The sequence below is a fragment of the Halorubrum sp. JWXQ-INN 858 genome (assembly GCF_009806985.1).
Taxonomy (GTDB): Archaea; Halobacteriota; Halobacteria; order Halobacteriales; family Haloferacaceae; genus Halorubrum.
The window spans coordinates 222425-337767 of the sequence record NZ_WUAX01000009.1 but is presented as its reverse complement, the minus strand read 5'-3'; the positions used below and the strand labels follow the sequence as shown (position 1 = coordinate 337767).

102 protein-coding genes and 3 tRNA genes (1 of these 105 cut by a window edge) are annotated in these 115343 nt (G+C 69.2%); 52 read left to right on the top strand and 53 right to left on the bottom strand.

Annotated elements, in window-relative coordinates:
* Positions 1-204: 204 nt before the first annotated feature.
* The 5 genes from GRS48_RS08775 to GRS48_RS08755 form a co-directional block, all read right to left on the bottom strand.
* Positions 205-1401, bottom strand: coding sequence for a Cdc6/Cdc18 family protein (locus GRS48_RS08775; protein ID WP_159485567.1), 1197 nt, complete (start codon positions 1399-1401; stop codon positions 205-207).
* A gap of 684 nt (positions 1402-2085) precedes the next feature.
* Complete coding sequence (locus tag GRS48_RS08770) at positions 2086-5223, bottom strand: FAD-binding and (Fe-S)-binding domain-containing protein (RefSeq protein ID WP_159485565.1); 3138 nt, start codon at positions 5221-5223, stop codon at positions 2086-2088.
* 170 nt (positions 5224-5393) lie between these two features.
* The gene (locus GRS48_RS08765) at positions 5394-5645 is read right to left on the bottom strand and encodes a hypothetical protein (protein ID WP_159485563.1); all 252 of its coding nucleotides are present in this window, start codon (positions 5643-5645) and stop codon (positions 5394-5396) included.
* A gap of 2 nt (positions 5646-5647) precedes the next feature.
* A complete protein-coding gene (locus tag GRS48_RS08760) occupies positions 5648-5929 on the bottom strand; it encodes a hypothetical protein (RefSeq protein ID WP_159485561.1) in 282 nt (93 codons plus the stop codon).
* A 349-nt stretch (positions 5930-6278) separates the two neighbouring features.
* The gene (locus tag GRS48_RS08755; protein ID WP_200840237.1) at positions 6279-7196 is read right to left on the bottom strand and encodes a MarR family transcriptional regulator; all 918 of its coding nucleotides are present in this window, start codon (positions 7194-7196) and stop codon (positions 6279-6281) included.
* Positions 7197-7436: 240 nt separating this feature from the next.
* On the opposite strand from GRS48_RS08755, the gene GRS48_RS08750 reads away from it, so the two are divergent.
* Positions 7437-8864: a cobyrinate a,c-diamide synthase gene (locus tag GRS48_RS08750; protein ID WP_321168370.1), complete on the top strand. Its 1428-nt coding sequence runs from the start codon at positions 7437-7439 to the stop codon at positions 8862-8864.
* Positions 8865-8966: 102 nt separating this feature from the next.
* Positions 8967-10685 carry an aldehyde ferredoxin oxidoreductase C-terminal domain-containing protein gene (locus tag GRS48_RS08745; protein ID WP_159485557.1) on the top strand — a complete coding sequence of 573 codons (1719 nt, stop codon included), beginning with the start codon at positions 8967-8969 and terminating at the stop codon, positions 10683-10685.
* Between the two features lie 372 nt (positions 10686-11057).
* Here GRS48_RS08745 and GRS48_RS08740 read toward each other — a convergent pair whose 3' ends face one another.
* Together GRS48_RS08740 and GRS48_RS08735 are read right to left on the bottom strand one after the other, a co-directional pair.
* Entirely contained in the window at positions 11058-11714 is a 657-nt protein-coding gene (locus tag GRS48_RS08740; protein WP_321168367.1) for a TRIC cation channel family protein, read from the bottom strand.
* Between the two features lie 77 nt (positions 11715-11791).
* Positions 11792-12994, bottom strand: a complete 1203-nt coding sequence (locus GRS48_RS08735) for a redox-regulated ATPase YchF (protein WP_159485555.1) — start codon at positions 12992-12994, stop codon at positions 11792-11794.
* A 128-nt stretch (positions 12995-13122) separates the two neighbouring features.
* Here GRS48_RS08735 and GRS48_RS08730 point away from each other — a divergent pair, with 128 nt between their 5' ends.
* Entirely contained in the window at positions 13123-13776 is a 654-nt protein-coding gene (locus GRS48_RS08730; protein WP_159485553.1) for a DUF3267 domain-containing protein, read from the top strand.
* A gap of 34 nt (positions 13777-13810) precedes the next feature.
* Here GRS48_RS08730 and queC read toward each other — a convergent pair whose 3' ends face one another.
* From queC to GRS48_RS08715, 3 genes are read right to left on the bottom strand one after another with little or no spacing between them, the layout of a single operon-like run.
* Complete coding sequence (queC, locus tag GRS48_RS08725; protein ID WP_159485551.1) at positions 13811-14605, bottom strand: 7-cyano-7-deazaguanine synthase QueC; 795 nt, start codon at positions 14603-14605, stop codon at positions 13811-13813.
* A 37-nt stretch (positions 14606-14642) separates the two neighbouring features.
* Positions 14643-15488: a 7-carboxy-7-deazaguanine synthase QueE gene (locus tag GRS48_RS08720; protein WP_159485549.1), complete on the bottom strand. Its 846-nt coding sequence runs from the start codon at positions 15486-15488 to the stop codon at positions 14643-14645.
* Entirely contained in the window at positions 15488-15943 is a 456-nt protein-coding gene (locus GRS48_RS08715; protein WP_159485547.1) for a 6-pyruvoyl tetrahydropterin synthase family protein, read from the bottom strand. Before GRS48_RS08715 ends, GRS48_RS08720 begins: the two co-directional genes overlap by 1 nt.
* Positions 15944-16087: 144 nt before the next feature.
* On the opposite strand from GRS48_RS08715, the gene GRS48_RS08710 reads away from it, so the two are divergent.
* Positions 16088-16630 carry a universal stress protein gene (locus GRS48_RS08710; protein WP_159485545.1) on the top strand — a complete coding sequence of 181 codons (543 nt, stop codon included), beginning with the start codon at positions 16088-16090 and terminating at the stop codon, positions 16628-16630.
* Between the two features lie 124 nt (positions 16631-16754).
* On the opposite strand, the gene GRS48_RS08705 is transcribed toward GRS48_RS08710, so the two are convergent.
* The 3 genes from GRS48_RS08705 to rdfA form a co-directional block, all read right to left on the bottom strand.
* Positions 16755-17741, bottom strand: a complete 987-nt coding sequence (locus GRS48_RS08705; RefSeq protein WP_159485543.1) for a biotin--[acetyl-CoA-carboxylase] ligase — start codon at positions 17739-17741, stop codon at positions 16755-16757.
* Between the two features lie 154 nt (positions 17742-17895).
* Positions 17896-19539 carry a molybdopterin-dependent oxidoreductase gene (locus tag GRS48_RS08700; protein ID WP_159485541.1) on the bottom strand — a complete coding sequence of 548 codons (1644 nt, stop codon included), beginning with the start codon at positions 19537-19539 and terminating at the stop codon, positions 17896-17898.
* A 152-nt stretch (positions 19540-19691) separates the two neighbouring features.
* The gene (rdfA, locus tag GRS48_RS08695; RefSeq protein WP_159485539.1) at positions 19692-20306 is read right to left on the bottom strand and encodes a rod-determining factor RdfA; all 615 of its coding nucleotides are present in this window, start codon (positions 20304-20306) and stop codon (positions 19692-19694) included.
* Between the two features lie 212 nt (positions 20307-20518).
* Here rdfA and GRS48_RS08690 point away from each other — a divergent pair, with 212 nt between their 5' ends.
* Positions 20519-21244, top strand: a complete 726-nt coding sequence (locus GRS48_RS08690; protein ID WP_235028029.1) for a hypothetical protein — start codon at positions 20519-20521, stop codon at positions 21242-21244.
* 34 nt (positions 21245-21278) lie between these two features.
* Here GRS48_RS08690 and GRS48_RS08685 read toward each other — a convergent pair whose 3' ends face one another.
* The gene (locus GRS48_RS08685; RefSeq protein ID WP_159485537.1) at positions 21279-21902 is read right to left on the bottom strand and encodes a DUF192 domain-containing protein; all 624 of its coding nucleotides are present in this window, start codon (positions 21900-21902) and stop codon (positions 21279-21281) included.
* Between the two features lie 113 nt (positions 21903-22015).
* On the opposite strand from GRS48_RS08685, the gene GRS48_RS08680 reads away from it, so the two are divergent.
* The 4 genes from GRS48_RS08680 to GRS48_RS08665 all read left to right on the top strand — a co-directional run bounded on the left by GRS48_RS08680 (position 22016) and on the right by GRS48_RS08665 (position 28178).
* A complete protein-coding gene (locus GRS48_RS08680) occupies positions 22016-23947 on the top strand; it encodes a DEAD/DEAH box helicase family protein (protein WP_159485535.1) in 1932 nt (643 codons plus the stop codon).
* A gap of 194 nt (positions 23948-24141) precedes the next feature.
* Positions 24142-25206: a Gfo/Idh/MocA family protein gene (locus GRS48_RS08675; protein ID WP_159485533.1), complete on the top strand. Its 1065-nt coding sequence runs from the start codon at positions 24142-24144 to the stop codon at positions 25204-25206.
* A 70-nt stretch (positions 25207-25276) separates the two neighbouring features.
* The gene (locus GRS48_RS08670; protein WP_321168366.1) at positions 25277-26479 is read left to right on the top strand and encodes a DUF418 domain-containing protein; all 1203 of its coding nucleotides are present in this window, start codon (positions 25277-25279) and stop codon (positions 26477-26479) included.
* 58 nt (positions 26480-26537) lie between these two features.
* Positions 26538-28178 (top strand): ATP-binding protein, encoded by a 1641-nt coding sequence (locus tag GRS48_RS08665; protein ID WP_200840236.1) that lies wholly within the window; start codon positions 26538-26540, stop codon positions 28176-28178.
* 177 nt (positions 28179-28355) lie between these two features.
* Here GRS48_RS08665 and GRS48_RS08660 read toward each other — a convergent pair whose 3' ends face one another.
* The 6 genes from GRS48_RS08660 to GRS48_RS08635 all read right to left on the bottom strand — a co-directional run bounded on the left by GRS48_RS08660 (position 28356) and on the right by GRS48_RS08635 (position 31828).
* Positions 28356-29069 (bottom strand): fumarylacetoacetate hydrolase family protein, encoded by a 714-nt coding sequence (locus GRS48_RS08660; RefSeq protein WP_159485531.1) that lies wholly within the window; start codon positions 29067-29069, stop codon positions 28356-28358.
* Between the two features lie 66 nt (positions 29070-29135).
* Positions 29136-29603 (bottom strand): hypothetical protein, encoded by a 468-nt coding sequence (locus GRS48_RS08655; RefSeq protein ID WP_321168365.1) that lies wholly within the window; start codon positions 29601-29603, stop codon positions 29136-29138.
* Positions 29604-29613: 10 nt separating this feature from the next.
* Entirely contained in the window at positions 29614-29967 is a 354-nt protein-coding gene (locus GRS48_RS08650; protein ID WP_159485529.1) for a hypothetical protein, read from the bottom strand.
* A complete protein-coding gene (locus GRS48_RS08645; protein WP_159485527.1) occupies positions 29960-30244 on the bottom strand; it encodes a ubiquitin-like small modifier protein 1 in 285 nt (94 codons plus the stop codon). The genes GRS48_RS08650 and GRS48_RS08645 overlap by 8 nt, the downstream gene beginning before the upstream one ends.
* Before the next feature lie 51 nt (positions 30245-30295).
* Entirely contained in the window at positions 30296-30679 is a 384-nt protein-coding gene (locus GRS48_RS08640) for a hypothetical protein (protein WP_159485525.1), read from the bottom strand.
* Between the two features lie 150 nt (positions 30680-30829).
* The gene (locus GRS48_RS08635) at positions 30830-31828 is read right to left on the bottom strand and encodes a phosphate uptake regulator PhoU (RefSeq protein ID WP_159485523.1); all 999 of its coding nucleotides are present in this window, start codon (positions 31826-31828) and stop codon (positions 30830-30832) included.
* A gap of 212 nt (positions 31829-32040) precedes the next feature.
* Between GRS48_RS08635 and GRS48_RS08630 the strand changes: the two genes are divergently transcribed.
* From GRS48_RS08630 to GRS48_RS08610, 5 genes are all read left to right on the top strand, one after another.
* On the top strand, positions 32041-33084 hold the full coding sequence (locus tag GRS48_RS08630; RefSeq protein WP_159485521.1) for a PstS family phosphate ABC transporter substrate-binding protein: 1044 nt from the start codon (positions 32041-32043) through the stop codon (positions 33082-33084).
* Positions 33081-34106, top strand: a complete 1026-nt coding sequence (gene pstC / locus GRS48_RS08625; RefSeq protein WP_200840235.1) for a phosphate ABC transporter permease subunit PstC — start codon at positions 33081-33083, stop codon at positions 34104-34106. The genes GRS48_RS08630 and pstC overlap by 4 nt, the downstream gene beginning before the upstream one ends.
* Complete coding sequence (gene pstA / locus GRS48_RS08620) at positions 34103-35140, top strand: phosphate ABC transporter permease PstA (protein ID WP_159485519.1); 1038 nt, start codon at positions 34103-34105, stop codon at positions 35138-35140. The genes pstC and pstA overlap by 4 nt, the downstream gene beginning before the upstream one ends.
* A gap of 2 nt (positions 35141-35142) precedes the next feature.
* A complete protein-coding gene (gene pstB, locus GRS48_RS08615) occupies positions 35143-36045 on the top strand; it encodes a phosphate ABC transporter ATP-binding protein PstB (RefSeq protein ID WP_159485517.1) in 903 nt (300 codons plus the stop codon).
* A gap of 156 nt (positions 36046-36201) precedes the next feature.
* Positions 36202-37143, top strand: coding sequence for an alpha/beta fold hydrolase (locus GRS48_RS08610; RefSeq protein WP_159485515.1), 942 nt, complete (start codon positions 36202-36204; stop codon positions 37141-37143).
* A 66-nt stretch (positions 37144-37209) separates the two neighbouring features.
* Here GRS48_RS08610 and GRS48_RS08605 read toward each other — a convergent pair whose 3' ends face one another.
* The 6 genes from GRS48_RS08605 to GRS48_RS08580 all read right to left on the bottom strand — a co-directional run bounded on the left by GRS48_RS08605 (position 37210) and on the right by GRS48_RS08580 (position 44169).
* Positions 37210-37701, bottom strand: a complete 492-nt coding sequence (locus tag GRS48_RS08605; RefSeq protein WP_159485513.1) for an HPP family protein — start codon at positions 37699-37701, stop codon at positions 37210-37212.
* Positions 37702-37812: 111 nt separating this feature from the next.
* A complete protein-coding gene (locus GRS48_RS08600; RefSeq protein WP_159485511.1) occupies positions 37813-39237 on the bottom strand; it encodes an ABC transporter ATP-binding protein in 1425 nt (474 codons plus the stop codon).
* Positions 39234-40484 (bottom strand): ABC transporter ATP-binding protein, encoded by a 1251-nt coding sequence (locus GRS48_RS08595; RefSeq protein WP_321168364.1) that lies wholly within the window; start codon positions 40482-40484, stop codon positions 39234-39236. The genes GRS48_RS08600 and GRS48_RS08595 overlap by 4 nt, the downstream gene beginning before the upstream one ends.
* Entirely contained in the window at positions 40481-41488 is a 1008-nt protein-coding gene (locus GRS48_RS08590; protein WP_321168369.1) for an ABC transporter permease, read from the bottom strand. Before GRS48_RS08590 ends, GRS48_RS08595 begins: the two co-directional genes overlap by 4 nt.
* 8 nt (positions 41489-41496) lie before the next feature.
* Complete coding sequence (locus tag GRS48_RS08585; RefSeq protein WP_159485507.1) at positions 41497-42486, bottom strand: ABC transporter permease; 990 nt, start codon at positions 42484-42486, stop codon at positions 41497-41499.
* 54 nt (positions 42487-42540) lie between these two features.
* The gene (locus GRS48_RS08580) at positions 42541-44169 is read right to left on the bottom strand and encodes an ABC transporter substrate-binding protein (RefSeq protein ID WP_159485505.1); all 1629 of its coding nucleotides are present in this window, start codon (positions 44167-44169) and stop codon (positions 42541-42543) included.
* Between the two features lie 178 nt (positions 44170-44347).
* Here GRS48_RS08580 and GRS48_RS08575 point away from each other — a divergent pair, with 178 nt between their 5' ends.
* Both GRS48_RS08575 and speB read left to right on the top strand, forming a co-directional pair.
* On the top strand, positions 44348-44725 hold the full coding sequence (locus GRS48_RS08575; protein ID WP_159485503.1) for a translation initiation factor IF-5A: 378 nt from the start codon (positions 44348-44350) through the stop codon (positions 44723-44725).
* Between the two features lie 3 nt (positions 44726-44728).
* A complete protein-coding gene (gene speB, locus GRS48_RS08570) occupies positions 44729-45556 on the top strand; it encodes an agmatinase (RefSeq protein ID WP_159485501.1) in 828 nt (275 codons plus the stop codon).
* 97 nt (positions 45557-45653) lie between these two features.
* Here the strand turns inward: speB and GRS48_RS08565 are convergent, their stop codons facing one another.
* The 4 genes from GRS48_RS08565 to GRS48_RS08550 form a co-directional block, all read right to left on the bottom strand.
* Positions 45654-45902, bottom strand: coding sequence for a hypothetical protein (locus GRS48_RS08565; RefSeq protein ID WP_159485499.1), 249 nt, complete (start codon positions 45900-45902; stop codon positions 45654-45656).
* 190 nt (positions 45903-46092) lie between these two features.
* Positions 46093-47679, bottom strand: a complete 1587-nt coding sequence (locus GRS48_RS08560) for an amidohydrolase (RefSeq protein ID WP_159485497.1) — start codon at positions 47677-47679, stop codon at positions 46093-46095.
* Positions 47680-47776: 97 nt separating this feature from the next.
* Positions 47777-49012: a M20 family metallopeptidase gene (locus tag GRS48_RS08555; protein ID WP_159485495.1), complete on the bottom strand. Its 1236-nt coding sequence runs from the start codon at positions 49010-49012 to the stop codon at positions 47777-47779.
* 157 nt (positions 49013-49169) lie between these two features.
* Positions 49170-50153, bottom strand: a complete 984-nt coding sequence (locus GRS48_RS08550) for a nucleoside recognition protein (protein WP_321168363.1) — start codon at positions 50151-50153, stop codon at positions 49170-49172.
* Positions 50154-50334: 181 nt separating this feature from the next.
* On the opposite strand from GRS48_RS08550, the gene GRS48_RS08545 reads away from it, so the two are divergent.
* Positions 50335-51444, top strand: coding sequence for a hypothetical protein (locus GRS48_RS08545; protein WP_159485491.1), 1110 nt, complete (start codon positions 50335-50337; stop codon positions 51442-51444).
* A gap of 122 nt (positions 51445-51566) precedes the next feature.
* Here GRS48_RS08545 and glyA read toward each other — a convergent pair whose 3' ends face one another.
* A complete protein-coding gene (gene glyA, locus GRS48_RS08540) occupies positions 51567-52817 on the bottom strand; it encodes a serine hydroxymethyltransferase (RefSeq protein ID WP_159485489.1) in 1251 nt (416 codons plus the stop codon).
* A gap of 287 nt (positions 52818-53104) precedes the next feature.
* On the opposite strand from glyA, the gene tbsP reads away from it, so the two are divergent.
* The 3 genes from tbsP to GRS48_RS08525 all read left to right on the top strand — a co-directional run bounded on the left by tbsP (position 53105) and on the right by GRS48_RS08525 (position 56096).
* On the top strand, positions 53105-53920 hold the full coding sequence (gene tbsP, locus GRS48_RS08535) for a transcriptional regulator TbsP (RefSeq protein ID WP_159485487.1): 816 nt from the start codon (positions 53105-53107) through the stop codon (positions 53918-53920).
* Positions 53921-53967: 47 nt separating this feature from the next.
* The gene (locus GRS48_RS08530; RefSeq protein ID WP_159485485.1) at positions 53968-55659 is read left to right on the top strand and encodes a YcaO-like family protein; all 1692 of its coding nucleotides are present in this window, start codon (positions 53968-53970) and stop codon (positions 55657-55659) included.
* A 98-nt stretch (positions 55660-55757) separates the two neighbouring features.
* A complete protein-coding gene (locus GRS48_RS08525; protein ID WP_159485483.1) occupies positions 55758-56096 on the top strand; it encodes a cupin domain-containing protein in 339 nt (112 codons plus the stop codon).
* A gap of 440 nt (positions 56097-56536) precedes the next feature.
* Here GRS48_RS08525 and GRS48_RS15385 read toward each other — a convergent pair whose 3' ends face one another.
* Complete coding sequence (locus tag GRS48_RS15385; protein ID WP_200840239.1) at positions 56537-57034, bottom strand: hypothetical protein; 498 nt, start codon at positions 57032-57034, stop codon at positions 56537-56539.
* A 72-nt stretch (positions 57035-57106) separates the two neighbouring features.
* Here GRS48_RS15385 and GRS48_RS08515 point away from each other — a divergent pair, with 72 nt between their 5' ends.
* The 7 genes from GRS48_RS08515 to GRS48_RS08485 all read left to right on the top strand — a co-directional run bounded on the left by GRS48_RS08515 (position 57107) and on the right by GRS48_RS08485 (position 66321).
* Entirely contained in the window at positions 57107-57436 is a 330-nt protein-coding gene (locus tag GRS48_RS08515; RefSeq protein ID WP_159485481.1) for a BolA family protein, read from the top strand.
* A 3-nt stretch (positions 57437-57439) separates the two neighbouring features.
* Entirely contained in the window at positions 57440-57856 is a 417-nt protein-coding gene (locus GRS48_RS08510; RefSeq protein ID WP_159485479.1) for an EamA family transporter, read from the top strand.
* Positions 57857-58016: 160 nt separating this feature from the next.
* Positions 58017-59297: an amidohydrolase gene (locus tag GRS48_RS08505; protein ID WP_159485477.1), complete on the top strand. Its 1281-nt coding sequence runs from the start codon at positions 58017-58019 to the stop codon at positions 59295-59297.
* A gap of 125 nt (positions 59298-59422) precedes the next feature.
* Positions 59423-60070: a hypothetical protein gene (locus GRS48_RS08500; RefSeq protein ID WP_159485475.1), complete on the top strand. Its 648-nt coding sequence runs from the start codon at positions 59423-59425 to the stop codon at positions 60068-60070.
* A 103-nt stretch (positions 60071-60173) separates the two neighbouring features.
* Complete coding sequence (locus GRS48_RS08495) at positions 60174-61193, top strand: hypothetical protein (protein ID WP_159485473.1); 1020 nt, start codon at positions 60174-60176, stop codon at positions 61191-61193.
* On the top strand, positions 61184-62695 hold the full coding sequence (locus tag GRS48_RS08490) for a hypothetical protein (protein ID WP_159485471.1): 1512 nt from the start codon (positions 61184-61186) through the stop codon (positions 62693-62695). The genes GRS48_RS08495 and GRS48_RS08490 overlap by 10 nt, the downstream gene beginning before the upstream one ends.
* Positions 62692-66321 (top strand): UvrD-helicase domain-containing protein, encoded by a 3630-nt coding sequence (locus GRS48_RS08485; RefSeq protein ID WP_159485469.1) that lies wholly within the window; start codon positions 62692-62694, stop codon positions 66319-66321. The genes GRS48_RS08490 and GRS48_RS08485 overlap by 4 nt, the downstream gene beginning before the upstream one ends.
* A gap of 92 nt (positions 66322-66413) precedes the next feature.
* Here the strand turns inward: GRS48_RS08485 and GRS48_RS08480 are convergent, their stop codons facing one another.
* From GRS48_RS08480 to GRS48_RS08470, 3 genes are all read right to left on the bottom strand, one after another.
* Positions 66414-67742 carry an aspartate aminotransferase family protein gene (locus GRS48_RS08480; RefSeq protein ID WP_159485467.1) on the bottom strand — a complete coding sequence of 443 codons (1329 nt, stop codon included), beginning with the start codon at positions 67740-67742 and terminating at the stop codon, positions 66414-66416.
* Between the two features lie 165 nt (positions 67743-67907).
* Positions 67908-68480 carry a SprT-like domain-containing protein gene (locus GRS48_RS08475; RefSeq protein WP_200840234.1) on the bottom strand — a complete coding sequence of 191 codons (573 nt, stop codon included), beginning with the start codon at positions 68478-68480 and terminating at the stop codon, positions 67908-67910.
* 49 nt (positions 68481-68529) lie between these two features.
* Entirely contained in the window at positions 68530-69657 is a 1128-nt protein-coding gene (locus tag GRS48_RS08470; protein WP_159485465.1) for a class II histone deacetylase, read from the bottom strand.
* A gap of 182 nt (positions 69658-69839) precedes the next feature.
* On the opposite strand from GRS48_RS08470, the gene GRS48_RS08465 reads away from it, so the two are divergent.
* Entirely contained in the window at positions 69840-70973 is a 1134-nt protein-coding gene (locus GRS48_RS08465; RefSeq protein WP_159485463.1) for an iron-containing alcohol dehydrogenase, read from the top strand.
* A gap of 38 nt (positions 70974-71011) precedes the next feature.
* On the opposite strand, the gene GRS48_RS08460 is transcribed toward GRS48_RS08465, so the two are convergent.
* From GRS48_RS08460 to GRS48_RS08450, 3 genes are all read right to left on the bottom strand, one after another.
* Positions 71012-72688 (bottom strand): thiamine pyrophosphate-binding protein, encoded by a 1677-nt coding sequence (locus GRS48_RS08460; protein ID WP_159485461.1) that lies wholly within the window; start codon positions 72686-72688, stop codon positions 71012-71014.
* A 154-nt stretch (positions 72689-72842) separates the two neighbouring features.
* A complete protein-coding gene (locus GRS48_RS08455; protein WP_159485459.1) occupies positions 72843-74090 on the bottom strand; it encodes a Zn-dependent hydrolase in 1248 nt (415 codons plus the stop codon).
* An 81-nt stretch (positions 74091-74171) separates the two neighbouring features.
* Positions 74172-74783, bottom strand: a complete 612-nt coding sequence (locus GRS48_RS08450; RefSeq protein ID WP_159485457.1) for a metal-dependent hydrolase — start codon at positions 74781-74783, stop codon at positions 74172-74174.
* Between the two features lie 87 nt (positions 74784-74870).
* Between GRS48_RS08450 and GRS48_RS15065 the strand changes: the two genes are divergently transcribed.
* Positions 74871-76289, top strand: coding sequence for a hypothetical protein (locus GRS48_RS15065; RefSeq protein WP_200840233.1), 1419 nt, complete (start codon positions 74871-74873; stop codon positions 76287-76289).
* 354 nt (positions 76290-76643) lie between these two features.
* On the opposite strand, the gene GRS48_RS08440 is transcribed toward GRS48_RS15065, so the two are convergent.
* Together GRS48_RS08440 and GRS48_RS08435 are read right to left on the bottom strand one after the other, a co-directional pair.
* Positions 76644-76718 (bottom strand) — tRNA-Glu (locus GRS48_RS08440).
* A gap of 116 nt (positions 76719-76834) precedes the next feature.
* Complete coding sequence (locus GRS48_RS08435; protein ID WP_159485455.1) at positions 76835-77896, bottom strand: M20/M25/M40 family metallo-hydrolase; 1062 nt, start codon at positions 77894-77896, stop codon at positions 76835-76837.
* Positions 77897-78009: 113 nt separating this feature from the next.
* On the opposite strand from GRS48_RS08435, the gene GRS48_RS08430 reads away from it, so the two are divergent.
* The 5 genes from GRS48_RS08430 to rqcH all read left to right on the top strand — a co-directional run bounded on the left by GRS48_RS08430 (position 78010) and on the right by rqcH (position 84871).
* Complete coding sequence (locus GRS48_RS08430) at positions 78010-78306, top strand: hypothetical protein (RefSeq protein WP_159485453.1); 297 nt, start codon at positions 78010-78012, stop codon at positions 78304-78306.
* Positions 78307-78470: 164 nt separating this feature from the next.
* Positions 78471-79430 (top strand): zinc-dependent metalloprotease, encoded by a 960-nt coding sequence (locus tag GRS48_RS08425; protein WP_159485451.1) that lies wholly within the window; start codon positions 78471-78473, stop codon positions 79428-79430.
* 99 nt (positions 79431-79529) lie between these two features.
* The gene (locus GRS48_RS08420) at positions 79530-80585 is read left to right on the top strand and encodes a phosphoribosylaminoimidazolesuccinocarboxamide synthase (RefSeq protein WP_159485449.1); all 1056 of its coding nucleotides are present in this window, start codon (positions 79530-79532) and stop codon (positions 80583-80585) included.
* A 61-nt stretch (positions 80586-80646) separates the two neighbouring features.
* The gene (locus tag GRS48_RS08415; protein WP_159485447.1) at positions 80647-82380 is read left to right on the top strand and encodes a tRNA uridine(34) 5-carboxymethylaminomethyl modification radical SAM/GNAT enzyme Elp3; all 1734 of its coding nucleotides are present in this window, start codon (positions 80647-80649) and stop codon (positions 82378-82380) included.
* A gap of 367 nt (positions 82381-82747) precedes the next feature.
* A complete protein-coding gene (gene rqcH, locus GRS48_RS08410; protein WP_159485445.1) occupies positions 82748-84871 on the top strand; it encodes a ribosome rescue protein RqcH in 2124 nt (707 codons plus the stop codon).
* Positions 84872-84934: 63 nt separating this feature from the next.
* Here rqcH and GRS48_RS08405 read toward each other — a convergent pair whose 3' ends face one another.
* On the bottom strand, positions 84935-86314 hold the full coding sequence (locus GRS48_RS08405) for a serpin family protein (protein ID WP_159485612.1): 1380 nt from the start codon (positions 86312-86314) through the stop codon (positions 84935-84937).
* Positions 86315-86521: 207 nt separating this feature from the next.
* Between GRS48_RS08405 and GRS48_RS08400 the strand changes: the two genes are divergently transcribed.
* The 3 genes from GRS48_RS08400 to GRS48_RS08390 all read left to right on the top strand — a co-directional run bounded on the left by GRS48_RS08400 (position 86522) and on the right by GRS48_RS08390 (position 88630).
* Positions 86522-87739 (top strand): cystathionine gamma-synthase, encoded by a 1218-nt coding sequence (locus GRS48_RS08400; protein ID WP_159485443.1) that lies wholly within the window; start codon positions 86522-86524, stop codon positions 87737-87739.
* A 241-nt stretch (positions 87740-87980) separates the two neighbouring features.
* Complete coding sequence (locus GRS48_RS08395; protein ID WP_159485441.1) at positions 87981-88298, top strand: helix-turn-helix domain-containing protein; 318 nt, start codon at positions 87981-87983, stop codon at positions 88296-88298.
* Positions 88295-88630, top strand: a complete 336-nt coding sequence (locus GRS48_RS08390) for a hypothetical protein (RefSeq protein WP_159485439.1) — start codon at positions 88295-88297, stop codon at positions 88628-88630. Before GRS48_RS08395 ends, GRS48_RS08390 begins: the two co-directional genes overlap by 4 nt.
* A gap of 281 nt (positions 88631-88911) precedes the next feature.
* On the opposite strand, the gene GRS48_RS08385 is transcribed toward GRS48_RS08390, so the two are convergent.
* Both GRS48_RS08385 and GRS48_RS08380 read right to left on the bottom strand, forming a co-directional pair.
* Positions 88912-90918, bottom strand: coding sequence for a rhomboid family intramembrane serine protease (locus tag GRS48_RS08385; protein ID WP_159485437.1), 2007 nt, complete (start codon positions 90916-90918; stop codon positions 88912-88914).
* A gap of 174 nt (positions 90919-91092) precedes the next feature.
* Positions 91093-91416 carry a rhodanese-like domain-containing protein gene (locus GRS48_RS08380; protein ID WP_159485435.1) on the bottom strand — a complete coding sequence of 108 codons (324 nt, stop codon included), beginning with the start codon at positions 91414-91416 and terminating at the stop codon, positions 91093-91095.
* 150 nt (positions 91417-91566) lie between these two features.
* On the opposite strand from GRS48_RS08380, the gene GRS48_RS08375 reads away from it, so the two are divergent.
* The 6 genes from GRS48_RS08375 to GRS48_RS08350 all read left to right on the top strand — a co-directional run bounded on the left by GRS48_RS08375 (position 91567) and on the right by GRS48_RS08350 (position 96604).
* Positions 91567-91676: transfer RNA gene (locus tag GRS48_RS08375), tRNA-Glu, on the top strand.
* A gap of 103 nt (positions 91677-91779) precedes the next feature.
* Positions 91780-92205, top strand: coding sequence for a disulfide bond formation protein B (locus GRS48_RS08370; protein ID WP_159485433.1), 426 nt, complete (start codon positions 91780-91782; stop codon positions 92203-92205).
* 92 nt (positions 92206-92297) lie between these two features.
* Entirely contained in the window at positions 92298-93743 is a 1446-nt protein-coding gene (locus GRS48_RS08365) for a CARDB domain-containing protein (RefSeq protein WP_159485431.1), read from the top strand.
* Between the two features lie 43 nt (positions 93744-93786).
* Positions 93787-94170, top strand: a complete 384-nt coding sequence (locus tag GRS48_RS08360; RefSeq protein ID WP_159485429.1) for a DUF5820 family protein — start codon at positions 93787-93789, stop codon at positions 94168-94170.
* A gap of 203 nt (positions 94171-94373) precedes the next feature.
* Positions 94374-95876, top strand: coding sequence for an amidophosphoribosyltransferase (gene purF, locus GRS48_RS08355; RefSeq protein ID WP_159485427.1), 1503 nt, complete (start codon positions 94374-94376; stop codon positions 95874-95876).
* Positions 95877-95971: 95 nt separating this feature from the next.
* Positions 95972-96604, top strand: a complete 633-nt coding sequence (locus GRS48_RS08350) for a halocyanin domain-containing protein (RefSeq protein WP_159485425.1) — start codon at positions 95972-95974, stop codon at positions 96602-96604.
* Between the two features lie 77 nt (positions 96605-96681).
* Here the strand turns inward: GRS48_RS08350 and GRS48_RS08345 are convergent, their stop codons facing one another.
* Positions 96682-97242: a DUF420 domain-containing protein gene (locus GRS48_RS08345; protein WP_159485423.1), complete on the bottom strand. Its 561-nt coding sequence runs from the start codon at positions 97240-97242 to the stop codon at positions 96682-96684.
* A gap of 160 nt (positions 97243-97402) precedes the next feature.
* On the opposite strand from GRS48_RS08345, the gene GRS48_RS08340 reads away from it, so the two are divergent.
* Positions 97403-97487, top strand: a tRNA-Leu gene (locus GRS48_RS08340).
* A 259-nt stretch (positions 97488-97746) separates the two neighbouring features.
* Positions 97747-99624, top strand: coding sequence for a Glu-tRNA(Gln) amidotransferase subunit GatE (gatE, locus tag GRS48_RS08335; RefSeq protein ID WP_159485421.1), 1878 nt, complete (start codon positions 97747-97749; stop codon positions 99622-99624).
* Positions 99625-99857: 233 nt separating this feature from the next.
* Here gatE and GRS48_RS08330 read toward each other — a convergent pair whose 3' ends face one another.
* Positions 99858-100340 carry an Lrp/AsnC family transcriptional regulator gene (locus GRS48_RS08330; protein WP_159485419.1) on the bottom strand — a complete coding sequence of 161 codons (483 nt, stop codon included), beginning with the start codon at positions 100338-100340 and terminating at the stop codon, positions 99858-99860.
* Positions 100341-100523: 183 nt separating this feature from the next.
* On the opposite strand from GRS48_RS08330, the gene GRS48_RS08325 reads away from it, so the two are divergent.
* A complete protein-coding gene (locus tag GRS48_RS08325) occupies positions 100524-101486 on the top strand; it encodes a DMT family transporter (RefSeq protein WP_159485417.1) in 963 nt (320 codons plus the stop codon).
* A 223-nt stretch (positions 101487-101709) separates the two neighbouring features.
* Entirely contained in the window at positions 101710-102489 is a 780-nt protein-coding gene (locus tag GRS48_RS08320) for a hypothetical protein (protein WP_200840232.1), read from the top strand.
* 123 nt (positions 102490-102612) lie between these two features.
* On the opposite strand, the gene GRS48_RS08315 is transcribed toward GRS48_RS08320, so the two are convergent.
* The 3 genes from GRS48_RS08315 to GRS48_RS08305 all read right to left on the bottom strand — a co-directional run bounded on the left by GRS48_RS08315 (position 102613) and on the right by GRS48_RS08305 (position 106331).
* A complete protein-coding gene (locus GRS48_RS08315) occupies positions 102613-103164 on the bottom strand; it encodes a hypothetical protein (protein WP_159485415.1) in 552 nt (183 codons plus the stop codon).
* 305 nt (positions 103165-103469) lie between these two features.
* Entirely contained in the window at positions 103470-105593 is a 2124-nt protein-coding gene (locus GRS48_RS08310) for a DHH family phosphoesterase (RefSeq protein ID WP_159485413.1), read from the bottom strand.
* A 120-nt stretch (positions 105594-105713) separates the two neighbouring features.
* Positions 105714-106331: a YIP1 family protein gene (locus GRS48_RS08305; RefSeq protein WP_321168362.1), complete on the bottom strand. Its 618-nt coding sequence runs from the start codon at positions 106329-106331 to the stop codon at positions 105714-105716.
* A 192-nt stretch (positions 106332-106523) separates the two neighbouring features.
* Between GRS48_RS08305 and GRS48_RS08300 the strand changes: the two genes are divergently transcribed.
* On the top strand, positions 106524-106976 hold the full coding sequence (locus GRS48_RS08300) for a type IV pilin (protein ID WP_159485411.1): 453 nt from the start codon (positions 106524-106526) through the stop codon (positions 106974-106976).
* Between the two features lie 106 nt (positions 106977-107082).
* Here GRS48_RS08300 and GRS48_RS08295 read toward each other — a convergent pair whose 3' ends face one another.
* From GRS48_RS08295 to GRS48_RS08275, 5 genes are all read right to left on the bottom strand, one after another.
* Positions 107083-108216 (bottom strand): Gfo/Idh/MocA family protein, encoded by a 1134-nt coding sequence (locus GRS48_RS08295; RefSeq protein WP_159485409.1) that lies wholly within the window; start codon positions 108214-108216, stop codon positions 107083-107085.
* Positions 108217-108231: 15 nt separating this feature from the next.
* Positions 108232-109203 (bottom strand): sugar phosphate isomerase/epimerase, encoded by a 972-nt coding sequence (locus tag GRS48_RS08290; RefSeq protein WP_159485407.1) that lies wholly within the window; start codon positions 109201-109203, stop codon positions 108232-108234.
* An 84-nt stretch (positions 109204-109287) separates the two neighbouring features.
* Positions 109288-110013 (bottom strand): mechanosensitive ion channel family protein, encoded by a 726-nt coding sequence (locus tag GRS48_RS08285; protein WP_159485405.1) that lies wholly within the window; start codon positions 110011-110013, stop codon positions 109288-109290.
* 390 nt (positions 110014-110403) lie between these two features.
* Entirely contained in the window at positions 110404-110658 is a 255-nt protein-coding gene (locus tag GRS48_RS08280) for a HalOD1 output domain-containing protein (protein ID WP_159485403.1), read from the bottom strand.
* A gap of 171 nt (positions 110659-110829) precedes the next feature.
* On the bottom strand, positions 110830-111291 hold the full coding sequence (locus tag GRS48_RS08275) for an Lrp/AsnC family transcriptional regulator (RefSeq protein WP_159485401.1): 462 nt from the start codon (positions 111289-111291) through the stop codon (positions 110830-110832).
* A gap of 696 nt (positions 111292-111987) precedes the next feature.
* Between GRS48_RS08275 and GRS48_RS08270 the strand changes: the two genes are divergently transcribed.
* The 4 genes from GRS48_RS08270 to GRS48_RS08255 form a co-directional block, all read left to right on the top strand.
* Positions 111988-112527 carry a MarR family transcriptional regulator gene (locus tag GRS48_RS08270; RefSeq protein WP_321168361.1) on the top strand — a complete coding sequence of 180 codons (540 nt, stop codon included), beginning with the start codon at positions 111988-111990 and terminating at the stop codon, positions 112525-112527.
* A 168-nt stretch (positions 112528-112695) separates the two neighbouring features.
* Positions 112696-112992 carry a hypothetical protein gene (locus GRS48_RS08265; protein ID WP_159485399.1) on the top strand — a complete coding sequence of 99 codons (297 nt, stop codon included), beginning with the start codon at positions 112696-112698 and terminating at the stop codon, positions 112990-112992.
* A 108-nt stretch (positions 112993-113100) separates the two neighbouring features.
* Positions 113101-113706, top strand: a complete 606-nt coding sequence (locus tag GRS48_RS08260; RefSeq protein ID WP_159485397.1) for an AsnC family transcriptional regulator — start codon at positions 113101-113103, stop codon at positions 113704-113706.
* A gap of 125 nt (positions 113707-113831) precedes the next feature.
* On the top strand, positions 113832-115343 hold the 5' portion of the coding sequence (locus GRS48_RS08255) for a heavy metal translocating P-type ATPase (RefSeq protein ID WP_159485395.1). The gene runs 1122 nt beyond the window's last position; the window shows 1512 of its 2634 coding nt (coding positions 1-1512); the start codon lies at positions 113832-113834; its stop codon lies beyond the right edge, outside the window.

The following is a 115343-nucleotide window of genomic DNA, read 5'->3' as shown; positions in this document are numbered from 1 at the left end:
CGAGCGAGCGAAGGCGACGGAACGATAGAGGATGCGACCGCGATAGAGATCCGCTTTCTACCGCTCTAACCTTCGATGAGGACCCGGGCGACGAGTCACAGGGAGAGTCGGGGCGAGCCTGCGGTGGGATCCGCGACGGGCCCGTGCTGAGGATTCGGAACGGGCCCTCGTGAGACGTCGTTAGGAATCCTCGGTGAGACGTCGTTAGGACCCCTCGGTGAGGACTTCCTTGACGACTTCCGGGTCCTCGAGGAGTTGATGTTTCGTGTAGCTCCCCTCGGCGCTGCCACCGCTGTGTTTGGACTGCTCGATGATGTCCAGGAAGGCGTGCTCCTTGAGCAGGTCACGGACGCGTCGGAGCGAGAGGCTGTCGGAGCCCTCCTGCCGGCAGATGTTCTCGTAGATCTCGTACACGCGGCTCGTCCGGAACCCGTCCTGTCGGCCGTTCGAAAGCGAGAGCAGCGCGAGCGCCTGCAACACGTAGCGCGAGTGTGGCGTCGAACCGCGGATCAGCTCGCGGAACCGGTCGGTTTCGGCACGTTCCCGGGCCTGCGTGACGAACTCCTCACGGACCGTCGGTTGGCCGTTCGCCTGTGCGATCTCGCCGGCGTATCGGAGGATGTCGATGGCCTTCCGGGCGTCCCCGTGTTCGCGGGCCGCGAGCGCGGCCGCGCGCGGGATCGTCGACGGTTCGAGCACGTCGTCGTGGAAGGCGTCGGAGCGGGCCTGCATGATCTCGCGGAGCTGGTTCGCGTCGTACGGCGGGAAGACGAACTCGCGCTCACAGAGACTCGATTTGACGCGCTCGTCCATGCGGTCTTTGTACTGGATCTTGTTACTGATGCCGACGACGCCGAGCTTGCAGTCGGTGATCTTCCCGGCCTCCCCGGCCCGTGAGAGCTGCATCAGGATGGCGTCGTCGTCCAACTTGTCGATCTCGTCGAGGAGGATCAAGACGACGTCGTACCGCTGATCGAGGATCCGCCAGAGTCGTTTGTAGTACGTCGACGTCGAGAGGCCCTTATCCGGAACGTTGATCCCGGTGGCTTCCGGGTCGTTGACGCCCTCGGCGATCGTCTGGACCGCCTGGGTTTCGGTCGTGTCCTGTGCGCAGTCGACGTACGCGAACGTCGCGTTGACGCCCTCCTCGCCCGCCGTGCTGACGAGGCGTTGGGAGACGTACTTGGCACAGAGCGACTTCCCGGTCCCGGTCTTTCCGTAGATGAGGACGTTGCTGGGGCTCTGTCCGAAGATCGCGGGGTTCACTGCCGTGGCGAGGTCGGAGATCTCGTCGTCGCGGCCAACGATCCGCCCCTCCCCCGGAAGGTGGCTGATCTCGAGGAGCTCCTTGTTGGCGAAGATGGGGTCCTCCCTCGTGAAGAGGTCGTCCGCTGCGTCCATACTACCGACACCGCGTTTCCGGTGAAATGTGTTCTGCTTTCGATGTGTCGAGACACACACCGGGTTTCCGGTGAAACGGGGTGAGGTGGGGGTGGGGGTGGGGATGGAGGTGGGGATGGAGATGGGAACGGGGGTGTGTCTCAGCGAGGCGTGTTCACCGGAAACGTGGTGTGGGTAGACGAGCGACGACCGACAGAGTACGGTGTTCGTAGCAGCTCGAATATACGCGTTCTCGTTCGCGTTCTCGTCGAATTCAACGCTCGGACTTCACGGCGTCCAAGAACGGCCGAGACTCACGACGATAGTAAGACGGTTCCACGATGGTCGCACGAAAAGCAAGGAAGCTGGTGCCGGGATCGACGAGTAACGAGCCGAAAAGAGCACGAAAAGAGCACGAAAAGAGCCGGTTCCGGTGAAGCTCACGAGTAACTGCAAGAATGCATTTTCATAACTGCTAGAAGCTTAATGGACTATACGAAGAACAACTATTTAATAGTTTATAGACTCCCTTTCGGAAGAGAGCGCGGATCCGTCAGTCGGTTCGACGGAAGAAGCCGCAAATCGACCCCCACCCCCCTGTTCACCCGTTTCACCGGAAACGTGGTGTGTCTCTCCAAACGACGCCCTTCGCTTCGAGACTGACGGAACACAGCGCCCACTCGGAAGTCACCCACACCACGTTCCTCACTCGGGGAGCGCATCCGCCACCAGCTGGATCGGGTGTGGAGGCCGCCCGCCGCCGCGGAGGTCGTCGATCTGTGACCGACACGACCCGCCCGGCGTCGTGACGACGTCCCCTCCGCTCCCGTCGATCCGGTCGAACAGGGCCCGACCGATCGCGCGGGACAGGTCGTAGTGTTCCGCCTCGTAGCCGAACGACCCCGCCATTCCGCAGCAGCCCGAATCGATCGCATCGACCGTGTATCCGACTCGGCGCAGCACGTCGGCGGTGTGGTGATCCGTCCCGACGGCCTTCTGGTTACAGTGACCGTGATACGTGACCGACTCGGCCGGGGAGTCGAACGAGATCCGCTCGTCGACCCGTGCAACGTCGAGATACTCCAACACGCCGTACGACGCAGCCGACACCGAGTCGACGTCGCCGCCCCCGAGCAAGTCGCGGTACTCGTCCTGGAACATCACGGCGTCGGAAGGCTCCACGAACACGACCGCCCACCCGTCACGGACGCGGTCGGACAGCGCGTCGACGTTCGTCGCGGCGCGCTCGCGTGCGACGTCGAGGAACCCACCAGAGAACGCCGCCCGGCCCGACGGCGCGAGATCGGTCGGGATCTCGACGTGGACGTTCGCGGCCTCCAGAACGCGTACCGCTGCCCGTCCGGCGGCGGGATAGCTATAGTTCGTATACGTGTCCGGAAAGAGGACGACCGACGCGTCGGCTTCGACCGCCGGAACGGCGGATCCACCACGATGCTCGAACCACTCACAAAGCGTCTCACGGGTGAACGACGGCAATTGGCGTTCCGGTGCGATCCCGAGTACCGATCGCATCGCGGTACGTACGCCCGGAACCTTCGTCATCGCGTTTGAGAGCGGTGCAGTTGCGCTCCCGATCCCGGCGTACCGGTCGACGTCCCGAAACAGTCGTTCGCGGATCGACGACCCGTGTCGCCCGTGGTGGTCGTGTTTCACCTCGGCTTTCAGCTTCGCGAGGTCGACGCCGGTCGGACAGTCGCTTTGACACCCCTTGCAGCCGATACAGAGATCAAGCACCTCGGATTGGAACCGGTCGGAGTGTAGTTCCTCGGGATCGAGATCGCCACTGATCGCCGCACGGAGCATGTTCGCGCGCCCGCGCGTCGTTTGGACCTCCTCTCTCGACGCACGGTACGTCGGACACATCGTTCCGGAGGCGGTCTCCCGACAGGTGCCACAGCCGTTACACAGCTCGACGAGGTCGGTGAATCCACCCTCCGCGGAGAAGTCCAGCATCGTCGAGTCCGTCGTCGAACCGCTTGCCGGGTCCGTCGTCGAACCGCCTGCCGAGGGTGTTTTCGAGTCCCCCGGACGGTACGTCGACTGATATGACGCGCCGTACCGCAGGTCGTCACGCATGTCGGTCTCCGCGGCGGTCTCCGGGTATCCTCGTTCCGTCGCCGTCCCCTCGTCGACGTAGACGACCTTTCCGGGGTTCATCCGCCACCCGGGGTCGAAGACGGATTTGACCTCCTGGAAGGCGGACCAGAGCTCGGGCCCGTACATCTTCGGGTTGAACTCGGTACGTGCGAGCCCGTCACCGTGTTCGCCGGAGAACGCACCGTGGTGTTCGACGACCAGGTCCGTGACGTCCTCGGCGATGGAGTGCATCTTCTCGATCCCGTCCGTCTCCTTGAGCGAGAGGATCGGTCGGATGTGAAGGGTCCCGGAGCCCGCGTGCGCGAAGTACGCCGCCGACGTGTCGTGTGCGGCTAACACGTCCTGGAACTCGGTCACGTACGCCGCCAGCTCCGCGGGCGGAACGGACGCGTCCTCGATGAAGGGATAGGGCTTCGCGTCGCCTTCCATCGACATCAAGAGCGGGATCGCCGCCTTTCGGAGCTTCCACAGGTCCGCCTGTGCCTCGTCGCTGTACGCCTCGATCACGTCGAACGCCGCCGCCCCGTCCGTATCCTCGTTCACGTCGAACGCCGTAGTCTGCGTGTCCCCGCCATCGATGAACCGAGCGCTCGCCGCTCCGATCGCCGCCTCGAAGTCGTCGACGAGCTCAGAGTCCCACTCCAACAGCAGCGCGGCGGCGGTACCGTCGGGGATCGCCGCGGCGTACTCCGCGAACTCCTCTGAATCCGCCGCGAGCGAGAACACCGCCTCGTCCATCAGCTCGACCGCCGAGACGGGGAGCTCCAACGCGACCGGAACCGCCCGCATCGCCGCCACCAGGTCGTCGAAGCAGTACACCGCGAGCGCCGTTTCCGTCGGCTCCGTCACGAGCGACAGCTCCGCCTCGACGACGACCCCGAGCGTCCCCTCCGCGCCGACGAGCAGCTTCGAGAGGTCGATCGCCCGCTCACCGTCGTCGGTCTCGTAGATCACTTTCTGCAGGTTGTACCCGGAGACACAGCGCTTCAATTCCGGATATCGACGCTCGATCTCATCGGTGTGTTCCTCGACGATCCCTCGGACCGTCTCGTAGATCGCGGCCTCACGCCCCCCTTCAGCGACGATCGCGTCGTATTCTGGAGAGTCGAGAACGACCTCTCGGGTGCGGATGACGTCTCCGCCGGCCAGGACGACGGTCAACGATTCGATGTACGCGTCAGTGATCCCGTACCGGACCGAGTGAGCCCCCGTGGAGTTGTTGCCGATCCCGCCGCCGACGGTCGCGCGACCCGACGAGGCGGGATCAGGAGCGAACTTGAGCCCGTGTTCGGCGAGTCGATCGTCCAGACGGTCCTGAACCACGCCCGGCTGTACCGTCGCTCGCCGCCGGTCGGGGTCGACGTCGACGATCGCGTCCATGTGGACGCTGAAGTCGAGCACGACACAGCCCGGACCGACGGCCTGTCCCGCGAGCGACGACCCTGCACCACGAGGAAGCACCGGGACGTCGTGGTCGTCGGCCACCTCGAGACACGCCCGTACGTCCCCGACCGATGTCGGGGTGACGACGCCGGCCGGCCGCGCCCCGTAAATGCTGCCGTCGGTCGCGTACAGCACCTGTGCGTACTCGTCGAACGCGACCGATCCCGACACATGGTCACGGAGGTCGGCGGCAAGCTCACGGTACTCCGGGACGTCCGGATGGTCGTGTCCGAGGGCGGCTGCCGAGAGGTCCGCCCGCTCCGGGGTGTCATCTATTCCCATGGATGATCGTTATGATAACCTGTCCGATAACTGTTTGTCAGAAACGGACGATTGGCGGGCTCGTCGCTGGCAGGTTCGTCGATAGCGAGTCAGCGGCAGTCGGATCGCCGGCAGCCGGATCGCTGGTGGCGGATCCGCTGGTGGCAGGTTCGGCGTACGATTTCGAGAGGTTACTGTCGGGTGACGCGCCAGGTGGTCGCGCCCGTGTACGACCACTTCTCGATCTCCAAGTCGGGGACGGAGTCCTGGAGGCGGACTATCAGCGCCCCGATCTCCTTGGGCGATAGCTCGACGTCGTCGGCGATGAACTTCGCTTTGAAGTACGTCTCGCCGTCGGCGGCCTCCTCACGGAGATACGCGGCGAGTCGGTCCGCCTTCGATGCGCCGGTCGCGGGGTCCGTGGTGGATGCGGTCGTGCTCATGGTTAGTGCTCAAGCGGGGCCGAGCCGTCGGCGGCGGGGCAGTTGTGGTCATGTCCGATCACGACACAGGCGATGTGGAGCGCGAGCAACGCGAAGAAGCTCCACGTGCCGTCGACGCCGCCGACCCCGTAGAACACCGGTACGTACGCGACGGGAAGCAGCACTGCCGCCCAGAAGGCGGCGGCGCGGATCCCGCGTGCGGTGAGGGTCCGGAATTTGGCCGAGAGCGCGGCGCCGATCCGCATCGGCGTGTGTGTGATCGAGTGGGACGTGTTGTTCGACATCTGGGGCACCTGCCTCGTTCACTCCACGGAGCGGACACCCCATATAAGGGACCGAGCGTTACGGTGGATTCGCGTCGATTAACGATCGAGCCGAACCGTTCACCGATCGTTCGCGGCCCGTTCGAACCGTTCAAAAAAGGTTTAGAGGCCGTTAAAAAGTTTAGAAAGCTATCTAGTGTCGTAATTCACGGACGGGCGGATAGCACCAGATAATTGGGTAATCGTGCCTTTATAGTCACTGGTTCGTCACGATCGGTGGTTCGCCACCCCGCCCGCGTCGTCGCTCGCGCCGCCGCCGTCGCTCGCGGCGCACGTCCACCGACTCCCTCCGATCGGACTCAATGGGGGATCAGTCGTCACTATCCTCGCAACTCTCGTCACCCTCGCCAGCTCCGCTACCCTCGCCACTCTCGTCACCCTTGCCACTCTCGCCACTCTCGCCAGCCCCGCTGCCCTCACCACCCCCGCCGCTCCCGATCGGATCGTGAACCTCGTACCGGATCCCGTCGTCCCGGAGACGGGTGGTGTGTCGCGAGAGCTCGTCGGTCGACACCAGCAGGAACACGTCGAGCCCGCGGAGCGCGGCCTCCGAAACCGCGTCGACCGTCCCGAACCGGACGTCGACGTCGATCGCTGCGGCAGCTGCGGTGGCGTACGACTCCGTCCCCGCGACGGCGACGAGGTCGTTCTCTCCGACGTACTCGCGGATCCGATCGGGGTCGAGCGGACCCCCCTCCGTGACGTCCGGAACGGACAGCGCGGTCACGACGCCGGGATCGTAGTCGACGACACCCTCGAAGTCCGTCACGCCGACGGCCGCACCCGCGTCACCGTCGGTGACGGCGACCGCGGTCGCCGGACCGCCGTTCGGGACCGCGTGGAGCACGCCGTCCCGCATCTCGAGTCCGACGACGTCCCCGTCGCTCACGGGTCCGGTCGCGACCGCGGCGTCGACGTCGACGCTCCCGAGAACGTCATCGGAGACCCGCGCGAGGAACTCCGAGAGCGCGTCGGTCCGGTTGATCAGCCAATCGACGCCCTCCTTGGTCACCTCGTACCGCCCCCGTCCGTGCTTCTCGACGTAGCCGGAGTCGACGAGCGCCCGCACGTAGTCGCTCACGGCCTGCGAAGTGACGCCGAGCGCCTCGGCGATCTCGCCTTGGCTCACCGCCGGTTGGCGGGCCGCGATCTCGACGAGCACGCGGTACCGGGTGGCGTCACGTTTACTGTCGAGCACGCGCGGCGAGGTCGCCTCATCACCCTCCATATACAACCGTCTCGGTGTTGTGAACAAGTAGCTTTGGTGTCGGCGGGCGTTCGGATCCGGAAGCGTTCGGATCCGGAAGCGTTCGAGCCCGGGAGCGACGGAGCGACCGGTCCCTGCGTTGGAGCGACCAGTCCCTCCGCTGGAGCGACCAGTTCGCCTCGATACAACCGCCCCTCCTCCGACAACACGCGGACTTTTCACGACGCCCCCGCGATCGGTCGTATGCACACCACCCCGCCGGTGACGGGGATCGTCGTCGGAGGGACCGCCTCCGGCGTCGGCAAGACCGTCGCGACGTTGGCGATCGCTCGCGCCCTCTCCTCGGCGGGGTACCGTCCCGTCCCCGCGAAGGCCGGGCCCGACTACATCGACCCGAGCCACCACGCGGCCGCGATCGGCCGCCCGTCCCGAACCCTCGACACGTGGATGCAGGGCGTCGACGGGGTCCGACGGAACCTCCACCGGGCCGTTACGGACGACGGCTCCGACTCGGCCGACTCCGGGCCCTCCATCGCCGTCGTCGAAGGGATGATGGGGCTGTACGACGGCTCCGTCACGTCGACGGCCGCCACCGCCGCCGCGCTCGACGTCCCGGTCGTGCTCGTCGTCGACGCCAGCGCCGGCATGCAGAGCGTCGGGGCGACCGCGCTCGGATTCCGCGAATACGCCGCACACGTCGCCCTGCCGGACGCGATCCACGAGGCGGTCGCGGAGCCACGCGTCGACGTCGTCGGGGTCGTCGCCGCCCGGGCCCACGGCGGCCGTCACGCCGCGGGGATCCGCGAGTCGCTCCCGGAGGGCATCGCGTGGCTCGGGCGGGTCCCGCCGATGGACGGCCTCGAGATCCCGGACCGCCACCTCGGGTTACACATGGGAGACGAAGCCCCGATCCCGGAGGCGGCGATCGACGAGGCCGCCGCCGCGCTCGACGGAGAGGCGCTCGCACGGGTCGCTCGACCGGTCGCGACCCCCGAAGGCGTCGACGCCGCGAACGCGAACCCCGCGAACGCGAACTCCACGAACGGGGATACCGACCGGCCGACCGTGGCGGTCGCCACCGACGCGGCGTTCCGGTTCGTCTACCCGGCGACCCGCGAGCGGCTCCGCGAGCTCGCGACCGTCGTGACGTTCGCGCCCGTCGCCGGCGACGACCTCCCCGCGTGCGACGCGGTGTACCTCCCGGGCGGGTATCCCGAGAACCACGCCGCCGCGCTGTCGTCGTCGCCGGCGCTGTCGACGCTCGCCTCGCGGGCCGCCGACGGGCTGCCGGTCCTCGGCGAGTGTGGCGGGCTGATGGCGCTCTCGCAGTCGCTAACGACCGTCGACGGCGAGACGTACGGGATGGCCGGCGTCCTTCCCGGCGACGTGGTCATGCAGGAACGGTACCAAGCGCTCGATCACGTCGAGCTCCGCGCGGTCGACGACGGGGTTACGGCACGCGCCGAGGAGCGGCATCGCGGACACGAGTTCCACTACTCGGCGCAGACGCTGGACCCCGACGACGACGCCCGGTTCGCCTTCGCGGTCGAGCGAGGAACGGGGATCGACGGCGATCGCGACGGGCTCCGCGAACACCGGACCGTCGGCACGTACGCCCATCGACACGCCGAATGCGGCGCCTTCGATCGCCTCGTCGCGGCGGCACACGACTACGCTCGTGGACGGTAAGGGGGCGGTGAGCTGTCGGCGGGCCGTCCGCGCTCTCTTCCCCCGTGTCGACCCGCCGGAACCGGGGTCAGAGCTTTACTCTTGGGCTCGGTAGCGATCCGCATGATCCACGCTGTGGGGCCGCTCCTCACCCTTGATCTCACGGAGCGAACGGCGACGCGAACCGACATCGACGACGTGCTCGAACGATACGTCGGCGGCCGGGGCGTCGCGACCGCACTGGCACACGACCGGATCCCGTTCGACGCCGACCCGTTCGGCCCGGAGAACCGTGCGTACCTCGCGACGGGGCCGTTTCAGTCGTCACGGACCTCGTTCACCGGTCGGATGTCGATGACGGGGCTGTCGCCGCTCACCGACGGGCTCGTCTCGACGAACGCCGGCGGCTACCTCTCGCGGGAGTTCGCCGGGACCGGGATCTCGACGCTCGAGGTCGTCGGCGCGAGCGACGAGCTGCTGATCGCACACGTCACCGACGAGGGGGTCGAGTTCGAACCGGTTCCGGATCTCGCGGGCGCGACCGTCCCCGAGGTGTCCGAGCACGTCGCGGCGACGCGCGGCCTCGGGCCCGAAAACTGCATCGCGATCGGGCCCGCGGGCGAGAACCTGGTGCGGTTCGCCTGCGTGATGACGTACGACTCCCGCGCGTTCGGTCGCGGCGGGCTCGGCGCCCTGCTCGGCTCGAAGAACCTCAAGGCGGTCACGTTCGACGGCGACAGTCACCCCGAGATCGAGATCCCCGACCCGCCGTCGATGGACATCCACCGGGAAGCGGCGACCTCCGACGACCGGATGAAACGACAGGGGACGACCGGCGGCACCGAGTTCATCAACGAGAACTTCTCGCTGCCGACCCGGTACTTCGACGAGTACGAGTTCGAGAGCGCCGCCGGCATCGGCGGGACCGCCGTCGAGGAGAAGAAGTACAAGAAGGAGGCCTGCTCGCAGTGTGCGTACGCCTGCAAGCTCCCCACGCGCGACGAGGCCACGGGCGTGGAGACGGAGGGGCCGGAGTTCGAGACGGTGTACGCGTTCGGGTCGAGCCACGGGGTCGGCGACATCGTCGACGTCATGCGCGCCAACGAGCTGTGTGACACGCTCGGGATGGACACCATCTCGGCGGGCGTCACCGTCGCCGCCTACCTCAAGAGCGAGGACGAGTTCGGGAACGCCGAGCTGGCTCAGGAGGTGACCGAGCGGATCGCGTACCGGGAGCCGGGCGACGAGCTGGCGGACCTGCTCGCGGAGGGCGTCCACCGCGCACACGGGGCGCTCGGCGTCGACGACTACACGGTGAAAGGGATGGAGTTCGCGGCCCACGACGGGCGCGTGCTCCACGGGCAGGGGCTCTCGTATGCGGTCGCCAACCGCGGCGGCGACCACATGTACGCGGGGATGCTCCGGCCCGAGTACGCCGGCGACCTCGACCCCGAGGGAACGCTCGGAAAGGCGGGGACGCTCGTCGAGCTGGAGAACCGCAACGCGGTCCGCGACTCCGCGATCGTCTGTGCGTTCGCGAGCGACTACGTCACCGACGAGCGGCTCGCGGCGATGCTTGAGTGCCCCTACGAGGAGCTGCTCGCCGTCGGCGCGGAGACGATCGAACGCGAGCGACACTTCAACAACCGCCGCGGGAAGGACGTCGGCGACGACGCCCTTCCATACGAGATCCCCGACGTCGACGCGGCCGTCCAGGAGTACTACGAGGCGCGCGGGCTCCGCGCGGACGGGACGATCCCCAGCGACCGAATCGACACCGTCGCCGCCGACCTTGGTGGTGGGGACGGTGGCGACGGCGGCGCGGCGACCGCGGACGACTGACGCGTCCGACGCGCGGATCGTGGGGTTCCCGATCCAACCCACGCTTATAAACGCACGCGCCGACGCCATATTCGACTGATAAACGGTCCCCTTCAGCCCTTCACTCCCTCCAGCCCTTTGCTCCCTCCGGCGCGCGATTCCCCGACCGCGTCGCGGCCGCAACGCCGCCGCGACGCGGTCGGGAGCGCGCGAGGGACCGGCCGACCGGGGCGCGAAACGGTGCGGTCCGCGCCCCGGTCGGTCGACGGTTGGGGAGGGTGAGGCACGGGGTACCGAAACGCCGGCACGCCTCCATACCGACACGTCTCCATACCGCCACGACGCCACGAGGCCACGTCGCGCTTATCAGTGGAGCGCGACCCGACGCGCCGATCACTCGCGTCGCAGCCCCAGCTCCTGTACCGTCGGGAGGTTCCAGCCGTACGTCACCGCGGCGAGCCGGGACGCGACGGTCACGACTGCACACACCACCGCGGCCGTCCCGCCCGCCGCCCCCACCGCTCCCGCGAGCACGTATGCGCCCCCACCGAGGACGGCACAACTCGCGTAAAAGTCCTCGAAGAGGATGAAGGGCGCTCGATCGAGGAGGACGTCCGCGACGGCGCCCCCGCCGGCGGCGTTGATCGTTGCGATCGCGACGACCCCGAACACCGACACACCCGCCTCGGTTGCGACGATCGCGCCGGTCGTCGCGAACGCGGCGAGCCCGACGGCGTCCGCGACCAGCGTGACCGGATGCGTGTCCGGGGACGACAACACGACGCTGAGACCGATCGCCAAGCCGACCCCGAGCAGTCCCAGACCGATCTCGATCGGCGACTGGAGCGCCAACGGAACCCGCGTGACGAGCAGGTCGCGGGTCACCCCACCGGCGAACGCCATCGCCAGCCCGACGATCACGACCCCGAACACGTCGAACTCCTCGCGGATCGCCTTCGATGACCCCACGAGCGCGAACGCGATCAAGCCGATCGTGTTCATGACCGCGAACGGGTCGCCGAAGAGGACCGTGATGACGTCCTGACTCACTGCGGTCACTTATGAGGGAGCTCCCTTGAGTGCCGCGTCACGACGCCACGACGCCACGACGTCACGACGTCACACCGTCACGCCGTGAGCTGCTTCGTCGAGATCAGCTCGATCACGTCGCGGTGGGTGAGCTCGTGGCCCTTCGACACCTGTCGGCCGCTCCGGCAGTCCGTCCCGTGTAACAGCCCCTCGCCGATGTCCGAGTGGATGTGGAACGCGAAGTCCTCCGTCGTCGACCCCTCCGGGAGGATAAAGCAGTCGCGGAACACGCCCTTCTCGTCTTTGCTCCCGTTCGCGGAGCCGGGGAAGACGGCGATACAGCCGAGCACGTCGAACACCGCCGACTCCAGTGCGCCCTGCACGCCCGTCCCGTCGTAGCCGTCGACGAACTCCCGGATCCGCGCTAACCCCTCCGCCTGCTCGTCGGAGACGTCGCCGACGATCTCGAACGACGCGTCACCCGCCGTGTAATCGACGACGCCGGCCTCGTCCGCGTTCTTCAGCGCCTTCTCCGCGTGCGCGCTCGCGGGCACGAACGAGAGGTGCTCGTAGTCGGGGTCCGCCGTGATCGTCTCCCAGTTCTCCTGGGCCGCCGCCGTGTCCATCTTGTTGGCGGCGACGACCATCGGCTTCGTCCGCTTGCGGATCTCGCGGGCGAGTTCGGTGCGGTCGGCCTCGTCCCACGTCTCGGGGTCGAGCTCGAGCCCCTGGGTGAGGATCACCTGTTTCATCTCGTCTTTGGTGATGCCGAACGCCGACATCTGCTCGGCGAGCTCTTCCTCTATCGCGGCCTCGGAGCCGTGATAGCGCGTCTCGAACTTCTCGATTCCCTTCCCGAGCACGTCACGGTACCACGCGTCGAGCTCCGCCTCGAGGAAGTCGATGTCCTCGCGCGGGTCGTGACCCGTCGTCGCCTCGCCCTCGATGTCGGTCGTCCCGGAGAAGTCGACGACGTGGATCAACACGTCCGTCTCGTTGAGGTCCGTGAGGAACTGGTTGCCGAGCCCGCGCCCCTCGTGGGCACCGGGGACGAGCCCCGCCACGTCGACGAGTTTGACGGGCACGAACCGCGTCCCGTCCTCACAGACGCCGACGCTCGGCGTACACGTCTCGTCGAACTCCGGGGCCGCACAGTCGACGCGGACGTACGCCTCGCCCATGCTCGGGTCGATCGTCGTGAAGGGGTACGCGCCCTCGGGCACGTCGTTCATCGTCGCCGCATTGAAAAACGTCGACTTGCCCACCGAGGGCTTGCCGACGAGGCCGATCCGGTAGCTCATTACCTCCGCTGGGCGGCCCCCGGACAAAAGCGATTCGAGAGGGGCGGTGGCGTGTGAATCGAGCGCACGTGTCGGATCCGCTCGCCGGATCGGATCGATTCATGCGGGTGGCGGCCGTCGGCCGCTTCGTGAGCGACCCGCCCCTTGTCCTCCCCCCAACGCCCGACGGTTACGCGGAGCCGTACGAGTTCACGTACCCGACGGTCGGGCTCCTCGTCGCCTCCAGCGTCGTGGGTCTCGTCGCGAGCGCCCTCGCCGTGGCGGCCCTGGTGGCGATCCACGGCGTCGGGGTGTTCGCCTTCTACGAGGTGACGGTCGACGGCGACGCGACCGTCTGGACCCTCGATCTGACGGCGATCCTCGCGCCGTTCGTCGTCGCGCTCCTCGTCACTGTCGTCGTCCACGAGCTGATCCACGGGGCGGCGTTCCGACGGTTCGGCTACGAGGTGACGTACGGCGCGGTCCCGTCGATGGGCGCGCTCTACGCAGGGGCCTTCGGCGCGTTCCAGCGCCGCGAGGAGGTGCTGTGGGTGGGTGCCGCCCCGCTGTTCGTCGTCACCGCGGTCGCGGTTCCGCTCCTGTTCGTTCCGGTTCCCGCCGTCGCGATCACCGCCGCGTTCGTGCTCGTGTTGAACACGTCGGGATCGGTCGGGGACTGCTACGCGCTCGCTCGGATCCGACGGATGCCCGGAGGAACCCTCCTGTACGACGTCGATATCGATCACTCGTACGTGTACGAACCCGACGTGAACGCCGACGCTCGGAACGGGACCGAACGGTGACAGAGCGGCAGCGACGCTCGGCTCGAACCGCCGTTCACACGTCGAGTCGCCGCTCGGCGTACGGGATCGGGTCGTGCGCTTCGGCGTTCGCGAACGCCTCCAGCCGGAAGACACAGGAGTCGCACGTCCCGCAGGCGGGCTCGTCGTTCCGATAACAGGACCACGTGATCCCGTGAGGGACGCCGAGTTCGAGGCCGCGTTCGACGATGGTCGTCTTCGAGTCCTCGACGTACGGAACCTCGAGGGAGATCCCCGTCTCGGGCTTCGTTCCGACGTCGATCATCGCCTCGAACGCCTCGAAGAACTCCGGCCGGCAGTCCGGATAGCCGGCGTAGTCCTCCGAATGCGCGCCGACGAAGACGGCTTCACACTCGTTCGCCTCGGCGTAGGAAACGGCCATCGCGAGCAGGTTCGCGTTGCGGAACGGGACGTACGACGAGGGGATCGCCTCGTCTTCCGCCCCCGCGTCGGCGACGTCGATCCCGTCGTCCGTCAACGACGACGCGCCGATCCGCCTCAGGTGGTCGGTCTCGATGTGGAGGAAGTCGCGAACGGGGAGTTCCGCGCGGTCGGCGAGCGCGCGGGCGCATTCGTACTCTTTCGCCTGCGTGTTTTGGCCGTATGAGGTGTGCAGGAAGTAGAGGTCGTATCCACGGGCGGCCGCCTCGTAGGCGGTCGTCGCGCTGTCCATCCCGCCGGAGACGAGGACGACGGCGCGCCTCTCGGCAGTTGGCTCGGTGGAGTCAGTGGTCGGTTCGGTGGAGTCTGTGGTCGGTTCGGTGGAATCAGTGGTCGATTCAGTCGTGTCGGTTGAGTCGGTGGTCGTCATGGATGGATCTCGGGCGGCGGATCGGTCGGGTGGGGAGTCAGGTCTCGGGCGCGTCGTTCCACAGGTCGACGTGGAGGCGGGGCGTATACCGGTAACCGCGTTCGAGCCAGTCGACGACTCGGCGAGTCTCCGCGAGACGGTCCCGCGTCTGGCCCTCGGGCATGAGGAGGACGTCGCCGTCCGCGAGGCCGGTGGTCGACGGGAGCCGCTCGCGGACGGACGCGACGAGTGCCTCGATCTCGGGGAGGTCGTCGGGACCGGTGACGACGAACTTCATTTGCGTCCCGTACCGGGCGACGAGCGTCGCCAGCGCGTCCGGATCGATCCGGTCGGCCTCGTGGCGCTCGGCCCACCGCTCGAGGTCGGCCTCCCCCACGGACGCGTCCGCGGGATCGACCCCGGCCGGCGGACGTTCGGGCGTCGGAGTCGACGAGGCGAGCTTCGGACTCACGCTCGCGAGGTCGATCGGGGCGTCAGCGGGCGGGACGACCGTGCCGTTCGTCTCGACGGTGAGGTGGTACCCGCGGTCGTCGAGCGCGTGCAGGAGGTCGACGACGCCGTCGTGGATCAGGGGCTCGCCGCCGGTGACGACGACGTGATCGGGGTCGCGGGACGCCACCGCGTCGACGATCGCGTCGAGATCCATCCACGCCCCCGTCGGCTCCCAGGACGTGTGATACGAATCACAGAACCAACACCGGAGGTTGCATCCGGCGGTCCGAACGAACGTGGAGGGCTGACCGGCGAGGGTTCCCTCCCCCTGAAGCGACACGAACAGCTCGTTGATCGGGAGCGAGCCATTGTCATCCGTGGACGGCGTCTCGCCTACAGACGCCGTCTCGTTCCTGAACCCCGCCTCGTCGACGTCGCTGGTGACCGGCATCAGGGCGCGGCACACAGCTCGCTCGTTTCGCTGACGGAGACGGCGACCGACGAGACGGAATCGGGGAGCCGCTCGGCCAGCCGTTCCTCGAGGACGACAGCCATCACTTCCGCGGTCGGCGGCGCGTCGAGGACGATGAGCCCGTCCCCGTCGCCGGCGGCCTCGAAGGCGTCGACGAGCGGGTCCCCCCGCTCCAAGAGGAACCGGTGGTCCCACTCGTCGACGACGTCGGTGACCGTGCCCTTGTCGACGACCCATCCCTCGTCCGTGAGCTCGCCGCGGACCGTGACCGTGACCTCGTAGTTGTGCCCGTGTGGCCGACGACACTTCCCGTCGTGGTGTAACAGCCGGTGGCCCGCCGAGATCCGGATCGGTCTGTCACGCCCGACGTGGAGAGTCCGCTCCCCAATGCGCTGCATCATATCGAGAGATTCCACAGATATTCTCTGAACCATATGATGGCCTCGCCGAGGTCGCCGATAACTGTGTCGACTGGGCGAACGCCGACGCTCGCCGGAGCGAGAACCGAACCGACCGAAAGAACCGGCAAAACGTGCAAAGAGTTATGCCCCCCGGAGAGGTAGTACACACGAGAACATATGACATTGTACGACCGGATCCTGGTGCCGACCGACGGCTCCACGGAGGGGGAGCGTGCGGTCGAGCACGCGCTGGCGCTCGCGACGGTCCACGGCGCGAGCGTCCACGCGTTGTACGTGATCAACACCGCGAGCTACGCGGGCATGCCGATGGAGACCTCTTGGGAGGGGGTCGACGACCTGCTCCGTGCGGACGCCGAAACCGCCGTCGAGGCGGTCAACGAGCTGGCGGCGGGTCGCGGCGTCGACGTGACGACCGCCGTCGTCGACGGCTCGCCGAGCCGGGAGATCGTCAGGTACGCCGAGGCGGAGTCGTGTGACCTGATCGTCATGGGGACGCACGGCCGCGGAGGGATCGATCGACTCCTGCTCGGAAGCGTCGCCGAGAAGGTGGTTCGCGCCTCCGAGGTACCCGTGTTGACGGTCCGGGTGGCCGAAACCCGTGCGGAACCGGAGACCGCGGTCGAAGACGCCGCAGCCGAGGACACCGCCGCCGACACCGACGCTGCCGAGGGTAACGTCGTCGGCTCGGAAGCGTCCTGACGGACCGAACGGTCGGTACATCCTCTGACGATCGTACCCTCTCCGCCAGCCCAGCCACTTTGGCGATCGTGTCCCGCTCTACACCCCTCGTCCAGCGACCGTGGTCCCTTCGTCGGCCCTTGTTTCAACGATCGCGTTCCGGGCGGAGGTGCTCGCAGTCGCCGGCGTGAACCCGGACCGTGTCGTCCCCGGTGTCGACGACGAGCGCGCCGGGGAACGCGACATCGACCGCGGTTCCCCGCACCTCGCCGGTCGCCGTGTCGACGCGAACCCGCGACCCGAGGGTGCTCGTGCGCTCGCGCCACGCCGGAAGGACCAGCTCCGGCTCCGCCGCCAACTCGTGATATCGCTCGAGGAGCCGCTGGAGGAACCGACGGCGGTCCACGTCCGCACCGCGTTCCGCGCGGAGCGACGTCGCGCCCGGAGGGAGCGCGTCGGGGTCGAGGTTCGCGTTGACGCCGACGCCGACGGTCAGCCACGAGACGCGATCGGCCTCCCCTTCCATCTCCGTGAGTATCCCCACGAGCTTTCGGCCGCCCCGGTCGGCCGCCGCCGGGTCGTCCAGATCGTCCGCCGACGAGCCGCTGCCGCCGCCGACGAGCACGTCGTTCGGCCACTTGATGTGGGCGTCCACGCCCGCCTCCCGGCAGGCGTCAGTCGTCGCGACCGCCGCCGCGAGCGTGAACACGGGCGCGTGTGCCGTCGGAACGGCCGGGCGGGTGAGGACGGAAACCCACACGCCGCCGGCGGGCGCGACCCACTCCCGACCGAGTCGCCCCCGTCCGCCGGTCTGTTCGTCGGCGACGACGGCGACGTCGCTCCGGCCGTCCCCCGCAAGCTCGCGGGCGCGCTCGTTCGTCGAGGGGGTCGAGTCATGGTAGTCGACCGCGTAGGGCGCGTCGAGCCCGAACTCGATCCCGGCGGCCGTGTACGGCGGATCCGCCGGCGCGACGTAGCCCTCCGGGGTCGACGCGACGGCGAACCCCTCCTCGCGGAGCCCTTCGACCGCCTTCCAGACGGCGGCTCGCGACACGTCCAACTCCGCGGCGAGGGCCGGCCCGGGGACGGGGCCGTTCTCCAGCGCGTCGAGCAGGGCACGGCGGGTGGTCATCGGCGTGGACTGCGCCCCGCGGCCGGAAAGCGGTTCCGGGTCCAACGACGGTCGCTCTTGGACCGATCCCAGACGGTCGCTCTTGGACCGATCTCAGACGGTCGCTCTTGGACCGATCTCAGACGGTCGCTCCTGGACCGATACCCGACGACCGCTACCGCACTCGCTCCGGGTCGACGCGCCGCCGCACCCAGCCGCTCGCGCCTTCCGGGAACGGGTCGGCTTCGGCGACGGGCTGTGTCGTCCCGTCGGCTTCGATCGCCCTTGCGACCACGTCGTGAGGGCCATCCGCCGTGTACTCGTAGCGCCACATCCGCCAGGCGTCGGCGGCCGTCCCCGAGGGTCTCCCTCCATCGCTCGCTTGCGGGACGTCGGACGTCCCGGTCACCGTATCGGGACCCGGCCCTTCGATCGACTCTTCGCCCACCGCCGGAACCGCGGCCCGAACCGCCGCGGGGAGGGGATCGGAGAGCGTCGCACGCTCCCACGTGTCGCCGCCGTCGACCGACACCTCGACGGTGCTCACGCCACGGGTACCCGCGTAGGCGTGCCCTCCGACGACGAGCCCGTCACCGTCCGGCGTGCCCGCGACTGAGTGGACCTTCGCCACGGTCGAGACGGGGCCGTCGCCGTGCCAGCCGTGTTGCTGCCAGTAGCTCGTCGCCGGCTCCTCACGGATCTCGATCCGGGTGATCCACTTCACGTTGATCTCGCCCCAATGGCCCGGAATGAGCGCACGAACCGGGTGGCCGTGTCCGCGCGGCAGGAGCCGACCGTTCATCCGCCAGGCGAGAAAGCCGCGTTCGAGCGCCGCCCGCGGGAACGCGTGGTAGTACCCGTCAGCGGCCTCGACGTATACACAGCACTCCTCCGGTGCGCCCGCTTCCTCCAGGAGGGGAGCGATCGGCACGCCGGTCCAGAGGGCCGTGTCGATGAGGTCACCGTTCACCTCGTCGCTTACACACCGCAGCGTGACGAACCGGTGTTCCGCCTCCCGGGCGGTCAGGTCGTCGTAGTCGAGGATCAGCCGCGATCCCGGGCCCGGACCGTCGATCCACAGCCGCCAGTCCTCCCGTTCGACGACCGGCGTGGACGTGTTGATGTCCACCTGGAAGAACCGCTCGGAGACCAGCGGCTCGGCTCCCGGCAGATCGAACGACCGCTCGGCGGCCGCGGCGAGCATCGCGTCGACTCCCGGGTCGTCGAGGGGGTCATCGGGAACCGGCGACGGCCGGCTCGCGGTCGCCCACGCGATCCCGAGGGTCCCCGCGGCGACGCCGACCGCACGGAGGAGCCGTCGCCGCCCGGGAACCGGCCGTGAGACGGTCCCGTCGACGCCCGAGAGCGCGAGCGTTACGCCGCCGCAGACCCCGGCGGCGAGCGCGATCAGGGGATCGATCGTGAGCCCGAACGCGACGATCGCCTGCCCGAAGCCGCCGCCGAAGACGGCGTCCGCCCGACCCCGGCGGCCGCCACCCGACGGCCGATCGCCTCCGGCCAAGCGCACGGCCGCGGCGGCGACGGCGGCGAAGGCGAGGACACAGCACAGCCCGGCACCGACGGCCAGGAGCGGCCGGCCGAGGTCGGTCAGCGTGAGGATCCCCCACGCGAGGGCGGCGTCGGGAACCGCGACCAACAGGGTCCACGCGGCCGCCTCGATGAGGGCGCCGGGCCAGTCGCCGCCGACGAGCGTCGCCCCACCGACCGCGGCGACGCCCGACGAAAGCGCGGGGATCGCCCCCCGAACCCGACCACCGACCCTCGCTCGAGCCCCGCGGTCGGGAGGTGTTCCGTCCATAGTCCTTGCAAGTGTTTAACAAGCATAAGGTGTCGGAAGGGCGGACGGTCGCAGAGCGCGGACGCGACGACGGCCGAGCGAGTTGAACGAAGCGTACGGCGGTGACGGCGACGGAACGGAGCGGACGTCGGCTTCGCCTACTTAACGGACGCCTACTCCTCGTCGGAGCAGTCGCAGCCACCTCGCCGGATGAGGTCGACCAGCGCGTAGCCGGTCCCGCAGTCCTCACACACCGTCCGGACCTCGACGAACAGCTCGTAGCTCCGGTCGGTCACCGCTCCCGAGCGCACGAGCCCCTCCAGCGTCGATTCCGCGACGGCCGCGGTCCGTCCCTCGAGGCGTTCGAGGGTGTCGACCTTGTGGTCGGGGTCGGGCGAGCGGTCCCCGAGTTCGGCCTCGCGGTAGTCGGTCAGGTACGAGTGGACCGCCTGGTGGGTGACGAAGTCGCTTCGGACCGCGTCGACGTCGACGCCGAGCCGCTCGAGGTCACGCTCCTTGCGCAGGGTGTCGGCCTGTGAGACGTCGTCGCCGGTCAAGACCCGGTAGGTGCTTCCCACGTCGTCCTCGATGACCGCCTCGCCCGCCTCCCTGAGCGCGGCGGCCAGCACCGCGCGGTTGAACGTCTCGGCGAGGTCGCGGAGGCTGGTCCGTTCGCCGACCTCGCCGAGCCACTCCCGCTCGAGCCGGTCCCCCCAGCCGGAGAGGTCGTACTTTTCGATGACTCGCGCGACCTTGCTGTTCGGCTTCCCCTCCGGGGTCGGACTCATTGCCGGTTGTACGCGCCTCGCCGTACAAAAACACCGGTCTCACGCCGGCGGTGGCTCGGGCGTTTCGGCGGAACCCACCACCTTTCCGGTGAAACGCGACCGGGCCGCCGCCCGCGTTCCAGTCCCGAACGCGGCGGGGGTCGAACTGACGGGAAACCGACGCGTATGGGACGGCGTAACACCCTTAAGAGAGGACGACTTATACGGGGACAGTGGCATCCCGACAGGGCGGGCCGGGACGCGCCGACGCTCCCGGCACCGGATCGGCGGAACGCCCGAACGCGCCGTACGCTGAGACCCCCGGTCCGACCCGTATCGGACCGACGATCGAGGGTCCGCGGACGTTCGAGCCCGTATCGCCCGCGACCGACGTCCCCGACGCCGACCCCGGTCGGCGACCGGCGGCCGTCAGGACGCCGGAGGACCCCCCGATCCGGGACCCCGGCCTGTACGCGCTCACGGATCACTTCCGCGAACGGCTCGGCCAGCCGGGTCGATACGTCTCGACACGAACCGTGAGCGACGCGATCCGCGACGGCCAGCTCCGCTGGAACCGGACGGACGGGTGGCGGTTCGCGTTCGTCGAGGACGGGATCCGGTTCGTCGTCGTCGTGAGCGACACCGAGACGAACTCGCCGGTCGTCGTCACCGCGTGGACGGAGGTCGCCGACCGCGGGGCGGCGCTCGCGTCGGCGCGATGGGACGCGACCGACGTCGACACGATCGCGGTCCGGACGGCGCTCAGCGACGACGCCGACGAACCGATCCCCGACCGGCTCCGTCGGCGGTCGATATCGCGCCCGTTCGAGATCGGCGACCACCGGCTCGAGACGGTCGCCGGCGAGCCGTTCGTTCGGTGTACGGCGTGTGGCTGCCGATTCCGATCGAAGTCGGCGCTCATCGAGCGGCGCTGTCGCCCCAGGTCCGGCGGGCGCTGAGTCCCCGACGCGTCGCAGTGTGCCCGACGCGTCGTCACTCCTCGAGATCGAACTCCAGGACGTCCCCTTCTTCGACCCCACGAGCCGTCGTCCACTCGTAACCAACCTCCAGGACGTACTGGCCGTCTCCGGGATACCCTTGCTCGTTGCCGTCCTCGTCCGGGGCCGGCGCGGGCGCGTGGTGGATCCGGGTGATCACGCCTTCGGCGTCGGCGTAGACGATGTCGATCCCGAAGTCCATCTCCCGCATGACGAACGTGAGCCCCTCGCGCTCCGATCCGTAGACGAACAACATCCCCCGATCGGTCGGCAGCGATTCGGTGTCGCTCAATCCCAGATATCGGAGGTCGTTCGTGTCCGCGATCGCCGCGGTCACCCGACCGAGCTCGTCGCCGTCGGGCGTCCTGACGCGGACCTCCGTCGTCTCGTATCCCTCGTGAACCGGGAGTTCGTCGGTCGCCTCGCTCGTTCCCTCGTCGGCCGCCTCCTCCGCCCCTTCCTCGGTCGCTTCGTCCTCGGTCGTCGCCGTCGCCGACGCGTCGCCGTCGCTGTCGGCTTCGGTGTCGTGATCGGGCTCGGCATCCGACCCGGTTCCGACACAGCCGGCGAGGGTGCAGGTGACGCCTCCGACGGCGGCGAGCCATTCGCGACGCTGCATGGTCGAGGGTCGTCGCCCGTCGACAAAACGGTTTGTGCCGTCGGCCCTACGCTCGACCCGCGAGGCGGGGCGGGGCGCTACCCATTTCCCGCTCCGGACCCGACCCGTAGTCGATGGCAGACGACACCGGCGAGGCGGGGAGCGAGGACGGCAACGACGACCTCCCGCTGGACCGGTTCCACGAGGCGCTGGAGGCGGAGGGTCGACCCCTCGCGACCGCGAGCGAGGTCGCCCGACGGCTCGGGACGACGCAGTCGCGCGCCAGCGACGCGCTCGAAACGCTGGTCGGGCGCGGGGCGGTCGACCGGGTCGACGTCGGCGGCGACCCCGTCGTGTTCTACCCGCGGGAGTGGGGCGAGCTGGCGACCCGGGAACGGATCGTCGTCTTTCCGAACCGCCGGGAGATCGTCGTCGACCGACCGACCCAGTTCACGCGCGCGCAGCTGTCGGCGTTCGCACACCTCGTCGACACGACGGGGACGGAGCCCGGGACCCGGGGATACCTCTACCGGATCCGACAGGAAGACGTGTGGGCCGCGCCGTTCGACGACGTCGACGACCTGATCGCGCGGGTCAGGGCCGTGCTGCCGAGGCGGTTCGAGGGGTTGGAGGGGTGGATGACCGATCAGTGGCGGCGCGCCCATCGGTTCCGGCTGTACACCCACGAGGACGGCTACGTCGTCCTCGAGGCCGCCTCCGAGAGCCTGATGGGCAACGTGGCCGCGGACCACCTCGCGGAGGAGCACCTCCGTGCGCCGATCTCGGAGACGGAGGCGTGGGTGAACGAGACGGCGATCGCCGGGATCAAGCGGGCGTTATACGACGCCGGCTACCCCGTCGTCGACGACCGTGACCTCGAGACGGGCGATCCGGTCGACATCGAACTCACGGCCGACCTGCGGCCGTACCAGGAGGGCTGGGTCGACGCGTTCCTCGAGAACCGGTCCGGCGTCTACGTCGGGCCGCCGGGCTCCGGGAAGACGGTCGCGGCCATCGCGACGATCGCGGCGGTTGGCGGCGAGACGCTGATCCTCGTCCCCTCGCGGGAGCTGGCGAACCAGTGGCGCGCGGAGCTCGCCGCGCACTCGACGATCGACCCCGCCGACGTCGGCGAGTACCACGGCGGCGAGAAGGCGATCCGCCCGATCACCATCGCCACGTACCAGACGGCGGGGATGGACCGACACCGGAGCCTGTTCGACTCGCGGCGCTGGGGCCTGATCGTCTTCGACGAGTGTCACCACATCACCGCACCCGTCTTCTCGCGATCGGCCGAGCTGCAGGCGAAACACCGGCTCGGCCTGTCGGCGACGCCCGTGAGCGAGACGGAAAGCGAGGAGGAGGTGTACACGCTCATCGGGCCGCCGATCGGTGCGGACTGGGACGCGCTGTTCGAGGCGGGGTTCGTCCAGGAGCCCGAAGTCGAGATCCGGTACGTTCCCTGGCGTCACGACCTCGCGCGCAACGAGTACGTCAGCGCGGACGGCCGGGAGCGCCGCCGGCTCGCCGCCGAGAACCCGGCGAAGGCCGCGGAGGTCCGCTACCTGCTCTCCGCACATCGCGGGAAGAAGGCGCTCGTGTTCGTCGAGTACCTCGACCAAGGGGCGGCTCTCTCGGACGCCCTCGACATCCCGTTCATCAGCGGGGAGACGCCGCATTACGAGCGGAACGCCCTGTTTCGGCGGTTCCGTGGAGACGGGGATCGGCGCGAAGATGGAGATGATGACGCCAGCGAGGACGAGGACAGGGATGGAAACGCGAGCGCAAACGCGAACGACGGCCCGCTCGATGCCTTGATCGTCTCCCGTGTCGGGGACGAGGGGATCGACCTCCCGAACGCGGAGCTCGCCGTCGTCGCCTCGGGGCTCGGTGGCTCGCGCCGCCAGGGCTCTCAACGGGCCGGGCGAACGATGCGTCCCTCGGGTTCCGCGCTCGTCTACGTGCTCGCGACGCGTGGCTCGGCCGAGGAGGAGTTCGCCCAGCGGCAGATGCGCCATCTCGCCCGGAAGGGGATCCGCGTTCGGGAAACGACGGTCGCCGAGTGAGTTAGCCGTTCGCACGACCGTTCGGATCCGAGCCCGGGACTTCCTACCGGAGCCGAATCCGGAGGATCGCGGCCCCTGGTCGAGCGAGGCGTGGGGATCCGCCGGAACCGGTCCTTTCGGCGGCCGTAGCGCCATCCGTCGATCGCCGGGATCGGAGCGTGAACCTTAACAACGATTGTTGTGAACTTCCGTCCATGACCAGCGCGAACGACGTCGCCGTCGGCATCGTCGGCCTCGGCGGGATCGGGAACCACCACGCCACGAGGCTCACGGAACGGGACGCGAACCTCGTCGGCGGGATGGACATCGACCCCGACGCCCGGAGCCGGTTCCACGAGGAGTTCGGCGTCCACGCCTACGAGGAGGAGGCGAACCTCTACGACGCGTGTGACGCGGTGTTGATCACGACGCCGAACCGGTTCCACGAGGAGTACGCCGTCTCCGCGCTGGAGGCGGGCCTCGACGTCCTCCTCGAGAAACCGCTCGCGCACTCGCTCGACAGCGCCGAGCGGATCGCCGAGGCGGCCGCGGACGCGGACGGCTTCTGTATGGTCGGGTTCAACAACCGCTTCGCGAACCCGGTCCAGGTGATCAAACACTACCAGGACGAGGGCCGATTCGGCGAGACGACGCACGTGGAGGCGAACTACGTCCGCCGCCGCGGGATCCCCGGCCGCGGTTCCTGGTTCACCTCCGCGGAAGTCGCCGGCGGCGGCGCGCTCATCGACATCGGGGTCCACGCGATCGACCTCGCGTTGTACTTCCTCGATCATCCCGAAGTCGTCGAGGTCTCCGGTGAGACGCGCTCGGAGTTCGGCGGGCGCGACGACTACGCGTTCGTCCACATGTGGGGCGAGGACAACGGCCCCGGCGGGTTCGACGTCGACGACTCCGCCTCCGCGTTCATCCGCGACGCCGACGGCAACACGGTCTCGCTGGAGGTCGCGTGGGCGACGAACCGCCCGACGAACGACGAGTTCGTCGTCCGCGGGACCGAGGCCGGCGCGACGTTCGACCGCGGCAACGACGAGCTCACGATCCACGAGGCGGACTCCGGTGGTGGCCACCACCTCTCCGATACGACGATCGAGGCGCGGAACGACGACAGCCACGCCGCCGAACAGGGTGTCTTCCTGGAGGCGGTCGCCGAGGGCGAAGCGCCGTCGATAAACACGATCGACGAGGCGCTCACGGTCCAACGGGTCATCGACGCGATCTACCGGTCCTCCGAGGCGGGCCACGCGATCCGGATCGACTGAGCGGGACGACCGTCGCCGGATCCGGTGTCCGAACCTATTCGTCGCTCCCCCGCGTTCGTCGAGACGACCCGTGAGCTCGAGTCCCTCCCCGACGTCGCCGGCGGACCGCATCGTCGCCCTGGACGCGATCAGGGGCGTCGCGGTGTTGGGCATCCTCGTCATCAACGTGTGGGTGTTCGCGATGCCCGAGGCGACGCTGCTCAACCCGACGGTGTACGGCGACTTCTCGGGCGCGAACTACTGGGCGTGGCTCGTCGGCCACGTGTTCTTCGAGCTGAAGTTCATCACGCTGTTCTCCGTCCTGTTCGGGGCGGGGATCCTCCTGTTCACCCGCCGGCGCGAGTCCACGGGGGACGACGCGTTGCGGCTGCATTTCCGCCGAACCGGGTGGCTCATCGCGATCGGCCTCGCGCACGCGTACCTCCTGTGGTACGGCGACATCCTCGTCGCGTACGGGCTCTGTGCGCTGTGGGTCGTCCTCCTCCGCGACTGGGCCCCGACGACGAAGTTCGCGTTCGGCCTCGCGCTCATCGCCGTCCCGTCCGCGCTCGAACTCCTGACGGCGCTCGTCGCCGACCCCGAGTTGATCGCCGGACAGTGGCGGCCGGCCGAGTCGGCGCTCCGCACGGAGGTCGAGGCGTATCGGGGCGGCTGGATCGACCAGCTGTCCCACCGCGTTCCGACCGCGTTCGAGCGACAGACGACTGGGTTCCTCGGGCTGGCGTTCTGGCGGGTCGGCGGCTCGATCGCCGTCGGGATGGCGCTGTTCGAGTGGGGCGTCCTGACCGACGAGCGCTCGGACCGGTTCTACCGTCGGCTGGCCCTCTGGGGAGCCGTCGTGGGCCTCGGGGCGGTCCTCGCCGGGGTCGCGTACATCGAGGCGAACGGCTGGGGGGCGGACGCGGCGCTGTTCTGGCGACAGTTCAACTACTGGGGGAGCCTCCCGCTGGCCGGCTCGTACGTCGGGCTGGTCACCCTGTTCTGCCGGCGGTTCCCCGGGGTCGTCGTCGCGTGGATGGCCGCGGTCGGACGCACCGCCTTCACCAACTACCTCCTGCAGACGGTCCTCGCCACGTCGCTCTTCTACGGCCACGGGCTCGGACTGTTCGGGTCCCTCACCCGAGTCGAACTGCTCGTCGTCGTGGTCGCGATCTGGACGGTGCAGGTCGCGCTGTCGGTGCTCTGGCTCCGGACGTTTCGGTTCGGGCCCGTCGAGTGGCTCTGGCGAACGCTCACGTACGGCGACCGACAGCCCCTCCTCGACCGAAGATAAGGCCCGACGGGCGAGCGCGTCCGGTACGCTATTACGGGTGGTGTGAGAAGCCGACCGCATGTCTCGGGCGTTCTTCCAGATGGATCCCTTGCTCCTGGGGTATCTCGTCGTTTTCTCGACGGCCGCGATCGTCTGTTTCGGCGGGCTCACGCGGATCTCTCGGGTCGATGACCGGGACACCCGTGTCGGGTTGGCGGCGCTGCTGGCGACGAGCGGCCTGTGGGCGGTGTTACACGTCGGGTTCCTCGCTGCCCCAACCCCGAGCGCACAGTACGGCTTCTTCGTCGCCGGGCTCGTCGTCGGCCTCTCGACGGTCGGCCCCTGGCTGTACTTCTGTTCGGCCTACACCGGGCGGTCGTACCACCGCAACCGCACGCTTCGCCGGCTGGCGGTCGGGATCTACCTTTCCATCGTCTCGATCAAGGTGACGAACCCGCTTCACGGCTGGTACTTCGTGGCGCAGCCGGCGACCTCGCCGTTCCCGTACCTCCAGATCCATCACGAACCCCTCCACTGGATCGTGATGGGGCTCGCCTACTCGCTCGCGTTCGTCGGGTTCTTCATGCTGTTCGAGCTGTTCGACGGCGTCGACTTCGACACGACCGCGCTGCTCGGTATCGCCGGGCTCACCGGCCTTCCGGTGTTCCTCGACGTCATCGGTGCGACCACGCCGTACCTGCTCGACATCACCTACTCCGCGCTCGGCGTCTCGGCGTTCACGATCGGGGTCCTCTACGTCTACTTCGATCGGTTCCAGACGATCCGGCTGGCCGGCGACGTCGACGACCCCGTGATCGTGTTGGACCACGAGGATCACGTCCGGGACTTCAACCGGAGCGCCCGCGACCGCTTCCCCACGCTCGACACCGCCGCCGAGAGCCCGTTCGAGGAGGCGCTCCCGACGGTCGCCGACGCGCTGCGTTCGCCCGACGACCACCTCACCATCGCCGTCGACGGGGAGACGCGCTACTACAGCGTCTCCGAGAACCCGTTTACCGCCGTGGGCGAACGCCTCGGCCGGGCGATCACGCTCTCCGACGTGACGGAGACGGTACGATACCGACACGAGCTGGAGCGCCAGAACGCCCGGCTCGAGCGGTTCGCGAGCGTCGTCTCACACGACCTTCGGAACCCGCTTAACGTCGCACAGGGCCGGGTCGACCTCGCGATGGAGTCCGATCGGAATAACGAACACCTCGTCACGACGAAGCGCGCGCTCGACCGGATGGAGGCGCTCATCGAGGACATCCTTCGACTCGCCCGCCTCGGACGACCGATCGACGCGACCGAACCGGTTCGGGTACCGGATCTGGTCACGGAGTCGTGGGGGATGGTCGAGACGAACGACGCGTCGCTCGCGATCGCGGACGGGTTCGACCTCACGGTCGTGGCCGACCCCGAACGGCTTCGACAGCTCGTCGAGAACCTGTTCCGGAACGCGGTCGAACACGGCGGCTCCGGCGTGACCGTCTCGGTCGGCGCGCTGGACGGTGGGGGCGGCTTCTACGTCGCCGACGACGGGCCGGGGATCCCCGAAGAAGAACACGCGGACGTGTTCGAGTTCGGGTACACGACGACGTCGGAGGGGACCGGCTTCGGGCTCGCGATCGTCGAGGAGGTCGTCAACGCTCACGGCTGGTCGATCCGAGTGACCGAGGCCGACGGCGGCGGGGCACGGTTCGAGATCCGGACGTCGTAGGCTCCGGCCCCGGGCGGCTCCCTTCACTGACTCAGTCGGCCCCCTTCACCGACTCCGTCGGCGCCCCCGGTCACCCCCGTCGGTGAGGTCCGCACGAGTTCGCACGGGTCCGTACGGGTCCGCACGGATGCGCACGGGTCCACACGAACCCAGACGGGTCGTCGCATGGCGTCCGACTCACTCGACGATGTCGTTCGTCAGCGTCCCCACGCCCTCGTAGGTGATCTCGACGCGGTCGCCCGGCTCGACGAGCCCGGGGTTGGCGGGGCTGCCGAACGCGACGCAGTCGCCGGGCTCGAAGGTGAACCGCTTCGAGAGATACGAGACGATCTCGTAGGGGCCGAACAGCATCAGTTCGGTGTTGGCGTCCTGTCGCGTCTCGCCCGCGACGGTCGTCGAGACGTCGATGTCCGTCGGATCGACGTCGGTTTCGATCCACGGACCGAGCGGCGCGGAGCCGTCGAACGCCTTCCGAGCGGTGAGGCTCTCCTGGTCGAGCGCGTCCATGTCGTTGAGGACGGTGTAGCCGCGGACGACGTCGGGGACGTCGTCGGGGGAGACGTCGCGGCAGCGCTCGCCGATCACGGCGACGAGTTCGCCGGCGTAGGTCAACTCGTCGGTCCACTCGGGATACCGCACGGGCTGTCCGTGTGCGACGAGGCTCGCCGGCGGCTTGATGAAGAAGTTCGGCTCGTCGGGGCGCTCGTACCCCATCTGTTCGATCGTCTCGGCGTAGTTGCGCCCGATACAGTAGAGCGCGCTCGGGCGACACGGCGGGAGCAGTCGTCCGTCGCGGCCGACCTCGTAGGGGCCGTCGTCCGTGATCACGACGCCGTCCTCGTAGCGGCCGGCGACCGGCCCGTCGGGTGTGAGCAAGCGTGCGAGTCTCATGGGACCCGCACCCACGCCGGCCGCAAAAACGCGTCGATGCGAGCCACGAGCGCGTCGAGGCCTCGCTCACCCGTCGTCGGGCGGGGATCCGCGAGGATGCGACTCGTGTGCGTCCTCGGCGGCGTCCAGACCGATCACGACCCCGGCGCGGATCTCCAGGGCGGTGTCGAACTCTGCGCGACGCCCGTCCTCGGACCCGACCCGCTCCACCGCGGCCTCGTGAGCGCGGGCGACGGCGTCACGCTCTCGATCGGAGAGGCCGAGTCGGTCGGCGACGTCCTCCCAGTGGGTCGGTTCGGCGAGGAACGTCTCGCGCCCCGCGTCGGCGGCGATCCGCTCGTAGCGCCGCCGGTAGTCGTTTATTCGGGGACCGAGATCGGCCTGGACCCGCCACAGGAGTTCCGAGAGCCGGTCCGCCGGGACGCTCGCGAGCGCCGCGGCCTTGAGGAACGCGATCCCGTCGATCGGGTGACTGCCGGGTTGGCGGTCGGGACTCTCGCCCGTTTCCGATCGATCGTCGTCCTCGCGGGCCACGCCGACCCCCTCACCCGCCGGCGCGCATCGCCTTCCGTTTGAACCGCGGGATCAGGTCCGCGAGGGCCTCTGGGTCGCCCGCGAACGACATCGTCACCTCGGTGAGGCTGATCGATCCGGCGACGTTCACCGTCTCCGAACGGAGGGTCACCCGCCAGCCGTCGCCGTCGACCCGGGTGGCGTCCGCCGGGTCGTCCGCGTCGACGAGGGTCCCGCCGAGGTTCCGCAGGTAATGGGCCGCCAGCCGTCTCGAGATCCCGCGATACGCGCGTTGTTCGCGTACCCATCCCGGCTCGGCGGGGGGTTCAACGTGGTCGGTGACACGCCCCTCGCCCTGCTCGTCCCCTCCGTCGGCGTCAGTCATGCCCACCCGCGACCGGCGGGAAGACCGAGAGCCGGTCGCCGTCGTCGAGCCCGGTGTCGAGCCCGTCGAGGTGGAGGACCTCCCGGCCGTTCTTCAGGACGTTGATCTGCGGGGCCAGCGTGCCGTCCACGATCAGCCGTCCGGCGAGCCCCTCATACTCGGTTTCGAGCGACGCCAACACGTCACCGACCGTCGCGCCGTCGGCGGTTTCGTACGCGACCGTCTTGCCGCCGGCGGCCTCGCGGAACGTCGCGAAGAACCGCAGCTCCAGTTCCATACCTCACGGTCGGGTCGGACTCACTTAAAAACGGTCGCCGACGCCGGTAGATTAGAGGTCAGACAGGCGGATCCCGTCCTCGACGAGCCGGAAGTTCCGCTCGCGGTCGAGCTCGTCGCCGAGCCACTCGTGTTCGTACAGCTGGCCGATCAGCTCGATGTAGAGGTTCCGCCAGGCGATGGCGTAGATGGGCGACTGTCCCCACGCGCGGAGCTCGGGGACGAACTCGTGATAGGTGCTCGCTTGCCCTTCCATCCGCTCGACGGCGTCCGCGACGACGGCCGCCGCCTCCGCGGGCGTCCGCCCATCGATCTCCTCGTTCAGCCGCGACTGGATCCCGACGATGGCGCGCCGCATGTCGCGTTCGGCGGTGCCGTCCTCCTCGGGAAGCGACTCGACGACGCCTTTCGGCACGCCGAGGGATATCTCCGGCATACGTACGCGGTGGACCGGCGACGGGAAAAACCCCCGCGCCTTCCGGGCTTCTCTGTCGATCGTCGATCGTCGACCACGTCGGGCGGTATCGGCGACCGCTCCGATCGAAACCGACGACGGCGCTTTTAAGGTGGGTACGGCGTCCGTCGGTTACGGCGTCGGTGCGGCCTTCTGTAGGGCCGTCTCTGCGACGTTGCCGCCGTAGTCGGCCGACCGGAGCACGGAGTCGACGACGAGCCCCAACAGCTGGGCTCTGGCGGGGTCCAGGTCCCGAAGGAGCTCGTCTATCGCCCGCACGCGCTCGTCGATCTCGCGGACGCCCGCCCGCGCCTCGTTGGCGCGGCGGCTGGCCGTCTCGCTGTCGTCCTCGAAGAGGGCGTCCATCGCGGTGTCGATCACTTCGACGGCGTCCTCGTGGAGGTCGTCGATCGCGTCGATCACCGCGTCGGGAAGCGGCTCCTCGATCTTGAGCGTCAAGTGGGCGATCTTCGTCGCGTGGTCGCCGACGCGCTCCAGCTGCCGGGCGCTGGAGTGGTAGTCGAAACACTCCTCGCGGGGCAGCCCGAGCTCCTCGGCCGCCTTCGGCGTGCGAAGCGTCGCCCGGAAGATCCGCGAGACAACGAGCCACAGCCGGTCGAGGTCGTCGTCGCGGCCGATGACGTCGCGTGCGAGGTCGTGATCGAGCTCCGACAGCGCGGTGATCGCGTCGTCGAGCATCGACAACGAGATCAGCCGCATGCGGGTGACGGCGTTGTGGATCGACAGCTCGGAGGAGTCGAGCAGGTCACGAACCACGACGCGGTCGCGCGTCTCCTCTAACACCTCCAGCCCGACGAGGCTCTGTACCGCCTCGCGGATCGTCGACCGCTGCTCGGTCGTGATCTCCGACCCGCCGAGTTCGATGACGTCGAACCCGCTGACGTACATCGTCGTCACCGCACGGGTGAGTTCCTGTCCGGTCAGGCCGGTGACGTCGAGCCTGCCCCGAGTCCGCTCTTCCTCGGTTCTCGGCGTGAGGAACAGCGCGTCCCCGTCCGGGTAGAACTCGACCTCGCTGCCCGCCCCGACGTCGTTCTCGGTCGCCCACGACTTCGGGATCGAGACGGTGTACGTCGAGCCGCCGGTGACTTGCACCTTCCGCGTCTCCATACCCGTCCTTGGAGACGGCGGGTTGTTAAACCTACGCAAAACTATATACCCGATGCCTCAACGATATATTTCGAATACCTCCCCTTATGGGCCATTTATGCCGCACGCTCGCCTGAACTCACTCTGCCGGCTCTCGATCAACATAGAGATATTGAGAACTATATATACATTATAGTAGCGTATTTAGGTGCCTGTACCGCTCTACTGAACTGATGGAGGGTGACACCACCGACGGGGTTCGGTCGGGGGTCGGTCGTCGGGCCTACCTAGCCGCCGCGGGCGGGGCGCTCGCCGGGCTCGCCGGCTGTCTCGTCCGTGGGGAGGACAGCCGGGGGCTCGACGGTCGTATCGTCGTCGACGGGAGCAACACGCTGTTACCACACGGCGCGGCCGTCGCCGAGGAGTTCCAGTGGCGGAACAACCGGGTCAGGATCCCGGTCCGGGGCTCCGGCACCGGCGCGGGGTTCCAACGCTTCTGTGCGGGCGACACCCAGGTCCAGAACGCCAGCCGCGCCATCCTCGACGACGAGGTGGGTCTGTGTGGGGACAACGGGATCGACTTCCTCGAGCTGGAGGCCGCCCTCGACGGGCTCGCCATCTGGGTTCACCCCGAGAACCACTGGTGTGACACGCTGACCGTCGAGGAACTCCACCGCCTCTGGCGCTCGGGCTCCGACGTCGAGACGTGGGGCGACCTCCGCGAGGAGTGGGCCGACGAACCGTTCGCTGACGAGGAGGTCGACCTGTACGGCCGCGACTCCGCCTCCGGCACGTTCGACTACTTCACGCAGGCGATAAACGGCGAGTACGGCGACATCAGGTCGGATTACTCCGCCAGCGCCGACACGAACGTCATCGTCCGCGGCGTTCGGGGCAACCGGTACGCCCTCGGCTTCGGCGGCGCGGGGTACTTCTACGAGAACGAGGAGGACCTCAAACTCGTCGCGGTCGACGACGGGAACGGCGGCGTTCGCCCGACCCGCGAAACCATCGAAAGCGGGGAGTACACTCCACTCTCCCGGCCGATGTACGTCTACCTGAGCGTCCCGGACCTCGAGCGACCCGAGTTCCGCGCGTACGCCGAGTTCTTCTTCGAGGAGATCGACGAGGACGCCGACCGCGAGGTCGTCGGGCCCGACGAGACCCTGACGTGGACCCAGTGGGCGGCTCGAAAGGTCGGCTACTACGCGATCCCCGACGAGACGGTCGCCGAGAGCCGTGAACGCTTGACCGATGCGGTGGCGGGGCTCGAATGAGCGGGTCGAGCGACGTCGCCGACCTCACCCGCGCGGGCTCGGACATCCCGGCGGGACGGAACCTCGCGGTCCGTGGCGTCTTCTTCGCGTGCGCGCTGCTCACCGTCCTCACGACGTTCGGGATCGTCGTCGTTCTCTTCGACGGGGCCCTCGGGTTCTTCCGAGAAGAGACCCTGTTCGGGCTCCTCTCGGGCGTTCTCGGCGGGGTCCTTGCGGGAAGCCCCGCGGAGGCGTGGGCCGCGCTCCGCACCGGGCTCGGCACGCAGGTCACGGTTCGCGAGTTCCTCTTCGGCGTGGAGTGGTCGCCGATCATCCGCCCGCGCTCGTACGGCGTGTTGCCGCTGCTGTGGGGAACGATGCTCATCGTCGTCGGCTCCGCGCTCATCGCGATCCCGGTCGGGACCGCGACGGCGATCTACCTCTCCGAGTACGCCGACCGGCGCGTCCGCAAGGTCGTGAAGCCGACGCTCGAGGTGCTCGCGGGGGTCCCGACGATCGTGTACGGCTTCTTCGCGCTCTCGTTTATCACCCCGATCATCCAGCGGTTCTTCCCCGGCACGGGGACGTTCAACGTTGCGGCGGGGGCGATCGTCGTCGGGGTCATGATCATCCCGATGGTGTCGTCGCTGTCGGAGGACGCGATGTCGGCCGTCCCGGACGAGCTCCGGAACGCGGCGTACGGGCTGGGCGCGACGAAGTTCGAGGTGTCGACCGACGTCGTCGTTCCGGCGTCGCTGTCGGGCGTGATGGCGTCGTACATCCTCGCGATCTCGCGGGCGATCGGCGAGACGATGGCGGTCACGCTGGCGGTCGGGATGCAGCCGAACATCACGCTGAACCCGTTAGAGCAGGCCCAAACGATGACCGCGTACATGGTCCAGATCGGGATCAGCGACGTTTCGGTCGGCTCCATCGGCTACCAGAGCCTGTTCGCCGTCGGCCTCCTGCTGTTCGTGATGACCCTCGGGATGAACCTGTTGAGCCTGTGGATCAAGGGGCGGTACCAGGAGGCGTACCGATGACCCGGCTCCCGTTCGGGCTCGGCGGAACGGACGACGGTCGCGACGGGGACGGGGACGGCGACGGCGTCCGAACCGACAGCCTCCGAACCGGCAGCGTCCGAACCGACGGCGGCGAGACCCCGAACCCGTTCGCGAACGTCGGCGACGACATCGCCCGGAAACAGCTTCTCGGGCGCGTCTTCGTCGGGATCTGTGGCGCGTCCACGCTGGTCGGGATCGTCGCGCTGTTCGTGCTGCTCGGCGACGTCCTCTACGAGGCGTGGGGATGGGTGACCCTGGATTTCCTCACCTATCCGCCCTCTCGGTTCATCGAGAACTACTACCCCGACGGCCGTGGAGCGGGCATCTATCCCGCGCTGGTCGGGTCGATACTCCTGATCGCGTTGACCGCGGTGTTCACGATGTTCCTCGGCGTCGGGGCCGCCATCTACTTGGAGGAGTACGCCCCCGAGAGCCGACTCAAGAGCTTCATCGAGGCGAACATCGCGAACCTCGCGGGCGTCCCGTCGATCGTGTACGGGCTGCTCGGGCTGGCCGTCTTCGTCCGGTTCGTCGGGCTCGGTGAGAGCCTGCTGGCCGGTGCGTTGACGCTGACGCTGCTCATCCTTCCGATCGTCATCGTCTCCGCACAGGAGGCGCTGCGAGCGGTCCCCGACTCCCAGCGGCACGCCGCCTACGGCGTCGGCGCGACCGACTGGGAGGTCGTTCGGGACGTGGTCCTCCCGGCGGCGCTGCCGGGGATCATGACCGGGACGATCCTCTCGCTGTCCCGCGCGATCGGCGAGACCGCACCCCTGATCATGATCGGTGCGGCGACGTCGATGTTCCGAGCACCGATCGAGGACGTCTCGGGCATCCCCGTTCCCGACCTGTTCGGTCCCTTCGCGGCCATGCCGATGCAGATATTCGACTGGGCACGCCTCCCGGAGGGCGACTTCCAACACGTCGCCGCCGCCGGGATCGTCGTCCTGTTGACGATCCTCCTGTTGATGAACGCGACGGCCATCCTCATCCGCAACAAGTACGAGAAATAACAATGAGCGACAGTTACACAGTCGGCGACGAACGCGAGAACGAACAGGACGGGGCGGCCGCCGACCGAGCGGACGGACGGAACGTCTCGACCCCGGACCCGGTCGACGAGACGACCGGCGAGACGACCCCGTCGATCCAGCACATCGCCGACGCCGACACGGTCATCGAAGCGGCCGACCTGACCGTTCACTACGGCGACGTGGAGGCGCTTAAGCCGGTGAACGTTCGGCTGCCGGCACAGGAAGTCACCGCGATCATCGGCCCGTCGGGCTGCGGGAAGTCGACGTTCCTCCGATGTATCAACCGGATGAACGACATGGTCGACGCGGCCCGCGTCGGCGGCGAGCTCCGCTTCCGCGGCAAGAACGTGTACGACGAGGACGTGGACCCGGTGGCGTTGCGCCGGAAGATCGGGATGGTGTTCCAGAAGCCGAACCCGTTCCCGAAGTCGATCTACGACAACGTCGCGTACGGTCTGGAGATCCAGGGCTACGACGGCGACATGGACGCCCGCGTCGAGGAGGCGCTCCGCGGGGCTGCCCTCTGGGACGAGGTGAAGGACCAGCTCGACGAGTCGGGGCTCGACCTCTCGGGCGGGCAGCAACAGCGGCTCTGTATCGCCCGCGCCATCGCGCCCGATCCCGAGGTCATCCTGATGGACGAGCCCGCCTCGGCGCTCGACCCCGTCGCGACCGCGAAGGTCGAAGACCTGATCGACGAGTTGGCCGAGGAGTACACGGTCGTCATCGTCACGCACAATATGCAGCAGGCCGCCCGCATCTCGGATAAGACCGCGGTCTTCCTCACCGGCGGCCAGCTCGTCGAGTTCGGCGAGACGAACCGGATCTTCGAGAACCCCGAGAACCAGCGCGTCGAGGACTACATCACGGGGAAGTTCGGATAACCCGCCGGAACGGACGGCGGCAGACCGGCGGATCGGTGAGCGGTTGGGTGGGTGAGTGGGCGGGCCGGCGGACGGCGGTCGGTGCGGCGCGCTGGCGGACGGCGATCGGCGCGGCGCGCTCGTAGTTATTTATCGGTGGCGGTCCATCCGTTCGGTATGACCGAGGTCCCCATCGACGTCACCCCGAGCGTGGAGATCCCCGCCGACGAGATCCCGGAGGGCGTGCCGGGCGAGTCGCGGATCGTCGAGACGAACGGGGTCCGCCTGCACGTCGTCGAAGCGGGGCCCGAGGACGGGAAGCTGCTCGTGTTGCTACACGGGTTCCCCGAGTTCTGGTACGGCTGGCACGAGACGCTGACCCCGCTCGTGAACGCCGGCTACCGCGTCGTCGTCCCCGACCAGCGCGGCTACAACCTCTCGGCGAAGCCGCCGCGCGTCCGCGACTACCGGATGGACGAGCTCGCCCGCGACGTCGTCGGGCTGATCGACGCGTACGACCGCGAGACGGCGGCCGTCGCCGGACACGACTGGGGCGCGGCGGTCGGGTGGTGGCTCGCGCTCCATCACGCCGACCGGCTGTCCGAGCTCGTTGCCGTCAACGTCCCCCACCCGACGGTGTTCGAGCGGACGCTGCGCACCTCGTGGGACCAGCGGCTCAAGAGCTGGTACGTGCTCGCGTTCCAGCTCCCGGCACTCCCGGAGGCGGTCGCCCGGGCGGGCAACTGGCGGATCGCGACGCGCGCGCTGCGGGATTCGAGCCTTCCGGGGACCTTCGACGAGGAGGACTTCCGCCGATACCGCCGCGCGTGGGGCCGGGACGGCGCGTTCGAATCGATGGTGAACTGGTACCGTGCGATCGTTCGGGACCGGCCGACGCCGTCGCGGACCCGAGTCGAGGTCCCGACGCTCGTGATCTGGGGCGCTCGCGACCGGTTCCTCCGGAAGCCGATGGCGACCGAGAGCGTCGGCCACTGTGCCGACGGGCGGCTGTTGACCCTTTCGGAGGCGACCCACTGGGTGATCCACGAGGAGCCACACCGCGTCGCCGACGCCATCGCGGACCACGCCGACCCGTTTCCGCCGGGCGCACGGGAGTGAGCCGAAGGCCCGCACCGCCGGACGATTCACCGCCGTCGGTCCGGATCGCCGACCGCGAGACGCCGCTCAGACCCGCCGGTCCCGGAACGCCCGGATCACGTCCTGTCTCGCGATGATCCCGACGAGCCGGCCGTCCTCGTCGACGACGGGCACCCGGTTGATGTTCGGCTCGTCGCCCGCGAGCAGCGCGAGCACCTCGTCGACGTCGGTGTCGGGCGTCACCGTGGCGACGTCCGTGCTCATCACGTCGGCGACCGGCCGGTCGGCGTTGCGGACGAGGTCGACGCCGAGGTCGAGGTCCGCCCACGGCGCTTTCACTTGGTACGTGAGGGTGTCGACGAACGGCGGGAGCCCGATCGGGATCCACAGCGTCTCCTCGTCCGGTTCGAACAGGTCCACGAGGTCCGACTCCGTGATCACGCCGACCACCCGTCGCTCGTCGTCGACGACGGGGAACCCGGAGAACGGCTGGCGGGCGAACTTACGGAACACGCTGGAGACGTCGTCGTCCGGCGAGACCGTCTTCACGTCCGTCACCATCAGGTCACGTGCGTTCATACCCGACCCTCGTCGTCATGGGTGGTAGACGTTACGGACGTGAGGGCCGACTCCCGGACGGGAGCCGGCGACGCGGTGTCGACCTCGGACCGGCGGCGACCCGGCGCTGACTTATCGGTCCGCGTCGGCGGTCCCGCCGTCGGGGGCGGCCACGTCGACATCGGCGCCCCCGGTGCTTCCGGTGGCGTCGACGGCCGTCGACGCGCCCTCCCACTCGTCGACCGCGGTTCGAACCGATCCGGGCTGGTCGTCGCGCAGGCACGCCGAGGGATGCGGTTCGTCGACGAGCTCCGGATTGACGACCTCACAGACCGACTCGTAACGGCTCCGAAGCAGCTCGATCGCCTCCTCGACGTCGCCGTCCGCGAGCGCCTCGAACGACTCCGTCACGACGGCGTCGTCGTCGCCGTCGAACCGTTCGGTGAACAGCTCGTCGTACAGCCCGTCGACGAACGCCCTGGTGTTCGTCCGATCGGGATCGTCGAGCTGCTCCCACCGGCTCTCGGGGTCGAGACGACCGTTCTCCAGCAGCGTCCGGTACTGGACGATCTCGCGGTACGCCGATCGCGGAACGTCGAGCCCCGGGGGCCGGATCACGACCGGACAGCGCGTCCGGAACGAACAGCCCGACGGCGGGTTCCGCGGCGAGGGGACGTCCCCCGAGATCGTCTGGCGCTCGCGGTCCCGCTCGTCAGTCGATGCCCGCGGGACGCTCTCGAGGAGCGCCTCCGTGTACGGGTGTTTCGGCTCCGCGAACAGGTCCGCAGCGGGGCCGACCTCGACGAGCTCGCCGAGGTACATCACCGCGACCCGGTCACAGACGTGGTTGATCACGGAGAGGTCGTGGCTGATCAGCAGGTACGTCAGGTCGAACTCCTCCTGGAGGTCGTCGAGCAGGTTCAACACCTGCGCCTGCACGCTCACGTCGAGCGCGCTCGTCGGCTCGTCGAGGACGATGAACTCCGGTTCGAGCGCGAGCGCCCGGGCGATGCCGACCCGCTGTCGCTGACCCCCGGAGAACTCGTGGGGGTACCGGTCGAGCTGGTCCGCGGAGAGCCCGACGTGGCCGAGCAGCTCGCGGGCCCGCTCCTCACGCTCCGCGGCCGTACCCACGCCGTGGATCTCCAGCGGCTGGGTGATGATGTCGCCGACGGTCATCCGCGGGTCGAGACTGGAGAACGGGTCCTGAAAGACGACCTGTGCCTCGCGGCGGAACGCTTGCAGGTCCGCGCCATCGAGGTCGTAGATGTTCTCCCCCTCGAACTCGACGCGCCCGCCGGTCGGCTCCTGGAGCCGGAGCATCGTCTCCCCCGTCGTCGACTTCCCGCAGCCGGATTCGCCGACGAGCCCGAGGGTCTCCCCGCGACGGATGTCGAAGCTGATCCCGTCGACGGCTTTCACCGCGGTCTTCCCCTCGCCGAACAGCCGGTCGAACAGCGAGTCGTTCTCCCAGAAGTACTTCTCGAGGTTCCGGACCCGAACCAGCGGCTCGGCGTCCGTCGATGCGTCGTCGGTCGTGTCGCTCCCGTCGGTCATTCTGATTCACCTCCGTCGCTCGCGACCTCGGCGGCACCCGACGCGTCGGCCGGGTCGGCCGCGTCGGTCGATCCGCCCTCGAAGTAGCCGTCCGGGAGCGCGGTCGACTCGTCGAACGGTTCCTCGGCGAGGTAACACTTCGCCGTGTGGCCCGCCGCCCCGTCGACGGGGAGCTCCGGCGGCTTCCGCAGACACGCCTCCATCGCTTTCGGACAGCGATCGGCGAAGTAACACCGGTCCGGCATCTCGTGATCGAGCAGGCTCGGCACGTTGCCGGCGATCGGCTGGAGCCGGCCGCTGGACCCGCCGAGGTCGGGGACGCTCCCCAACAGCCCCTGCGTGTACGGGTGGACCGGCGAGTCGAACACGTCCGCCAGCGCCCCCCGCTCGACGATCTCCCCGGCGTACATCACGCCGACGCGGTCGCACATCCGGGCGACGACGCCGAGGTTGTGCGTGATGATGAGGATCGTCATCCCCGTCTCCGCTTGGATCTCGTCGAGGAGGTCGAGCACCTGTGCTTGGATCGTGACGTCGAGCGCGGTCGTCGGCTCGTCGGCGATGAGCACGTTCGGCTCGCCCGCGAGCGCCTGTGCGACCATCGCGCGCTGTAACATCCCGCCGGAGTACTCGTGTGGGTACTCCTCGGCCCGCAACACCGGGTCGGGGATGCCGACCATCTCGAGCAGCTCGACCGCACGGTCGCGGCTCTCCTCGCTCACGTACTTCCGCGAGGAGGAAACGAAGCTCATGAGGTACTGGCTGAGCCCGTATCCCTGCGTCCGGGAGGCGACCGACCGCGGGTTCGACCGGGCCCGCTGTTGGGCCTCGACCGCCTCCGCGATCTGCTCGCCGACCGTCAGGCTCGGGTTGAAGCTGCTCATCGGGTCCTGGAAGATCATGCTGAAGTGGGTCCCCCGAAGCGTCCGCCGGACCCGGTCGGGGAGCCCCAGCAGGTTCACGTAGTCGCCGTCGACCGCCGTCGGCGTCTCCTCGGCGACCGAGTCCGCGAGCTCGGCGCTGCGGTACCAGATCTCGCCGCCGGTGACGCGTCCCGGCGATTCGAGCAGCCCCAGAAGCGAGAGCGCGGTGACGCTCTTGCCGGAGCCGGACTCGCCGACGACGCCGAACACCTCGCCGTCGTCGATCTCCATGTCGACCCCATGGACGGCGTTGACTTGCCCCTCCTCGGTGAAGAACCGGGTTTCGAGGCCCTCGACGCGGAGGATCGGACCGTTTCGGGTCACATCCCACCTCCGTGTTCGCCCTCGAGGCCCGGATCGAGCGCGTCACGCAGCCAGTCGCCGAGCAGGTTGATCCCGACGACGGCGGCGACGATGGCGAGCCCCGGCATGCTCGCGATCCACCACGAGGTGCCGAGGTACTGCCGTCCCTGTGCGATGTCGAAGCCCCAGGACAGCGACGTCCCGGAGAACCCGAGGAACGACAGCGAGCTCTCGAGGAGGATGATCGCCGCCACCTGGATCGTCGCCAACACGATGATCGGCGTGAGACTGTTCGGGAGGATGTGCTGTCGGAGGATCGTCCAGTCGCTCGCGCCGAGGCTGCGGGCGGCCTTGACGTACTCCTGCTGGCGTATCGACAGCGCCTCGCCGCGCGCGATCCGGGCGAACCACACCCAGTTGACCACGCCGACGACGATCGTCAACGTGATCGGGAACACGAAGTTCGCGGGCATGCCGGTGACCAACCCGAGCTGGACGAACGGGTCGGGTATCAGTATCGTTAACGGCCCCAACAGTCCGACCAGCGCGATCGCCAACACGAGCGCCGGAAACGCGAGCATGATGTCGGCAAAGCGCATCAACACGTCGTCGGTCCGTCCGCCGTAGTAGCCCGCGGTGAGCCCGACGCTCACCCCGGTGCCGACGGCGAAGAGGGTCCCGAACAGCCCGACCATCAGCGAGGTCCGCGCGCCGAATAAGACCCGCGAGAACAGGTCACGCCCGAGCGCGTCGGTCCCGAGGGGGTGTTCGAGGCTTCCCTCTCGCTCGACGGTCACGGTCGTCCGCTCGCCGTCGACCATCCGGAACTCCTCGCTGGTCTGTGTGACGCCGGCCGGCGGCAGGTTCGACTCGTCGAGTCCCTGCTGTGTCGGGTCGTGCGGGGCGAGGAACGGCGCGAACGTCGCCATCGTCACCATCAGCACGACCAAGAAGAGCCCGATCTTCGCCATGAGGCTCCGACTGAACTCCCGTTTCAGGCTCCGACGAACGCGGTCGGAGAGGATGCGACCGCTCATTCGAGGCTCACCCGTGGGTTGAGCCGCGCGTAGAGCGCGTCGACGACGATGTTTATCACCACGAAGCCGATCCCGATGACGATGAGTGCACCCTGAATGATCGGCCAGTCGCGGACCCGGATCGCGTCGATGATCAGGGTCCCGAGCCCGGGCCAGTTGAAGACGAACTCCGTGATCACCGCCCCGCCGATCAGCGAGCCGAGCTGGAGCCCTAACACGGTGATGATCGGGATCATCGTGTTCCGGAGGGCGTGTTTGTACGTCACGAGCGTTTCCGGGAGCCCTTTCGCCCGCGCGGCCTCCACGTAGGGTTGGCCGAGCTGGTCGAGCATCCCGCTGCGGGTGAGTCTGACGATCATCGCGGTGAAGTAGGTTCCGAGGGTGACTGCGGGCAGGATCATGTGGGCGATCCACGCGCGGATCCCGACGGTCTCGAACTGGAATATCAACAGCTCGATGGCCGGTATCAGCCCGATCGGTCGTCGGCTCGTCGGGAGGATCCCGAGGCCGACCGAGACGACCATGATGAGCATGATCCCGAGCCAGAAGTTCGGCGTGCTGATCCCGACGAGCGAGAACGTCGTCGCCGCGTAGTCCGTCGGCTGGTGCCGGCGGGTGGCGCTGAGCACGCCGAGCGGGATCGAACAGATGATCGCGACGACGGTCGCCGCGACGGCGAGCTCGAGCGTCGCCGGGATACGCGAGACGATGATCCCGCTCGCGGGGCGGCCGCGGATGTACGAGTAGCCCATGTCCCCTTGGATCAGTCCGCCGAGGTACTGGGCGTATTGGACGTAGATCGGTTGATCGAGCCCGAGGTTACGGGCGATCTGTGCCCGGAGCTCTGGACTCGCATCGAGCGGTGCAACGAAGTCGACGGGGCTGCCGGGCGTCATGAACCGCAGGAGAAACACCAGGGTGACGACTCCCCAGACGACGAGGAGGCCTTGCAGGCCTCGACGGATAAGGAACTGATACTGTGACATGTGATAGAGCGTGTGCAACGGGAAACGGTGGGCTACACTGCGTCGATCCGTCGCCTACTGCAGCGACATCTCGTATGCGCGCGTGTACTCGTCCGGGGTGGGGTCCCACTGGACGCGCTGGTTGAGCCCGTAGATCAGGTACTCCCGGTTCAGGAAGACGAACACCGCGAGGTCGTGAGCTCGCGCACACGCGTCCATCATGAGCTGTTCGCGGGTGTCCTCGTCGACCTCGGTCCGTGCGTCCAGGATGAGCTCCTCGAGCTCGTCGTCGACGAACGTGTACTGCGAGGTGCCCCCGGTGAGCCACGGCAGCAGGTTGTTCTGCGCGTCGAACGTCGTGTTCCCCCATCCGATGAGGAAGAACGGCGGCGTCGACGTGATGTCCCCGTCGAGGAGCTGTCCGGCCAGCTCACCGAAGTCGCGCATGTTGATCTCGCAGTTGACGTTGTCGAGGTCGTCGATGTACCCGACACACGCCTGTGCGATCTCGTCGCTCTGGAGGTACCGGCCGGCCGGCACGTGGAGTTCGATCTCGACGCCCGCGTGGCCGCTCTCCTCGACCAGTTCCTCCGCGCGCTCGGGGTCGTACGGGTACGGATCGAGGTCGGGGTTGTGTCCGAAGTACCCTTCGAGGGTCGGCTGTGCCGTCGCGTCGCCGAACCCGGAGAGGACGTTGTCGATGATCGAGTCGAAGTCGACCGCGTAGTTCATCGCCTGCCGGAACTCCTGGCTGTCGAACGGCTCGACGTCGTACCGCATCGGGAGCATCAGGATGCGCGTGCTGGGCGCGTCGGCGATGTACGTGTCGTCGTCGCCCTCGATCGCTCCGGCGTCGGTCGGCGGCACCGCGGTCGCGATGTCGATCTCGCCCGCTCGAAGGCTGTTGATCCGGGTGCTCGCCTCCTCGGACGCGTCGATGCGGAGGGTCTCGATCGAGGCCTCCCCGCCCCAGTAGTCGGCGAATCTCGTGAAGTCGGTGTGCTCGCCGTCGACGAACTCCTCCAGCTGGTACGGCCCGGTGCCGTTGATGTCCGCGGCGACCTCCTCGGCCTCCCGGTCCATGATCCAGTCCTCCTGTACCACCGGACAGTAGGAGCCGAGGTTCGCGAACGTCATCGGGTTCGGACCGTCCGTGTGGAGGACGACCGCGTGCCCGTCGTCGGCGACCTCGGCCCCCGTCACGCCGGCCAGCTGGTCGCTCTGCGGGCTCTGTAGGTTCCCGACGTCCGCGTCGACCACGCGGTTGATGCTGAACGCGGAGTCGCTCGGTAACAGGTCCTCGCCGCTGTGGAACGGCACGTCCTCGCGGATCTCGATCCAGTAGCGCTCCTCGTCGAGGATCTCCCAGTCGGTGACGAGCCCCTCGACGAGGTTCCCGTCGAGGTCCCGCTCGAAGTGGAACTCGTACGCCTGCAGGAGCACGTTGTCGGTCGTCGTCTCCCGGTGGTCGTGGGGATCGAGCGTGGTCGGATTCTGCGTCTGAGCGATGTGGAGGTGGTTGTCCTCGTCGCCGTCGTCACCGTTTCCGGTGTCGGTGCCGTCGTCGCCGTCGAGTCCGTCGTCATCGTCGTCGAAGTCCTCGACGTCTTCGCCGGCACAGCCGGCGAGCGCGACCGCGCTCGCCGCGCCGGCGAACCGAAGGTAGTTACGTCGACTCATTCGTTCGCTGGTATCCTCTGGCATACAGGGCAGGTGGTGAGCCCTACGTATATACTCTCCGCTCGTCAGCGGCGGTCGAAACCCGTCGTTTCGTCCCCCTGACGGGTCGCCGTCTATCGGTGGCACGCGTGGCCGATCGGATCTTCGTACGTCGTCGACGGCGTTCCAAACCGTTTATACCCGCGCCTGAGGAAGTCCCGGTATGCCGCGAGAGCAGAAGCAGGTTCGAGAACTGCAGGAGGGAAGTTACGTCATGATGGACGACTCGCCCTGCAAGATAAACCACTACAGTACCGCCAAGCCCGGCAAGCACGGGAGCGCGAAGGCCCGCGTCGAGGGGAAGGGCGTCTTCGACGATCGGAAGCGCTCGCTCTCACAACCCGTCGACGCGAAGGTGTGGGTCCCCATCATCGAGCGGAAACAGGGACAGGTCGTCTCCGTCTCCGGCGACGACGCGCAGGTGATGGACCTCGACACCTACGAGACGTTCACGATGCGGATCCCCGAGGGCGAGGACTTCGAGTCGGACGACACGATCGAGTACCTCTCCTACGAGGGCCAGCGGAAGGTCGTCGGGTAGTCGATGTTCCCCGGCGCGACCGCCGACCGCGAGGCCGCCTCCTACGTGGTCGTCGGCGCGCCGCTGGACGCGACGACCACGTTTCAGCCGGGCACCCGGTTCGGACCGGACCGGGTCCGGCGCTTCTCACGGACGTACGACGACTACGACCACCGGACGGGCAGTCACTTCTCCGAGCTCGGCGTCCACGACGCCGGCGACGTGCACCCGTGGGACGACGTCCGGGCGTACCTCGACCACCTCGCCGCCGAGTGCCGGAGCGTCGTCCTCGACGACGCGGTCCCGGCGACGATCGGCGGCGAGCACACGGTGACGTACGCCGGCGTCGAGGCCGTCGACCCCGACACGCTCGTCGTCTGTGACGCGCATCTCGACCTACGCGACGCGTACGACGGGAACCCGTGGAACCACGCCTGCGTGACCCGCCGCGCGCTCGACGTCGCCGATCGGGCGGTGATCGTCGGCGCGCGAACGGGATCCCCCGAGGAGTGGGAGCGGGCCGCCGCGGGCGACGTGGAGGTCGTCGCCCCGGAGGACGCCCGCGAGTGGATCGACGGGCTCGACGCCGACGCGTTCGCGGGCGAGTCGGTGTACTGCTCCGTCGACGTCGACGGGCTCGATCCGGGATTCGCCCCCGGGACGGGGACGATGGAGCCGTTCGGGCTGACGCCACGCGAGGTCCGCGACGTGGTCCGCGCGGTCGCACCCCACGCGGACGGCTTCGACGTCGTCGAGGTGAACGACCGCGACGACGGGCAGGCGGCGGCGGTGGCCGGGAAGCTCCTGCGCGAGTTCGTCCGGACCCACGCGACCGCGAAAGCGGGCGAGTAGCCGGTCGCCGGCGCGTTTCGGTCCCTGGTCCCGGCCTCGGTTCCGTTCCCGGTCGATGGTGATCGGTGGTGACTGGTTGTCGACCGGTACGACGAGCCTACGACTCCGAGAGGCGTCGCCGCGCGGCCGACACCGCCGCCATCGAGTCGATCCGCTCGTGGGGGTCCGTACACCAGATCCGATCGCCCGCGACGCTGACACAGAAGAGGGACTCCGACGACGGCGCGATCCGGACCCGGTCGACGTCGGGACGGTCGCCGAGGTGCGCATCGATCAGCCGCCGGGCCGTCTCCGCCTCGGACCACAGTCGCTCCCCGGTCGCGTATTCGACGGAAATCTCTGCCATGGTGTCGATTCGGTAGTACATGATTAATAAGTATTGTTTTCGTGCAGGAGTTGCGGGAGCCGAGCTATCGACGCCGCGAGGCCGACGGGGCGCTACGAGGACCACGAGGAGGTCGCAAGGACCGACGGGACGTTACGGGGCTGGCGGGGACTCCGTGGGATCGGCGATCGGCTCGGTTCCGATGGCCCGCTCACCTGCCGTCGTACACGACGTCGCCGTCGACGAGCGTCATCGCGACGTCGACGTCGCGGATCGCGTCCGGCCGCTCCCACGGCGACCCGTCGAGGACGACGAGGTCGGCTCGCTTCCCGACCGCGACCGTGCCGAGACGGTCCTCGTCGAACCCCGCGTAGGCGGCCCCGTACGTGTACGCGCGCAGGGCCTCCGTCACCGAAAGTCGCTGGGCATCGGCGGGCGCGTTGACCGCGTGGTGGACGCCGAGCAAGGGGTCCATCGGCATGCCGTCGGAGCCGAACGCGAGGGTCACCCCCGCGTCGAGCATGTCGCGGTAGCGGTTCGTCCGCGCCGTCCGGTCGCCGAGCCGCGACTCGTAGAGCCCCCCTTCGTCGGCCCACTTGAGGAAGTTGGGCTGCGGGCTGGCGACGATCCCGGTCTCCGCGAGACGTGCGATCGCCTCGTCGTCGGCGAGCTCGACGTGTTCGATCCGGTGTCTCGCCGCGCCGGGATCGGTCGCAGACGCGGTCGTGTACGCGTCGATCACGGCGTCGACCGCCTCGTCGCCGATCGCGTGGGCCGTGAACTGGTAGCCCGCATCGGTCGCCTCGGCGACGGCCGCCCGGAGCTCCGCGGGGTCGACCACCCACTGGCCCGTCCCGTCGGGCGCGTCCGCGTACGGTTCCGAGAGCTTCGCGGTGCGCCCGCCGAAGCTCCCGTCGGTGTACGACTTGATCGCGCCCGTCTCGACGAACGCCGAGCCGTCGTTCGTCCCGAGCCCGACCTCCCTGAGCGCGTCGAGGTGGTCGCTCCAGTAGTTGATCCGGACCCGCGCGGTGAGCTCGTCGGCGTCGTCGAGCTCGCGGTACGCCCGCGGGGCGTGTGAACCGCGGACCATGTCGTGGAAGCCGGTGATCCCCTTGCGAGCGCAGTCGTCGAGCGCGGCCTCGACGACCGCGCGCGTCCCGTCGACTCCGGGTTCGATCGCCTCGTAGATCGGGTCGATCGCGGCCTCGAGGAGTACCCCGGTCGGCTCGCCGTCGTCCCCGGTCGGGACGGTTCCCTCGGGGGCCGCCGCGAGCTCGTCGGCGAACCGATCGAGGACGACCGAGCCGGCGGCGGCGACGTGCATGTCCTCGCGGAACGCGGCGACCGGTCGGTCGGTCGGGACGCGATCGAGGTCCGCCCGCGTCAGGTAGCGGTCCTCGTCCCACGTCGACTCGTCGTAGCCGTAGCCGAGCACCCAGTCGGCGACCGGGTCGGCGTCACCGTCCGGCTCCGCATCGGCGTCCAACTCCGCGGCCCGCTCCGCGAGGAGGTCGACGGCGTCGGCGGGCGACGCCGCGGTGGAGAGGTCGGCGTGGACGAGGTAGCGCCCGACGGTCGTGAGGTGGGTGTGGGCGTCGATGAACCCCGGGAGCACGACGCGCCCCTCGAGGTCGACGACGTCGGTGTCGACGCCGACGAGGAACTCGACGTCGTACGTCGATCCGAGCCGGACGATCCCCCCGTCCCGGACCGCGACCGCCTCGTACGTCTCGTCGGGTTCCGTCAGCGTGTGGATCTCCCCGTTCACGAAGACCGTGTCTGCGGCGTCGCTCATGCGTCCTCCCCCGACGGGGACGCGGTTAACCGTTCGGGAACACGAGGGGGTTGCGACGGTCCGGGCAGTGTCGGACGTCGCGGAGGCGGTCGACGGGCTACCGATCCGACCCGATCTCGGCGAGCGTCGCGGCGACGACCGCGCCGGCGTCGCGGACCTGGTCGACCTTCACGTTCTCGTCCGGGCCGTGGACGTTCGACTCCTCGTCGCCGGGGCCGTACTTGGCCGTCTCGATGCCGGCGTGACCGAAGAACCGGGCGTCGGTGAATCCACGGGTGCCCCCGACGAGGACGTCGGAGCCGGTCACCGTCTCGGCGTGGCGCGCGAGCGACCTGACGAGGGGACCGTCGCTGTCGGACTCGAACGGTCGGGCACGGAGGACCACGTCCACCGCCGCGCTCGTCCCGTCCGGGAGGTCGACGTCCGCGACGACGTCCCGGAACGCCCGCTCCGCGTCGTCGAGGTCCTCCTCCGGCAGCACGCGCCTGTCGACCGTGAACGAACACGACGACGGGACGACGTTCGTCTTGAGCCCGCCCTCGATCGTGGCCGGGGTACACGTCGCATGGCCGATCCCCGGCACGTCGCTCACCCGCTCGGTTTTCAGCCGATCGGCGTACGCGTCGAGCGCGCCGACGATCCGCGACGCGCCGACGACCGCGTTCGCCCCCTTTTCAGGGTTCGTCCCGGCGTGAGCGGACCGACCGGAGACGGTCACCTCGAAGTGGACGACCCCCGCGGCCGCGTAGTCGACCCGATCGATGTTCCCCTCGACGATCGCGTAGTCGGCGTCGAGCACCCCGCTGTCGACGACGTATCCCGGCCCGGCGTGACCGCCCGTCTCCTCGTCGACCGTGATCGCGAGGACGATCGTCGCGTCCGCCGGAACCATGTCGGCGGCCTCCAGCGCCCGCGCCGCGAGCGTGTAGGCGGCGACCCGCCCCTTCGAGTCCCGGGCCCCGCGGCCCCACACGCGACCCTCATCGAGCGTCGCCGCGAACGGGTCGTAGCTCCACTTCGACTCGTCGACGGGGACCGTGTCGAGGTGGGCGTTCAACACGATCGTCGGGCCGTCGCCGCGGGTGACGTAGCCGAGGACGTTCGGACGCGGTCCCTCGAGGCCGAGCTCCTCGAGGAGGGCCGCCGGCGCGGCGAGCGTCTCGGCGTCCCAGCCGAACGACTCGAACGTCTCGGAGACCAGCGCGTGGATGCCGTCGTAGTCGCCCGGGGGGTTCACGCTCGGGGTCCGGATCATCTCCCTGAGGAACGCGACCGCGTCGTCGAGCTCCTCGTCGGCCGCCCGCTCTATCCGTTCGAGGTCGATGTCGGTCATGCCGCGAGGGGGGCCGGGAAGCGTATTAAAACCGCACCCTCACCGTCCCGGCCTGCCGCTATCGCTCGGAGCTGTCGCTATCGCTCGGAACCGTCGCTAGCGACCCGGGCCGCCGCACTCGGGGCGAGAACGGTCGCTGTCGACGTGGAGCCGGCGGTCACCGGAGCGGGACCAGCAGGAGCAGGACGCTCAGCGAGATGAAGACGACCTTCAGCGCCGTGTTGACGACGATCACCTTCGTGCCGAACTCCGCGCCCCAGATCCCGTACTGGAACGGGATCGAGCGCTTGAACGTCGACACCGCAAAGGAGACGATCCCGCCGACGAGCAGCGTCGCGACGGCGGTCCGCGGGGTGAACACGTCGTCGAGCAGGGGCGCGATGGTGACCGCGCCGGCGGTCGTATCGAGCGTGTAGACGGCGATCACCGGCACGGCGGCCCCGGGGAGCCCGAGCGCCGCGGTGACCGGCTCGGCGAACCCGGTGAGCGACTCGACGTCGTAGCGGGTGACGAAGGCGACGACGAGCGTGTAGACGGCCGCCAGCCGGGGGACGATCCGGCGGAGCGTCGTCCACGACTTCCCCGCGGCGGCGCGCACCCGTTCACGGGCCGACCGATCGTCACCCGCCGGTCGCTCGGCCGCCACGTCGGCGAGCGCCCTCCGGTTCACGTTCCGATCGGACAGCAGGAGCCCGCCGAGGACGACGCCCGTGAGGGTGATCGCCAGCGCGATCCCGGCCCGGAAGGAGACGTACAGCACCCCGGTTGACCACCCGAGGATCGGGATCAGGACGGGGGCGTAGTAGGTGAAGACGTGCTGGACGAACCCGAAGAACGTGTTGATGACGACGGCGACGAGCGTGGCGCGGTCGTCGAGGAACCCGGACTCGCGGTACTCCGCGAGCGTCGCGTAGCCGGCCGTCGTCGACGCCGCGGTCGTCAGGATCGCGGTGCCGACCTCGTCCGGGAGGTTGGCCGGCCGCGTGAGCCAGCCGGAGACGCCCGCGACGTACCGCACCAGCCCGAACGCGACGGCGACGTTGGCGAGGAACACGCCCGCCGTGATGAAGAGGGTGATCCGGGCGAGCCGCGGGAGGACCTCGGCGAACAGCGCGACGAGTTCGGCGGCGACCGATTGCACGACCGAGGCTTCGGCGGGGGCGGCCAAAGGGGCGTCGGTGTTGTCCCTTCGACGCCTCCGGCGGCGTCGATCCGGCGATGTCGATCCGACGGCGTCGGTCCGGAGACGACGATCGCGTCGGCGTCCCACCCACGCTCGCGTCCCGTGACGCTTTTTGAACCGTGCGCGCCAACGCGGAGGCATGGCACCCGCCGAGGACGACGTCTCGATCGAGGAGAAGCGTGTGTACGCCGGGCGCGCCGGACGGACGGACGCGTACGTCGCCGCCGACATCGGGGTCGTCCGCGTCGCGATCTCCGGCGACAAGATCGGCTCCTTCGGGCTCGTGAGCCGCGACCCCGCCGTCGACGTCGCGGTCCTCCCGGCGACCGACGCCGCACCCACGTCGCTCGCGGTCGCGACCGGGGACGACCTCCTCGTCGCGTCCCTCGACGGCTCGGCCGAGGACGGTGGTTCCGGAGGGGACGACCTCGCGTTCGTCCCGGCCGACGTCGGCCCGGTCGTCGCCGTCGGCGTCGACGACGGGGCGTTCCTCGTCGCGGGCGCGGACGGCGCGATCGCTCGAGTGCGGGTGACCTCGGCCGACGTGGCCCGCGGCTCCGACGGGAACGTCGCCGGGGACGACGCCGGAAACGACACTGCTGGGGACGACGACGCCGGAAACGATGCCGCCGGGGACGACACCGACGGAAACGACGCCACCATCGGGGACACCGATGGGGACGATACCCCCACCGGTCCGACCCTGGACGCGGAGCCGATCGGGAGGGTACCCGACCCGCGAGCCGTCGACGGGCCCCTGATCGCCGCGGCGGACGGGGTGTTCCGCGTCGTCGATCGTTCCGGCGATCCGGCGATCGAACACGTCGGTCTCGACGACGCCCGCGACGTCGCCGGCGCGGGCGTCCCGCTGGCGGCGACGTCGACCGGGCTCTACTGGCTCGGGAACGGGTGGATGGACGCGCTGTCGGGGTCGTTCGACGCGGTCGCCGCCGACGGCGACGGCCACGCGATGGCCGCCGCGGGGGGCGACCTCCGGACGCACGACCCGGCGGATGGGCGCGATGAGCGCGGCTCCGCTCCCGGCTGGGGTCCCGACGCGTGGCGGACGAGCGACCTTCCCGTCGCCGAGGAGCCGGCCGCGCTCGGCTACGGGCCGGGGGCGTCCGTCGTCGTCACGGCCGTCGGGACGCTCTGTGTCGACGTCGGCGACGGCTGGCGGCATCAAGCGCTCGGGGTCCAGGGGGTCTCCGGAGTGGCGCTGACGCCGGAGGAGTCGGCGGCTCGCTGACGCCGGACGAGGGTGTTGCCCGGGTCACCGGTCCGCGGACGCCGGACGAGCCGCGGGCTCACCGACCGCGAACCGGTTCACGAACGGAGCGCGTACAACACCGAAAACGAACCGACCGCCGTCTACCGGGCGTACAGCGGGAACTCCTCGCAGAGCTCGACGACCCGTTCGCCGACCTCGTAGATGACGTCCTCGCTGTCGACGTCGTCGACGACGCGGTAGATGAGGTCGCCGACCTCCTCGATGGCGGTCTCGTCGAAGCCGCGGGTGGTGAGCCCCGCGGTCCCCGCGCGGATGCCGGAGGGATTGAACGGCGACCGCGTCTCGGCGGGGACGGTGTTCGCGTTGAGCACGACGCCGGCGGCCGCGAGCGCGTCCTCGGCGTCGCCGCCGGTCAGGTCCGGGTGCGACTCGCGGAGGTCGACCAACACGAGGTGGGTGTCGGTGCCGCCGGAGACGAGCTCGAGCCCGTGGTCGGCGAGGGTGTCGCCGAGCGTCCGCGCGTTGTCGACGACCGCCTGCGCGTACGTCTCGAACTCCGGTTCGAGCGCCTCCTTGAAGCCGACCGCCTTGCCGGCGATGTTGTGCATCAGGGGGCCGCCCTGCCCGCCGGGGAACACCGCCTTGTCGATGTCGTCGGCGTACTCGGCGTCACACATCACGATCCCGCCGCGGCCGGCGCGGATCGTCTTGTGCGTGGAGCCGGTGACGAAGTCGGCGACGCCGACCGGCGAGGGGTGAACGCCGGCCGCGACCAGCCCGGTGATGTGGGCGATGTCGGCGAGGTGGTACGCGTCGGCCGCGTCCGCGGCCGCCTGGATCTCCTCCCAGTCGACCGCGCGCGGGTACGCGGAGTAGCCGGAGACGACGATGTCGGGGTCGAACGCTTCGGCCATCTCGCGGAGCCCCTCGTAGTCGATCCGGCCCGTCTCCGGGTCGACCTCGTACTGCTCGACGTCGTAGATCTGCCCGGTGAAGTTGGCCGGGTGACCGTGCGACAGGTGGCCGCCGTGGTTCAGATCGAGCGAGAGGATCCGGTCGCCCGGGTCCAACATCGCGTAGTAGACGGCCTGGTTCGCCTGCGTCCCGGAGTGCGGCTGCACGTTGACGTGATCCGCGCCCCACAGCTCCGTCGCGCGCTCGACGGCGAGCGTCTCGACCTCGTCGGCGTACTCACAGCCGGCGTAGTAGCGTGCGCCGGGGTACCCCTCGGCGTACTTGTTGGTGAGGACGCTGCCCTGGGCCTCCAGGACGGCCTCGCTGACGTGGTTCTCGCTGGCGATCATCGCGAGCGTCTCCTCCTGTCGGTCCCGCTCGCCGGTCAGGGCGTCGGCGACTTCCGGGTCGACCTCGCGAACCTCGTCGTAGTCCATACGCGTGTGCGTGCGTGACTGCACAATAAGCCTGTCCGTCCGCCGTCCCCACACGAGCCGTCCAGTGCTCTAACACGGCCTGTCCAGTGCTCCAACACTCGGTTCTCCCGACCACGAACGATGGGGATCCGGGCGACGTTCGTGCCCGATTCGGGGCCCTCGAATCGGTCGTGCGGCCAAAACACACGATCGGCCGAATTCGAGGGTTTCGAGGCCCATACCGGAGTTGTTCACTGTGTATGTCCCGTTAATATTAAATACATATCTGATCTTTACAGACACGACAAATGGTATCGAATCTATTGGAGACTGACGTCGAGGGGATCCTCGAAACGGCGTTCTCCGGAACGGACGGGGAGCTGCTCGTCGTCGACCCCTCGGCGGGGACGATCGTTTCCCTCGTCGAGGCGGCGCTCGCGCGGGACGACCTCCCGTCGATGTCGATGCTCGCCGACGAGCGCGTGTTGAAGGACGTAATGGACGACTTCCTCGTCGCCTCGAAGGCGGCCGACCTCGTCTCCGACGGGGCGCTCTCGATCCGGCTCCTCCCCGAGAACGCCGACAACGCGCTGTTCGTCTCCGAGTCCCGCGTGCTGGCGCTCGTGAGTTCGGGCGACCACGTCGCCGCGCTCTCCTCCGAGGACGACGAGTTCGTCGCGGAAGTGTTCGACGCGTACCGGACGGCGTTCGACGACGCCGAGGAGTACCACCTCCGGACCCCGCCGATCAGCGTCGTCAGGGAGACGATGGAGGCCGAGATCGGCGAGTCGGCCCGCGAGGACTTCGACCGCGTGCTGGCGTCGATGGACGCCGCCCGCGGCGACGGCGAGGGGCTCGACGAGGTGACCGTGGCGCTGCTCGTCGCCGCGAAGAACGACGTCCTGCTGTACGACATCTCGAAGTGGGGCGAGGACGTCGGGATCGCCTCGAAGGCGACGTTTTCCCGGACGAAGACCCGGCTGGAGGACATGGGGGTCATCGACACCGAGAAGGTCCCCATCGACGTCGGCCGCCCGCGGCTCCGCCTGAAGATCGGCGACGAGGACCTGCTGGGCCTCGACGCCGAGGCGCTCGCGGAGGCTGCCACGCGCGTGCTGAACTGACGGCGAGTCTCCCCGGGCTTTTTTCCCCCACCCGTCGTGGGGCGGGCATGGACATCGGATTGGTCGGCGACGGTCCCGCCGTCGACGCCGTGGCGGCCGCGCTCGGTGACGTCGACGTGAACGTCATGCGGGTCGAGCGTGGGCTGTTGGACGGCTTCGACCTCGCCGTCGTGGTCGACACGGCGGGCTCGGAGACCTTCGCGACGGCGGACGAACTGCTCGACCGCTGGATCGCGGTCGAGGTCGGCGGGCTCGGCGGGGTGCCGCTCCCCGAGGTCGACGCCGGCGTGACCGTCTTCGACGACGCCTGTTACGACTGTCTCCGCGCCCGGGTCACGAGCGGGGAGCCGGACGCCGCCCCCGAACCCAGGGGGACGCGCTCCGCGGTCAGGTACGCGGGCGCGGTCGCCGGTCGCCGGACGATCCGGCTGCTCGCCGGAGATCCCGTCGCCGACACCGCCGTCGAGGTCCCCGGGCCGGAACGGACGCTGCTGCCGGTGCCGGGCTGTGGCTGCGGCCCCGAGCCGGGCGACGCGCTCCCGCGGGCACACGAGGACGTCCCGCTGTCGGAGGCGATCGGCCGCGCCGAGCGGGCGGTCGATCGGCGGGTCGGGCCGCTGCGAGAGGTCGGCGAACAGTCGTCGTTTCCGGTGCCGTACTACGTCGCCGCGCTCGCCGACACCACGCCGTTCTCCGACGTCCGCGCGGCCGAATTCGCCGGCGGCGTCGACGCGGGCTGGGACGGCGCGTTCATGAAGGCGCTCGGGGAGGGGTTAGAGCGGTACGCCGCCGGCGTCTACCGCGAGCGGTCGTTCACCACGGCGACGGCCGCAGACGTCCCGAACCCGGTCACTCCCGACGCCTTCGTTCGGCCCGACGGGATGGCGGCGTACGACCCCGACGACCGGCTCCCGTGGACGACGGGCGCGGACCTCGCCACCGGCGATCCGGTCTCCCTGCCGGCGGAGTTCGTTCGCTTCCCGCCGCCGGAAAAGCGGTATCGCCCGGCGATCACGACCGGGCTCGGGCTCGGGTCTTCCGGGCCGGACGCGGCGCTCTCGGGACTGTACGAGGCGATCGAGCGCGACGCGACGATGACGAGCTGGTACTCGACGACGGAGCCGCTCGGGCTCGAGGTCGACGACGAGGGGTTCACCGAGCTGACGAAGCGGGCGCGCGCGGAGTCGCTGTCGGTGACGCCGCTGCTCGTGACCACCGACGTCGACGTCCCGGTGGTCGCGGTCGGCGTCCACCGCGACGGGGAGTGGCCGCGGTTCGCCGCGGGATCCGGCGCGGACCTCGACCCGGCGGCCGCCGCGCGGAGCGCGCTCGCGGAGGCGCTCCAGAACTGGACGGAGCTCCGGTCGATGGGGCCCGAGACCGCGGCGGAGGGGAGCGCCGCCATCGGTCGACACGCCGACTTCCCCGAGGCCACGCGGGCGTTCTTCGACCCCGACGCGTCGGTCCCGCTGGCGGGGCTCGGTGAGCCGGCCCTCGACGGGGCGGACGAGCTCGCGGCCGTCGTCGACCGGGTCGGGGCGGTCGGGCTCGACGCGTACGTCGCGCGAACGACCACCCGGGACCTGGTGGCGCTCGGCTTCGAGGCGGTCCGCGTCCTCGTGCCGCGCGCACAGCCGCTGTTCACGGGGGACCCGTTCTTCGGCGACCGCGCGCGGGCGGTTCCGGAGTCGATGGGGTTCGAGCCCGTCCTCGACCGGACGTATCACCCGTTCCCGTGAGCCAGCGGTCCGTCCCGGTGACATCGCCGCCCGTTCCCCGGACGCCGCTGTCCGTCCCGCGACCCGACTTTTAAGGCATCGCCCGACGCGATGGATGCATGGACGTAGTTCCCGACGACGAGGTCGAGGCGGTCGAGGCGGTCGATGGCGTGCACCTGACGCAGGGCGCGGCGGGCGAGAACGCCAGCATCCAGCGCTTTTATATCGAGCCCGGCGCGGAAGTGCCGGTCCACGACCACCCACACGAGCAGGTCGGCACGGTGACGCAGGGGACGCTCACGTTCGTCGTCGACGACGAGGACGTCCCCGTCCACGCGGGCGACACCTTCGCCATCCCCGGCGACGAGCCGCACGGCGCGGTCAACCGCGGCGACGTCCCCGTCGAGGGGTTCGACGTGTTCTCCCCCGCCCGGCCGAACCCCGACTGGGGCGAGTAAGGACGGCGCGTCACCCGCGGGACTTTATAAGTGGTCGCGAAAAGCGCGACCGGTTTTATAAACCATCCAGGAGCGTCGCGACCGGATTTATAAGCTCCAACCGGCGTGACTAACCATGCCACGTCGGCGCGCGCGGCTTCCGGGGGCGACCGCCGGGAGCCCCCGAGCGCGTGCGAGGGAGTCGCGGCCCCGTCGCCGAGCGGTGCCGGCGACGGGGCCGCGACGAGGTTGGGGAGGCGTGAGGTGCGGTGGCTGGGCGTCCGCGACCACAGTCTGTCCGCCTGATCGCGCGTCGACGGTTCGGTCCGTGTCAATCGAGCGTACGACCATGGGCGGACGCTTATAAGCGATCGTCGAACCCCCGAATACGCTTATAAGTGACCGACCCTCGCCGGCCGCATCGAAAACCACCCGCTCCGCGGCCCGGTTCCGGGTAACGGCTACCCGCGAACGACGGCCCGGACGGCGACCGACGGCGACGGGTCCCGCCAGACGAACGCGCCGTCGACGACCGCGAACGCCTCGATCCGGACGACGAGCCGCGTCCCGCCGAGCGTGGCCCGGAGCACCGGTCCGGTCGACGTGACGGTGACGTACGGGGGACCGGCCACCGGCGGGGCCGCCATCGTCCCGCCGGCGGCGTCGACGAGGTCGGGCAGGAGCGCCGCGAACGCCTCGAGGAGGCCGGCCCGGTCGAGTGCGGCCCGGAGCGCCGATCGCACCGCGCGCGACTCGCGCGTCGCGGGGTCGCCCCCGACGGTCGTCTCGAAGCCGGCCGCGACCGCCGCCGCGCAGTCGAGCGTCGCGGCGACCCGCTCGGAATGTGTGTCACAGAGCCGGTCGCGGGCCGCGTCGGCGTCGATCGAGAGGTCGCTCGAGGTGCCGACCGAAGGGTTGCTCGAGGTGCCGACCGAGGGGTCGCTTGGCGGATCGCTCACGGTCGACGCTGCGTCGGCTCGGGACAAACCGGTTGCGGTCCGTTTTTGGGCGCGCGGGTCGGTGTGACGTGTATGACCATCACCACCGACGAGGTCGCGGCGCTCATCGAGGACGGCATTCCGGACAGCGTCGCCCGCGTGACGGCCCCGCGTATCCACAACGACGAGGACGAGGACGCCCACTTCGCGGCGGTCGTCGTCTCGCCCGCCTTCGACGGCGACTCGCTCGTCGACCAGCACCAGCGCGTGTACGACGCCGTCGGCGACCACATGACGCGGGCGGTCCACGCGCTGGAGATCAAGACGTACACCCCGGCCGCGTACGCCGAACACGGCGACGGGAGCCTCGACGCGGCGCTCCGCGAGGCGGGGCTGCTCCCGGCCGACGGCGACGGGGCGTAGGCGATGAACCACCTCGTCGTCGTCCTCGCGCTCGTCGGCGCGCTCGCGTGGGGGTTCTGGGCGTTCTTCGCCGACATCGCGACGCGGTCGATGGCGCCCGAGGCGGCGATGGTCGTCTCCTACAGCGTCGGGATCGGCGTGGCGAGCCTCTACATCCTCTACCGGGGGACGAGCGTCCTCGGCAACGACCCGACCGCGATCGGCTTCGCCGCGCTCGCGGGGGTCGCCTCGGGGATCGGCGCGGTCGCCTACTACGGCGCGTTACAGGCCGGCGCGGCCGGCATCGCGACGACGGTCACCGCGATGTACTTCGTCGTCGCCGCCGTGCTCGGGGTCGCCTTCCTCGGCGACTCGCTGGCCGCGAGCGACGTCGCCGGGATCGCGGCCGCGGTCGTCGCCGTCGCGCTCATCGCGTACTGACTCGGGCGGACGGGTCACGTCGCGCTGTGACGCCGATCACCCCGCTCAGCACGCAGGTTACTCCGCCCAGCACGCAGGTCACGCTGCCCGACGCGCTGGCGGCGACGGCCGACGCCACGGGGGACGTTATATACTGCCGTGTCATATCGCCGCCAACCCGATGTCCCACGACGTCCGCAACCGACTCTCCGCGCTCCGTCGGGCGTTCCACCGCCACCCGGAGCCCGCCTGGTGTGAGTTCCGCACGACGGCCCGGATCGTCGCGGAGCTCGAGCGGATCGGGGTCGACGAGCTGATCGTCGGTCGCGACGCGCTCGCCTCCGAACACCGGATGGCGGTGCCACCGTCGGAGACGATCCACGAGTGGCGCGACCGGGCGGCCGACGCCGGCGTCCCGACCGCCGTCCTCGACGCGACCGCCGACGGGCACACCGGCGTGGTCGCGACGGTCCACGCGGGCGACGGGCCGTCGGTCGCGCTCCGCGCCGACATGGACGCGGTCTCGATCCCGGAGTCGACGGAGCCCGGCCACCGCCCGGCGGACGAGGGGTTTCGGTCGGAGACGGACGGGTACATGCACGCCTGCGGCCACGACGCCCACCCGGCCGTCGCGCTCGGCGTCCTCGAAGCCGTCGTGGCGAGCGACTTCTCCGGGACGTTCACGGTCCTCTTCCAGCCGGCCGAGGAGGTCGCCGGCGGCGGCAAGCCGCTCGCGGAGGGCGGGTCCGTCGACGACGTCGACTACCTGCTCGCGTTCCACCTCGGGCTCGGCTACCCGACGGGGACGGTCGTCGCGGGCGCGACGGAGCCGCTCGCGATGGCCCACATCACCGCGACGTTCGAGGGTGCGAGCGCGCACGCGGGGAAGGACCCCAGCGGCGGGACGAACGCGATGCAGGCGATGACGACGGCGGTCCAGAACGCGTACGGGATCGCCAGACACGGCGACGGGATGACCCGCGTGAACTTCGGCCGCGTCGAGGGCGGGAGCGCGAGCAACGTCATCGCCGAGGAGGTGACGCTCGACGGCGAGGTCCGCGGCGGGACGACCGCGCTGATGGAGTACACGCGTGCGGAGCTCGAACGGGTGCTGTACGCCGCCGCCGAGCTCCACGACTGCGACGTGGTGATCCGACGGATCAGCGAGTCGATCAGCGTCGACAGCGACCCGACGCTCGCGGGGCTCGTCGCCGACGTCGCCCGGGACGTGCCCGCGATCGACACCGTCGTGCCGGCGGCCCCGCTCGGCGCGAGCGAGGACGCGACGTTCCTGATGGACCGCGTCCACGCGAACGGGGGTCGGTCCTCGTACCTCGTGATCGGGACCGACCACTCGACCTCACACCACACGCCGACGTTCGACGTCGACGAGTGCTCGCTCGACGTCGCGGTCGAGGTGCTGACGGACGTCGTCTCGTCGATCGGCGAGCGACGGCCGTGACCGGTGGAAACGACGGCGGCCCGCGGCGCGGAGACCGTGATCGGCAGGGACGATGACGGCCCGCGGCGCGGCGACCGTGAGATCCGACCACAAACATTAATCCCGTGAGCCCCCGCGTTTCGGGTATGTCACAGGACGAGGTGCCCCCGTCGCTCGAAACGGCGGCCGACGCCGAGCGTCCCCGCGGGATCTTGACCCCCTCGGACCGCGACTTCCTCCTCGGGCGGAAGACCGACTACACCGAACACTCCAAAAAGCAGAAGCGCAACCGGATCCGTCGCCGGGTCCGCAACGCGGTCCTCGATTTCAGCATCCTCTACGAGTGTCTCGAGGACCGCGACCGCAAGACGGTGTTCGACCCGGACGACGAGGACCGCGAGGCGTACACGCAGGGGATCACCGACATGCTCGCGTTCCTCCACCTCGGGACGATGGGCTACGTCACTCCGTTCAAGGACATGCTCTCGGAGGGCGTCTCGAAGTCCGAACAGCGGCTCGCCGGCTCAGACTACCGGATGGTCACCGTCGAGTTCAACGTCGATCCGGTCGGACAGATCGACGTCGACGAGGTGATCGCGAAGATCGAGGCCGACGAGTTCGAGCGGATCACCGACGAGGAACTCCGCGCGTTCGTGCGCCTGCTTACGATGTCCGAGGAGTTCAGTCCCCAGGACGCCCGCGAGGGGATCAACGCGCGCGTCGACGAGTTCGTCGCCGCCATCCGCGAGAGCGAGGACCGACGCGACCGCGCCGTCGAGGAACTCACCCGGTGAGTGACGCCCGAAGCGCTCGAAACACTTGGAATCCCCGGAACGCTCGGAACACCCGGAACCCCCGGAACGCTCGGAACGTCGGTCACGATCCCCGTTCACTACGATGGACACGTCCCCCCCACGAACGCGCTCGCTCCCCTTTTCCGTTCACGTCGGGTCCGCGGAAGCGATCTGGAACGACGCGTCGCGCGCGGCCGACCCGGCCCACCTCGTCGTCACGCCGGTCGACCTCCATCAGCGGAACGTCGAGGAGCGCCTCCGGGAGGCCGATCGACCCAAGAGCAGCCTGACGTTCCGCCGGATCCGCGGGCTCGCTGAGGACCTCGTCGGAGCGGCCGGCCGCCCCGCCTCTCCGCTCGACCGCGTCGACCGCCTCGCACTGATTCGGGAGGTGATCGACGCCGCCGAATCTGGCGACGTGGACGATGTGGACGACGGCAACGACAGGGAGCACGCGGACGACGCGGGCGGCACGGACGGCACGGACGACGCGGACGACGCAGACGACGCGAACGCGGTGTACGGCCGCCTCGCGGCGGTCATCGGTGATCCCGTGGAGAGCCACGTCGAGACGCTGGAGCGGACCCGAAGCGAGCTCGAACTCGTCACCGGCTTCGACCCGGACCGGATGTACGGGTTCGCGAGCCGCCTCGTCGACGAGGACGCGGGCCCCGGGTGGAAGGAAGACGCGGGCGATACTGACGCTGCACGCGACCCGGCCGTGACGGACACGCTCGCCCTCCTGGCCGGCGTCTCCCGGCTCCACGCCGATCTCCGGACGCAGCTCGACGCGGAGCGGCGCGACGGGCGGGGAACGCGTCGCGGCGAGCGCCCCGCCCGGGCCGTCTCCGAGACGAGCCTGCTGGCGCGGGCGACGCGAGCGGTCGCCGCGGACCCGACCGTCTGGGGCGACGCGTATCCGTCGATCGAGCGCCTCTCGATCGCCGGGACGAGCATGCTGACGGCCCCGCTCGAGGACTGCTGTCGCGTCGTCGGCGGCCGCACCGACGTCGACGTGCACGTTCACCTGCGGCCGGCGAGCGGGCCGGCGATCCGCGACCGGCTCGATCCGGAGCCGCCCACGGAGCGTCCGGGTACACAGGGGGTGTTCAGGTGGCGCTGAGCGACGAGGCGGGCGTGGAGAATGGAGGTGGCGGCGACGGGACCGACGGCAGCGAGACGGCCGACGGCACCGGCGAGACCGACGGCAGCGAGACGGCCGACGGCACCGGCGAGACCGACGGCAGCGAGACGGCCGACGGCACCGGCGGGACCGACGGCAACGACGGAGGCGACGACAGCGATCGAGGCGACCGTGAACCCCGGGGAGCGCTCGAACGAACGACGGTTCCGCCCGCGGTCGAACTCGTCTCCCGGACCCGGGCGGCGGAGGCGCGAGCCGCGATAGCGACGGTCGCGGGGCTCGTCTCCCGCGGCGTCTCGCCGAGCGACGTGCTCGTCACCGCTGTCGACGTCGACTCCTACGAGGACGCGCTCCGACGGGCCGCGGGACGATACGGGCTCACTCTCGCCGTGTGGTCGCCGTTGCGGCTGGTCCGGAGCGTCCCGTACCGGTTCGCCGAGACGACGATCGCGGCCCTCCGGGATCGCGATGCGGGGATCCACGTCGACGATCTCCGGGAGCCGCTCCGGCTCGGTTGGGTCCCCCCGCGAAACCCCGACCGCGGCCCGCTCGATCGCGCCGCGGTCGACGTCGTCGCTCGAGGGTTTCGCGGACAGCGGCACGCCCTCCCCGAGTGGAAGCGGCTGATCGCGGGATCCGAGGCTTCCCGGACGACGAAGCGACACTGGATGGCGTACCTCAACTGGCTCGACGCCGCGCCGGCCGCGCCGTCTCCCGGCGCGTTTCTCGACGTGCTGATCCCGGCCATGGAAGCGTACGACGACGCCGTCCTCCCGGACGCCGCCGACGGCCGGCCGGTCAGCGAGCTCGCGGAGACGCTTCGCGCGTTCGACCGGACCGCCGAGCTCCTCCGGACGGTCCGTAAGCGGTACGGCGACCGCCTCGCGACCGGCCGCATCGACCGTGGCTGGGCTCCGACCCACGAGCTCCTCGAGGCGCTCGCGCGAACGCTCCCCGGCCGACGGGAGCTGCCGACGGCCGCCGCCGTCGACGTGGTCGAGGCGAACGACGCCTGGGCGCTCGACGTCCCGTACGTCGTCGCCATCGGGCTCGTCGACGAAGAGTGGCCGCACGTCCCGACGTCGGCAGTTCCCTCGATCGCGCGGGCAGCGACCGTTCGACGGTCCGACGGAGGACGGGGATCGGGAGCGTCGCCGGTGCGACCCCACTCGACGTGGACGGACGCCCGCGCGCACGATCGGTTCGTCGGGGTGGTCGACGCCGCCGCGGAGCTCCTCGTCGTGACGCGGTTCGCGGCGGACGGCGACGGCGTCGAGCAGCGCCCCTCGCGGTTCCTCGACGACCTCGATCCCGTTCTCGACCGCGTCGCCGACGCGGAGCGGGCGGCGCTCGTCGCCGACCCGACCGCACTCCCCGAGTCGATCGCGACGCACGCGCCGGGGTCGCCTCCCGAGGGATCCACGTCCCCAGATGCCACCACGTCGCCGCCGCCTCACGCCGATCGGGAGGAGCGCGAATGAGCGATCCGCCGCGGCTCGACGACGGCCAACGGGCCGCCGTCGACGCCTATCTCGGGACGGAGCGCGGGCTCGTCACCCTCGCCAGCGTCCCCGGTGCGGGGAAGTCGACCGTCGCCGGGAAAGCGGTCGCGGCGGAGCTGCTCGATCGGACCGCCGCGGGCGACCCCCTCGCACACGAACGGGTCGTCTCGGCGTCGTTCTCGCGGGAGGACGCCGCCGACATCGTCCCGGACGTGACCGCGTGGCTCGACGCGCTGTACGAGCGCGGCGAGACCCCGGACTCGATCGACCGGGCGGACGTCGATCGACTGCAGGACGCGGTCCGCGCCGCGCCCCGCATCGGAACCGTCGACGGCGTCCTCCGGTCGGTGTTCGCGGACGTCGCCACCGCCGTCGGCTTCGACGCGATGCCGACCGTCGGGAACGCGGCGCTCGTCGAGCGCGTCCATCGCGACGCGTTCGACCGGCTCCTCGCGGACGACCGGTCGTGCGGCCCGATCGAGCGGATCCGTGAGGCGTACGAAACGACCGGGTCGCCCGTGGACGTCGGCGGGCTCCTTCGGCGATCCCTCGTCCTCTGTCGCCGGCACGGGATCGCCCCCGACGCGTTCGGCGACCGGCTGGCTGCCGCCGTCGCGGACAACTACGGGGGCGATGAGCCGACGGGCTTCGACGACGTGATCGAGGCCGTCGATCGGTACCGCGACCCCGAGACGGCCGCTCGGCTCCGAGCCGCGGACGCCCTCTCCGAGGCGGACCGCGAGGCCATCGCCGCGGCCGACCGGCGGCTCCACGCGGCGTGGCTCGACGCCGTCGACGACCTCGGCCGGCTCGTGGCGCGGTACGTCCCGGCGTACGACGACCGGTGTCGTGAGGTCGGCGCCGTCTCCCACCTCGACTGTGCCCACTGGGTCGACCGGTACTTCGACCGGCCGGCGTATCGAGGTCCCCGACGGGAGCGGCTTCGGGACCGGTATCACGCCGGGATCGGGAGCGTCGTGATCGACGAGGCACAGGACGTCAGCCGGGTCCAACACGACGCGCTCGCACACCTCGTCGACGACGCGACGCGGGTGCTGCTCGCGGGCGACCTCCAGCAGTGTATCTACCAGTGGCGCGACGCGACTCCGGAGCTGTTCGGTCGAGCGATCGAGACGGGCGACTACTTCGGCCGGCGCTGGTCCCCACACGTCGACGGGACGGCCGACCGGAACTACCGTTCGCGGCCCGGGATCGTTCGGTTCACGAACGCCGTCGCCGCACGGACCCTCGATCACCCCGAGCGCGGGGGGCTCGGCGACGTCCCCGCCCCGGTTCCCTCGCTGCACGCCGCCCGTGAGGTTCCCACCGACGCGGCGTCGCCCCCGCCGATCCACGTCGCCGCCTTCTCGCCGACGGGCGAGCCCGGACGCGACGGGTGGGTCGACCCGGAACGCGGCGGCCGCGAGGCCGCCGTCGTCGCCCGGTACGTCGCCGGCGCGCTCGCGAGCGGCCGGCTGACGGCCGACGACGGGGGGCGCCCCGGGATCACCGTCCTGTTCAGTCGCCGTCGGTACATGGACGCGTACGCGACCGCGTTCGAGGCGCGCGGGCTGACCGTCGCGAACGCGAGCGCCCACCTGTTCGAGACCCCGGTCGTCGAGGCCGTCGTCGACGTGGTCTCCTGGCTCGTCGACCCCACCGACCCGGAACGCACCGAGCGGCTCGTCACCGACTCCGCGCTCGCCACGGCGACCCTCCCCGACGAGCTCGCCGCGTTCGACTGGTCGGTTCGCGACGCCGCGGGGGCGGACGCGTTCACCGGAGGGGACGCCGAACTCGTCGCGGGGCTGGCCGGGCTCGTCACCGACGCCCGCGACCTCGCCGCGGATCCCGGCGCGGTCGTCGTCCGGGACGTGATCGATCGGCTGCGTCTCGAGGCCGACCCGTACGGGCTCGACCCCGACACGGGCCGCCGGCAGCGGCTCGCGACGTTGGACGCGCTCGTGGCGCTGATCGCGGACTGGGAGGACGGTGACCGCTACGGGCCGCGGGAGCTGTGTGCCCTCCTCGAACCGTTCCTCGCGGATCCGAGCACTGGCCCGACGCGCCCCCTCGCCGACCCGGACGCCGTCGACGTCGTGTTCTCGACGGTTCACGGGATGAAAGGCGATCAGGACGACGTGGTCGTCCTCGCGGACACCGCGCGACCGTTCGGGACGCGCCCGACCGACACGCGCCGGCTCGCGGTCGACGGCGACCGGGTCGCGCTCGCCCCGCCGGCGTCGGCCGTCGACGGCGACACGCCGGCGGTTCCCGGGGTGGCCGGCGGGCTGTTCACGCCGGACCCGTACGCCGACCGCCATGCCGGCCCCGGCGGCGACGGTGCGGGTAGCGTCGGCCTTCGATGGCAGGCCGAACACTGGCGATCGACTGCCGTGACGCAGGGGGAAACGACGGCGGACGCCGAGGCTCGGCTCGTCGGACCGCCGGTCCGACGAGGGGCGGCCGCCGCCGAGCGCTCGGAGGCGTGGCGGGTCCTCCACGTCGCGATCACCCGCGCCCGCGACCACCTCGTCGTTCCGCTTCCGCGAAACGACGACCGGCTGTCGGGACGCGACCACTGGGCACAGCCCCTGTTCGACGTTCTCGGGGCGGACGTCGTGTCGGCTCGGGGACACCACGAGGTCTCGCTGCCGGACGGGGACGGCGTGGACTGCCCGACACGGGTCGTCGTCAACGACGTCCCGCTCGACGCGGTCGTCGACGCCGTCGACGCACCCGAGTCGTCGACGGCCCACCCCTCACCGACCCCGTCGACTTCGTTGACCCCGCCGCTCCGTCGACTCGACGGCCCGGTTCCGACGGACGACGTCGACCGCGCGTGGATCCCCCGGTTCCTGAGCCCCAGCACGCTGGGGCCCCGCCTCGACGACCCGGCCGGAACGCTCGTCGCCGCGCTGCGCGGCGAGTCACCCCATACCGACGGGGAGACGGTCGCGGACGACCTCCCGCTCGCGTTCGCGGCCGTCACCACCGACGCCGTCGGTGACGTCGTTCACGCACTCGTGACCGCGCTCGTGCGGGCGGACGCCTCCGCCATGGCCCTCGCGAGTCCGTCGCCGGGGGCGGTCGCGGCCGTCGACGACGTCCTCGCGACGCATCGCGCGGTCGCCGACGCGTCCGACGCGGAACTCGCGGGGCTACGGACGTTCCTGCTCGAGTGGGTGCTGCCGGACCTCGCCGACTCCGCGTTGTGGGAGCGTGTCGAGCGCGCCGAGACGGTGTACACGGACGAGCCCCTGCAGGCGCTCGCACGCGTTCGCGGCGTCGACGTCGAACTGCAGGGCGAGGCGGACCTGCTGGTCGTCTCTCCGGACGGCACCCACCACGTCGAGGACGTGAAGGCGTCGCTGACGACGCCCTCGCCCGATCAGCGCCGTCGCTACCGGCTTCAGGTGGGCACGTACGCCTGGATACTCGGTCGACAGGTCGCCGACGACGTCGACGTCGTGCCGCGGGTGACGACGGTCGGGGTCGCCGCCGAGGAGTACGGCGTGGACTGGCCCGTCGGCGCGTGGACGCGGCTGGTCGGTCGGGCCGAACGGGATAGCCGATCCGAACCGGGCGGTCGGGCCGAGCGATAGCGTCGAAAACGGGGTCGGGGGTGTCGCCGTGAGGTCGGCGTGCCGCAGGCGTCGGGTCTGTCGAACGGTGTGTCGAACGGCCAGTCGACCGCTCAGTCGAACACGGCGCCGATCGCGTCGTCGAGGACGGAGACCGCCTCGTCGATCTGGTCCGCGTCGACACACAGCGGGGGGCTCAAGATGACCTGGACGTCGGGGCGGCCGCTCCCGAGGAGGACCCCGTTGTCGGCGGCGATCTCGCGGACCGCTTCGGCGGGGTTCTCGCCCTCCTCGATCCGGGGGTCGAAGAACGGGTCGCCCGTCTCGGGGTCGGTGAACTCGACGCTCCAGAGGAAGCCGCGGCCGTGGACGGAGCCGACGGCGTCGTGGCGGTCCTCCAGCACGGAGAGCTTCTCGCGGAACTCGCCCTGGAGGTCGCGGACGTTGTCGATCAGCCCGTCCTCGTAGGCGTCCATCGCACCGAGCCCGGCGGCACAGCCGACGGGGTGGCCCGCGAACGTCTGGCCGAGGTCCATCCCGGACTCGCCCAGCCAGCCGCCGATCTCGTCGTTGACGAGCACGCCGGCGAGCGGGACCGCCGCGCTCGTCACGCCCTTCGCGAACGTGATCATGTCCGGTTCGACGTCCTCGGTCTGGATCCCGAACCAGTCGCCACAGCGACCGAAGCCGGCGATGACCTCGTCGGAGATCAGGAGGATGTCGTACTCGTCACACAGCTCGCGGACGCGCTTGAAGTAACCCGGCGGGGCCGGGTACGCGCCGCTGGTGCCCGCGATCGGCTCCGTGAGGATCGCGGCGATCGAGTCCGGCCCCTCGTTGCGGATGACGAACTCGAGGTGTTCGGCGGCCTGCCGCCCGATCTCCTCGGGCGTGTCGCCGTCGAACGGCGACCGGTGAACCATCGGCGGGAGGAACTTCGCGGAGCCGGTCGCGGCCGCGTGCCGCTCGACGAGCCCGCGCGTCTGCGGGTCGCCGGTCAGGCTGGCCGCGCCGTACGTCGAGCCGTGGTACGAGCGCCAGCGGGTGAGCACCTTGCCCGATCCGGTGAACTCGCGGGCGATCTGGACGGCCGCCTCGTTCGCCTCGCTGCCCGTGATCGAGAAGTACACGTCGGACAGCCGGTCGGGGGCGACGTCGACGAGCCGCTCGGCGAGCTCCGTGCGCGTGTCGTTGCGCTTCGCCGAGGAGACGTACGCCACCCGCTCGAGCTGGTCGGTGATCGCTTCGACGATCCGGGGGTGTCCGTGCCCGGCGTTGACACAGTACAGCTGAGCGAGGAAGTCGAGATACTCCGTTCCGTCCTCGTCGTACACGTACGCGCCCGACCCGTCGACGATCGAGACCGGCTCGTCGCCGCCGTACCAGTGAGGGATCGACCCTCCGACCGACGCGACCGGATCTACCTCGGCATTGTGCGACATGTACACAGCGATCGACCACCAGGAGATAAATCTTTTCAGCGCCCCGTCGCGATTCGGTTCCGTGGATGCGTCGCGATTCGGTTCCGCGGATGCGTCGTGATTCGGTTCCGCGGATGTGTCGCGGCCCGGTTCCGCGGATCCGTCGCGGTCTGGTCCGCGGATCCGTCACTCGAGGTCCGCCGCCGTGAGGACGTCCCCGCCCTCCCCGCGGACGTCGACCGCAGTCGACTCGCACTGTCGACAGCGGAGCCGACCGTCGACGGCCGCGCGGACGGTTCGACAGCGGCGATAGCGCCCGCCGATGAACCCGCAGTTCGCACAGTGAAACCGGTAGGCGTAGTCGGCCGGCGTCACGTCGTAGTGTCGGCTACATCGCCCGGACAGTTCCAACGGGTCGACCCACCGCTCGAACGACGGGCCGTGACCGACCCGGACGTCCGCGGACTGGACCTGCCACACGTGGACGAGCTCGTGGCGGACCGTCTCGCGGATCGCGTCCGGCCCCCCGCGCTCGTCGGTCCGCGCCGACAGCCGGACCGTACAGTTCCCATCGCCGTCGCCGACGCAGACGCCGTGCGTCCGTCGCATCCGCGTGCTCGTCTCGAACGTGACGCGGTCGAGGTCGACGTGGGCGGCGGTGAGGGGCCACCGATCTCCCGAGATGACATCGTTGGCGTATCGCCGGGCGCGCTCGGAGAGGTCGTGTCCGTCACCCAGTGCCCCGGCCGGCCGGCTCACGTTCGGCTCCCCCGACGCGGCTCGGTCGCGGGGACGTCTCGATGCGAGCTCACACCGGCCAGAACTCGCCGTGGTGATCGCAAGCGCTCTCGACGGCGTCCTCGAGGGGCCCCGTCTCCTCTTCGAGCCACGCGAACGGATCGCCCGCACCGTGTTCCGGCAGGTCGAACGTCCGTCCGGTCGCGCCCTCGAGGACGCCGAGGGTCGCGAACGCGAGGTGGCTGACCTGGTAGCCGCCCTCCTGGAGGAGGGCGTACCGCCCGTCGGCGGTCGTCGCCGCCAGCTCCCGGGCGCGCGCGCCGAGCGTTCGAAAGCCGTCCCGAGTCACGACGTTCCGACCGAGCGGATCGGAGGGGCCCGGGTCCTGGCCGGCGCTGTACAGGATCAGGTCGGGATCGTACGCGGTGACGATCGGCTCGACCAGCCGCTCGAAGACGGCCTCGTACCCGCGGTCGCCGGTCCCCGGCGGCACCGGCACGTTGACCGTGTACCCCTCGCCGTCGTCGACGCCGACCTCCTCGAGGCCGCCCGTCTGCGGGTGGTACGTCGGGTCCCACGCCCCGTGGTCGTTGTGGACGCTGACGAAGAGGACGTCGTCGCGGTCCTCGAACACCTCCTGGGTCCCGTTGCCGTGGTGGACGTCCCAGTCGACGATCGCGACCCGATCGAGCCCGTCGGCGAGCGCGTGTCCGGCGGCGATCGCGGCGTTGTTGAGGAAGCAGAACCCGTCCGCCCGATCGCTTTGAGCGTGATGGCCGCTGGGCCGGGCGAGCGCGTACGGCGCTCCCGGCCGGTCGGTGAGGGCGTGGTCGGTGGCGGCGATCGCGGCCCCGGCGGCGTGTCGCGCCGCCTCGAACGTCGCGTCGTTGCCCGCGGTGGTCGTTCCGTCGACGTAGCCGCCGCCGTCCGCGGCGAACTCCCGGAGCCACGCGACGTAATCGGGGTCGTGGACGCGCTCGAGCGCCGATCGGGGGGCGGGGTCCGCGGCCGTGAACACCGCGGATCCGAACGTCTCCTCGACGACGCGTTTGACGTTTCGAACCCTCGCGGGACGGTCCGGGTGCGGTTCGTCCGTCGCGAGGAAGGGACACGACGGGAGCTTGAACGCGCCGTCCGGCGGTCGGTGTTTCAGGGTCGCCGGATGCCAGTAGACGGCAAGCGGGTGATCCTCTCGCATGGCTTGTCGGTACTGTGTGGGCGACCGTGATCACGGTGTCGGTACCGGACGCCGACACGCCGACGGGTCCGACTGAGCATCGCCGACGGATCCGGCCGAACGCCGACGGATCCGGCCGAACGCCGACATGCCAACGGATCCCGTCGGTACGTTTTACTGTCCCGGGGGTGTCCGTCGCAGCCGTGACCCCTCAACCGGAAGCCATCCCCGACGGGGTCGGGGACGGTCGACCCGACCCGCTTCGGATCGCCCCGAGCCGGTACGTGCTCGAAGCAGACGCGCTGGCGGACCTCGACCGCTACGTCGGGTCGCTGACCCATGCCCCGTCGGTCGAGGTGATCGCCGGCGAGACGGGCTTCGACGCCGTCCGCGACGACCTCGACCGCGCCCTCCGTCGCCTGGAGGCGGACGTCGAACACGCGACGTTCTCGGGGGAGTGTGCCCCCGAAACGATCGCCACGCACCGCGAACGGGTCGCGGCGCGGGACCCGGACGTGCTGATCGCCGTGGGCGGCGGCAAGGCGATCGACACGGCGAAGCTCGCCGCCGAGGGGATCTGCCCCGTCGTGGCGGTCCCGACGAGCGCCGCGACGTGTGCGGCGTGGTCCGCGCTGTCGATCTGTTACGAGTCGGACGGGACCTATCGGGGCGGGGTGCCGCTCTCGCGCTGCCCGGAGGCGGTCGTCGCGGACCTCGAGGTGATCGCCGACGCCCCCGCCCGGCTGCTCGCGAACGGCGTCATGGACGCCTCCGCGAAGTACTTCCTGACCCGGATGCTCGCGGGCGGGTCGCGGCCGACGGTCGGCTGGGCCGGCGGCGTCGCCGACGGAACCCATCTCGACGTCCTCCGGAGCGACGGGGCCGCGGCGTACGCGGACGCGAAGGCGAGCCGCGTCACCTCGGAACTGACGCGGGTCGTCGAGGCCGCGATCGCCGGCCCAGGCCTCGTCGGTGGCCTCCTCAGCGACCGTTCGTACCTCACGCTCCCTCACCTGTTCTGTTACTCCTCGCTGGACCACGGCTCCGTTCAGGAGGAATCGCTACACGGCGAGCGCGTCGCCTACGGCGTCGTGGCGTTACAGGTGCTGCTGGGCGACGCCGCGGCGGCCGACCCGCGCGAGCTCCTCGACTGGTACGGCTCGCTGGGTGCCGACCTGACGCTCCGTGGGCTGGGCGTCGACGACGTCGACGACGCCGTCGACCGCATCGCGCGGGACGTCGCTGACGGGCTCACGTACCAGTTCGTTCCGGCGGAGACGTCACACGAGGACGTCGCCGACGCGATCCGTCGAGTCGAGACGCTCTCGAACGGATAATCGCAGTCCGGACCGTCGTTCGGCCGTCGAGCCGCCGCTCAGTCGTGGATCGGCACGTCGAGGACGGCCACGCCGTCCGCCCGGCGTGCATCGTCGATCGCCGCGGCGATGCCGTCCGGGTCGTCGACCAACCGCCCGTCGGCCCCGTAGCTGCCGGCGTTCGCGGGGACGTCGAGCGGGGGCTCGAAGTCCATGGCGACGAAGTCGTGGTCCGCCTCGCTGCCGCCGAGCACCCGAAGCGTGTTGTCCTTGAGGATCCGGTAGTTCCGGTTGTCCGCGACCACCACCGTGAGGTCGACGCCGTGTCGCACCGCCGAGTAGATCGACTGCGGGTAGTAGAAGTACGAGCCGTCGCCGATGAACCCCACGACGTCGCGCGGCTCGGGCCGTTCTCCCTCGGCGATCGCCGCACCGACCGCCGCGGGGAGGCCGTACCCGAGCCCGCCGCTTTTCGTCGCGAGCCACTCCTCGGGGCCGGTGTCGACGTGCCAGCTCACCGCGCGACCGGCGGTGACGCCCTCGTTGACGATGAGCGCCCCGGACGCCGCTTCGCCCATCGCCGCCCCGAGCTCGCCCTTCGAAGCGCGCGGGTCGTCGGGGTCCGGGTCGGCCGGCCGCCGCGCGTCGCGGATCTCGGCGGCCCTCTCGCGGGCCTGCTCCCCGCGGGCGCGCCGATCGGCCTCGGGGACGCGGTCCTCGATCGCGGCCGCGAGCTCGGGGAGCACGCGACCGAGGTCGCCGAGCACCGAGGCGTCCGCGGGCCAGTTCTTCCCGAGCTCCCACCCGTCCGGGCCGAGCTGGACGATCGTCGCGTCGGGGAGGAGCGGCTCCTCGTGGTCGATCGACGTCGTCGCCGACCCACAGCCCACGAAGACGACGGTGTCGGTGTCGAGGGTCTCGGTGAAGCCCGACTCGGTTCCGGGGACCGTTCCGCCCCAGAGCGGGTGACCGCTCGGGAAGTTCGCCTCCGCGGTGATGTACTCGCCGTGGACCCGCGCGCCGCTCGCCTCCGCGAACGCGACGGCCCCCTCGATCGCGTCGGGACCGGATCGGGCGACTTCGTCGCCGATCACGACGACGGGCGCGGACGCCTCGGCGACGAGGTCGGCGGCGGCCGCGAGCGCGTCCGGGTCGCCGCGACCGGCGTCCGGGATCGGGCCGAGGCGCTGGACGTCGGCGGCGGGATCGGCGAGCATCACGTCGAGCGGGAGCCCCAGGAAGACCGGACCGGTGGGGGGCGTGAGCGCCTGTCGGACCGCCCGGCGGAGCATCGCGGGGAGGGCGTCCACGGAGGTGACCTCGGCGCTCCACTTCGTGTACTGGTCGACCATCGACGCGAGGTCGCCGTGGAGGATCGGCTCCTCGTGCTGGAAGCCGGTGCCGTAGTTGCCGGCGGTGACGAGCAGCGGCGCGCCCGAGAACGCCGCGCCGATGACGTTGCTGATCCCGTGGGCGAGGCCGGGGGCGACGTGGAGGTTCGCGACGCCGAGCGGGGTCACGTCGTCGTCGTGATGGGAGTGGTACCGTCGCGTGCTGGCGTAGCCGGCCGCCATGCCGACGGCGACGTCCTCGTGGAGGCCGAGGACGTACTCGATCGGGCTGTCGTCGGTCGCCTGCACGATCGGGAGCTCGGTGGTTCCGGGGTTGCCGAACAGGTGTGTCACGCCGTACTCCTCGAGCGCCCCGATCAGGTACTCCGCGCCGGTGTCGTACATGTCCGAAGGCACTCCCGGCCCGGGCAAATAGCTGCCCGTATCGGAACCGTCCCCGAGCCGTCCGGGTACTGCGGTCACCGAGTCTTCGGGACGGTCGCCGCCTACGAGCCGTCCGGACGATCGCCGCCTACGAGTTCTTCGGACCGCTCGTCGCCTACGAGTTCCCCGGGTGTTCGCCGTCAGCGAGCCGGATCGTCGCCTCCGCGAACAGCTCGGCCCCGGCGAGGACGTCGGTCCACTCGGTGAACTCCCGTTCGTTGTGCGTCTTCCCGTCGACGCTCGGGACGAACAGGAGGCCGGCATCGGTCACGTCCGCGAGGTACGACGCGTCGTGGCCCGCCCCGCCGATCATTCGGGTGTACGAGCAGCCGGCGGCGTCCGCGGAGCGCTCGAGGACGTCACAGACCTCCGGTGAGAACTCCGTGTGCGGGATGCGCCAGATCTCCTCCATCGTGTACGACGTCCCCTCCCGATCACACGCCGCCTCGATCTCCCGCTCGACGGCCTCGACGCCGGCCTGAACCGTCTCCTCGTCGTACGACCGCAGGTCGACGGTGAACGTCGCGGTGTCGGGGATGACGTTGATCGATCCGGGGGCGACCTCGAACTCGCCGACGGTCGTGACGACGTCGTCGTCGAGCCGGCCGGCGAGCCGTCGGACCGCGGTGACGACGTCGGCCGCGGCCACGAGCGCGTCGGCACGCGTGTACGTCGGCGACGGGCCGGCGTGGTCGGAGTCGCCGGAGATCGTGACGTCGAGCCAGCTCATCCCGAGGATCCCCTCGACGATGCCGATCTCGAGCCCACGGTCCTCCAGGACCGGCCCCTGCTCGACGTGGAGCTCCAGATACGCGTGCGGGTCCCGCTCCGCTCCGACCGGGGCGTCGCCGCGATATCCCGCCGCCTCGAGCGCCTCCGCGAGGGTGACGCCGTCGTCGTCGGCCGTGGAGAGGACCGTCTCGACGTCGTGTGCGCCAGTGTACGCGCCGCTCCCCATGAGCGCCGGTTTGAAGCGGGTCCCCTCCTCGTTGGTCCAGTTCACGACCTCGACGGGACGTCGCGTCTCGACGTCGTGGTCCGCCAACACTCGGACGGCCTCGAGCGCGCTGAGGACGCCGAGCTGGCCGTCGAACCGGCCGCCGCGCGGTTGCGAGTCGAGGTGTGACCCGATCAGCACCGGCGCGGCGTCCGGGTCCGTCCCCTCGCGCCGCCCGAACACGTTTCCGACTTCGTCGACCCGGACCGCGAGGTCGAGGTCCTCGAGGGCGTCGACGAACCGGTCGCGGACGCGAACGTCCGGTTCGGAGAGCGCGACCCGATGAAGCCCGCCCGCGTCCGTCGCCCCGATCTCGGAGAACGCCTCGAACGTCGACCGAAACCGTTTCTTGTCAATGAGTCCCATGTGCGTGGGGACCGGCCGACTCACTTATAAATTGGCGCTTCGCGGCCGCCCAGTTCCACTTCGCCCGAGGGACCGGTCCTGCTACGGATCGTCGTCGTGGTACCGTTCCGGAAGGTACGGCCGGACGCCCGCCGGGAGCCATCGTACCACCGCGGGAGCCGCCGCTGCGAGCCGTCGGCGGAGGGCGACGTACACGACCGCGACGCCGAGCGTCACGGACACGACGACCTGCAGCCACCCGTCGACGGCCCACAGGAGGGGCCCCGCCAACGACGCCGACAGCAACAGGTCCTCGGGGGACCCGTCGTAGCGGACGACCCGCCGCGCCGGGATCCAGCGTCCGTGGTAGTGGTCGTAGACCGCGTGGTCCGCGGTCGCTTCCCAGGGTCGCAGCTCCAGTCCGGCTCCGAACACGTCGGCCACACAGTGGAGCGCCGCTCCGAGCAGGAGGAACGCGATCGCGACGGTCGTCGCCGACGGCCACAGCGCCGCGATGGGCAGAGCGATCCCCGAAAACACGGTGTAGTAGACCGGGTAGTGAAGCGTCCGTCGGTGGCCGGCGTACAGGTCGAGGTCGGGGAGGACGCCGCCGAGGAAGCCGGCGAGGAACCCGACGGCCGCGAGCTCCGGTGCCACGACCAGCAGCGGGAGGGCCAGCGCCATTCCGGCGAGGGCGTGGGTCGGAAGCATCATCGTATCGGATAGCAGGCGACAGAACCGGATGAACGTGTCGACGCCACAGAACCGTTAACTAACGTCGTGATTTCGTATCGCACACGCATGAGCGACTCCAACGGGCTCGGGGGGTACTTCAACGCCTCCGGTCACAACACCGTTCTCGCCTGGCTGTTCGTCGCGGTCCTCGGCGGGAGCGTCGTCGGTGGTGTGGCCGCGAGCCGTCCCGAACCGGTCCTGTTCGGCGTCGCCGCCGTCGTCGTCGTGACCGCGCCGGCCATCAGGTTCCGTGACCCCGCCGCCGTCCCGCCGTGGTACTTCGTCGGCCTGATCTGTCTGCCCGTGTCGTGGGAAGTGTTCTCGCCGGTTCCGCTCGCCACGGCGATCGTGCCGAGCCTCGCCGTCGCGACCCTCGGCCTGTTGATCACGGTCGAGCTCGACCGGTTCACGTCGCTCCGGCTCGTCCCGTGGTTCGCGGTCGTGTTCACGGTCCTGCTCACCCTCGCCATGTCCGGGCTGTTGAACGTCCTCCGCTGGTCCTCGGACGTCCTCTTCGGCACGACACACCTGCTCGACGGCCGGTCGCAGGACGCGATCAACGCCGCGGTGATGATCGAGTTCGGCTACGCGACGGTCGCGGGGGTCCTCGCCGGGGTGATCTTCTACGCCCATTTCAGGCGCGCGGCGGGGGCCGTCGACGACCTCGTCACACCGCCGTCCGACGACACGATCGAGCGCGGTCGGGACGACGAGATGGTGGCTGAGGAGGCGGCTGACGAGGTGGCGGCTGAGGAGGTCACGATCGACGGAGTGACTACAGACGGCGTCACGGGCGACGCCACGTCGGATCACGACATCGGTCGAGTAGTCCTCAGCGAGCGGTTAGGGGTTCCCGTCGGACGCCAACGACAGGCGGTGCGATCCATGCAGGTCGTTCTCGTCGGGGTCTTCGTCTACGGGGTGTGGTCACGGCAGATCGCCGTGATGATGAACGCCGCGCTCACCCTCGCGATCACGTTCATCCCCGCCGTACTGGAGCGTGACTACGAGGTCACGATCGAACCGGGCCTGGTGTTGTGGGTGACGACCGCGGTGTTCTTCCACGCGCTCGGGAGCGCCGGCCTCTACGACGCGATCTCGACGTGGGACCACCTCACACATACGCTGTCGGCGACGGTCGTCGCCGCCGCCGGATACGCGACGCTCCGGGCGATCCACCTCCACTCGGCGGCGATCCACCTCCCGCGGTGGGCGACGTTCTCGTTCCTTCTGGTGTTCATGCTGGCGATGAGCGTGATCTGGGAGGTCCTCGAGTTCGTCGTCGACCAGGGTGCACTCCGGCTCGGAACCGAGCCGATCCTCGCCCAGCACGGCATCGACGACACGATCATGGACATGCTGTTCAACCTGCTCGGCTCGGTGCTGTTCGCGGCCTGGGGAACGGTGTACCTCACGGAGGTCTCGGAGTCGTTGGCGACGGCGCTGGAGAAGCGGCTCGACACCGTCGACGAGACGGGGCGCTGAACGACGAAGCGAACGCCCAGCGGCGGTCGCGATGGGGACGTGGCTCGACTGAGTGCCGCGGTTGTTTATCAGTGGAGCGTCGTAGCGGGCCAGCAGTGCTCGGTGCGACCGCGAACGAGGAGCCAACTCACGCGAACGCACCCGCACCGCAGCCTCATGCCTCCCCAACCTCGGCAGGCGGGCGGCGAGCGAGCAGTTCCGCTCGCCGCCCGCCGACCGCATCGATCGTCCGGGTCGTGATCTAGCGTACGGAATGCAGGAATTGGCCGAGGAAGTACACCCGTCTGTCGTGGAGTTCGCGGACGCTTGTTCTCGGTGGGGCTGCGACGACGACTAGCCGTGTGTGGAAAAAGATGCTCCGGCTGGGATTCGAACCCAGGTCATTGCCGTGAGAGGGCAATATGATTGGCCGGACTACACTACCAGAGCGTGTATCCGCGTTCGTTCGAACGCAACTGAGGATATGGCAGTCCAAATTAAAACAGTTCCGTTTTCACCCCACCGTGGTGGGGTTTGTCGTGACGCGTCGCCGGTCGCGCCGTCGGTCACACGTCGACGGCGAAGGGGGTGGCGTCCGGGGCGGCGCTCGCCATCCCGGCCAGCAGGTCGGCGACGGCGTCGAGGTCCGCGAGGTCCACGACCTCGACCGGCGTGTGCATGTACCGATTGGGGATGGAGACGCTGAGCGAGGGGACGCCGCCGCGGGCGGTGAAGAAGGCATCGGCGTCGGTGCCGGTTCGGATGCCCGCGGCCTGGAGCTGGACGTCGATCCCGGCGTCGTCGGCCACGTCGCGCGCGAGGTCGACGAGCACGGGATGGTTGGCGCTGCCCCGGGTCACCACCGGACCATCGCCGAGCACGACCGGCCCGCGGCGCTCTGCCGTCACGTCGGGGTTGTCGGTCGCGTGCGTGACGTCGACGGCGACGAAGGCGTCGACGTCGTCGAGCCCGAAACCGACCATCTGCGCGCCGTTCAGTCCGACCTCCTCTTGGACCGTCGAGACCGCGTAGACGGTCGCGTCGCCGTCGGCCGCGACGGCGCGCCGGAACCCCTCGGCGGCGGCCCACGACCCGGCCCGGTTGTCGATTCCTCGGGCGGCGATCCGGCCGTCGACGAGGTCCTCGACCGTCGTCGAGAACGTGACCGGGTCGCCCACTTCGACGTGTTCGGCGGCCGCCTCCGCGTCGGCCGCGCCGATGTCGACGAACTGTGCCGTGATCTCGTCGTACCGGTCGTCGTCGGGGTCTCGGAGGTGGATCGCGGTCTGGCCGATCACCCCGTTGACGGGCTCGTCGCCGTGGATCGTGACGTGTTGTCCCTTGGTAACCGTGCGATCGGACCCGCCGACTGGTGCGATCCGGAGGAACCCCTCCTCGAGGACGTCCCGGACGATGAACCCGATCTCGTCCCCGTGGCCGGTGAGCGCGATCGTCGTCTCGGCGGTCCCCTCGTGGACCGCGATCGCGTTGCCGTACGCGTCGGTGTACACGTCGTCGGCGAACGGCTCGACGTGATCGATCCAGACGCGCTGGCCGGCGGCTTCGAAGCCCGACGGGGTCGGCGCTTCGAGGAGATCGTTCAGGAACGCACGGCGTGACTCGTCCATGGAGGCACCTACCGACCGAAGGCCAAGAACTCGCCGTTCTCGGCGCCCCGGGCGGTGCGGCCCACGACGCCGCCGCCACCACGATTAAGCGTCAGGCGCTCGAAGCGAACGGTATGAGCGAGACACACTTCACGTTCCTGGAGGTTCACCTCGGCGACTCGAAGATCCAGCTCGGCCCGCGAACGCTCGGCGGCGACGGGGCCGAAGCGACGGGAGCGGACGGCTCCGAGCCGACCGCGGACGACGCGACCGGTGACGCCGGATCGGCCTGCGGGTGCTCCGGAGCCGTCTGCCTGATCGGCGCTGTCCTGGCGGTCCTCGCCGTCGTCGTCGCGATCGGCGTCGTCGTCCGGAAGCGAGCGGGAGGCGACCTCGAGGCTGCGGCGGACCTCGACGAGCTCGTGAACTGACTGCCCGCCCTCTCGGACCATCCAACCCCTCCGAACCGTCCGAACCGCCAACCCGTTAGAACTACCCAAGCCGGCCGAACCACCCAAGCCGGCCGCCCCGCGACGCTTCCGTGTCGGATCGGCGGCGACACAAACGCTTTGAGTCCCGCACCCGTCGATCGGGTATGAACGTGCTCCGAAGCCTCCGTGCGGTCTCCGAGGCGTCCGGCTCCGGCGTCATCGACTGGGAGAAGGCCGCGGAGGCGGCGAAGGCGAGCACCGATCCGGGCTCGCTCGACCTCTCGCCGGGCGATCGCGAGGGGTACGCCGCGGACGTCCGGGACGCCCGTTCGCGGGTCAGAGCCGTCGCCGGCGTCGACTTCGAGGTCCCCGCGACCGTCGAGATCCAGAACCGGCACCACTGGGTCGACGCGAACCTCGACTCGTTTCGGAACGTGATGCGGCCGATCGAGACGACGGCGTCGCTGCCCCTTCCGGAGCTGTCACGCGTCGCCAACACCGGGTCGCTGGCGTTCACGCTGGGCTTTCTCGCGCGTAACGTCCTCGGGCAGTACGACCCGCTCCTGCTCGCGGACGAGCCGGACACCGACCACGGGCTCTACTTCGTCCATCCGAACATCGTCGCGGCCGCGACGGAGCTCGACGTCGACTACCCGCGGTTCCGTCGATGGATCGCGTTCCACGAGGTGTCCCACGCCGCCGAATTCGGCGCGGCGCCGTGGCTCCCGACCTACCTCGAAGCCCGTCTAGAGGAGGGGCTCCGGGGGCTCTCGAGCGGGGGGTTCGATCGCGAGGCGCTCGCCGAGCTCCAGCTCGCGATGACCGCCGTCGAGGGATACGCCGAGCTGTTGATGGATCGGGCGTTCGACGCGGAGTACGCGGACCTGCGCCGAAAGCTCGACGAGCGGCGCAGCGGCGGCAGCCCGGTCCAGCGGCTCGCCCGTCGGCTCCTCGGGCTCGGGATGAAGCGGCGGCAGTACGAGCGCGGGGCCGCCTTCTTCGAGCGCGTCGCGGACGAGCGCGGGATCGAGGCCGCCAGCGCCGTCTGGGACCGTCCCGAGAACCTCCCGACGAGGGCCGAGCTCGACCATCCCGAGACGTGGCTCGTCCGGATCGATCCGTGAGGGTGAAAAATGCACAAGCGTGGATCGATCGCAGCTCCAGGAGCGATGGCTACGCACGAAAGTGAAAGATTGATGCGTGTGGCGGTCGCGGGGTGAGCCATGACGAGCGTCAAGGAGTTCCGGGTGGCAGCGCCGGCGACCCCCGAGGCGTTGGGGCGCGGGCGGTTCCGTTTCACCGACGCGTACTCGGTGTTCGACTGGGGGCGAATGCCCGACCCGATCCCGCGGAAGGGGGCGAGCCTCTGTACGATGGGCGCGTACAACTTCGAGCTACTGGCTGACGCGGGCGTCCCGACGCACTACCGCGGCGTCGTCGACCCGGCGGCCCTGGCGTCCGGAGCCGACCCCGAGGACGCGGTCGTCCCCCTCGCCGAGGCCGACGGCGCGCCGGTCGAGATGGCGATCGAGCTGACTCAAGTCCCCGACCTCGCGTATCTGGGGGCCGACGCCGGCTACGACTACGAGGCGTTCCACGCCGCCGGCGGGGAGAACTACCTCGTTCCGCTGGAGGTCGTCTTCCGGAACACGGTCCCGGTCGGGTCGAGCCTCCGCGGCCGCATGGAACCCGCCGACGTCGGGCTCGACCTGGACGCGTGGCCCGACGGGGCGGTCGACCTCCCCGAGCCGATCGTCGAGTTCTCGACGAAGTACGAACAGCAGGACCGCTACCTCACGCCGACGGAGGCCGACCGGATCGCGGGCGTCGCCGACGTCGACGCGCTCGCGGACCTCGCGCGCTCGGTGAACCGGGTCGTCACCGATCGGGCGGCGGCGACCGGGTTCGTCCACGAGGACGGGAAGATCGAGTGTCTGTACGTCGACGGCGAGCTCCGCGTCGCCGACGTGGTCGGCACGTTCGACGAGAACCGCTTCTCGTACGGCGGCCAGCAGGTGTCAAAGGAGGTCGTACGGCAGTGGTACAAGCGCAACGACCCCGAGTGGGTCGCGGCCGTCGCCGACGCGAAGAAGGCCGTCGCCGACCGCGACGTCGCCGACTGGCGCGGCCTCTGTGCCGACGACCCGATCGCCCTCCCGGACGACGTGCTCGAGACGGTCTCGGCGATGTACGCCGCGGGGACGAACGCCTACACGGGCGGCGACTGGTTCGACGCGCCGGCCGTCGACGGGGCGGTCGACGCGGTCCGCGGGCTGTAACCGGTCCTCCGCTCGGTCCGGGGCGACACGCTTAACACCGGAAACCGAGGAATAGCAGGTAATGAGTACCGACGCGCCGAGCGACGCGGAGTCCGTGGGTGACGCGGAGTCGGGGGACGACGCGGAGCCGGAGGCGTTCGTGCGCGCCTGCGAGGAGCTGGTCGACCGGATCCTCGACGGCGAGATCGACCGCGAAGGGTTGGAGTCCGCGAAGATCGACGCCTGCTCGGCCCACTCCTCGCCGAAGGTGCCGAAGAACACGGAGATCCTCGACCACGCTCCCGCGGACGCCCGCGACGAGGTGATCGAGGTCGTCCGTCGCAAGCCGGTTCGGACCGCCTCCGGCGTCTCGCCGGTCGCGATCATGACGTCGCCGGAGCTGTGTCCCCACGGGAAGTGTCTCTACTGTCCCGGCGGCCCCGCCTCCGAGTTCTCCTCCGCACAGTCGTACACGGGCCACGAGCCCGCCGCCGCCCGCGGGAAGCAGAACGATTACGACCCGTACGGGCAGGTCACCCTCCGGCTCGAACAGCTCCGCAAGATCGGCCACCCCGTCGACAAGGTCGAGCTCATCCTGATGGGCGGGACGATGACGGCGCGCTCACACGACTATCAGGAGTGGTTCGTCAAGCGCGCGCTGGAGGCGATGAACGACTACGACCTGGACAGCGAGCCGGAGCCGGCGGAGGGGGAGTCGTTCGCGCCGGACCCCGCCGAGACGGAGTTCCGCTACCTCGAGGACGTGATCGCCGAGAACGAGACGAACGCGATCCGCAACATCGGGACGACCTTCGAGACCAAGCCGGACTGGTGTGACCCCGAGCAGATCGACCGCATGCTCGACCTGGGCGGCACGAAGGTCGAGGTGGGCGTGCAGACGACCTACGAGCGCATCAACCGCGAGATGCATCGCGGGCACGGCAACGAGGCGTCCCGGAACGCCAACCGACGGCTGCGCGACGCCGCGTTCAAGGTCGGCTTCCACATGATGCCGGGCCAGCCGGGGATGACCACGGAGATGTGTCTCGAGGACTTCAGACAGGTGTTCGGCAACCCCGACTGGCGGCCCGACTATCTGAAGATCTACCCGACACTCGTCGTCCGCGGCACCCGCGTCTACGACAGCTGGCATCGCGGCGAGTTCGAGCCGCTCTCGAACGAGGAGGCCGCGGACCTGATCGCGGAGGTGATGGGCGAGATCCCGAAGTACACACGGCTCCAGCGCGTCCAGCGCGACATCCCCGCGGACTTCATCGACGGCGGCGTCTGGAAGTCGAACCTCCGACAGCTGGCGAGCCAGCGCGCCGAGGAGCGGGGGATCGAGATCCGCGACATCCGCGCCCGCGAGGTCGGCCACAACGACGCCGACCCGGACCCCGACGACGTCGAACTCGACGTGCTGACCTACGAGGCCGGGGGCGGGACGGAGCACTTCATCTCCTTCGAGGACCCCGTCCGCGACCTGCTCGTCGGCTTCTGCCGGCTGCGGTTCCCGTCGTTCGCCCCCGACCAGCCGGGCGCGCCGGGCACCGAGAGCGATGCGATCCGCGCGGAGCTCGCAGACGCCGCCCTCGTCCGCGAGCTGCACGTGTACGGCAGCGAGGTCGCGCTCGGCGGCGACGGCGACTGGCAACACCAGGGGTACGGTCGGCGGCTCCTCGAACACGCCGAGGAGCTGGCTCGCGACGCGGGCTACCGGAAGGTCGCCGTCATCTCCGGCATCGGCGCGCGCGAGTACTACCGGAACAAGCTCGGCTACAGCCAGGACGGCCCGTACGTCTCGAAGCGGATCTGATACGGTCGGCGGGACGTTGACGAACCGGAGGCTCGCGTCGTCGCAGCCGCTTATAAGGGTGTAAGCGCGATGCATCCTCGCTTAGAAAGTGATGAGGGGCTTCGCGACCGCTCATATGGACCTTTCGCGCGCGTATTCCTGTCTTCCAGCGCGCCCCGGCGGTCTGTTAAGGGGTGCCGCGAGGGTGCCACCACGAGCGGTCACTTATAATCTACCCCCCGCACCTCTCGAGAGGGTTTATAAGCGATCGTCCGGTCCCTCGCCGACGCAACGCGGTCGGGTCATCGCCATCGCGAGCGACCCGGACTCTGCATCGAGGGCGTCACCACAACGACACGCCTTTTTCCGGGCCGCGTGTGGGCCACGTATGGACCCGAAGCGGGAGCTGTCGAGCATCGACCTCCGCGCGCTCGTCACCGAGCTCGGCCGGTACGAGGGCGCGAAGGTCGACAAGGCGTACCTCTACGACGACGACCTGCTCCGGCTGAAGCTCCGGGACTTCGACCGCGGGCGCGTCGAACTCATGATCGAGGTCGGCGACGTGAAACGCGCCCACGTCGCGACGCCGGAACACGTCGCGGACGCGCCCGGCCGCCCGCCGAACTTCGCGAAGATGCTCCGCAACCGGCTGTCCGGCGCGGACTTCGCGGGCGTCGAGCAGTACGAGTTCGACCGGATCCTCACGTTCCGGTTCGAGCGCGAGGACGCCAACACGTCGATCGTCGCCGAGCTGTTCGGACAGGGGAACGTCGCCGCGCTCGACGAGACGGGCGAGGTGATCGGCTCGCTCTCGACCGTCCGGCTCAAGTCCCGCACGGTCGCGCCCGGCGCGCAGTACGAGTACCCCGCCACGCGGCTCAACCCGCTCGAAGTGAGCTTCGACGCCTTCCAGCGGCACATGGGCGAGTCCGACAGCGACGTGGTGCGGACGCTGGCGACCCAGCTCAACCTCGGCGGCCTCTACGCCGAAGAGGTGTGTTCGCGCGCGGGCGTCGAGAAGGAACTCGCCATCGCGGACGCGGGCGAATCGGAGTACCGCGCGCTCCACGACGCGATCTCGCGGATCGCCGACCGCGTCCGGGCGGGCGAGTTCGACCCTCGCGTGTACGAGGAGGACGACCGCGTCGTCGACGTCACCCCCTTCCCGCTGACCGAGCGCGAGGGACTCCCGAGCGTCGGTTTCGACTCGTTTAACGCTGCCGTCGACGAGTACTTCTACCGGCTCGAACGCGAGGGCGACGCCGAGGAGCCGGCCGGCGCGAGCGAGCCCTCCCGCCCCGACTTCGAGGCGGAGATCGCCAAACAGGAGCGCATCATCGAACAACAGCGGGGCGCGATCGAGGGGTTCGAGGAGCAGGCGGCCGCGGAGCGCGAGCGCGCCGAGCTGCTGTACGCCAACTACGACCTCGTCGACGAGGTGCTCTCAACGGTTCGGGACGCCCGCGGAAACGACGTCCCGTGGGACGAGATCGCCGAGACGCTCGCGGCCGGCGCGGAGCGTGGGATCCCCGCCGCGGAGGCCGTCGTCGACGTCGACGGCGGCGCGGGCACCGTGACGGTGGACCTCGACGGCACGCGGGTCGAGCTCGAGGCCGCGGCCGGCGTCGAGGTGAACGCGGACCGGCTCTATCAGGAAGCGAAACGGGTCGAGGGCAAAAAGGAGGGCGCGGAGGAGGCGATCGCGGCGACCCGGCGCGAGTTGGAGGCCGTCACGGAGCGGCGAGACGAGTGGGAGGCCGCCGACGGCGACCCGAACGCCGCCGAAAAGGACGCGGACGACGCCGAGGAGCCCCCGGAGATCGACTGGCTCTCCCGTGCGTCGATCCCGATCCGGAAGTCCGACGACTGGTACGAGCGGTTCCGCTGGTTCCACACCTCGGACGGCTACCTCGTCATCGGCGGGCGCAACGCCGACCAGAACGAGGAGCTGGTGAAGAAGTACATGGGGAAACACGACCGCTTCTTCCACACGCAGGCACACGGCGGACCGGTCACCCTGTTGAAGGCCGCCGGCCCCTCCGAGTCGGCCGATCCCGTCGACTGGCGCGAGGAGACGCTCCGGGAGGCGGCGGCGTTCGCCGTCTCCTACTCCTCGGACTGGAAGGCGGGCCGCGGGTCCGGCGACGCGTACATGGTCGAACCCGATCAGGTGTCGAAGACCCCCGAGAGCGGCGAGTACATCGAGAAGGGGAGCTTCGTGGTCCGGGGCGACCGGACGTACTTCGAGGACGTTCCCTGTCGGGTCGCCGTGGGCGTCCAGTGTGAGCCGGTCACCCGGGCCATCGGGGGGCCGCCGTCGGCGATCGCCGAGCGCGCGGAGACGTACGTCACCCTCGAGCCGGGGATGTACGCGCAGAACGACGCCGCGATGATGGTGTATCGCGAGCTGAAAGAGCGGTTCGCCGACCAGTCGTTCGTCCGGAAAGTGGTGAGCGCCGATCGGCTCCAGGAGTTCCTCCCGCCGGGCGGGTCGTCGATGGTCGACGTCTGACCGCCGATCGCGACTCCGTCAGCCCGCGTCCTTCTCACCCGTCGTTCCGTCCCGTCGTTCGCCTCACCCCTGTGCGCTCCCGGCGTCGACCACGCGACCGAAAAAGAGGACCGCATCGGTCGGGCGGTCCCGGATACAGAAGAGGAACGGCCGGTCGAGCGTCAGGTCGAACGACTCGGCGGGCGCGCTCTCGATCATGTCGACGGCCGTCGCGGCCGCGGCCTCCGTGCCCTCCTCGTCGACGCTGACGAACGCCTCGTGGAACACGTCGTCGATGCCGGGGCCGCCGCCGGTCTCGACCATGTTCGAGAAGTCGGCTCCGGGGCCGAACGCCGCCGCCATCCCCAGGTCCTCGAGCGCCTCGCTCAGCTCGGCGTCGAACTCGTACTCGAACCGCGGCATCCGGAGGTCGCCGCTGGCGTCGCCGAGCGCCTCGAACACCCCGAACAGCGTCGGTCCCGACAGCTGCGCCTCTACCGACTCGAACTCCCCCTCGTCCGGAACGACGAGGACCATCGACACCTCACCGCCCACGTACGGGAGTTCGATCGCCTGCGCACCGGGGAGATCCGCGTAGTCCGTCCGGAGGTTCTGTGACATCATGGGGACGGTCGACCCGGTCCCGTCGAGCGCGGTGAACGTCGCGTCCGCCGTGTCGTCCGGGTCGAACTCCTGCTCCCAGCCGGCCATGAAGTAGATCGCGTTCGTCAACACGAGCACCGTCGACGACGACAGTCCGTTCTCCGGAATCAGCTCCTCGATCCGCTGGTCCGTCGCGTCGGCGACCCACTCGTTGATCCGCTCGCGTTCGGCCTCGTGGTCGGTCGCGAAGTCGGCCTCGTTGAACCCGCCGCCGTAGTGCTCGTCGACGAGATCGAGGTAGTCGGCGGCGAAGGGATAGCCGGCGTCGCCCCACAGCGCGTTCGCCACGTCGAGCCGGAACGCGTCGATCTCGTCGTCCTCGTCGTCACCGGACCCGCCGCCGGGCCCCGCGTCGGTCGTCGCCCGATCGTCGAGCTCCCCCTGTAGCTCGGCGAACGCGGGATGCGTCTCCTCGCCGAGCGAGAACCCGAGGGTCTCGCGCATCGCCGCCTCGGCGGAACCGGCCGCGCCCGCGTACGTCATCGCGAGCGCCATCGAGACGCTGTACGGCGAGACGAAGACGTTGTCCGCGTCCTCGTCTGCGACGAGTCGGTCGTGAAGATCGAGCGCGAACCCCGCGTTCCCCGCGACGAGTTCGCGCAGCCGTTCCGTCGGCGACGAGGGCGACCCCTCCGGGAGCGATCCGTTCGGCTCCGTCGGCGGCGTCTCCGTCGGATCGTCGGTGGGGGTGTCGGTCGGCTCCGCCGCGCCGTCCCCGTCACCCGGCGCGCCGTCGCTGCATCCGGCGAGCGCGGCGGCCGCGGCCATGCCGGTCGCGGCGAGGAGGGCGCGGCGGTTCAAGGCGGTTCGTTCTGACATACCCGAACGACGGGTGCCACCCATAAGGGTTTTCCAGAGGGACAAAGGTCCGTTTGTGCCATCTCCGATCGCTCGACGACTCCGATCGCCTGCCGGCGACCCCGATCGCCCGACGACCTCGATCGCCTGCCGCCGCCGACACCGACCGGAAGGACAAGAGTCAGGCTCCCGGGCGACGACGGGGTCGGTATGAGCGACCACGCGACCGACGACGACGCGACTGCCGCCGACGGCACCGAGGACGCGCACATTGAAGACGCGCGGATCGAGACGCGAGCGATCCACGCGGGTCAGGAGCCCGACCCGGAGACCGGCGCGCTGATGACCCCGATCCACGCGAACTCGACGTATAAACAGTCCGCGCCGGGCGAGCACACCGGCTACGAGTACTCGCGGACGGGGGACCCGACCCGGAGCGACCTGGAGGCGAACCTCGCCTCGCTGGAGTCGGGCAGCCACGCGCGCTGTTTCTCCTCGGGGATGGGCGCGATAAACACCGTCCTCAACCTGCTCGACGCGGGCGACCACGTCGTCGCCGGCAACGACGTGTACGGCGGCACGCACCGGATCTTAACGCAGGTGTACGAGCAGTACGACCTCGACACGACGTTCGTCGACACGACGGACCTCGACGCGGTCCGCGACGCGATGCGCGAGGAGACGGCGCTCGTCTGGGTCGAGACGCCGACGAACCCGCTGATGAACGTCAACGACATCGCCGCGCTCGCGGAGATCGCCCACGAGGGCGACGCGCTGTGTGCCGTCGACAACACGTTCGCAACGCCGTACCTGCAGCGCCCGCTCGAACACGGCGCGGACATCGTCGCCCAATCGCTGACGAAGTACCTCGGCGGGCACTCCGACACGATCGGCGGCGCGCTGATCGTCGACGACGCCGACCTCGACGAGCGGATCGGCTTCTACCAGAACGCCGTCGGCGCGACGCCCGGCCCGTTCGACTGCTTCCTCGTCCTCCGCGGCACGAAGACGCTCCCCGTCCGGATGGACCGTCACTGTGAGAACGCCGCCGAGCTGGCCGCCTGGCTCGACGCCCACGAGGACGTCGCACGCGTCTACTACCCCGGGCTCGAATCGCATCCGGAACACGAGTTGGCGGCCGAGCAGATGGACGATTTCGGCGGAATGTTGTCGTTCGAATTCGACGGCACCCTGGCGGAGGCGTCGACGGTCGTCTCGGAGACGGACGTGTTCACGCTCGCGGAGTCGCTCGGCGGCGTCGAGAGCCTCATCGAGCAGCCGGCGGCGATGACCCACGCGGCCATCCCGCGCGAGGAGCGGCTCGCGGCCGGGCTCACGGACGGGTTGATCCGCGTCTCCGTCGGCGTCGAGCACGTCGACGACCTGAAGGCCGACCTCCAGGCCGCGTTCGAGACGGCTCGCCAGTAACCCCCGAGCCGTTCCTTTGCGTCCGGCTCCGTTGAAGTTCTTTATGAGTGATGTCTTCTGACTTGCTGTGGTCAGTACAGGAGACATACGTATCGATGCCGGACGCCGACCTCACGATAATATGTCAGTAGCGGCCTGCAAGATACAGAGGATGGATGCAGCACGGGCGTGGCGTTCACAGAGAGCTGTGACCCAGATTTTGTCCCCAACTGTTATTACGTTCTATTACTTTCTATTATACATGCCAATCAGGATCGATCGGTTCGAGGATGGCCCGGATGACGCCCTCGATATACAGGAGGGAACACAACCTCACCGTATCCTTCAGTTCCTCGCAGAGCACAGCGATGAGGCATTCACGCAGACGGAAATCCACGAGGCGACTGGAATCAAGCGGGGTAGTGTCGGCGCGGTCCTCTCGCGACTTGAGGAGCGAGACCTCGTGCGTCATCGTGGACGATATTGGGCCATCGCAGAGGACGATCGTCTCGCCTCTTATGCCGCACAGTACGCGGCGAGCTCCGCTTCGACGACGGACGATTACTACGGCGAGGAATGAGTGTCATCTACACCCGTGGGATGGTGGTGAAGGGACCTGACCTACTTGCCGAGCACAACTACCGGCCGTACGTGTGTCTGAGCGACGATTCCCACCCGTTTTCTGAAGAAGAAGCGCTGTATGCAGCGGTCACGACGACGCGGAGATCTGTCGCGATCCCGCTTGGGAACGCCGATTTCGTTTCTGGTGGACTCCCGCGTGAAAGCTACGTGAATCCGTGGACGATTGTGTCGATCCGTCATAGCGACATTCAGCAGCAGGAAGGTCGTCTTGACGAGGAAACGGTCACCAAAATCGCAGGGGATGCTGCTGGGTATCTAGGTGTCAAATGATCGATCCATACCAGTAGACATCCGGGACTGCCAAGGTTCCGGAAGTGATCGATTCGCGTTGTGTGTCTTGCACGGCTAGCGAAAGGACCTACTGAGTTGGTAGAACTCTCTGTGTCAGTTCGCACCTTTCAGCGACCTGCTGTTTCAGACGAGAATCTCTCTGAAGAATAGGGTTTCAACAGAGCCTCGCGCACCTATCACACCTTGTTAGCCTTTATAAGCGATTATACGCCTTATTAACTCTCGTTACGCCTCATTTCGGTTGTATCAACGACGCGTCATCAGGACCGTTCGGCGACCTGCACCCTCGTGTCGCCGCTTTCGACGACGATCCGAAGCCCGTCCCCTTCCCCGCTGTCGGCTTCGGAGGCTCCGTCGCCGTCGGCGTTCCCGCTCCCGTCGCCGTCGGCGTTCCCGCTCCCGTCGCCGTCGGCGTCCTCGCTCCCGTCGCCGTCGGCGTCCTCGCTCCCGTCGTCGGAAACCGTCTCGGTGCGGACGACCAGCTCGCCCAGGGTCGCCTCCTCGCCCGCGTCCGGGACCGCGACGAGCGCCGGGGCGTCGTCCCCGCGGTCGGCGCGCACGGCGAACCCGTCCTCGGTCGGCACGACGCCGATCTCGTGGCCGTCGATCCGGGCCTCGGCTCGCATCGGGTCGCCGACGTACGAACGGACCGTCTCCCCGTCGTGGGTCAGGTCGACGGCGTAGGCGGTCCCGTTGCCGACCACGTCCCACGCGACGCGGTCGACGGCTACCTCCTCGCGCCAGCCGACGCCGCCGACCACGACCGTGGCCGACCCCTCGTGGGCGAGGACGGCGGGGCGTTCCGCGAGCGTCCAGATCTCCCGCCGGTCGCTCGTCACGACCACGCCGTCGGTCGTCCCGCCGAAGAACCCCTCGCCGAGGTCGACGACGGCCGACTGCGGGGTCGGCTCGTCGGCGACGTACGCGACCGTGTAGTCACGCACGTCCACGCCCGTCGACCCCGTGATCTCGGGGTCGTCGACGACGACGAGCCCGGGGAGGACCGCCGGAACCGACACGAGCAGGGTCAGGGCGACGAGGACGAGCGTCGCGCCGCCCCGGCGCGACAGGGGGCCGGCGTGGATCCGATCGGGGAGCAGGGCCGGAACGGCCGGGAGCGCGAGCAGCGTCGCGAACAGGCCGATCGCGCCGAGCCCCACGGCGAGCGGCCCCTCGACGGCGACGACCGCGACGGCGGCGACGGCGGCCGCCACCGCGACGAGCAGGAGCCACGCCGAGGCGAGCCGACTGGGTCCGGTCGACGTCCCGACGAGCGGCACCGAATCGATCAGGGGCCGTCGGCTCCCCGCGGCGGCGACGGTGACGACGAGGACGAGCCAGAGGAGGAGGGTCACCCCCAGTCCGCGGTAGAGGACGAACTCGTCGCCGCCGCCCCCGGCCAGGAGCCAGAGCGACTGGACCGTGCCCACGACGAGCGTCGCCGACAACACGCGGGCGGCGTCGGGGCGGTCGCCGCGCGCGGACAACAGCGCGACCGCGAGCAGCACGCCGATCAGGAATCCGAGGAGGTGCGCTTGGAACCCGATCCCGGCCCATCCCGGCGGGGCCGGGGGACCGGCTTCGAGCGTCTCCCTGACGAGGGGGTCAGTCAGCGCCGTGAACAGCGTGCCCGCCGCGGACGTGGCGACGACGCCGACGACCGTCGCGAGCGGGCGGGCGACCACGGCGAAGCCGACGACCGCGTAGAGCGCGCCGGAGAAGCCGAGTCCGGGGCCGAACGAGAAGGCGGCGGTGAGGAACGCGACCGCGAGCAGGACCCCCGGGAAGACGACGACCGCCCGGACCCACGGGCGGGACCGGAGGCCGGACGACCCGCCGTCCGTGACGACGCGACGCGCCGACCCGGCGTTCGACCCCCGGCGTTTCCCCCGGCGTGCCCCCCGCGGGTAATGGCTCCAGACGTACTCCGCGATCGGGGCCAACACGAGGGTGCCGGCCATGTTCGAGACGATGTGGCCCGCGCTCCCGTGGGCGATCCCCGCCGTGAGGATCCCGGTCGGGTACAGATACGACCAGGAGACGAACGCGTAGACGACCGGGGACTCCGGGTGTGAGAGCCCGCTTTGGACGAACAGGTAGAAGGCGACGACGACCGCGACCGTGACGAGCGTCCCCCACGGGACGCCGGCGATGAACCGGGCGCGGAGCCGATCGCGGCACGCGTCGCGGTCGGCGACGCGCCACGCGACCGCGGCGACAACGAACAGGGCCGCGACGAGCGCGGCCCGAGTCGGTGTGATCGGCATCGCTTCCCGCTTCGTCTGCCGAGGGGATACGTCCTTGGACCGGGAGCGGTACCGTCGGTCGTCCCCGGTCGTCCCCGGTCGTCCCCGGTCGTCTTCGCGCGTGTTCAGGCGTTCCTCGATCGCGCGCGGGCACGCGCCGTAGGATCCGCGGTTAGGCCCCGTCTTCGAGGGCAGTCACGCCCCGTCTTCGAGGTCGAACGTCCATTCGCGGTACCCCCCGGCCATGCTCGCGACGGTGACGCCGTCGTCGACGCCCTCGTAGCTGCCGATGAGCTTGGCGGCCTGGATCGACGACTTCCCCAGCGGGCAGGCACAGACGACGTCGGTGTCGTCCCACTCGATCTCGCCGACGCGCGCGGGCAGCTCCGTCAGCGGGACGTTGATCGCGCCCGGAACGTGTCCGCGCTCGAACGCCGGCTCGGGGCGGGTGTCGACGACGCGGACCGTCCCGTTCTGGACCCGTTCGTGTACCTCGGCGGGAGTGAGCTCCTCGACCATCGGTTCCGTACGTCGGTTCGGGCGGGGTAAAACCCATCGCTCGCCCCCTCACCCTCGTCCGATCGGCGGGTCGACGGCGGTTTGCGATCCACACGCATGGCGGCGAGAGTTGAGAAGAGTTAAATCGGATGCGGGGCAACGGTCGAATGCGCTCGGTTGGTGTAGTCCGGCCAATCATGTTGGCCTTTCGGCAGACCAGGCGTTCGTCGCGCCGGTTTGGAAGACAGCCGACGACCAGGGTTCAAATCCCTGACCGAGCACTTCTCTCGACGCCGCTTCCCGAGCTTCGGCCGTATCCCTCGTCGACGCGCCGCCCGTAACCCCGACGAACGGCTTTTGTTCGTGCCCGCCGTGCCGTCGGACATGGGTCCGTTCGACCGCGTCCGCGCGCTCCTCGGGGTGCTGACGTTCGTCGCAGGCGTCGCGACGGCCGGCAGCCTCTATTTCAGCGAGGGGTTGGGGTTGGTACCGTGTGACCTCTGTTGGTATCAGCGGATCCTGATGTACCCGCTCGTCGTCGTGGCGGGGGCCGCGGCCATCGAGGGGCGCGCGGGCGTCTGGAAGACGGGGCTTCCCCTGTCGCTCGGCGGCGTCGCAGTCGCCGGCTACCACACGTACGTCCAGTTGACGCCGGCGGCGACGTGTGGCGTCGACGGCGCGTGTACCGCCGTCCTCTGGCGGGGGCTGTCCGTGTTCACGATCCCGCGGCTCGCGCTCGTCGCGTTCGCCCTCCTCAGCGTCGGGTTCTTCGTCCTGGCGCTCGTCGATCGCGACCGGACCGCCGTGTAAACGCCTCCTACCCGCGCCCCCGGCAACGGTAGCGACCCGATAGATCGTATAACGAGTGTATACTTTTCCGGTAAGGTCTCCCCCCCACGGATATGACACGATTACGGTTCGGGGGAGTGGCGTTGATACTGGTGCTCACCGCGATCGGGACGATCGCGCTCGTCGGGACGGCCGCGGGGGCGGCCGCGGTCGTTGACGATGCGGGAGCCGACATCGCCGACGTCGACACGAACGGGGAGGAAGACGGAGTCGACGAGGCTGACGACGACGGAGCCGACGACGACTCGGAGGCGTCCGACGGGGACGAGACGGACGATAGCGAGCCCACCGACGGCGACGGAGCCGATGACGGTGATACGGACGACGAGGCGGACGACAGCGACGGGACCGATGATGGCGACGCCGACGACGCCGATAGCGGCGAGTCGGACGCGCCCGCGACGTTCACGGTCTCGGACGTCTCGTCGAACGAGCCGGTCATGGCCGGCGAGACGGTCGAGGTCACGGTCCAGGTACGGAACGTCGGCGACCGAGCCGGCGAAACGGAGGTCTGGTTCGACCTCGACGAGTTCCGCAAGGACGACACGACCGTCGAGTTGGGGGCCGGCGAGACGGAGACCGTGACGCTCGCGTACGTGAGCAAGAGCGGCGACGCGAAGGACTGGACGTTGACCGCGGGTACGCCGGACGACACGACGTCGACCGTGATCACCATCGAGGAGCCGTCGAGCAGTTCGAGTAGCTCCGGCGGGGGTGGCTGGACCTCGACGGCCGAGCCCGACTTCGTCGTCACGAACTTCACCGTCGACGGGCCGATCAAGGCCGGCGAGACGCTCCGCATGAACGCGACCGTGCGGAACGACGGCACGGCCCGTGGCGAGAACCTCCTCTGGTTCACCGTCGACGACCACACGCTCAACGAGACCGTCGTTGGGCTCGCGCCGTACGAAGAGACGACCGTCTCGTACGCCCACAACACGAGCGTCGACGGGGCCGGCGAGTGGAACGTCTCAGCGCGGCTTCCGGAAGACCGAGCCGACGTGTCGGTCGACGTCGCGGCCCTCGAAAGCGAGTTCGTCATCGACGAGGTCACGACGAGCGACTCGGTGACCGCCGGCGACCGGCTCGACGCCACCGTGAGGATCACCAACACCGGCGACGTTCGCGACACCGGCAACGTCACGCTGTACCTCGACGAGGAGCGAATCGACGTCGAGGGGATCGAACTCGGGGCCAACGAGTCGACCACCGTCGAGCTGTCGTACCGGACCAACTCGTGGATGACCGACGAGTTGAACTTCTCGACGGCGACCGACGACGACCGCGCGGAGTTCGCCACGCTCGTCAACGAACCGGCGGAGACGGAGACGCCCGCCGAACCCGAGACGCCCACGGAGGCGACCGACACGGCCGCCACGGACACACCGAGCGACGACGACGGCGGGACCTCGAACGACGACGCGCCCGGCTTCGGCGCGGTCGTCGCCGTGATCGCGCTGCTGTTGGTCGCGCGGGTCGCGTCGGGGCGACAGCGGTAGCGCGGAGCGCGACCCTTTCAACCCCCGGGAACGGACGAGGGGTATGAGCTTCGAGGCGTTGCCGGACGGGTGGCGGGTGTGGAACGAGGAGCCCGGGGGACGGACGATCCTCGTCTTCCGCCCGGACGTGTTCGACGGCGACGAACTCCCGGCCGAGTGCCTGCCGACGATCTACCTGACGAACGGCTCCCGTCGTCGTCGACCGGGGGCGGGACAGTACGCCACCGACGAGTGGCACGTCGTCCTCTTCTTGGAGCCGGAGGTGGAAGCCGTCGCGGAGACGTACGACGACCGGGCGGACGCGGTCGACGCCGCGGTCGCGGTCGCGAAGCGGTTCGCGTCCGGCGGGGTCGACTACCGCGGCGCGTATCAGGTCCCCCGCGAGGCGTACTTCGACGCGTTGGACGGACTCGTCGGCGACCGCTGACGGCGGCGCGCTTGCGGGTGAGGGTCGGACCTCCGACGGCGACACGGCCGATCGAGTGACCGTTCGGACGGGGTCACGGGCCGGGCGTCGGCCGTCGTTTCCGTGAGGTGAGTATGCACGAGCGTGGATATGACGGTCGTTTAATTACCCCTATCGAACCACGAACACGAGGGTTTTTATCCGATCCATGCACACTCCCGGGCATGGAACCCGGTGGGGATCACGCCGTCGCCGACGCGCCGCGCGAGAAGTGTGGCGTCGTGGGCGTCTCGCTCGCTGACCGGGCGGCCGCGAGGCCGCTGTACTACGCGCTGTACGCGCTCCAACACCGCGGTCAGGAGTCCGCGGGGATCGTCACGCACGACGGTTTCCAACAGCACAGCCACGTCGAGCGCGGGCTCGTGGGCGACGCGTTCGACGAGGACGACCTCGCGTCGCTGTCGGGTCACACGGGGATCGGTCACGTCCGGTACCCCACGGCCGGCAGCCTGGACAAGAGCTGTGCACAGCCGTTCTCCGTCTCGTTCAAGTCGGGATCGCTCGGGCTGTCACACAACGGAAACCTCGTCAACGCCGACGAGGTGCGCACGGATCTGGAGGCGGTCGGTCACGCGTTCACCTCGGACGGCGACACCGAAGTGATCGCCCACGACCTCGCTCGGAACCTCCTGGAGGAGGACCTCGTCCGCGCGGTCAAACACACGATGAACCGTATCCACGGCTCCTACTCGTTGACGATCGCGCACGACGACACCGTACTGGGCGTCCGGGACCCGCTGGGGAACCGCCCGCTCTGTCTCGGGGAACTCGAGGACGGCTACGTGATCGCGAGCGAGTCGGCCGCCATCGACACGCTCGACGGGGAGCTGATCCGCGACGTCCGCCCGGGCGAACTCGTCGTGTTGGAGCCCGACGGGTCGGGGTACGACACCTATCAGCTCGTCGATTCGGGGTCGACCGCCCACTGCTTTTTCGAGCACGTCTACTTCGCGCGGCCGGACTCCGTCATCGACGACCACCTCGTGTACGAGGTGCGCCGCGACCTCGGCGCCAAGCTCTGGGAGGAGTCCGGCGTCGAGGCCGACGTCGTGATGCCCGTCCCCGACTCCGGACGGGCGTTCGCCGCGGGCTACGCCGACGCCGCGAACGAGACGACCGCGGCGGGTGAACCCCGCGCGGACGACGACGACGGCGTCGAGTTCGCCGAGGGGCTGATGAAGAACCGATACGTCGGCCGGACGTTCATCATGCCGACGCAGGACGAACGCGAGCGCGCGGTCCGGCTGAAGCTCAACCCGATCCGGTCGACCGTCGAGGGGAAGTCCGTCACGATCATCGACGACTCCATCGTCCGGGGCACCACGTCGACGCAGCTCGTCGACCTCGTACGGGAGGCCGGCGCGGAGGAGGTCCACCTCCGGATCGGCGCGCCGCCCATCGTCGCCCCGTGTTACTTCGGCATCGACATGGCGACCCGCGACGAGCTGATCGCCGCGGACCGGTCGGTCGCGGAGATCCGCGAGGCGGTCGCCGCCGACTCGCTGGCGTACCTCTCGATCGACGCCATCGCCGAGACGCTCGATGCGAGCCGCACGGACCTCTGTCTCGGCTGTGTAACCGGCGAGTACCCCTTCGACGTCGAGGAGGAAGCGACGGACCGCGCGGTCGATCGCCCGTCGATCGACGACGTCCCGGCCGACGACTGACTCGCGGCCCCGTCGGGGACGAACACGTTCGGTCGCGTTCCCGCTGGTCGGTCGGTATCGTCGGTTTAAATACCGTCACGGCCAGATAGTCACACATGACACCGAACGCGGACGACGGATCGATGAGCCGCCGCGGGTTCTTCCGAGCAGGAGTCGCCGGAACGGCCGCGACGGCCGCGATCGCGGCGGGGACGGGGACCGTTGCCGCCGCCTACGACGGATGGCTGGACGACGTCGACAACTACGACGGCACCCACGACTACCGCGGCGAGGACGAGGTCCACGTCTCGGTCGGCGCGGGCGAGAACGGGCTCCTGTTCGACCCGGCCGCGATCCTGATCGACGAAGGGACGACCGTGGTCTGGGAGTGGACCGGCGAGGGCGGAGGCCACAACGTCGCCGCAGTGGACGATGCCTTCGAGTCGGAGCTCGTCGACGAGGCGGGACACACCTTCGAACACACCTTCGACGACGCTTCCGAGGGCGACGTCTACACCTACGTCTGCACCCCGCACGAGGCGGTCGACATGAAGGGCGTGGTGGCCGTCGGCGACGTGGACGACGACCTCGTCGACGTCGGCGATGGAGACGACGGCGACGGCGGCGCGGGCGGCCGCGACCTCACCGCCGACGACATCGCCGCGCTCGCGCTGGCGTTCGGCTTCGCCGGGGCCCTGCTCGTGCCGCTGTTCTACGCGGCACATCGGAAGGCCCAGCACGACGAGTAGGCCACGCTGCCTCCCGCCTTACCTCCGTTTCACCCCGTTTCGCCCCGTTTCGCCCTCTTCGTCTCCGTTTCGCCCGATCAGTACACGTGATGGAGCAGCAGGTACACGCCGATCCCCATCGCGAAGGAGACTACCCAGAGGGCCGCGGCGACGGTACCCGCTTGGGCGTGTCGAGTGCGGGACAACGCCTCGGCCGGGCGGGTCGACGCGAGCAGCAGCGCGTAGAAGACGAACGGGAGACAGACGATCGCGAGGAGGATATGGACCGCGAGGAACGGGAGGTAGACGAACGTGTATACGGCCTCGGGGCCGGGGAAGTCGGCGGTTCCGACGAGGACCAGTCGGTAGAGGTAGCCGACCAGGAAGGCGACGAACAGCCCGAACGACGCGAGCATGAACGCGCGGTGGCGACGGACGTCGCCGCGCCCGATCGCGCGCCAGCCGAGCGCGATGGTGACGATCGCGGTCGCGGAGATGGCGGCGTTGAGGTGGGGGATCGCGGCGAGCGTCGCGTCGCTCGCGCGGGGGAGGGCTCCGCTCGGGATCGCGCCGCCGACCGCCCCGAAGACGGCCGCGAGCGAGACGACCGAGAGGACGGCGGTCAGCAGCGGGACGTTGTCGCGGGTCCACTCCTTCATACCCGATCGACGGACTCCGGAGGCAAACGGCTGGTGGTTCCGGCGAGGGAGTTCGACATCGTTCCGCGCGGGGTCGGTGGGACCCCCCGACACGGCGGGGGCGAATGGAAGGGCTTTTAATTGGCGACGGGGTACGTGGAAGTGCGACAAAACGCCACGAGCGTGGGTAGCCAAGCCAGGCCAACGGCGCAGCGTTGAGGGCGCTGTCCTGTAGAGGTCCGCCGGTTCAAATCCGGTCCCACGCATCGTACACAGACCTCATCTGTGTGCCCGCGGGTTCCGACCCGCGAGGCAGACGGGGCACACCCCCGACCGATGCACGGTGTTGTCTCTACGACAGCACCCACGCACAATCCTTCCGAACGCTACTCGACGAGCGACGGCACCGCCGACTCGGCGTTATCCTCACGTCTACTGAGTCGGCGTTATTTCCGCCTCCGCACATCCGCTGTTACCGCCGCGAACTGCCACCCTTTTAGTTCCGGCACGCCGGAGTGAGGCGTAATGAGCGAGTACGACCACGAGGAGTTGGGCCTCGTCGCCGGGCTGGAGATCCACCAACAGCTCGACACGGCGACGAAGCTGTTCTGTGACTCCCCGACCGTCGAGCGCGACCCCGCGGCGGCCGACCGGGAGATCACCCGCCGCCTCCACCCGACGAAAAGCGAGCTGGGCGAGCTCGACGACGCGGCCGTCGAGGAGAGCCGGGTCGACCGCGAGTTCACCTATCTCGCGTACGACACGACCTGTCTCGTCGAGGAGGACGACGAACCCCCCCGACACGTCGACGACGAGGCGCTGTCGGTCGCGCTGCAGATCGCCGACCTGCTCGACGCGTCGGTCGTCGACCAGGCGCACGTGATGCGGAAGCTCGTCATCGACGGCTCGAACACGTCGGGCTTCCAGCGCTCGATCCTCTTGGGACAGGGCGGAGAGATCGAGACGAGCGAGGGCCCCGTCTCCGTCGTCGACCTGATGCTCGAAGAGGAGTCCGCAAAGCGGGTCGAGGAGACGGACGACGGCGTCGTCTTCTCGCTGGACCGGCTCGGCGTCCCGCTCGTCGAGATCGGGACGGGTCCGGACATCCGGTCACCCGAGCAGGCGCGGGAGGCGGCCGAGCGCATCGGGCTCCTGCTCCGCTCGACGGGCGCGGTCAAACGCGGGCTCGGCACGATCCGCCAGGACGTCAACGTCTCCATCGCCGAGGGCGCGCGCGTCGAGGTGAAGGGCGTTCAGGACCTCGACGGGATCGAGGCGATCGTCGACGGGGAGGTCGGACGACAGGCCGAACTCCTCGCGATCCGCGAGGAACTCCGCGAGCGGGACGCGAGCGTGGGCGACACGCGCGACGTCACCGAGCTGTTCGCGGACACGGAGTCGGGCGTGATCCGCGGCGCGCTCGACGGCGGTGACGGGGCGGTGATCGCCGTCCCCCTCTACGGCTTCGACGGGCTCGTGGGACGGGAGATACAGCCCGATCGGCGGCTCGGAACCGAGCTCTCCGACCACGCGAAACGCCACGGCGCGGGCGGGATCTTCCACACGGACGAGCTGCCCGCCTACGGCGTCACGGCCGACGAGGTCGCTCGACTCCGCGAGGCGGTCGACGCCGGCGAGGACGACGCCGTCGCGATAGTCGCCGCCGACGCCGAGACCGCGGCGCTGGCGATCGAAGCCGCCGCCGACCGGGCCGCCGCGGCGCTGGAGGGCGTCCCCGAGGAGACGCGCGGGGCCAACGACGACGACGCCGGGACGACGCGGTACCTCCGCCCGCTGCCCGGCGCGGCCAGGATGTACCCCGAGACCGACGTCCCGCCCGTCGAGCCGGACCCCTCGGACGTCGACCAGCCGGAGCTGCTCGACGAGAAGGCCGAGCGGTACGTCGAGTCGTTCGGCCTCGACGCGGGGCTCGCCGAGCAGGTCGCGTTCGGCCGGCGCTTCCCGCTGTTCGAGGCCGCGGTCGATCGCGGCGTCGATCCCACGTTCGCCGCCACGACCCTGGAGTCGACGACGACCGAGATCCGCCGGGACGGCGCGCCCGTCGAAGCGCTCACCGACGACCACTTCCTCGGGCTGTTCGAGCTCGTCGAGGACGGCGACCTCGCGAAGGAGGGCGTCCCTGAAGTGTTGACGGCGCTCGCGGAACGACCCGACCTCACGGCGGCGGCGGCCGTCGAGGAGGCCGGCCTCTCCGGCGTGAGCGAAGCGGCGGTCCGCGAGGCGGTCGTCGCGGTCGTCGAGCGGAACGCCGAGCAGGTCGAGGCCGAAGGGATGGGTGCGTTCTCCGGGCTGATGGGCGAGGCGATGGGCGCGCTCCGCGGCAAGGCCGACGGGGAAGTCGTGTCCGACGTCCTTCGCGAGGAGATCGGCAAGCGGTCGTGAGCGACCGCCGCGGTGATCCCCCGAGGCGGTGACGGTTCTGTAACGGTCCAGTCGGTAACGCCCTTATAAGGGTCCAGTCGGTAACGCCCTTATAAGGGTCCAGTCGGTAACGCCCTTATAAGGGTCCAGTCGGTAACGCCCTTATAAGGGTCCAGTCGGTAACGCCCTCATAAGGGTCCTGGCGATCGGGTGAGTCGTTCGGGATCGTCCTCGCAGGGGGTAGATACCGGCCGCTACTCGGTGAGCTCTTCTATCAGCGTTTCGAGCGAGTACGTGGCCGGGGCTCGCGACTCGTCGCGAAGGGTCGCGATCGTGAACGTGGAGTTGGTGCGTTCGACGCCGGGGATCCCCTCGAACTCGCTGATGAGCCGCTCGACGGTGTCGGACGAGGAGAGCCGCGCGATGACGACGAAGTCCGTCTCTCCCATAGTGAAAAACGCCTCGGTGACCCCCTCGACCGCGAGCAGCTCGTCGGCGAACTCGTCGTACGGTCCCTCGTAGTCCGCGAGCACCTCGACGATGATCGTGACCCCGAGCCCCAACGCTTCGTGGTCGAGGTCGTACAGGTCGTTCTCGATGACCCCCGCGTCCCGCAGGTTGTTCAACCGGTAGTGGATCGTCGAGACGGGGATCCCCGTCTCCTCGTGGAGCCGTTCCGGGCTGCCGGTGCCGAGATCGGAGATCGCCTTCAAGAGGCGAACGTCGCGTTCGTCCATGTTCCCGGTTCGTGTGACGGACGGGTATATATTACGACAGACATGGTCGGATTCGGATCCAACTCTCGGCCCGCTAATTGGACCGTAGTAAGACGTGATTCATATGTTTGGTTATTGATCCACGTATCGACGGTATTTAAAAGATTAGTTTAAGTATATGCTTACGTTTCGAACTGATAACAGATGTATTCAGAAAAGCTCCTCTCCTCTCCTACTGGAGTCGCAGCCGGGTTCCTGCTCCTCGCGACCCTGTGGGGGACGTCCTTCGTCGCGATCGAGGCCGGGCTGGCGTACTTCCCGCCGCTGTTGTTCGCGGGCGTTCGGTACGTGATCGCCGGGATCGTCGTGCTGGCCTACGCGACCGTGGTCTCCGAGCGTTGGATCCCTCGCGGTCGCGACGAATGGGCCGGCGTCGCGGTCGCCGGCGTCTTCGTCATCGCCGCGTATCACGGGTTGTTGTACGTCGGCGAGCTGTACGTGTCCGGCGCGATCGCCGCCGTCGTCGTGAGCTTGTCCCCGGTGCTGACGGCCGCGTTCGCCGCGCTCCTCCTGCCGAACGAGCGGCTGGGCCCGTTCGAGATCGCCGGGTTCGCGCTCGGGCTCGTCGGCGTCGTCGTCATCGCGGACCCGACCGGCGCGGGTCTCGCCGGCGGCGACGGGTCGGGCATCCTCTCCCCGGGCGTGATCGGCGTCGTCCTCACCTTCCTGGCGGCGGTGGCCTTCTCGATCGGGGCCGTTCTCCTCCGCCCGCTCCGGACGGACCTCCCGATCGCCGCCCTGCAGGGCTGGGCGATGGTGCTTGGGGCGGTCCTCCTGTTCGGCGGCGCGGGCGTCCTCGGCGAGTCGCCGGGGGCGATCGTCTGGAACGCCACCTCGGTGCTGTCGCTCGCGTACCTCACCGTCCTCTCGGGCGTCGTCGCGTTCCTCATCTACTTCGCGCTGCTCGACGCCGTCGGCCCAACCCAGCTGCACCTCGTCGGCTACGTCGAACCGATGGTCGCCGCGGCCGGGAGCTGGGTCCTGCTCGGCCACCTGATCGAAGCCGAGGCGCTCGTCGGCTTCGTCGCCATCCTCGCCGGGTTCGTGGCGCTCGAACGTCGGGAGATCGCCGCGTACGTCACGACGCGGTATGGTCTCGGTGGCTGATCGGGCGTACCCGCCGGCCGATCCGGGCGTACCTGCCGACCGATCCGGGCGTACCCGCCGACCGATCCGGGCGTACCTGCAGGCTGCTCTCGGCGCATTCGGTGGCTTCTGGGACCTCGGCGGCGTCGGGAACTCCGGGGTCTCAAGAGCCGTGGGATGGGCCGCCGGGTCGGTCGCGATCGAGCCCGGAACGCCCTTACGGGCGTAGCCCCCACGCGGTGACGTGACCGTCCTCGATACGCTTCGCCGCCCCGCCTACACGGGCGAGAACCGCTGTTGGCCCTGCACCGCGATCAACCTGGTCCTCGTCGCCGTCGTCGCGGTCCTCGCGGGGATCGTCACCGCGCCGCTGGCCCCGATCGTCCTGCTCGGGGGTGGATTGCTCGTCTACCTGCGCGGCTACGTGGTCCCCGGAACGCCCCGGTTCGCGCCGCGGATCGTCGATCGGCTGCCGTTCGACGTCGGTCCCGACGAGCACGTCGAGAGCGACTCGATAGCCGCCTCGACGGATCCGGAAGCGCTGATCGCCGCCCTCTCGGCGGCGGGCGTGCTCGTGGCGGGCGAGGAGGACCTCCGGCTCACCGACGACTACCGCGAGGCGTTCGAGTCCCGGACGACGGACCTCCGCGCGCTCTCCGACCCCGCGCTGGCCGAACGGACGGCGGCCGTCGCCGCGGGCGACCCCGACGCCGAGGTTCACGGGAACCGGATCCTGCTCGCGGGCGACCGCGACGTCTGGCTCTCGCGGACGGTCGCGATCGCCGAAACGGCCGCCGCCGAAACGCTGGCCGAGTTCGACGTGGCTCCGGAGCTGCGTGCACCCGCCGCCGAGCCGCTCCGCACGTTCGTCCGGACCTGTCCCGTCTGTGCGGGCGACGTCTCGGAGACGACGCTCCGGAACTGTTGTGGCGGCCCCGGGACGACCCACCGGAAACCGCACCGGCCGGTGTTGGCCTGTGAGGACTGCTCGGCGGTCGTCTTCGAGTTCGACGTCGACGACTGACTCGGCGACCGATCGACGATTGATTCGACGACTGACTCGGCGACCGATCGATGACTGACTCGACGACCGATTGGCGGCTGACTCGGCGACCGATCGACCCGACCCGCGTCCTCGATCGATCGCCTACTCCGACACGTCCCCAGTGAGCCCCTCGCGGAGGTCGCGCCCGAAGTAGTGGCCGAGGACCGACACGAGGAGTCCGACCCCGCCGCCGACGGCGAGCAGGGCGAGTCCCCATTCCTGGAGGTATTGGATCCCGATCGGCAGGAAACCGATCCCGAGCACGCTCAACAGCGCGCTTCCGGCTCCGGCTCCCGCCCCGGCGATCCCGACCTCGACGTACTTCCGTCCCGAGAGGACGAGCCCGACGAGGAACGCGCCGAGGAACACCCCGGCGGCGTGGCCGATCGTTCCGCCGATCAGGGGCACGGCCCCGCCGAGGAGGACGCCGAGCACGACTGCAAGCAGAGCGATGGCGAACGACTTCAGCGAGAACCACCGGCCGTCGACCCCGATCCGGCCGCCGCCCCCGCCGGCTTCGCGATCGCCCTCGGTCGACGCGTCCCGTTCCGGATCGACCGCGCCGTCACCGCCGGCGAGGTCGTCGTCGAGGAGGTCGTCGAGGTCGTCGAGCGGGTCGCCGTCCGACGCCTCCCGCTCCTTGGAGGGTTGCATACCCGGTGTTCCGCGCGTGAGGCCTTGTGTCTTGTGTCGGCCGTTCGCGTCCTGTGACCCGGAGCGACGGACGCCCGACCCCGGGCGGACCAAGCGTCCGCGATCGGTACGCCGATCCGCGCCGACCGTTCACCGGAAACGCGGTGTCCGGGGGTATCGCTGGCCGTGGCCGTCGAAACGGCGTTTCATCGGAAACGTGGTGTCCGCGGAGGACTCACGACGGCGATGACCCAGGGCCCGGCGGTGGAAGGAAGCGAGGAGAATGACGGCGGGTCGCTCCCGAGAACGGCGGGATGCTCCCCGAGTTAGAACTGCTCGGCCACGGCGGCGATGACGGCGTCCTCGACGGCGTCACGCTCGCCCGAGAGGAACTCGATCTTCCCCTCGCGAACGCCGGCCGTGGAGACGTCGGCCCGCGGGGCGGCCTCCGCGGCACGCGCGGCGACGTCGCGGATCGACAGGTCGGCCGTCGCGCGGACGTACAGCTCGTCGGTGCCGATCCCCACCGTCGCGAACGGTTCGTCGGCCGCGTTCCGGCGGTGGAGGTCGTCCAACAGCAGCGGCGTCGGCGGGAAGTCGAACCGGTGGGTGTACTTGTCCGTGTCGAGCACCGCGAACTCGACGCCGCCGGCCGACTCGGCCACGACGTTCGCGCTGGCGGTCTCGATCTCGGTCTCCAGCTTCTCGCGGAACTGCTCGGAGACGTGTGCGGCGAGGTCGCCACCGTCCTCGAAGAGGAGGTCCGTGACGAGCTCGCGTTTGTCCTGGTACGACTGGTAGTACGCCTCCAGCGCGATGGCCTCGCGGAGTTCGGCGACGCGCTCGACGTCGTAGCCGGCGTCGTGTGCGAGGTCGACGTAGCGCCCGGGAGCGTCCGCCCAGTAGCTCACGGCGGGCAGGTGAACGAGGTCAGCGCGGACCTCGTCGTTGACCGCGGAGGCCAGCGAGGCGACGAGCGCTCCGGTCGAGAGGTCGTCGTCGACGTCGGCGAGCTCCGGCGAGATCAGCGTCTCGACCGACTCGCGCGTCTCCGGGTCCGCGACGGCGGCGTCGACGACCACGGCGTCGGTGCCGTAGACGGAGAGCAGCCCCAGCCCGTCCTCGGACTCGACGGTGGAGCCCGTGCCGACGAGCACGAACAGCGGGAGCTTCTCGTCGTGTCGGTCGCGGTCCTGCAGCATCCGGGTGACGTCGTTCGTCGCGTCGTCCATCCCGTACACCGGATCCTCGAGGGGGCGACGCGTGAAGTAGTGGTACTCCGCGTCGCTTTTGGCGTGTTCCTCGCGGATCAGCGGCAGCGTCGCGCGTTCGATGGCCGCGCCGGCGACGTAGCCGTCGGCGGTCGCGGGGTGTCGGACCACGATGGGCCGGGACCCGAGCACCGCCCGGCGGATCGCCTCCGCCGCGTCGAGCAGTCCCTCGCCCAGCTCGGCCACCGCCTCGTCGCCGCCGAGCGGCTGCAGGCCCTCGGGGCGGGCCTTGGCGGTGAGTGCGTCCTCCAACCGGGTGCGGACGTCGTCCGCGGCGTCGCCCTCGAGGACGACGAGCGTCTCCGTCTCGATCTGGATCTCGCCCCGTCGGCTCTCGACCTCGCCGTCGAGCCGAACCAGGTCGTCGACCTCGACGTCCGGGTACGCCCGGACGCCCGCCTCGACGAACGCCGCCACGTCGACGACTCCCGTCTCGTCGCGGACCTCGAATATCGTCGGGCCGCCGGTCTGGCGCACGCTGACGACCTCGCCCTCGATCCGCACGTCCTCGCCGACGGCGTCGGGCAGGGCCTCGACCGCGACGTGTTCGCGCTCCGCCTCGGGTTCCGGCTCGGCCTCGGCGTCGTCCTCCGCGTCGTCCTCCGCGTCCGTCCCATCCGCGTCTTCGCCGTCTGCGCCTTCCTCGTCCACGTCCTCGTCGTCGTCGCTCGGTTCGGCGTCGGCGGTCGATCCGGCGTCGTCAGCGGCGGCGTCCTGCGTGACCGGCTCGTCGTCCGCGGCGTCGTCGCCGGTCTCGTCGTCCGCAGCGTCGTCGCCGGCCTCGTCGTCCGCAGCGTCGTCCTCGGGGTCGCGGTCGGTGTCGCCCTCCTGGACCAACACGCCACGGAACTCCCGTTCGGCCTGTCGGATCGACCAGGCGAGGTCGATGTTCCCGTTGTCGCGGACGCCTTTCACCTGGACGAACACGTCGTCACCGGGCTCCCACTCGAGGCTCTCCAGCCGCCGGTCGAGCTCGGAGCGGTGTAACAACCCGGTGACGCCGGGCGAGAGGTCGATGAACACGCCGAACTCGGCGTAGCCGTCGACGGTTCCGCGATAGAAGCGGTTCGGTACGAGCTGATGCGGGGAGTCCCCGCGGAAGTCGAACACGACGTCTTCCTGATGTGAGTCGCAGATACGACCCGTAACGGAGACGCCACAGATGAGACACGATCCCATTTGAGTGTACGGAGTGTCTCATGCCTAAAACGGTTGTCGAAAGCCGGCCACGGGACGTTCGCGATCGCGTCCGTCCGTCGTGGGGCGGCCGGACGGGATGGGCGCCGTTCGATCGGCGTCTCACACGCCGACGAGCGAGCGCGCCGCGGCGAGGGCGCGATACCCGATCCAGTACCCGGCGATCGCCGGGGGGAGCCCGGCGACCGTCGCTCGGAGCGCGGTCGTGCCGTGAACGGCTCGGATCCCGTACCACACCAACACGGTCGCGTACGTCGCACAGGCGATCCTGAGCCCCGCGATCGGGGGGCCGGCCAGCGCCATCGGCGCGCTCGCGTAGGCGACGACCTGCACCGTCTCGCTCACTCCGCCGCGGTCCCGTAGCCCGAGCCCGTCGTCGAACCCGATCGACGCGACGAGCAGCGACAGCGTCGCGACGGCGGCGGTCAGGTGGAGCCCCACCGGGGCCGCCAGCGCGATCACGACCAACAGGACGACGACCGCCGACAGCGCCGCCGACTCGGTGATCGCGGGGATCGCCCCCGGATCGGCGAGGAGCCACCCGAGGGTGAACGCGGCCGCGACGACGACGGCGAAGGTCAACCCCGGTGCCTGGTCCCCGGGACGGACGCCGGTCGCGAAGAACCGGCGCGGTCGAACCAGCACCGCGACCCACGCGCGGGCCAACCCGCGCGGGCCGCGTCGTCGGCCACCGCCGGGCGTTTCGGTCCAGGTGCTCACGCAGTCCCGTTCGAACCGGAGGAATAACGCGGTTGCGGTTCGGTTCGAATCGGCCGGAACGATCGGTCCGAACCGGCCGGATCGATCGGGGCGATCGGAACGATCGAGATCAGGATCGGGATCGGAGGGGATTATCGTTCCCGATACCCGGGCAGGAAAGGCTTAGTGGCGTCCACGCCGACCGTTCGACGAATGGACGGGCTCCCGACCGACGACAGGGCGTTCACCCCGATCGCGGGCACCGGCCTCCTCGTCGGCGTCGTCGTGCTCCTGCTGGCCGTCGTCGGCGCGGCGATGTTCGGCTTCATCGACGCCGTCGCGCCCCCGGACGCGGAGTTCCACGTCGAACAGGAGGGCGACGAGCTGGTGGTGACCCATCTCGGTCGCGAGCCGCTGCCGGCCGAGGAGCTGTACGTCCGCGGCGACGACCCCGACGGAACGGTTCGGTTCGGGGCGTGGCCGGGCGACGGCCTCGTCCGCCCGGGCGAACAGATCACGATCCCGGACGCGACCGGCAACGAGGAGGTCGAGATCGTCTGGGACCCCGTCGCGTTCGCCCGAACGGAGACGCTCGCGGAGTACGACCCGGACGACGAGGACGACTGGGACCGAGGGGACGGCCTCGGGATCGACCCGGTCGACTGACGGCGCTGGTCGGCGCGACCGACCCTGCTCGTTGCTGACTCCGCCCGTCGCTGACTCCGCCCCTTATTAGCTCAACCCCTTCGCTAGTCCGACGCGTCCGCGACGCTCACTCGACGGCGACCCACTCGCCGCGCTCGTCGGCGCGTTCCACCGCGTCGAGGACTCGCTGAACGCGGTACGCCTCGTCGAACGAGGGGGAGAACTCGCCGCCGTCGGCGACCGCCGAGAGGAACTCGTAGTTCTCGTGGACGAACGTGTGCTCCCAGCCGAGCACGTGACCCGGGGGCCACCAGTGGTCGACGTACGGGTCGGACTCGTCCGTGACGAGGACGGTTTCGTAGCCTCGAGAGTCCTCCCGCAGTATCTCCAGCTCGTTGAGCCGCTCGAGCGAGAACTTCAGGCTCCCCGCCGAGCCGTGTACCTCTATCGTGTGGTCGTTCTTGTGGCCCGTCGCGAACCGGGACGCCTCGAAGCTCCCCATCGCGCCGGAGTCGTACGCGACCTGTGCGGTGTACGCGTCGTCGACGGTGACGTCCCGGTACTCCTCGACGCCGCCCTCGTCGTCGTGGACGGGACGCTCGTCGACGAACGTCCGCAGGTGGCCGGAGACGCGGTCGACGCCGCCGACGGCGTCGCCGACGAGGAAGTTCGCGAGGTCGATCGTGTGGGCCCCAAGGTCGCCGAGCGCGCCCGAGCCGGCGAGGTCGGCGTCCATCCGCCACGCCCAGGGCGCGTCGGGATCGGCGAGCCAGTCCTGGAGGTACCGTCCACGTACCTGCCGTATCTCGCCGATCTCGCCGTCGGTGATCAGGTTCCGCGCGTGCCGGATCGCGGGGACGAACCGATAGTTGAACGCACAGCCCGCGGGGACGTCGGCCGCGGCGGCGGCCTCGCGCATCGCGTCGGCCTCCTCGAGGGTCGGCGCGAGCGGCTTCTCACAGAGGACGGGGACGCCCGCCTCCAGCGCCGCGATCGACGGCTCCGCGTGGACGTGGTTCGGGCCGAGGTTGTAGAAGACGTCGACGTCCTCGATCGCGGCCGCCCAGTCCGTCTCCGTGTGCGCGAAGCCGAAGCGCTCGGCCGCGTCCGCGAGCGCCGCCTCGTCGCGCCCGACGAGCGTGTGGCGCTCGACCGCGGGCGCGTCCGGGAAGAACATCGGGAGCCGCGCCAGCGCGTTCGCGTGTGCCTTGCCCATGAACCGATACCCCAGTACGCCGATCTTCAGTGGTTGCTGTGTCATCGTGGTGTCCTCCGGTTACTCCGCCCAGTACGCGTCGCCCGGCCGCGTCTCGAAGACCGCCCGTTGGAGCACGTCGACCGCCTTCTCTAACCCCTCCCGCGAGGACGTCAGCGAGTCCTCGTGTTCGATCGAGAGCGCGCCCTCGTAGCCGACCATCCGGAGCGTCGAGACGAGGTCCTTCCAGTGGGCCTCGTCGTGGCCGTAGCCGATCGAACGGAACAACCACGAGCGGTCCGCCTCCTCCGTATAGTCGGCCGTGTCGAGCACGCCCTTCACGCGAGCGTTCGCGTCGTACACCTTCGTGTCCTTCGCGTGGACGTGGTGGATCGCGTCGTGCTCCCCGAGGAACCGGACCGCCTCCGTCGCGTCGATCCCCTGCCAGTAGAGGTGTGACGGGTCGAAGTTCGCGCCGATCCGTTCGTTCGTCGCCTCCCGCAGCGCGACGAGCCCCGTCGGCTCGTAGACGAGCATGTTCGGGTGCATCTCGATCGCGACGTCGACGCCGTGGTCGTCCGCGTGTTCGGCGAGGTCGCGCCAGTAGGGGACCCCGACGTCGTCCCACTGGTACGAGAGCGCCTCCGCGTGCTCGGTCGGCCACGGGGCCGTCACCCAGTTCGGCGTCGAGTCGCCGGGCGCGCCCGCGGGCAGCCCCGAAAAGCAGGTGATCGTGTCGACGCCGAGGCGGTCTGCCAGCTCGATCGCCTCCCGGAGCTCCCGGTCGGCGACGGCCGCGCGGTCGTCGTCCGGGTGGAGCGGGTTGTTGTGGGTCGCCAGCGCGGAGACGCGCAGGCCGTACTCGGAGCACAGCTCGTCGAGCCGAGCCCGTGTGTGGCGGTCGTCGAGGGCCGCGGTACGGTCGAGGTGGTCCTCGCCGGGCCACCCGCCGACGCCGAGCTCGACGGCGTCGACGCCCAACCCGTCGAGGTACGCGAAGGCGTCCTCGATCGACTCCTCGCCGAGGGGAACCGTTAACACGCCGATGTCCATGCGCGACGATAGAACTACGACCCGAATAAACCTTCAGGGTACCGCCGAAGCCGCGGTTTCGATCGGCAGCACGTCCGGCGACCGTTACCCGACGCGCCGGACCGCCAGTTCCCCTTCGAGGTCGCGTTTCGACGACGGGCTGATATCCATGTCGGCCCGCTCGAACCGGTCTTTGACGGTTCGGGCGAACGTCGACCGGACGTCGAACCGGTTTCGAAGCGGGTCGTCGACCCAGTAGTCGACGCGGAGCACGACGCCGTCGTCGCCCAACTCCTCGATGCCGGTCACCGGTCGAGGGGCCTCGAGAATTCCGTCGATATCGGTTGTCACGTCCGAGAGCAGGTACAGTGCGGCCTCGATATCGTCCTCGTAGGACACCGTAACGCGCTCGACGACTCGACAGTCGTCCTGCTCGAAGGGTCGGGTGATGGGCTCGTCCGTCAGCGTGGTGTTCGGTATCGTCACGAGCCCGCCATCGGGCGTCTGGACCCGGGTAACGCGGAGGGTGATCGACGTGACTTCACCCTCGCCGCCGTCCCACTGGATGTAGTTGCCGACGTTGAACTCGGGATCGACGACCAGCGCCGTTCCGCTGACCAGCGACCCGATGACGCTCTGTCCCGCGACGCCGACGGCGACGGTCACCGCGGCGATGACGAGCGCGGAGTTCCCGAGGAACCCCGTAAACCCCGCAATACCGACGCCGACGAACAGCGCAACCATCGTGATCAGGAGACGGAGATATCTGGTGATGGCCTCCTCCAGCGTGGGGTTGTTCCGGTTTCGGCGCCGAACCAGTCGGGAAACCATGGGCTCGAGGACGAACCATCCGATCACTAAAACGCCGCCCACGGCGACGAGAAACCATGCCCCCCGAACGAACAGCGGTTCCAGGGACCAGGCGTCGACCCAGAGCGGAGCGATGTCGGTTCGAAGCATCACCGTCGCGACGGTGCCCCACGGAATCGTTATACGTGCGTTACTTCCGCCGAGTCAAACGGCGACCCACGTCGAGACGGGTTTCGAGGGGTCGAGCACGGACGCTCGTCGCAACCGCCCCTCGTCGATGGTCTCCTCCTCGCCCTCCAAGCTGGAAAGGACGTCAACAGCAACGACCGCATGGAAACTCCGACGACGGTCGGTCGGGCGCCATGGTCGGGACACTCAGTTCGCGTCGTGAACCATCGGTGCCCCTCCGCTTCACGCGGTCTCCGACACCTCCACTGAACCGTCTGCCGAGACGGAGATGGTATACCCGTAGTACCGGAACTCGATCCGGAAGGACGGATCGTCGTATTTCAGAGCCTCCTGGACGACCGCATCCAGGGCCTCCGGGTCGACCGCGTCGTACAAGGGGACGGTGAGGTCCGTCGGATCGACGCCTTCACGCTCAGCGACGGCCTCAACGACGGCCTGACTGGGTGACTCGGCGTGCCCGGTTGCTGTGACACTCATTGAGATCGATACCGACACGTAGTCTTTATTCCAGAATAAGATCTGTGGAACATCTCGCTCAGCTTCTATCGCAAGAATCCGTGCGTGCGATTGGATCCGGCGTTCTCGTCGAACCCGAGGACGAACACCGTCTTCGACCGATACCGGATCAGGGACCTCGCCTCGGGGCGTTCAGACGTCGAAGTGGATGGAGGGCCGGTTATACTCCTCACGCAGCAGGATCTCGTCGGTCACCGAATAGCCGAGCGTGTCGAGCGTTTGCGCGATCTGCGTGATATCGTCCTTCATCGTGCCGATGACTCGGATGTGGACGTTTTCCTCGCCGGTCATCAACTCGCGGACGTTGACGACGCCCTCGATGCCGAGCGTAGCATCGATGAGGGCAGCTCGATCGGCGATCGGGGCCGTACAGATGAACAGCACGTGTAGCGGAAAGCCGGCTTCCTCGTAGTCGATCTCGGGGAAATATCCGTTGATGACCCCGCGAGCTTCGAGCCGCGAGATCCGCTTGCCGACCGTACTCGCCGAGACGCCGACGCGGTCACTGATCGCCGCGTTCGTGTTGTGGCGGGCGTTCGCCTGTAACTCGTAGATGATGGCCCGATCGACTTCATCAAGGACCGAGTCATTCATGAACGATTCAAGCAGTCAACCGAGAAATAGCTACCGTAGGGTAGCCCCCGGTGGCGTCTGCGGTTCTCTACTTCGCCGTCAAAACCGACTAACGGCGGCGAACGATCTCGCCGTGGACTGTGTGATCTGCTGTTTCGGGCGAAAATATGTTTTAAAAAGGGCTTGTTACAGAGAATCGAGGAGAAAGCCTCGCGCTTCAGCACGGGGATGACTCCGACAGTTCTCCACGCCAAACACGAACTCCTCGTCGGGCGTCTTAAGTGAATGATTGTCGTACTAACAGTCAGCCGAGGCGGTCTATCCGCCCACCTAATTGGACAATATCGGGATTCCCGACCACACACAGAACGCACCCTTTCTGTTGTCGTGTTCGGGTGCAGTAAGAAGTACCTCCGAATCCCATGCCGGGATAGGAGTAACGGCTGATTGGCACAGCCAGTGCCGTCATCGGGGCAGCTACAAACCGTAACCATCCCAAACCAGCGGTACGGTGCCGTGGGCATCTTCGTCGCCAGACTACGTCTGGCGGGCAACCAGAACGCGTCGCGTTCTGGTGACGCCCTTCACGGCGGAGAGGATGTCAACCGTTCGGCTCGTTCGTCGCAACCGGGAGACGTATGCTGAACGGACGAGAACGCTTCGTCAAGTGATCGATCTGTGACGCGCTCGAAACTGGACGTCGCCGTCGGGGGACTCGTGATAGCCGTACTTATCATCGGGGTCGCCGTCACGCTGCAGACGTATCAGGCGTCAATCGATGGGATGGGTCACGGCTGGACGATGCACGGCGTCCATCCAGCGTGGAATCTGCTCGGAGCACTGCTCGTCGCGACCGTCGTTGGCGGGGTGTACTTACTCATCCGTGACCAACTTCACCGGGACATGGAGTCCGAGGGACCGTCGGAAAGCCTCGAGACCTCCCGAGACGAGAGCAATATCCCGAACGACGAGCTGGAAACGGAACCCGAACCCACCGATTCGTCCGAGGGACAAGAGGCCACCGTGCGAGACGTGTTGACGTACCTCCCCGAAGACGAACGTCGGATCCTCCGTCCAATAATCGAATCACCCGGAATCACCCAGATAGAGTTGCGTGATCGCTCCGACTTCTCGAAGAGCAAGGTCAGCCAAACGGTTTCAGACCTCGAAAAGCGAGGGCTACTCTACCGGGAATCACAGGGACGGACGTACCGCGTGTACCCTGATGACGACCTTCGATCGCGTTCGGACACGTAGCCACTCCGGTGGAGACTCCCACAACCCCCGCCCACCGGACGGAGGAACGGTCTGTCGAACGCTGAACGTTTAGAGGGACTTATAGACGTTATACTCTGATCTCCTAATTGTGTTCACACCCACATCCACAAACTCACCCGGCCCGTATCCACACTCGAGGTGACCATGATGAACACGACACCACTCAAGCTGGCGCTCGTCGTCGCCCTCGGACTCGGGCTGATCGGTGCGGTGGCGACCGTCGGTGCACAGGACACGGACGCCCACGCGGAAACCGAACTGTTGACGTGGAGCGACCACGTCGATGACGAACTGGTCGGCTGGATGGACGGCCACATGAACGGCAACCACGCGCACGGCGACCACCACGATAGAAACCCCGCGCACGGCGACCACCACGATAGAAACCACGCGCACGGCGACCACCACGACGGCGCCCACGCGCACGGTGTAGGCAACTGTTAGCAAAGACTTCGGACGTGAGCCGACTTTAGAAACTGTGGGTAACGGGCCTCGCAGCTTCTATTCTAAAACCGATGATATGGATTTCCCGCTCCCCACGGATCACCACCCATGAAAGAAATGAAAAATCTTGACGAGACGGACGTACAGATCCTCGAACTCCTTGTCGAAGATGGTCGGCGACCGTACAGCGAGATCGCCGAACGCGTGGACCTGTCACCGCCTGCCGTCTCGAGTCGCGTGGACCGGCTCGAGGATTTAGGCATCATCCGCGGGTTCACCGTCGACGTGGACGGACAAAGACTACGGGAGCGCCAACCAGTCTCCCTCGAGTTCGATGCGCAACCCGGAGATGCCGACGATCTATACGCCGACGTACGCGCTCTCGACGGTATCAAGACCGTCAGTAGAACGCACGACGGGCGAGTGATCGCGTACGCGAATGCCCCGACGGGATCGCTCGATGACTGGGTTGCGCGCGGAATCGACTTCGATCGGGTCCGCGAGTATCATCTGCGACCCGTCGACGAACACGAACGCGTCCGCGACGTCTCCGCAGTGGACTTCGCTCTCGACTGTCCCGTCTGCGATAACGACGTCGGGGACGACGGCGTGACGGCGAGAGTCGGCGACCGGGTGTACACGTTCTGCTGCCCCTCGTGTCGAACACTGCATGAGAAGCGTTATGACACCGTCAACAAGGGCGTTGACGGCTAAGATCGTGCATCAGCCCTGGGAAACGTCCACTTTATTATCATAAATTGAGCCGGGACATATTCCCTCTATTTAAGTGAAAATTCGCATGAAAGAGGGGCCCCTATGTACTATTGAGGGGATTCCCTATGCCCGAAACGAGCACACTGACGATAACCGGGATGAGCTGTGCGACGTGTGCCTCGACGATCGAGGACGCCGTCGCCAGTCTCGCTGGGGTCGAAGAGATCGATGTCAACTTCGCGACCGACGAAGCGACGCTCACCTACGACCCGGACGAGACCGCACTGCCAACAGTATATACAGCGATCGAGGACGCCGGCTACGAGCCGGAACGAACGAAGGCCACCGTCGGAATCGCCGGAATGACGTGTGCGACCTGCGCGGAGACGAACGCGACGGCGATCGAGGACGTACCGGGTGTGCTCGACGCCGACGTCAACTTCGCGACGGACGAGGCGACCGTCGAATACAACCCGAACGACGCGAGCTTGTCGACGATCTACGCGGCTATCGAGGACGCCGGTTACGAACCTGACCGTAAAGTCGACGAAGACGGCGAGGACCTGACCGAGGAACGCGAAAGCGCCGTCGAGCGGGAGCTCCGAACAAAGCGGAAGTGGACGATCATCGGCGGGGTCATGGCGTCGCCGTTCCTGCTGGTGATGGTCGACATGTTCTACCCGGGGTTCCTCCCGGAGGCGATCCTCGGGATCGACATCGGCTGGTACGAGTTCGTACTCGCGACCGGCCTGATGGCGACGCTCGGCTGGCACTTCCTCAAGGGTGCGTACAAGTCGCTGGTGAACAACCGGCAGGCGAACATGGACACGTTGGTGGCCGTCGGGACGTCCGTCGGTTACCTCTACAGTACGGCCGTCCAGCTCGACATGATCGTCGGCGGACTCTACTACGAGGCGGTCGCGATCATCCTCTGGTTCATCTACGTCGGTGTCTGGCTCGAGGCCCGATCGAAAGCCCGTGCCAGCGCGGCACTCCGTGAACTGCTCGAGATGCAGGCGGCGGAGGCGACCGTTATCGTCGACGGCGAGGAACAGGTCGTTCCGATCGAGAACATCGCGGTCGGTGACGTGATGAAGGTCAGACCCGGCGAGAAGATTCCCACGGACGGGGTCGTCGTCGACGGGCAGAGCGCGGTCGACGAGTCGATGGTCACCGGCGAATCCGTCCCCGTCGAGAAGAGCGAGGACGATCAGGTGGTCGGGAGCACGATCAACGAGAACGGCGTGCTCCTCGTGGAGGCGACGAACGTCGGTGAGGACACGGCCATCCAACAGATCGTCCAGCGCGTCAAGGAGGCGCAAGCGCGCCAGCCCGACATCCAGCGGCTGGTCGACAAGTTCACCGCCTACTTCGTGCCGGCAGTGATCGTGAACGCCGTCCTCTGGTCGCTCCTGTGGCTGGCGTTCCCGGAGGCACTCCACGGCGTCTCGTCGGCGCTCGGAACGTGGATCCCGCTGCTCGAACCGGTGGGTGGCGGCCCCGTCGCCGGCGGCGTTCCGGTGTACGAGTTCGCTCTCGTCGTCCTCGCGTCCGCGATCCTGATCGCCTGTCCCTGTGCGTTGGGACTGGCGACGCCGATGGCGACGATGGTCGGGTCGACGATCAGCGCGAAGAAC

Coding starts and splice junctions, on each gene's coding strand:
- GRS48_RS08775 (WP_159485567.1), bottom strand. CDS start 1,401: ATGGACGCAGCGGACGACCTCTTCACGAGGGAGGACCCCATCTTCGCC.
- GRS48_RS08770 (WP_159485565.1), bottom strand. CDS start 5,223: ATGGGAATAGATGACACCCCGGAGCGGGCGGACCTCTCGGCAGCCGCC.
- GRS48_RS08765 (WP_159485563.1), bottom strand. CDS start 5,645: ATGAGCACGACCGCATCCACCACGGACCCCGCGACCGGCGCATCGAAG.
- GRS48_RS08760 (WP_159485561.1), bottom strand. CDS start 5,929: ATGTCGAACAACACGTCCCACTCGATCACACACACGCCGATGCGGATC.
- GRS48_RS08755 (WP_200840237.1), bottom strand. CDS start 7,196: ATGGAGGGTGATGAGGCGACCTCGCCGCGCGTGCTCGACAGTAAACGT.
- GRS48_RS08745 (WP_159485557.1), top strand. CDS start 8,967: ATGATCCACGCTGTGGGGCCGCTCCTCACCCTTGATCTCACGGAGCGA.
- GRS48_RS08735 (WP_159485555.1), bottom strand. CDS start 12,994: ATGAGCTACCGGATCGGCCTCGTCGGCAAGCCCTCGGTGGGCAAGTCG.
- queC (WP_159485551.1), bottom strand. CDS start 14,605: ATGACGACCACCGACTCAACCGACACGACTGAATCGACCACTGATTCC.
- GRS48_RS08720 (WP_159485549.1), bottom strand. CDS start 15,488: ATGCCGGTCACCAGCGACGTCGACGAGGCGGGGTTCAGGAACGAGACG.
- GRS48_RS08715 (WP_159485547.1), bottom strand. CDS start 15,943: ATGGTTCAGAGAATATCTGTGGAATCTCTCGATATGATGCAGCGCATT.
- GRS48_RS08710 (WP_159485545.1), top strand. CDS start 16,088: ATGACATTGTACGACCGGATCCTGGTGCCGACCGACGGCTCCACGGAG.
- GRS48_RS08705 (WP_159485543.1), bottom strand. CDS start 17,741: ATGACCACCCGCCGTGCCCTGCTCGACGCGCTGGAGAACGGCCCCGTC.
- GRS48_RS08700 (WP_159485541.1), bottom strand. CDS start 19,539: ATGGACGGAACACCTCCCGACCGCGGGGCTCGAGCGAGGGTCGGTGGT.
- rdfA (WP_159485539.1), bottom strand. CDS start 20,306: ATGAGTCCGACCCCGGAGGGGAAGCCGAACAGCAAGGTCGCGCGAGTC.
- GRS48_RS08685 (WP_159485537.1), bottom strand. CDS start 21,902: ATGCAGCGTCGCGAATGGCTCGCCGCCGTCGGAGGCGTCACCTGCACC.
- GRS48_RS08680 (WP_159485535.1), top strand. CDS start 22,016: ATGGCAGACGACACCGGCGAGGCGGGGAGCGAGGACGGCAACGACGAC.
- GRS48_RS08675 (WP_159485533.1), top strand. CDS start 24,142: ATGACCAGCGCGAACGACGTCGCCGTCGGCATCGTCGGCCTCGGCGGG.
- GRS48_RS08665 (WP_200840236.1), top strand. CDS start 26,538: ATGTCTCGGGCGTTCTTCCAGATGGATCCCTTGCTCCTGGGGTATCTC.
- GRS48_RS08660 (WP_159485531.1), bottom strand. CDS start 29,069: ATGAGACTCGCACGCTTGCTCACACCCGACGGGCCGGTCGCCGGCCGC.
- GRS48_RS08650 (WP_159485529.1), bottom strand. CDS start 29,967: ATGACTGACGCCGACGGAGGGGACGAGCAGGGCGAGGGGCGTGTCACC.
- GRS48_RS08645 (WP_159485527.1), bottom strand. CDS start 30,244: ATGGAACTGGAGCTGCGGTTCTTCGCGACGTTCCGCGAGGCCGCCGGC.
- GRS48_RS08640 (WP_159485525.1), bottom strand. CDS start 30,679: ATGCCGGAGATATCCCTCGGCGTGCCGAAAGGCGTCGTCGAGTCGCTT.
- GRS48_RS08635 (WP_159485523.1), bottom strand. CDS start 31,828: ATGGAGACGCGGAAGGTGCAAGTCACCGGCGGCTCGACGTACACCGTC.
- GRS48_RS08630 (WP_159485521.1), top strand. CDS start 32,041: ATGGAGGGTGACACCACCGACGGGGTTCGGTCGGGGGTCGGTCGTCGG.
- pstC (WP_200840235.1), top strand. CDS start 33,081: ATGAGCGGGTCGAGCGACGTCGCCGACCTCACCCGCGCGGGCTCGGAC.
- pstA (WP_159485519.1), top strand. CDS start 34,103: ATGACCCGGCTCCCGTTCGGGCTCGGCGGAACGGACGACGGTCGCGAC.
- pstB (WP_159485517.1), top strand. CDS start 35,143: ATGAGCGACAGTTACACAGTCGGCGACGAACGCGAGAACGAACAGGAC.
- GRS48_RS08610 (WP_159485515.1), top strand. CDS start 36,202: ATGACCGAGGTCCCCATCGACGTCACCCCGAGCGTGGAGATCCCCGCC.
- GRS48_RS08605 (WP_159485513.1), bottom strand. CDS start 37,701: ATGAACGCACGTGACCTGATGGTGACGGACGTGAAGACGGTCTCGCCG.
- GRS48_RS08600 (WP_159485511.1), bottom strand. CDS start 39,237: ATGACCGACGGGAGCGACACGACCGACGACGCATCGACGGACGCCGAG.
- GRS48_RS08585 (WP_159485507.1), bottom strand. CDS start 42,486: ATGTCACAGTATCAGTTCCTTATCCGTCGAGGCCTGCAAGGCCTCCTC.
- GRS48_RS08580 (WP_159485505.1), bottom strand. CDS start 44,169: ATGCCAGAGGATACCAGCGAACGAATGAGTCGACGTAACTACCTTCGG.
- GRS48_RS08575 (WP_159485503.1), top strand. CDS start 44,348: ATGCCGCGAGAGCAGAAGCAGGTTCGAGAACTGCAGGAGGGAAGTTAC.
- speB (WP_159485501.1), top strand. CDS start 44,729: ATGTTCCCCGGCGCGACCGCCGACCGCGAGGCCGCCTCCTACGTGGTC.
- GRS48_RS08565 (WP_159485499.1), bottom strand. CDS start 45,902: ATGGCAGAGATTTCCGTCGAATACGCGACCGGGGAGCGACTGTGGTCC.
- GRS48_RS08560 (WP_159485497.1), bottom strand. CDS start 47,679: ATGAGCGACGCCGCAGACACGGTCTTCGTGAACGGGGAGATCCACACG.
- GRS48_RS08555 (WP_159485495.1), bottom strand. CDS start 49,012: ATGACCGACATCGACCTCGAACGGATAGAGCGGGCGGCCGACGAGGAG.
- GRS48_RS08545 (WP_159485491.1), top strand. CDS start 50,335: ATGGCACCCGCCGAGGACGACGTCTCGATCGAGGAGAAGCGTGTGTAC.
- glyA (WP_159485489.1), bottom strand. CDS start 52,817: ATGGACTACGACGAGGTTCGCGAGGTCGACCCGGAAGTCGCCGACGCC.
- tbsP (WP_159485487.1), top strand. CDS start 53,105: ATGGTATCGAATCTATTGGAGACTGACGTCGAGGGGATCCTCGAAACG.
- GRS48_RS08530 (WP_159485485.1), top strand. CDS start 53,968: ATGGACATCGGATTGGTCGGCGACGGTCCCGCCGTCGACGCCGTGGCG.
- GRS48_RS08525 (WP_159485483.1), top strand. CDS start 55,758: ATGGACGTAGTTCCCGACGACGAGGTCGAGGCGGTCGAGGCGGTCGAT.
- GRS48_RS08515 (WP_159485481.1), top strand. CDS start 57,107: ATGACCATCACCACCGACGAGGTCGCGGCGCTCATCGAGGACGGCATT.
- GRS48_RS08510 (WP_159485479.1), top strand. CDS start 57,440: ATGAACCACCTCGTCGTCGTCCTCGCGCTCGTCGGCGCGCTCGCGTGG.
- GRS48_RS08505 (WP_159485477.1), top strand. CDS start 58,017: ATGTCCCACGACGTCCGCAACCGACTCTCCGCGCTCCGTCGGGCGTTC.
- GRS48_RS08500 (WP_159485475.1), top strand. CDS start 59,423: ATGTCACAGGACGAGGTGCCCCCGTCGCTCGAAACGGCGGCCGACGCC.
- GRS48_RS08495 (WP_159485473.1), top strand. CDS start 60,174: ATGGACACGTCCCCCCCACGAACGCGCTCGCTCCCCTTTTCCGTTCAC.
- GRS48_RS08485 (WP_159485469.1), top strand. CDS start 62,692: ATGAGCGATCCGCCGCGGCTCGACGACGGCCAACGGGCCGCCGTCGAC.
- GRS48_RS08480 (WP_159485467.1), bottom strand. CDS start 67,742: ATGTCGCACAATGCCGAGGTAGATCCGGTCGCGTCGGTCGGAGGGTCG.
- GRS48_RS08470 (WP_159485465.1), bottom strand. CDS start 69,657: ATGCGAGAGGATCACCCGCTTGCCGTCTACTGGCATCCGGCGACCCTG.
- GRS48_RS08460 (WP_159485461.1), bottom strand. CDS start 72,688: ATGTACGACACCGGCGCGGAGTACCTGATCGGGGCGCTCGAGGAGTAC.
- GRS48_RS08455 (WP_159485459.1), bottom strand. CDS start 74,090: ATGGGACTCATTGACAAGAAACGGTTTCGGTCGACGTTCGAGGCGTTC.
- GRS48_RS08450 (WP_159485457.1), bottom strand. CDS start 74,783: ATGATGCTTCCGACCCACGCCCTCGCCGGAATGGCGCTGGCCCTCCCG.
- GRS48_RS15065 (WP_200840233.1), top strand. CDS start 74,871: ATGAGCGACTCCAACGGGCTCGGGGGGTACTTCAACGCCTCCGGTCAC.
- GRS48_RS08435 (WP_159485455.1), bottom strand. CDS start 77,896: ATGGACGAGTCACGCCGTGCGTTCCTGAACGATCTCCTCGAAGCGCCG.
- GRS48_RS08430 (WP_159485453.1), top strand. CDS start 78,010: ATGAGCGAGACACACTTCACGTTCCTGGAGGTTCACCTCGGCGACTCG.
- GRS48_RS08425 (WP_159485451.1), top strand. CDS start 78,471: ATGAACGTGCTCCGAAGCCTCCGTGCGGTCTCCGAGGCGTCCGGCTCC.
- GRS48_RS08420 (WP_159485449.1), top strand. CDS start 79,530: ATGACGAGCGTCAAGGAGTTCCGGGTGGCAGCGCCGGCGACCCCCGAG.
- GRS48_RS08415 (WP_159485447.1), top strand. CDS start 80,647: ATGAGTACCGACGCGCCGAGCGACGCGGAGTCCGTGGGTGACGCGGAG.
- rqcH (WP_159485445.1), top strand. CDS start 82,748: ATGGACCCGAAGCGGGAGCTGTCGAGCATCGACCTCCGCGCGCTCGTC.
- GRS48_RS08400 (WP_159485443.1), top strand. CDS start 86,522: ATGAGCGACCACGCGACCGACGACGACGCGACTGCCGCCGACGGCACC.
- GRS48_RS08395 (WP_159485441.1), top strand. CDS start 87,981: ATGCCAATCAGGATCGATCGGTTCGAGGATGGCCCGGATGACGCCCTC.
- GRS48_RS08390 (WP_159485439.1), top strand. CDS start 88,295: ATGAGTGTCATCTACACCCGTGGGATGGTGGTGAAGGGACCTGACCTA.
- GRS48_RS08385 (WP_159485437.1), bottom strand. CDS start 90,918: ATGCCGATCACACCGACTCGGGCCGCGCTCGTCGCGGCCCTGTTCGTT.
- GRS48_RS08380 (WP_159485435.1), bottom strand. CDS start 91,416: ATGGTCGAGGAGCTCACTCCCGCCGAGGTACACGAACGGGTCCAGAAC.
- GRS48_RS08370 (WP_159485433.1), top strand. CDS start 91,780: ATGGGTCCGTTCGACCGCGTCCGCGCGCTCCTCGGGGTGCTGACGTTC.
- GRS48_RS08365 (WP_159485431.1), top strand. CDS start 92,298: ATGACACGATTACGGTTCGGGGGAGTGGCGTTGATACTGGTGCTCACC.
- GRS48_RS08360 (WP_159485429.1), top strand. CDS start 93,787: ATGAGCTTCGAGGCGTTGCCGGACGGGTGGCGGGTGTGGAACGAGGAG.
- purF (WP_159485427.1), top strand. CDS start 94,374: ATGGAACCCGGTGGGGATCACGCCGTCGCCGACGCGCCGCGCGAGAAG.
- GRS48_RS08350 (WP_159485425.1), top strand. CDS start 95,972: ATGACACCGAACGCGGACGACGGATCGATGAGCCGCCGCGGGTTCTTC.
- GRS48_RS08345 (WP_159485423.1), bottom strand. CDS start 97,242: ATGAAGGAGTGGACCCGCGACAACGTCCCGCTGCTGACCGCCGTCCTC.
- gatE (WP_159485421.1), top strand. CDS start 97,747: ATGAGCGAGTACGACCACGAGGAGTTGGGCCTCGTCGCCGGGCTGGAG.
- GRS48_RS08330 (WP_159485419.1), bottom strand. CDS start 100,340: ATGGACGAACGCGACGTTCGCCTCTTGAAGGCGATCTCCGATCTCGGC.
- GRS48_RS08325 (WP_159485417.1), top strand. CDS start 100,524: ATGTATTCAGAAAAGCTCCTCTCCTCTCCTACTGGAGTCGCAGCCGGG.
- GRS48_RS08315 (WP_159485415.1), bottom strand. CDS start 103,164: ATGCAACCCTCCAAGGAGCGGGAGGCGTCGGACGGCGACCCGCTCGAC.
- GRS48_RS08310 (WP_159485413.1), bottom strand. CDS start 105,593: ATGGGATCGTGTCTCATCTGTGGCGTCTCCGTTACGGGTCGTATCTGC.
- GRS48_RS08300 (WP_159485411.1), top strand. CDS start 106,524: ATGGACGGGCTCCCGACCGACGACAGGGCGTTCACCCCGATCGCGGGC.
- GRS48_RS08295 (WP_159485409.1), bottom strand. CDS start 108,216: ATGACACAGCAACCACTGAAGATCGGCGTACTGGGGTATCGGTTCATG.
- GRS48_RS08290 (WP_159485407.1), bottom strand. CDS start 109,203: ATGGACATCGGCGTGTTAACGGTTCCCCTCGGCGAGGAGTCGATCGAG.
- GRS48_RS08285 (WP_159485405.1), bottom strand. CDS start 110,013: ATGGTTTCCCGACTGGTTCGGCGCCGAAACCGGAACAACCCCACGCTG.
- GRS48_RS08280 (WP_159485403.1), bottom strand. CDS start 110,658: ATGAGTGTCACAGCAACCGGGCACGCCGAGTCACCCAGTCAGGCCGTC.
- GRS48_RS08275 (WP_159485401.1), bottom strand. CDS start 111,291: ATGAATGACTCGGTCCTTGATGAAGTCGATCGGGCCATCATCTACGAG.
- GRS48_RS08265 (WP_159485399.1), top strand. CDS start 112,696: ATGAACACGACACCACTCAAGCTGGCGCTCGTCGTCGCCCTCGGACTC.
- GRS48_RS08260 (WP_159485397.1), top strand. CDS start 113,101: ATGAAAGAAATGAAAAATCTTGACGAGACGGACGTACAGATCCTCGAA.